This is a genomic window from Bradyrhizobium sp. 25ACV, assembly GCF_054863005.1.
Genome location: NZ_JAVAYO010000011.1, coordinates 113,070 through 224,505, shown reverse-complemented (window position 1 = coordinate 224,505; position 111,436 = coordinate 113,070). Strand labels below are relative to the sequence as shown.

The following is a 111,436-nucleotide window of genomic DNA, read 5'->3' as shown; positions in this document are numbered from 1 at the left end:
CGACAAGGCGGTGGCCGCGCACAAGGGCGAGAAGCTGGAATGGCGTACCTCGATCGTCGACCTCATGAAGGCGCTCGACATCGATTCCAGCCTCGCTGCGCGCAAGGATCTCGCCAAGGAGCTCGGCTATAGCGGCGACATGAATGACTCGGCCAGCATGAACGTCTGGCTGCACAAGCAGGTGATGTCCAAGCTCGCCGCCAATGGCGGCAAGCTGCCGCCTGAGATCAAGCACTGACCGCAAGCACTGACCGAATGCCGGTCGTGTCGTAGGGGCCCGCGGTCGCGCGGGCCCCTTTGCTTTCAAGCGACCAGATCCGCGTCCTCCGGATGCCTGTCGAGATAGTCGACCACGAAGCCGCAGCCGGCGATCACCTTGCGGCCGTCGCGCCGGATCAAATCGAGCGCGCCCTTGATCAGCTCGGAGGCGATGCCGCGGCCGCGCAGCGCGCGGGGCGTCTCGGTGTGGGTGATGATGACCGCCGTCGGGGTCAGCCGGTAATTGGCGAAGGCGACCTCGTTGCCGACATCGAGTTCGAAGCGGCTCCTGTCCTTGTTGTCCCGTACCGATGCCACCATGCAAGATCCTTCCGACGTGCGTCTGACGCGTTGATCTAGGAGCCCGTCCCCGTCCTTGGCAAGGCGCGGCCACGGGAGCTTGCCGCGCGGCAGATATCTGCAAACGCGCGTGCCTGTAGCTGCAGCGCAGTATGAGAAACCATCCTTGGTGAACACCACGCCGGCTCCAATAATTACCGGCGACACTCTTGCAAGTTCCACGGCGGCTCCCACGTCCTCTCAAGGACATACGCCCGAATGCGGCCGGCAGGGTCGCTAGACATTCGGAGTGTCATGATTGCCAGCCGCAGACGTATGCCTCTTTGCAGGAGGTTACGATGTCGGACTTTGGTTTCTTGAATACTCATCGAACATGGGAAGACTGGTGCGGGATGCTGCTCGGCGCGCTCATCGTGGCTTCGCCGTGGTTTCCCATCCAGGATCCCGCGATTGCCGGGCACCCGACGGCGATCCTGAATACGGTCGCAATCGGCTTGGTCGTATTTGGCATCAGCCAGCTCGAATATGTCGCCTTGCAGCGCTGGCAAGAGGTGACGACGATCCTCGTCGGACTGTGGCTCATCGCCTCGCCTTACGCCCTCGGCTATTCCGCTGACGGCTTTCTCCGCATCTACCACACGAGCCTCGGCGCGGCGGTGGTGCTGCTGGGCATCCTTCAGCTGTGGCAGGACTGGGATCTGAATGATCAGGACATGCTCAAGCACGGACGGTAGGCCGTAGAGGTCGGCAGGCCCGCTGGCTACGGGCGGCGGGCCTGTGCTCTCACCTCGCCACGAGGTCGGAATAGTCCGGATGCTTTTCGATCCATGCCTTCACGAACGGGCATTGCGGGATCAGCTTCAATCCGGCGGCGCGGACCTGGTCGAGAGCGCCTTGCACCAGCTTCGAGCCGACGCCCTTGCCGCCGAGCTCCTTCGGCACGTCCGTATGCTCGAACGTGATGATGTTGCCATCGAGCTTGTAATGCTCGGTCGCAACATGGCCCTCGACCTCAAGCTCGAAGCAGTGATGGTCCTTGTTGTCGATGACATCGCTCATGTCGTCGCACCTCCAATTGCGATCCTCGCGCGAAGCGGTAACGCGCGGTCAGGTCGCATGGTTCAGTAGCTGAGGTCGTTCGGTTCAATCGGCCGCTTTGGCGAGCCTGGAATCTTCGGGCTGCTGCGGCGGGCGCAGGCACCCCTGGCAGATGACCAGGGAGCGGTTGACCCTGGCATCCTGCTCGGCCTCGCTGCCGTCCTGCGCTTGCAACCACTCCTTCGAATGGGGCTGAAGTCCGGCTTGCGAGCCATTCCGCTCGGATCGGGCCGCGGTCCGTGCTGGCTGCGCGGCTGCCCGCGGCCGATTGGGGTCCGCGCCCGCGCCATCCCAGGCATAACGTGCAGGATTGAACGCGGGATCGGAGGCCAGATGCGCCTGTGGCGCCACGGCACATCCGGCGAGCGCCAGCGACAACAGGAGGAAGGCGGGCGCTTTGACCATGATGCGGCACTCTGTACGCGAAAACTGAGCGAGGGTGCGCCGATCATGTTTAAAATTCCCTGAACGATTGCGGCCGCGCCGGCGACAAACGCGCATGCGCTATTTGATGTTTCTGCTCGCTCTGTTCGCCTCCGCCGCGCGCGCCGAGGACGCAAAGCCGTTCAATCCCTCCGACTATCCGCCCGGCGTGCAGAAGGCGCTGCGCTACGCCAACGAGGAGTGCACCAGCCAGGACGGTGGCGAGGTGACCTTCGCGCCCGATACGGTGCGCAAGATCGACCTGACCGGTGACGGCCGCGACGACTACATCGTCGATTTCCAGGACACCAAATGCGGCGATCGCGAGACGACCTATTGCGGAACTGGCGGCTGCGTCATCAACATCCTGGTGACGCTGCCGGACGGCAACGTTCGTCCGGTGTTTGACGGCTATGTCCTCCGCTACAAGATCATGGCCCCGCCGATGAAGCGCGGCGCTGCGCGCACCGTCCGCTTCGATCTTCATGGCAGCTTCTGCGGCGGCTTTGGCCCGCAGAGCTGCGTCAAGCAGAAGGCGATCACGGCGACGCCGTTTGCGTTCAAGCAGCCGTAGGGGAGCCGTGCATCCGGCGGCCTTGCAGGGGCGCGGGCGATGGCGATAAATGGGCTGCAATGAGCCGGCGGCCAGCGCGCCGTCCGCCCTCGAAGAGGAATCCCCATGCAGCCCCTGCGCATGTCGCGCCGCGTCATGAATCTCGCTTACATGCTGACCCAGAATGCCCGGCGGCATGGCGCACGTCCCGGTTTCGTCTGGGGGGACAAATCCTGGAGCTGGCGCGAGATCGACGCGCAGGTCTCGGCGCTGGCGGCGGCGCTCGCAGCGCGTGGCATTGCCAAGGGCGACCGAATCCTGGTCCATTCCAAGAATGGCGACGAGATGTTCTTCTCGATGTTCGCCGCCTTCCGGCTCGGCGCGGTCTGGGTGCCCACCAATTTCCGCCTGATGCCGGATGAGGTCACCTATCTCGCAGAGGCCTCCGGCGCCAAGGCGTTTCTCTGCCATGTCGATTTTCCTGAGCACGCGGCGGCGGTGAAGGGCGGTGCGCTGGAGTTCACGTGGAGCGTTGACGGCAAGGGCGCGTTCGGCGAGCGCTCGGTTGCTGATGCCATTGCATCGCAGGCCGGCGCCAATGTCGCGAATGTCGCTGTCGAACACGACGATCCCTGCTGGTTCTTCTTCACCTCGGGCACCACCGGCCGCTCCAAGGCCGCGGTGCTGACCCACGGCCAGATGGGCTTTGTGATCACCAACCATCTCGCCGATCTGACGCCCGGCGTCACCGAGGACGACGCCTCGCTGGTGGTGGCGCCGCTGTCGCATGGCGCCGGCGTGCATCAGCTTGTGCAGACCGCCCGCGGCGTCTGCACCGTCTTGTTGCCGACCGAGAAATTCGACATCAACGAGGCGTTCCGCCTGATCGAGACTCATCGGGTCGCCAATCTCTTCACGGTGCCGACGATCCTGAAGATGATGGTCGAGCACCCCGCGATCGACAAATACGATCATTCCTCGCTGCGTCACGTGATCTATGCGGGCGCGCCGATGTATCGCGAGGATCAGAAGACCGCGCTGAAGAAGCTCGGCAAGGTCATCGTGCAGTATTTTGGCCTCGGCGAGGTCACCGGCAACATCACCGTGCTGCCGGCAGCGCTGCACGATCCCGAGGACGGCCCGCACGCGAAGATCGGCACCTGCGGCTTTGAGCGCACCGGCATGCAGGTCTCGATCCAGGACGACGAGGGCCGCGAGCTCGCGGCCAACCAGAGCGGCGAGATCTGCGTGATCGGACCTGCGGTGCTCGCAGGCTATTACGACAACCCTGATGCCAATGCGAAGGCGTTCCGCAACGGCTGGTTTTGCACCGGCGACCTCGGCCACATGGACGAGGAGGGGTTCGTCTACATCACGGGCCGCGCCTCCGACATGTACATCTCCGGCGGCTCCAACATCTATCCGCGCGAGATCGAGGAGAAGATCTTGACGCATCCCGCGGTCGGCGAGGTCGCCGTGCTCGGCGTGCCCGATGCGACCTGGGGCGAGGTCGGCGTTGCCGTCTGCGTGGCGCGCGAGGGCGAGACGGCGGTGAGCGAAGCCGAAATGGCGGCGTTCCTCTCGCCGAAGGTGCCGCGCTACAAGATGCCGAAGCGGTTCTTCTTCTGGGAGGCCTTGCCGAAATCCGGCTATGGCAAAGTGCCGAAGCGCATGGTGCGTGATGAGCTCGAGGCGCGCGGGTTGCTCGATCTCGACAAGACGAAGGCGGGCTGAGCGCAGGTGATGCGGAGTATCAAGCAGCCGGGCGCGCCCATCGCGGAACGCATTCAATGGGTGGAGGCGAGGGGGCGCGCCTTCTCATTCACGCTTCCGGCAGGTCTGCCGCTGCTGGAAGCCGCGCGGCGCGGCTTTGCGGCCGAAGGTTTTACGAGCGGCGCGCTCAACTTCCGGAACGGCGCGCTCGGGCCTTTTGCCTATGTCATGCCGGCGCTGTCGACGACCGGCGAGAACGCGGCGTTCTACAGCGACACCTACCGGCCCGGCGGCGTGACGCGCACGAGGCTCGGCTCCATGACGCTCGGTACGCGCGACGGGGCGCCGTTCTTTCATTGTCACGGGCTGTGGACGGAGGCGGGCGGCAAGACCAGCGGTGGCCACATGCTGCCGGACGAGACTGTTGTCGCCGAACCGTTCGAGGTCGACGCCTTCGGCCTCGATGGCGCGATGTTTACCGCCGAGCCCGATCCCGAGACCAATTTCAAGCTGTTCGGGCCGGTGGAGGCCGCGCGCAGCGGCGCGCGCGCCACGAGCCGCGCCTTCGCGCTGCGACTGCGGCCCAACCAGGATTTTGCTGGCTGCCTCGAAGAATTCTGCCGCGCGCACGGCATCGGGCGCGCGAAGATCCATGGCGGCGTCGGCTCGACCATCGGCGCGCGCTTCAGCGATGGCGGCGTAACCGAGCCGTTTGCGACCGAGCTTGCGGTGAGGGTCGGGCTGATCGCGCCCGGGCCCTCTGGCGCGCTCGAAGCCGCGCTCGACGCCGCGCTGATCGACTACACCGGCGGCTTGGCGGAGGGGCGCCTGGTCCGCGGCGACAATCCCGTGCTGATGACGATGGAGCTGGTGCTGGAGGCGCTGGACTAGGCTGCGACCGGCCCTGGCGCCGGGAGCCCCTGCCACTTGCGTGGCATCATTGTTCCCGTTGCGTTCCGACTTGGAATGCCGGTGGCGGAATGGACGGAGAGACGGCTATGAGCCGGCGAGGTCATCGCACGATCAACCTGCCGGCGCCGTATCTGAAGCGGGTCTGGCTCGACCCGTCGAAAGTTCACGATCGCGAGGCTTATCCGTTTTGCCTGCCCATCTTCCCGGATGATTTCGAGCTCAGTTTCGACGCCGCCATCACGATTATCGTTGGAGAGAACGGCACCGGGAAGTCGACGATCCTCGAGGGCATCGCATCGCTCGCCGGCTACGACGATGCCGGGGGCGGCAAGGGCTACATGCCGGTCGATCATTCCGAGGCGCGCGAGAAGATGGGCGGCCAACTCGGCAAGGCGCTTCGCGCGAGCTGGCTGCCGAAGATCAGCAATGGCTGGTTCTTCCGTGCCGAGAGCTTTTTCTCGGTCGCGCGGTATCTGGACAAGGCCGCGCGTGATGCCGGCCAGGTCGGTCCCGATTTCCTGTCGCACTCCCACGGCGAAGGCTTCGTGCGCTTTTTCGAGGAGCGCTGTCAGCGCCAGGGCATCTTTATCTTCGACGAGCCGGAATCGGCACTTTCGCCGGCGCGCCAGATCGAGTTCTTGAAGCTCCTGCGACGCATGGAGGATTCCCGGATCTGCCAGGTGATCATGGCAACGCATTCGCCGATGCTGATGGCGTATCCGAATGCGCGGCTGCTGCGGCTCGGGAAATACGGGCTGGAGCCGGTGACGGTCGAGGAGACGGATCACTACCGGTTGATGCGCGAGTTTTGTTCGGATCCGCACGGGTTCGTCGAGGCGACGCTGGGGGAATGATCCGCGAGAGTAATCGATAGGCGCTCTCTCCAACGTCATTGCGAGCGCTGCGTCCGGGGCACGAGAGTTGTGTCCATCTCGCATGTCTATCCAGATCTCGCGCGGTTTCCCGTTCTCGCGGCGCATTCCGCCCGAGTTTTGCTTCAGTTGCCGCCCTCAAAAGTGCCGAGGGCGCAGGGAAGGCCGGGTGCCGGCTGGCACCCGCGGTCCACTGCGAAAGCGTGTGCTTAAAAAAGCTGCACAGCGGCATACAGGTGAAGCCAAACATCCGGCCTTCCCTGCGCAGTGGTTTTACGGCTTATGTCGTGCTCTCCCCGGGGAGCGATGCACTATTGCCCCCGTCGCCTTGCGGATAGCTGATGCGCGCGCCCGGTCGGGCCGCAACATCACCGCAACACTTGGCGCACAGACCCCGGGCGCCAGGACCACACGATTTTGTCGTCCGCAGGCTGCACCGGTCGTGTGCGCAAAGGTCGCTGCTCACGGTGTGACCCGCCCTGCAAACCACCTTCGCGCCGACGCTGCCTGCGTCCACCACGTCCCATCCCGCGTGTCGTGACGATCGCGATGCGCCCCTCGGCCGGGTTGGGATGATCGTCTATACGATAATCCGAAGTTCTGATAAAGAGAATTATTTTGGCTAAGTGGCGTTGACCCTCCTATGGGTGTTTTGCCCGGCGGGCCGCGCAAGGTTTTGTGGGTCGTGCCGGACGCCGCCGCAACGGCGCCACGAACCGGTCTCCCCTCGGCCCCAAAATGCGCTAGGATGACCGCAGCGCGCATTCCAAGTCGCGCACGATCAACTGGACGTATGAGGAAACGAGATGAGGGTGACGATTGGACGGCGCACGGCCATGGCTGCGGCGCTGGCTGTGGTTGGGGCGGCAGGCTTGACGGCGACCTTGGGTCCGGTTTTTTCACCGGCGGCCTGGGCGCATGGGCCGACCCGGCAGAAGGTGCGGGAATCCATCGAGATCAACGCGCCGCAGGACAAGGTCTGGGCCGCGATCCGCAGCTTCCAGGACATGAGCTGGCTTCCGCCTGTCACCAAGACCACCGGCGAGAAGGGCAACGAGATCGGCGCGACGCGCCAACTGACGCTGACGGGCGGGGCGACTGTCGATGAGGAGCTCTACAAATACGAGCCCGACATGCTGAGCTATTCGTACCGGATCACCAAGGTCGACGTGAAGGTGCTGCCGGTGACCAATTATTCCTCGACGTTGACGGTATCGCCGGCTTCCGACGGCAAGTCCAAGCTGGAATGGGCCGGGGCGTTCTACCGCGGCTTTCCCAACAACGATCCGCCGCCGGAGCTGAGCGACGAGGCCGCGGTGAAGGCCGTGAGCGGGCTCTACAAGACCGGCCTCGAAGCGCTGAAGAAGAAGATCGAGAGCGGTAGCTGATCGTGCGGATGCTGGTTCTGGCGGCGCTCGCCGCCAGCCTTTGTCATGCCAGCCTCGGCAGCGCCGCTGCCGAGGAGGCGTTCGTCACCAACCAGCTCAGCGACGATCTGATGGTCGTGGATCTCGCCACTTCGCGCAGCGTCGCGACCATCCCGATCGGCGGCAAGCCGGCGGGCGTTGCCGTCAGCGCTGACGGGCGGTTTGCTTATGTGACGAGCCCCGATGCCAAGGCGGTGGCGGTGGTGGACGCGGCCGCGCGGCAGGTGACGGGGCGGATCGAGGTCGGCGGCGGGCCGCTCGGCATTGCGGTGGCGCCCGATGGTAAGACCGTCTATGTCGCGGACTGGTACGCGGCGGCGGTGCGGGTGATCGATGCGACCTCGCGCAGCGTCACGGCCAGCATCGCGGTCGGCGCCTCGCCGTCGGGCCTTGCGGTGACGCCCGACGGCAAGCTGCTGCTCTCGGCCGACCGCGACGACGACAGCGTCTCGGTCGTGGACACCGCGACGCGCCAGCGCAAGGCGACGATCAAGGTCGGCACCCGACCATTCGGCGTCACCATCGATGCCGACGGCAAGCGCGCCTACACCGCCAATGTCGGCTCCGACGACGTCTCCGTGATCGATATTGCAGAAGCGCGCGAGATCGGCCGTGTGCCGGTCGGGATGCGCCCCTACGCGGTGGCGCTGACGCTAGGCCGCGGCTTCGTCACCGACCAATATGGCGGCACCGTCAGCGTGTTCGATCTGGCGAGCCTGAAGCCGATCAAGCGCATCAATGTCGGCGACTATCCCGAAGGCATCGCGGCGACCGCCGATGGCAAGCGCGTCATCGTGGCGTGCTGGGAGAGCAACACGCTAAGCATCATCGACGCGACCGAGCTGAAGGTGATCGGCGAGATCAAGACCGGCGACGGCCCGCGCGCGTTCGGGGCGTTCTTGCGCAGGACGGAGTAGGGGACGGGAACGCCCCCCGATTTCGCTCGCTTCGTCCGGGCCACGGCATTAGGGCGGCGTGGTGTTTAGAACCTCCCACAGGGCCATCGGTGCACCGGCCCAGTGCCAGAATGAATAGCTCTGATAATCCCGGTCCTTGCAGAGTTGGATGAAAATGGTCGCGCGCTCCGCGCAAGCCTGGGCAGACGCGCAGCCACCACCATCCCCGACATAGCCGGCGCCGACGGGACCGAAGGGTGCTGTGAGATGCGCATTGCCGGTGACCGCGCGATCGATGCGCGATGCGACGCTGGGACTGGAGCCGTAGTAAGTCTGAGGAAAGTTGACATCGGCGTGCCGGGCAATCTCGGTGAATCTCGGAAGCCAGCCAGTGATGTTCTGCGGGATGTCATTGCTCGACATTCCCAGAGGTTTTTCCAGCGTGTCGGCTGCCTGCCGCATCGCAACGCCATAGGCTCTGGCCTCATTGAGGCCGCCGTGAAAGAAATCAGCGCCGCCCTCGGCATCCATGATCATGCCGTCCAGCTCGAACTGCTGCGCCAGGTTCTTGAACGTCGCCGCTTCGGCCTGTGCGGCCTGCGTCGTTGGACAATGCGGGACCTGCCAACCCCAGACCTGCAAATTGCTGTCATGGGCCTTGGTGACGAGATTGGTCATCGTGGCCGCCATGGCCCCGGTCACGTTGCGGTAGGGCGAAGCCCCATCGGCGACTTTGACCCAAATCGCCGAGAGCCTGGCACGGCGCGCTTTCTCGACGAGTTTGTTGACGCCACCTTCAGCTGCGAGAACCGGTTCGAGCTTCCAAATATACATGCTTCGGCTTCGGGGCATGCCAAAACTCCATAAAATGATTGCGAGATATAAAGTTACAATCTGAACAGGTGCTCGCTGAAAATCAATCTCTAATTTTGTTGCTGTAAGGTGTACGCATAGATTGTGCGTCTTGTCTGGGTCTTGTCTGCTTGGTCGGCCATCGAACCGCCGGCGTCCGCGACTGCGCTTTGCGCACCCGCAGGGCTAACCCACGCTGCGATTCCGATCGCGGCACACCGCCTCGGAAATCTCATCCATCCCCTCGAACATATGGTCCGGCCCGTGCGCCCGCAGCGCCGCCGGTGCCGCATAGCCCCAGCACACCGCGCCGCAGGCAATCCCGACGCCGCGTGCCGCCTCGATGTCGCGCACCTCGTCGCCGATCGCGATGACCTGGCCGGGCTCCACGCCGGCACGGCGTATGACTCGGCGGAATTTCGCCGGCTTGCCGAACAGCGAGGCCGAGCAGTCGAAATGCGAAAACAGCGCGGCGGCCTCGCCAAGCTTCTCGCGCGCATTGGCCTCGCTGTCGGACGTCACCAGCGCGAGCTGCACACCATTGACCGCCAGCGTCCGCAACATGGTCTCGACGCCCGCAAACAGCGGGATCTCAGCTGCAGCCTCTCCCTTCAGCCGCCGCGCATGCCGTGCGATCGCCGGCAGCTTCCAAAGCGGCACCTCGAGCCGGGAGAGGATCTCCCGCGTCGAGGCATGCCGCAGCCCCTCGACGTCTTCATCCCGCACGCGGCGAAAGCCGAAACGGTCGGCGATGTCGTTGACGGTGCGCAGGAACCACGGGAAGCTGTCGGCCAGCGTGCCGTCGAGATCGAAGATGGCGAGGGCGTAGGGCATGGAGCTGAGGGTGGAGTTCGCTGACAAGAAAGATCGGACGTACTACTATTCGGCAGACTTCGAGGACAGCCATGCGGCACGAGCGGACCGAAATCAACCCGGAGATCATGGACGGCAAGCCCGTGATCCGCGGAACGCGTGTGCTGGTCGAGTTGGTGTTGCGCGAGCTGGGCGCGGGCATGACTATCGAAGCCATCATGTCGGAGCACCCGCGGCTTACGGTTGACGATATCCGGGCGGCCCAAGCCTTTGCGTCGCCGAATTCGCTGCCAGTCTGAGTGACATGGAGGTAATTGCGCTGGCGTCCAGGGAAGGGCGGCTTAGCTTCTTGGCTCCGTGAAAATGCAAGCTGGAACCGCGGAATGCTGTCGCCAAGCGCTGTCGAGATCCAAGATGATGTTACACCGCTAGGACTTCCACACGGTCTCCTCGGTCCAGCCCAGCGCAGCGAACTCGGCGGCCCGGAGCGGGGCTTCTCCTTCGGCAAAGAACTCGTCGAGCCGAGGCGGGGCGACGGCTGTCTCGGACAGCATGGCGTGCGCCTGTCCGCGATGATGGATCTGATGCTGGATGAGATGCATCAGGAGCCGGTCGCGGCGCTCGGTTTGCACCTGCGTGTCGCGATTGATCTTCACGATGTCATCGAGTCGTGCGGGCGTCAGCGTATCGCACATGGCGATCAGCCGCTTGTCGATCGCAGCTTGAGCGGGCTTCAGCGCGGCAAGGGAAGGGTACGGCACCTCGTTTTTCCAGGCCGCCGGTCCGAGCCAGCCACCCTCCAGCGCATCGATGTAGAATAGATCGATGACATGGATGTGGTTGAGGGTGCGCTGCAGGCTCGGAAAGAAGCCGGTGCGGTGGGCTTCGAATTCAGCCTGGGACAGCGCGTCGCAAGCCGAGAGCAGCCGATGGTTGGCCCAGGCATTGTTGTGGGCGAAGGCGCGGTAAGTCTGCACAAGGCCAGCGGACATGGCGGCTCTCCCTTGCAGCCGGTCGCCTGTAGCCCGCATGATCGACGCGATATGCGGGGCTGGTGATTGCCTCACGAGTGGTCCCGGATGTCGCTTCGCTCATCCGGGCTACGCTGAACCAACGCAGTCCAATGATTTACTCCGCCGCCTCGCTCGTGCTCCTTCGCTTCGGCTTCCTCGCCTTCTTCAGCACCGGCTCCAAAAACTTGCCCGTGTAGCTCCGCGGCGCCTTCGCGATGTCTTCCGGCGGGCCCCAGGCGACGATCTCGCCGCCGCCGTCGCCGCCTTCGGGGCCAAGGTCGATGACCCAGTCTGCCGTCTTGATGACTTCGAGATTGTGCTCGATGACGACGACCGTGTTGCCCTGCGCCACCAGCTCGTGCAGCACCTCCAGCAGCTTCTTGACGTCGTGGAAGTGCAGGCCGGTGGTGGGCTCGTCCAGGATGTAAAGCGTGCGGCCGGTGGCGCGTTTGGACAGCTCTTTTGCCAATTTGACGCGTTGCGCTTCACCGCCCGAGAGTGTTGTCGCCTGTTGGCCCACGTGAATGTAATCGAGACCGACGCGGTGCAAGGTTTGAAAAGTCTCGCGCACGCGCGGCACCGCCTTGAAGAACTCGGCGGCTTCTTCGACGGTCATGTCGAGCACGTCGGCGATAGACTTGCCCTTGAACAGGACTTCGAGCGTCTCGCGGTTGTAGCGCTTGCCCTTGCAGACGTCGCAGGTGACGTAGACGTCGGGCAGGAAGTGCATCTCGATCTTGATGACGCCGTCGCCCTGGCAGGCCTCGCAGCGGCCGCCCTTGACGTTGAAGGAGAAGCGGCCGGGCTCGTAGCCGCGCGCCTTGGACTCGGGCAGGCCGGCGAACCATTCGCGGATCGGCGTAAAGGCGCCGGTGTAGGTCGCGGGGTTGGAGCGCGGCGTGCGGCCGATCGGCGACTGGTCGATGTCGATGATCTTGTCGATGTGCTCGAGGCCCTCGATGCGGTCATGCGGGGCCGCGCCCTCGCTGGCATTGTTCAGCTTGCGGGCGATGGACTTGTAGAGCGTGTCGATCAGCAGCGTCGACTTGCCGCCGCCTGATACGCCGGTGACGGCGGTGAACAGGCCGAGCGGAATTTCGGCGGTGACGTTCTTGAGATTGTTGCCGCGCGCGTTGACCACCTTGATGGTGCGGCGGTGGTTCGGCGGCCGCCGCTCCGGCACCTCGACCTCGAGCTCGCCGGTCAGGTACTTGCCGGTCAACGATTTCGGGTTGCGCATGATCTCGGCGGGCGTGCCTTCGGCAATGATGTTGCCGCCATGCATGCCGGCGCCGGGGCCGATGTCGAGAACGTGGTCAGCGAGCAGGATGGCGTCCTCGTCATGCTCGACCACGATCACGGTGTTGCCGAGGTCGCGCAGCCGCTTGAGGGTGTCGAGCAGGCGGGCGTTGTCGCGCTGGTGCAGGCCGATCGAGGGCTCGTCCAGCACGTAGAGCACGCCCGTCAGGCCCGAGCCGATCTGCGAGGCCAGGCGGATGCGCTGGCTCTCGCCGCCGGACAGCGTGCCGGAGGAGCGGGACAGCGTGAGATAGTTGAGGCCGACGTCGAGCAGGAAGGTGAGACGTTCGCGGATTTCCTTCAGAATGCGGCCGGCGATCTCGTTCTGCTGCGCGTTCAGCGCCTCCGGCACGGTCTCGAACCATGCACCGGCGCCCTTCACGGACAGCTCGGAAATCTCGCCGATGTGCTTGCCGCCGATCTTGACGCAGAGCGCCTCGGGCTTGAGCCGAAAGCCCTTGCAGCCCTCGCAGGGCACGTCGTGGAAGTACTTTGCGAGCTCCTCGCGCGCCCACTCGCTTTCCGTCTCGCGGTAGCGGCGGTTGATGTTGGTGATGACGCCTTCGAACGGCTTCTTGGTGTCGTAGGAGCGCACCCCGTCCTCATAGGAGAACTTGATCTCGTCCTCGCCGGAGCCGTGGAGGATGGCGTTTTGCGTCTTCTTGGCGAGATCCTTCCACTTGGTGGTCAGCGTGAATTTGTAGTGCTTGCCGAGCGCGGTCAGCGTCTGCACGTAATAGGGCGAGGACGATTTGGCCCAGGGCGCGATCGCGCCCTTGCCGATGGCGAGCTCCTTGTCGGGAATGACGAGGTCTTCGTCGACATGCTGCTCGACGCCGAGGCCGCCGCAGGCCGGACACGCGCCGTAGGGGTTGTTGAACGAGAACAGGCGCGGCTCGACCTCGGGAATGGTGAAGCCGGAGACCGGGCAGGCGAACTTTTCCGAGAACAGGATGCGCTCGGGTCCGCTCTTGTCGTGGATCTTGGCGGTCTTCTTCTTTTCCTCAGTGGGAGCTGCCGTCGGTGCGTCGGCGAACTCGACGACGGCGAGGCCTTCGGCGAGCTTCAGCGCGGTCTCAAAGCTCTCGGCGAGGCGCTGGCCGATGTCGGCGCGCACCACGATACGATCGACCACGACGTCGATGTCATGCGGGAATTTCTTGTCGAGCGTCGGGGCTTCGGCAAGCTCGTGGAAGGTGCCGTCGATCTTGACGCGCTGAAAGCCCTTCTTGAGCCATTCGGCGAGCTCCTTGCGGTACTCGCCCTTGCGGCCGCGCACGACGGGCGCGAGCAGATAGAGGCGGGTGCCCTCGGGCAGCGCCAGCACGCGGTCGACCATCTGTGAGACGGTCTGGCTCTCGATCGGCAGGCCCGTGGCCGGCGAAGAGGGCACGCCGACGCGGGCCCAGAGCAGGCGCATGTAGTCGTAGATCTCGGTGACGGTGCCGACGGTGGAGCGCGGGTTCTTCGACGTCGTCTTCTGCTCGATCGAGATCGCCGGCGACAGGCCGTCGATCTGGTCGACGTCAGGCTTCTGCATCATCTCGAGGAACTGGCGCGCATAGGCCGAAAGCGATTCGACGTAGCGGCGCTGGCCCTCGGCATAGATTGTGTCGAAGGCGAGCGAGGATTTGCCGGAGCCGGAGAGGCCGGTGAACACCACCAGCTTGTCGCGGGGAATCTCGACGTCGATGTTCTTGAGGTTGTGCTCGCGCGCGCCACGGATCGTAATTGCGCGCAGGCTGGAGCCCGCGTTCTGTTGTTGGCGCTTCGCCTTGATCACTTCATCCATCCGAGTTGCCCTCAAGGAATCCCATGGGTGCGCGACCGCGCCAATAAAAAAGGCGCGCTCGCCCGGAACCGGGATCGGCGCCGATGGGGTTGTCAGCGAACGTAGGAAGAACGGAGACGGATTTCCAGTGGGACTTGCGAATCGTCAACGGAATGTTGGCGCGCTGGCGGCATCTGGCAGCAGGGCTTTGCGGAACTGCGCGGCAAGGTGCCGCGAAAACAAAAAGGCCGGCGCGAGGCCGGCCTTTCGTGACGATGTAACGTCGGTAGCAATCAGGACTTCAGATCAATACCGGGCAACCACAGGGCCGCCGAAGGTGTAGTTGAGGCGGACGGTGCCCATGTCGACGTCCTGCTTGATCCGGTCGATGCGGTCGTTGACGCCGAGGATCGTGAACGAGTTGTTGCGCTTGCCCATGAACAGATGGTCGTATTCGATCGCCACGGACCAGTTCGGTGCGAAGCCGAATTCGATGCCGGTGCCGACCGCGCCGCCCCAGCGGGTCTCGCTCGCGCTATCGAGGACGACGCCGCCTACCAGGCCGTTATATTTGGCGTGCGTGACGGCCGCGCCGCCCTTCACGTACCAGAGCACGTTGTTCCAGGCATAGCCGACCTGGCCGGTGAACAGGCCAATCGCATCGATCTTGGTCTGGTTGACCAGCGGTCCAAGCACCAAGCTCGTATTCGAGCCCTTCAGGTTGGCCCAGTCGCCCTGAGCTTCGAGGCCGAACACCCAATTGGCCGACTGCCAGCGATAACCGACCTGGCCACCGACGACGCCGCCGGTCGCATTGTGACAGCCTTCAGCCGTGTCCGGACCCGCAACACCGAAGATATTGTTGACGTCCCAGCAATTGCGGCTCGAGGCGCCGCCGCCGTTGATACCGATGTAGAAACCGCTCCAATTGTACATCGCGATCGGCGCGACCGGAGCCTTGGTGTAGGGGCGGGCCGCCAAATCGGCCGCCGAGGCCGGTGCCAACGCGCTGAGTGCGAACAAGCTGGCCGAAGCCAGCAAAAGCTTCTTCATATCCATTCCCCAGTTCCCGTTCCTCGTTCTGACCTTCCGGAAAGCGGAAGAGCCAGCAGACTATGAGCCGACTAATGTCATTGCTTTACACCATTGAAGCCAAAGGTTGTGTCACCCTGGCGCCACATCTCTGCGGAAAACGCGAGCGAGCCGGTTGGCGCGCAAAAAACAAAAAGGCCGGCGCGAGGCCGGCCTTTCGTAACGCGAGGCGTTGAAGTGTAGCTTAGTACTTGGCGACCACGGGGGCGCCGAAGTGATAGTTCACGCCGACCTGCACGGTGTGGAAGTTGAGCGTGCCGGTGGTGACCGGAGCGCCGAGACCGGAGAAGTAGGTCTCGCCGCCGAGGCTGCGATAGAGGTACTCGCCCTTGACCGACCACTGCGGAGCGAAGAACGCTTCGACGCCGGCGCCGACGGTCCAGCCCGAGTGGAACTTGCTGTCGGAGACAGTCACGCCGAGCGCGCTGACGCTGACCTTGTTGTCGATCCAGGCGTAACCACCGGTGCCGTAGAACAGCACGTTGTTGACGGCCCAGCCGATGCGGCCGCGGACGGTGCCGAGCGCGTCGGTCTTGGACGACACGGTGATGCCGAGAGCGGTCGCCGAGGCGCTGACGTCAGCCCAGGAACCATCGGCCTCGATGCCGAACACGACGTTGCCGGCCTGCCAGTTGTAGCCGGCGGTGCCGCCGACGAAGCCACCCTTCATTTTCGGGTCGCCGGAAGCGTTTTCCCAGGCGCCGCCACCGACGATACCGAGGTAGAAGCCGGTCCAGTTGTAGACGGCAGCCGCCGGAGCGATCGGAGCCTTGGTGTAGGGGCGGGCTGCGAGGTCGGCCGCCGAAGCGGGCGCAGCGAGAGCGAACAAACAGGCCGAAGCCAACAAAACCTTCTTCATTTTCAACTAATCCCAGTCCCAGTTTCTGTTGTTGCCTTCCTGACCGGAAGGGCAGCGGACTCAACGGCCCAACTAACGCCGTGCTTACACCACTAAAGCCGCAAGTTGTGTCTCCGAAAAGCCACATCGGTCGAAAAGGTGATGGTTACTGACTTATTGCCCCCCGTTCATGTCTCGCCAAACGAAAAAGGCCGGCGCGAGGCCGGCCTTAGACGTCAATGATGTCAGGGGGATATCAGTACCGCGCGACGCCAGCCGCACCCCAGTTGAAGTGATAATTCACACCTGCCTTGACCGTGTGGACGGTATCGGTCCACTCGGACCGGTTGGTCACGACGGGGCTGTACTGAATCGTGCTCTTGCCGAAATCGATATAGTTGTATTCGACCTTGGCCGACCAGTTCGGAGCGAACATGTATTCCGCGCCGGCGCCGACGGTCCAACCCCAGCGGGTGTTGTTCTGGATGAAGACGTTTCCGGGGACGCCATCGTAGCGATGCTGAATGTCGCCGACCGCAGCGCCGCCGCTGACGAAGAAGAGAGCGGGGCCGGTCGAGTAGCCGAGACGGCCCTTGATGTCGCCGAAACCGCGGATTCTGGTGAAATAGGTGTCGCCGAGGCCGGCGTTGATCTCGGCCGAACGACCGTTGATGTCAGCCCAATGATAGTCGCCCTCGATGCCGAACACCCAGTTGGCCGCCTGCCAGTTGTAGCCGACCACGCCACCGACAAAGCCGCCGGTGGTGTCGTAGTTCTGACTTCCAGCAAAGAGCGCCGTATTCGGACCGCCAAAGAAGGTTTCGTCGCTGCGGCCCCAGGCACCACCGCCCTGCACACCGAGGTAGAAGCCGGTCCAGGTATAGATCGGAGCGGGCGGCGCGATCGGCGCCTTTGTATAGGGACGGGCTGCAAGGTCGGCAGCACCGGCCGGAGCCGAGAGGGTCAGCGCAACCGCGCCGGCGAAGCCAATCAGAATCTTCTTCACTGTAATCTCCCCAGTCGTGTCCGCCTCTCTGAGTTCCCCAAGGCGGACTATCAGGCGCGAGGCCCATTGCATCAATTCCAGGCACGACGATAGCTCGATTCTGCGGCAGAGTCCGTGCCCGGAGTGCAACAGTTGGGTGTAATCGACCTACCTCTAACTTAATGAATGTTAAGTGGTTTTTACCGTTCACGGGAACCCGATTTGGTTCCATCGAGATTGCCTTCACAGCGCCATTTAGGCGCCATCCCGTCTCCACATTTGGCAGTCGATTTCTGTAGGAACAAATCTGGAACAGACCGCCGGTCGGTGCTATATGTGGGGATAACCTTGGGGGTGACGGGCTGAGCAGCCCCTGCAAGCGTATAGGGTCGCCTTAACAGGGCGCAGAGGAACGCGGGCAGCGCGCTTGGCCTTAGGAAATTCAGTGGCATTCGGAGTGGAGAGCGGCGATGGCGGGAAGCGTCAACAAGGTCATTCTGGTTGGAAATCTCGGCAAGGATCCTGAAATCCGCCGCACCCAGGACGGGCGGCCGATCGCGAATCTGAGCATCGCCACCTCCGAGACCTGGCGCGACAAGAACAGCGGCGAGCGCAAGGAAAAGACCGAGTGGCATCGCGTCGTGATCTTCAATGAAGGGCTCTGCAAGGTCGCCGAGCAGTACCTGAAGAAGGGCGCGAAGGTTTACATCGAGGGCGCGCTCCAGACCCGCAAATGGACCGACCAGAGCGGCGTCGAGAAGTACTCGACCGAGGTCGTGCTCCAGGGCTTCAATTCGACGCTCACGATGCTCGATGGCCGCGGCGGCGGCGGAGGAGGCGGCAGCTTCGGCGACGAGCCGGGCGGCGATTTCGGCTCCTCTGGTCCGGTCAGCAGCGCGCCGCGCCGTCCCGTGGCCGCCGGCGGCGGTGGCCGCAACAGCGACATGGACGACGATATCCCGTTCTGAGCACGGACCGGACGATCAGGGGGGGCGCTGGCCGGCTGAGCGGCGCTTCCCATTTCGTGTCAGCAAACCTTACTAATCGGCAGAAAGGGCTCGGGATTTCCGGGCCCGCTTCATGTTTGGGTTGAACTCGGATTGCGCCAGCGCAATCGCGTCGACGGCGCGCGCCGGCCGCGCGATTGACGAGTCTCGAAGGGGATTTCGGAGGGCCTGTTCCGGGTCCCCCCGAGACGCCCCCATTAAGGCCGTAAGTTATTGGAAAAATAAGCGGAAAAAGCGCTTCCCTGAAGCCTGCAAGGGTGGTTATCAGGGGCTCGATGCGCTATATGATTCCCAGATAAAACCTCACCGGATTTCCCCTTGGCTGACGACGACGACAAGCCCGGCGACCAGCCGGGGCAACCCTCGGATATTCGCCCCGTCTCCATCTTCGAGGAGATGAAGAAGTCCTATCTCGACTACGCCATGAGCGTGATCGTGGCGCGGGCGCTGCCTGATGCCCGGGACGGTCTGAAGCCGGTGCACCGCCGCATCCTGTTCTCGATGAACGAGCAGGGGCACACGCCCGACAAGAAGTACGTCAAATCCGCCCGCGTGGTCGGTGACGTCATCGGTAAGTATCACCCGCACGGCGACCAGTCGATTTACGACGCCATGGTCCGCATGGCGCAGGACTTCTCGATGCGCGTGCCGCTGATCGACGGCCAGGGCAATTTCGGCTCGGTCGATGGCGATCCCCCGGCCGCCTATCGTTACACCGAAGCGCGCCTGACCAAGGCCGCGCTGGCTCTGCTGGCCGACATCGACAAGGACACCGTCGACTTCCAGCCGAACTACGACAACAACGAGACCGAACCGTCGGTCTTGCCGGCCAAGTTCCCGAACCTTCTCGTCAACGGCGCCGGCGGCATCGCGGTCGGCATGGCGACCAATATCCCGCCGCACAATCTCGGCGAGGTCATCGACGCCTGCGTTGCGCTGATCGACAACCCCGCGCTCACCATCGACGAGCTCATCAACATCGTGCCGGGACCGGATTTCCCGACCGGCGGCGTCATTCTCGGGCGGCAGGGCATCCGCGCCGCCTATCACCTCGGCCGCGGCTCGGTCGTCATGCGCGGCAAGGTCGCGATCGAGACCATCCGCAAGGAGCGCGAGGCGATCATCATCACCGAGATTCCCTACCAGGTGAACAAGGCGACGATGGTCGAGCGCATCGCCGAACTGGTCAAGGAAAAGAAGATCGAGGGCATCGGCGACCTGCGCGATGAATCGGACCGCGACGGTTACCGCGTCGTCATCGAATTGAAACGCGACGCCGTGCCGGATGTGGTCCTGAATCAGCTTTACAGGTTCACGCCTCTGCAAACGAGCTTCGGCGTCAACATGGTGGCGCTCGACAGCGGCCGTCCGCGGATCATGCATCTGAAGGACCTGCTCGCGATCTTCGTCGACTTCCGTGAGCGGGTCGTCACGCGTCGCACCAAGTACCTGCTCGCCAAGGCGCGCGATCGCGCCCATATTTTGGTCGGTCTGGCGATCGCGGTGGCCAATATCGACGAGATGATCCGAGTCATCCGGACCTCGCCGGACCCGACCACCGCGCGCGACACGCTGATGTCGCGCGACTGGCCGGCCCGGGACGTCGAGGACATGCTGACGCTGATCGACGATCCCCGTCACCGCATCAGCGCGGACGGCACGATCCGGCTGTCGATGGAGCAGGCGAGGGCCATTCTCGACCTGCGCCTTCAGCGCCTCACCGCACTCGGCCGCGACGAAATCCGCGATGAGCTCGACAAGCTTGCCGGCGAGATCGCCGATTATCTCGACATCCTGCGCTCGCGCGAGCGCGTGCTGGGCATCATCAAGACCGAACTTGCCGAGGTGAAGGCCGAGTTCGCCACCCCGCGGCGCACCGTCATCATCGAGCAGGAAGGCGAGGTCGAGGACGAGGACCTGATCCAGCGCGAGGACATGGTCGTCACCGTGTCCCATGCCGGCTACGTCAAGCGCGTGCCGCTGTCGGCCTACCGGGCGCAGCGCCGCGGCGGCAAGGGCCGCGCCGGCATGCAGACCCGCGACGAGGATTTTGTCTCGCGCCTGTTCGTGGCCTCCACGCACACGCCGGTGCTGTTCTTCTCCTCGCGCGGCCAGGTCTACAAGGAGAAGGTCTGGCGTCTGCCGATGGCCGCGCCGAACGCGCGCGGCAAGGCGCTGATCAACATCCTGCCGCTGGAGCAGGGCGAGCGCATCACCACCATCATGCCGCTGCCGGAGGACGAATCCACCTGGGGCGAGCTCGACGTGATGTTCGCCACGACAGGCGGCAATGTCCGCCGCAACAAGCTGTCAGACTTCGTCGACGTCCGCCGCTCCGGCATCATCGCCATGAAGCTGGACGATGGCGAGTCGATCGTCGACGTGCAGATCTGCACCGAGCGCGACGACGTGCTGCTGACCGCCGCCGGCGGCCAGTGCATCCGCTTCCCGGTTCCCGATGTGCGCGTATTCACCGGGCGCACCTCGATGGGCGTGCGCGGTATCGCGCTCGGCGAAGGCGACAAGGTGATCTCGCTGGCGATCCTGCGCCATGTCGAGACCACCTCGGACGAGCGCTCGGCCTACCTGAAAATGCGCCGCGCCGTCGCCGGCGAAGCTGCGGCCGAAGACGCTGCCGTGGACGCCGAGGCCGAGGAGACCTCCGGCAGCTTCCAGCTCGCGCAGGAGCGTTACGCCGAGATGTCGGCGCAGGAGCAGGTCGTACTGACCGTGTCCGTCAACGGCTACGGCAAGCGAACCTTGTCCTACGAGTACCGCACCACCGGCCGCGGCGGCAAAGGCATCGTGGCCATGAGCGTCAACAACCGCAACGGCAATCTGGTCGCGTCCTTCCCGGTGGAAGATGCCGACCAGATCATGCTGGTCACGGACAAGGGCCAACTGATCCGCTGCCCGGTCGAAGGCATCCGCATCGCCGGCCGCTCGACGCAGGGCGTCATCGTGTTCGACACCGCCGAGGACGAGCACGTCGTCTCGGTCGAGCACATCACGGAAGAGGCCGAGAGCGGCAACGGCGAGAATGGCAACGGGGCGTGACGCCCCGTTCTAGGCGGCGTTCGCAAGCTCTCTCGTCAGGTCGGCAAGCGCCTGGTGCTTGTCGATCTGCGCCATCCAGCACCAGAGCTCCAGTGTGCAGTACATGCGATAAAGGTCGAGCGTCTGCTGCCAGTCGGGGCGTGCGATCGTGCCATAGCCGGCGAGCAATCCGTCGCGCTTTGGCGCATCCTTCGGCGTGAAATAGTACAGCGCCTTCGCGATATCCATCAACGGATCGCCCGATGTCGCATTCTCGAAGTCGACGATGCCCGTCAGGCGTGGTGCGCCCTGCGGCGTCACCAGCACATTGCCGGCATGGAAATCGTAGTGGCTCAGTCGAGGGGTGATTGCTGCCTCGAACAGATGCTGTCGTGCCGTGACGCTGTCGCGAAGACGCGCGGCTAAAGCTGGATCGCCGCCGCGTGTGAGAAACTCCCTGAGCTTTCGGTCGAACTGCGCCGACATGTAGGCCTGGTTGCTCGGATGGGCCGTCCAGACCCCGTTGGGGCCGATATAGCCGAAGTTGTCGAGCGTGACGTCGTTGATTCGGCGCAGCGTCGCGCCCATCTCGGCGTAGATCGCAAACAGCTCGGTCTCCGACAGCGTTGCCTCGCGTCGGCCAAGCACGACGCCCTCCAACTTGGTCATGAGCACATAGTTCAGCTCGATGACCGATCGCGTGTCATCGGCGAGCAGGATTTTTGGAATGGCCGGGCCAAGGTTTCGCAGGAGACCCAGCACGTAGACCTCCTTCGCCATCTTCCACTGCAGCGATTCAGGATAGACCTTGAGGATGCACGTTGCTACATCCACCAGTGCGATCTCGATGACGGTGCTGATCTCCCCGCCATGCAGTTCGGTGACGCCGTTCACCGATGCGTGTGGAAAGATTTGGCGCACGATTGATTGCGCCTGATCGACCGAGATCTTCAGCCGGGGTTTCAGCTGCAACGGCACATCGGGCATTGGTGCTCGCTTTCAGGTAGGTCGGCGGAGCGGCGGTTAAATCTCAAGCTCCGTGCCGAATTCCACCACCTGCTTGGTCGGCACGCCGAAGAACGCAGCCGAGCGTTCGGCGTTGCGCTGGAGGAAGGCGAACACGCCTTCGCGCCAGACCCACATGCCCGGAATGTCCTCGCTGGGAATGATGGTCTCGCGGCCGACATAATAGGTGATGTCGGAGAGGTCGATGCCGGGCAGCTTGCTCTGGCGGCAGACGAGAATCAGGCCCTCATAGATCGTCGGGTTCTGCATGAAGCCGTAATGCAGGATCACGCGGGTGATGCCGGGAATGATCTCGATCACCTCGGCGCGTTCCTCGTCCGCGATGTGCGGAAGCTCCTCGATCAGCACGGTGACCAGCAGCACGCGCTCGTGCAGCACGCGGTTGTGCCTGACGAACTGGGTGAGCGCGAGCGGCACGCCGCGCGGCGCGGAGGCCAGGAACACGGCGGTCCCGGGCAGTCTTGCGCTGCACTTGTTCACGGCGGTCTCGATCAGATCTTCCTCGGGCTGCCGGAGCCGGCCCCTCGCGGCCTCGACCAGCTTCACGCCGGCGCGCCAGGTCAGCATCAGGAAGGCGACGAGGCCGGCGAGCAGCAGCGGAAACCAGCCGCCCTCGAACAGCTTGACCGAATTGGCCGAGAAGAAGATCACGTCGATGACGAAGAAGAAGCCATTCACGGCAACCACCAGCCAGGGCGAATAGCCCCACTGGATCGCCACCAGCGCGGCGAGCAGCGTCGTGATCGCCATCAGCAGCGACACTGCGATGCCATAGGCGCCGGCAAGCGCGTCCGACGTGCCGAAGCTCAGGACCGCCCCGAGCGTCGCAGCCGCAAGCAGCCAGTTCACCAGGGGCACGTAGATCTGGCCGATCGCGTCGCTCGTGGTGTGACGGATCAGCATGCGCGGCAGGAATCCGAGCTGGATCGACTGCTGGGTCAGCGAGAACACGCCGGAGATGATGGCTTGCGAGGCGATCACGGTCGCGACCGTCGAGAATGCGACGAGCAGATAGTGCAGGGCATCGGGGCAGAGCTGGAAGAAGGGGTTCTCGATCATCGTGGGATCGGTGATCAAGAGCGCAGCCTGGCCGAAATAATTCAGCACCAGCGCGGGCAGGCAGATGGCGAACCAGGCGAGGCGGATCGGCAGGCGGCCGAAATGTCCCATGTCGGCATACATGGCCTCGCCGCCGGTCACCGCGAGAAAGGCCGCGCCGAGAATTCCGAACGAGATGTGGAAATCCTGGTGGATCAGGAAGTCGAAGGCGTAGAGCGGGCTGAGCGCCACCAGCACCGCCGGCGCCTTGACGATGCCGTGGATGCCGAGCGCCGCGAGCACGACGAACCAGGCCAGCATCACCGGGCCGAAGATGCGGCCGATGAAGCCGGTGCCCTGCTTCTGCATCATGAACAGGCCGATCAGGATCGCGACGGTCACGGGCACCACGACGGGCGCAAGCGAGGGGGCGTCGACCTTGAGGCCCTCGATGGCTGAGAGCACCGAGATGGCCGGCGTGATCGCGCCGTCGCCATAGAGCAGCGCAGCGCCGACGAGCCCGACCACCAGGAGGTGGGCGCGCCATGTGCCTGGCTGGGCGTGGCGGGCATGGAGCAGCGCCAGCAGCGCGACGATGCCGCCTTCGCCGCGATTGTCCGCGCGCAGGATCAGCAGCGCATATTTCAGCGAGATGATCAGTAGCAGGGCCCAGAGGATCAGCGAGGCAATCCCCAGGACAGCGTCGTGACTGAGTGTGCCGCCATGGGCAGCCGCCTTGGCGGCTTCCTTCAGGGCATAGAGCGGGCTGGTACCGATATCGCCATAGACCACCCCGAGGGCGCCCATGGTCATGGCAAGCGGTAGCGGATCAGGATGGTGGCCGGAAACGACAGCGGGCGTACTGGACAATGGCAACCCCCCGATGGGATCGCGCCCGACGGGCCATTCCGGCGGGCGCGAGCAACCCAGTCTGCGACGAGACGTCGCAAAACTCCATCGGGATTATGTGACGTGAAGCTGACAGGCCTACGGGGTGCGGTTGGCGGTCACGAGGCGAGCCTCGCGGACATTCGCCTTGGTGCCGGCCTTGCGCAGGCAGGAGGCTTCGAAATTCGGCCAGGCCTGCTGCGAGCAGTCCTTGCCGATGGCGCGGATATCGAGCCGGTCGCTTTTGGCCAGCGGCTGCGGCACGCTGGCCTCGACGCTCGGGGCAAAGCCGGGCAGGAGGGTAAGGGCGGCGGCGACACACGCAGACAGAGCGATCGCTGAAAGAGCCTTGATCATTTGACAGTCCCCTGTGATGCGGCCGCCTACGCCCAGTGTGCGGCCCGTCATTCGTTGGCCGGATTAGTAACCATGGCCAGTTTCCGGACGTCTTCGCCGGCACGGGAAATGGTTTCGTGTCCGCGCCGCTTTGTTTCGTGGTCGCCCTCAGGACGAAACAAACCGGCCATCGCCGACAGGGCCCCCGGGGATATTTCGCCGGAAAATGGCTGGGGAACCGGCCCGGCTTGCCGGGCCGGGCCGGGCGCGGTAGGACGGGGCCATGCCGCGCATTGCCTTCTATCCCGGTTCCTTCGACCCCATCACCAACGGCCATCTGGACGTGGTCCGGCACAGCGTTTCCCTGTGCGACCGGCTCGTGGTCGCGATCGGGGTCCACCCCGGAAAGAAGCCGCTGTTTTCGACCGAGGAGCGGCTGCAGATGCTCCATGACGTCTGCGGGCCGGTGGCCGCCCAGGCCGGCTGCGTGCTCGAAGCCGTGACGTTTGACGATCTGTCGGTTACGGCGGCGCGCAAGCACGGTGCGACGATCATGATTCGGGGCCTGCGTGACGGCAGCGATCTCGACTACGAGATGCAGCTCGCCGGCATGAACGAGGCGATGGCGCCGGAGGTGCATACGGTCTTCCTGCCGGCCTCTCCCATGGTTCGCCCGATCACCGCCACTTTGGTGCGGCAGATCGCCGGCATGGGCGGGGACGTCTCGGCCTTCGTCCCGCCGCAGGTTGCGGCCCAGCTCAAGGCTAAATTCGCCGCATAACGGCGCGCTTCCTTTTCTCTCTGATCCGGAGTTGTCATGATCCGAATTTTTGCAGTTCTTGCCGCGCTTCTGTTCGCGGTGCCGGCGGTGGCGCAGCAATTGCCGGCCAACCTCGACAAGGCCAACGCCATCGTCATCGACACCACCAAGGGCCGCATCGTCATCAAGCTGCGCACCGATATCGCGCCCCAGCATGCCGAGCGCATCAAGCAGCTCGCGCGAGAGGGCTATTACAACAACGTGCCGTTCCATCGCGTCATGGACGGCTTCATGGCGCAGACCGGCGACGGCCAGAACTTCAACGGCACCGGCGGATCGAAATATCCGAACCTGAAGCAGGAATTCTCCAAGGTGCATTTCGCCCGCGGCATCGTCGGCATGGCCCGGCGCGGCGACAGCGTCGACAGTGCCAACTCGCAGTTCTTCATCATGTTCGCCGACGGCGGCAGCCTGGATAACCAGTACACCGTGATCGGTGAGGTCGTGCAGGGCATGGACGTCGTCGACAAGCTGAAGAAGGCTCCTCCCGGCTCGGCCGGCGGCGCCGTGACCGATCCCGACAAGATGGTCAAGGTGCAGGTCGCCTCCGACATCAAATAGGAGACGGCGATGGCGCGCTGTGGCGACAAGCTCCTGCTGGTTGCCGCCGTGCTGTTGCTCGGCGTGTCCAGTGCGGCCGCCGAGGATAGGCAGGTCAATACCATCCAGGACATCTTCCGGCATCTGCGCACTTGCTGGAAACCGCCGCCGGCCGCCAAGGCTCGCCCACTCGACATCACCGTCGTCGTGAGCTTTAACCGGTCCGGCGACATTCTGGGCCATCCGAGGATCTCCTATGAATCCGCGGAGGCCTCCGACAATGACCGGCTGCAATACCGGATCGCGGTGATGGAGGCGTTGCAACGCTGCACGCCGATGCCATTTACCGAGGCAATGGCCGGTGCCGCCGCGGGACGTCCATTTGCGATCCAGTTCCGCAGCCGCAAAACGCCTGACAAGACTTCACCTCCAACTCAAGAGAGACGAGCATGAGCGCCACCGAAAACACCCTGATCCTCGAGACCACCCAGGGCCCGGTCACCATCGAGATGCGGCCCGACCTCGCGCCCGGCCATGTCGCGCGCATCAAGGAACTGGTCCGGGAGGGCTTCTACGACGGCATCGTGTTCCACCGCGTGATCGACGGCTTCATGGCGCAGACCGGCTGCCCGCAGGGCACCGGTACCGGCGGCTCGGGCAAGAAGCTGAAGGCCGAGTTCAACAAGGAGCCGCATGTGCGCGGCACCACCTCGATGGCGCGCGCCGCCAACCCGGATTCCGGCGACAGCCAGTTCTTCATCTGCTTCGACGACGCCCGCTTCCTCGACAACCAGTACACCGTGTGGGGCAAGGTCACCGAGGGCATGGAGAACGTCGACAAGATCAAGCGCGGCGAGCCGGTGCAGAACCCCGACAAGATCGTCAAGGCGCGGATGGCGGCGGACGCTGAGTAAGTCACCCGTCATTCCGGGGCGCGCCTTGGCGCGAACCCGGAATCTCGCGCCACAATCTCGGGATTCCGGATCGCCGCGCTCGAGGCGCGGCGTCCGGAATGACAGTGCTAGCGAGACATGCGCACCGACCTGTTCGATTTCGACCTGCCCGCCGAGCGCATCGCGTTGCGCCCGGCGAGCCCGCGCGACTCCGCGAAGATGCTGGTCGTGGAGAACGGCGCGCTGCGCGACCAGACCATCGCCGATCTCGCGCAATGGCTGAAGCCGGGCGACCAGCTCGTCGTCAACGACACCAAGGTGATCGCGGCGCAATTGAAGGGCCGCCGCATCGGCCGCGAGACCGAGCCCAGAATCGAGGCGACCCTGATCAAGCGGCTCGACGGCTCGCGCTGGCAGGCGCTGGTGAAGCCCGCGAAGAAGCTCACAGCCGGTGACCGCATCCGCTTCGGCAATGAAGGCAAGGTCTGCCTGCTCGGCCATCTCGATGCCGAGGTCGAGGCCAAGGGCCTCGAGGGCGAGGTCACGTTGTCGTTCTCGTTCCACGGGCCCGCGCTCGACCAGGCCATCGACGATCTCGGCAGCCCGCCGCTGCCGCCCTACATCGCCTCCAAGCGCACGCCCGACGATCAGGACCTCGCCGACTACCAGACCATGTTCGCCGTGAACGAAGGCGCCGTCGCAGCGCCCACCGCGGGACTGCACTTCACCCCGGCGCTGGAGCAGGCGCTGCGCGCGCGTGGCGTCGGCATCAACCAGGTCACGCTGCATGTCGGGGCAGGGACGTTCCTGCCGGTGAAGGTGGACGACACCGAAGGCCACAAGATGCATGCCGAGTGGGGCACGATCTCGGTCGAGACGGCGGAGCGCCTCAACAGCGCGCGGAAGAATGGTGGCCGCATCATCGCCGTCGGCACCACGTCATTGCGCTTGCTCGAGAGCGCGGCGAGCGAAGACGGCACCATCCAGCCCTTCGCGGCCGAGACCTCGATCTTCATCACGCCCGGCTATCGCTTCCGCGCGGTCGATATTTTGATGACGAATTTCCATTTGCCGAAGTCGACGCTGTTCATGCTGGTGTCGGCGTTTTCGGGGCTGGAGACGATGAAGCAGGCGTATGCTCATGCGATTGCGCGCGGGTATCGGTTCTATTCGTATGGCGATGCGTGCTTGTTGTTTCGGGCAGAGCCGTAGGGTGGGTTAGATTAGCCCGCGGCTACGCGAAGCGTAGTGAGCTGGCGTAACCCACCACTTCTCTACCCGAGCGGACAGGAAAGAGGTGGATTACGCCTTACGGCTAATCCACCCTCCACCTTCCGTTACGCCATCACCCGCTGCGGCAACAGCTCCGCGATCTGAACCGCATTCAGCGCAGCGCCCTTGAGCAGCTGATCCGCCGCCACGAACATCGAGATCGAATGCCCGGAGGGATCGCTGAGATCCTTGCGGATGCGGCCGACCAGGACGTCGTCCTGGCCCGAGGCGTCGATCGGCATCGGGAAGTAGTTCTTGACGCGATCGTCGACGACCTTCACGCCGGGCGCCTGCGCCATGATGGCGCGGACCTGGTCCTCGGTGATCTCCTTCTCGCATTCGAAGGTGATGGCCTCGCAATGGGCGCGCAGCACCGGCACGCGCACGCAGGTGACGCCGATCGCGATCTTCTCGTCCTCGAAGATCTTGCGGGTTTCTATGATGACCTTGGTCTCTTCGTCGTTGTAGCCGGTGTCAGGGTCGACGGCGGTGTTGTGGTTGAAGAGGTTGAAGGCGTAGGGGTGCGGCATCACCTTCGGCGTATAGACCTGCCCGTTGAGATTGGCGCGGGTGGATTCGACCAGTTCCTCCATCGCGGCGGCGCCGGCGCCGCTAGCGGCCTGGTAGGTCGAGATGATCACGCGCTTGATGCGGTTCTTCTGGTGGATCGGCCACAGCGGCACCAGTGCGGTGATCGCGGCGCAGTTCGGGTTGGCGATAATGCCCTTGTGGTCACGGATGCGGTTCGCGTTGATCTCGGGGATCACCAGCGGCACGTTCGGGTCCATGCGGAAGGCGGAGGAGTTGTCGACTACGACCGCGCCGGACTTAACCGCGATCGGCGCATACTTCTTGGAGATGCTGCCGCCGGCGGAGAACAGGGCGATATCGACGCCTTCGAAGGAGCGTTCGGTCAGCTCCTCGATCACGACCGGCTGGCCGCGGAACGACACCGTCTTGCCGGCCGAGCGGGCGCTGGCCAGCGCCTTGAGCTTGCCGACGCGAAAGCCGCGCTTGTCCATGGTGGCGATGAATTCGGCGCCCACCGCACCGGTGACGCCGACAATCGCGACGACTGGATCGTTACTCACTTTGTCCTCCATTGCATTTCGGTTGAGCTGAGATTTAGGCAACAAAAAAGCCCCGGACCATCGAGGGCGGGGCTTCGGTAGAGCTGATGCGTTTTAGTCGACGACTACGCGCGCACGCCTCCCCGGGCCCCTGAGGCCGTGGTGGTTTTGGTCGTGCGTTTGGTGGTCGTGAACATGGCGGCGACTTATGCGGGAGAGTTTTGCGCCCGTCAATGGCTTTTCACCACGGTCGATGCCCGGGGCCGGACTACCTCTATTTCGCCTTGGCACCCGGCGGCTCGAGGGTGACCTCCTTGAGGTCGTCGCCGCTGACGACGACGATCGAAAAGTTCAGCCGGCCGCGTTCGCGCACCAAGCCGCCGCTGATCGCCTTGCCCGAGGCGGCGCGTTCGGCGACGCGCACGGCATCGGCGAGGCGGTGCCTGATCGCACCGAGCGCTGCGAGGTTGTCGCGGTCCTCGTGGTCGAGCTCAGTGAGGGGGAGGGCGGCTTCGCCGCCGACGAGCTCGCCGGTCGTAGCATTGATGGTGTGGCGCCAGATCCGGTCGTTGTGCAGGGTCTTCACCCGATACACCGGCACGCGGGCGGCCCCGTCAAAACTCACATCCGCCGTGGTTGCGCCGGCGTGCCGGGCTTCGGCGATCGACATGGCCTGGCTGATCGAGATCGACGAGCTGCGGAAACGCTCGATCTCACGGCTGACGGCTTGGCGGTCGGCCTCGGCATCACCATCTGTGTCGCTGTGAAGGGCGGTCGGCGTACCCGCGGTCACGATCGCCCGCGCAGGCGCGGCGATGAGCAGCGCAGGCAAGGCGATCGCAAGCAATCGCGAGGTCCATCGTTTGGCTGTCGTCATGCTCGAAACCCTCGGCCAGCGAGTGTGCCGGATGATCGTAAAGAATTCGCGGCCGGCCTTGGGCATCGGCCGGCCGCGGAGCGCTGCACCGGGCTGTACCCGGTACGGCGATCTCAGCGGTACGGGCCACTTTTGGGGCTGGTGAAAAAGGCGGTCCGTATCGCTTATAACTAAACCATACCGTATCGTTTTATTTTGGTCAACGGCGCCGGCGGTTTCCCATGGGGAAAGCGCGCAATCTCACGGAATTGTCAGCGCGGGGCGCGTCGCCGCGACGAGCCTTTGGTGGTGCTTTGGACGCGGTCGACAGGTCCTAGCGCACCGGCCAGGAACAGCTTGATGGCCGTGCGCATCCGCTTTTCGGCGACCTTCAATTCGAGCGCCATCCCGAACGTCGCCATGCGGTGGGTGTGACCGACGACGACGTCGAGGAACACTTCCGCCGCGATGTCGGTGTCCTCGACGTCGAGCGCACCTTGCGCCACAAGACGGTCGAAGAAGCGCGCCGTGGTGGCGACGGCTTTCATCCAGCCTTCCTCCTTGCCGAGCTTGGCGACGTCGGGGAAGTTGATGGCCTGCGACGTCATCATGCGGCTGAAGGCGACGGCGTCGGGTCCGCAGGTGAATGTCAGCATCTCGCGCCCGATCTCGACCAGGCGTTGCTCGACCGAGATGTCGGAGGCGCTGGAGAGCTGCGTCTCGGCGGCGGCCGACAATGGCGCAAGCCAGCGGTCGATCTCGCGCCTCAACACGGCGGCAAACAGCCCGCGCTTGTCGCCGTAGCGGGAATAGACCGTGGGCTTGCTGACCCGGGCCGCTTCGGCGACCGCGTCGAGCGAGGTGGCGTCGAAGCCGCGGTCCAGGAACAGGCGGGTGGCGACCTCGATCAGCCGCTGGTCGCGCTCGATGGCGGCGGTCTTCGTCGGTCGGCCGCCGCGGGATTTCGGCACCTCGCGCCGCGGCGATGCTGGTCTCGTCCTGGTCGCAGTCAATCCCATGCCCAATGATTCCTGCGCGTTTCTGACAGTCGTCATTCGCTCTATATCGCGCAGGAGGGGAGGCGTCATCGCGAATCTGGCCGAATTGGCCGTATCGTCAACGGTTTCGGCAGGGCCTCGTTCCGTCTCGGGAAGCTCACGGCACCGTCGAGCTCCAGGCCCGACCGGCAGCGGCCTTGTCATATCCGTATTGGTAGAGCGCCCGCATATAGGCGGTGTCGAACCCTTCCGACGGCGGCGCCGGATACTCGCGCGCGATGTAGGAGAGGTGGAAGCCGAGGCGGTTGCGTTTGGCGAAATCATAGGTCGAGAAAATGATCGAGCGCGTCTGCGACTGGGTGATCGCCGACAGGCTGCGCGAGGCGACATCGATGGTGCCGTTGGAGACCAGCTCGAAATTGCGTTCGATCTTCTTGTTGACGAGGATGTAGATGTCCATCTTCGCGTTGCCGGGCAGGCGGTTGCCCTGGAAAAGCAGGGCTTCCGGCAGCGTCAGCACCGGCGCGGTCACGCCGCCGTCGACATGCATCTCCTGAAACTTGCGGCCCTGGCCCTCGGCGTCGATCATGATCGGCGGAAACACCAGGGGGATGCTGGCGGAGGCCGCCATCACGTCGCGAAACAGCTTGAGCGCCTCGGGCGTGCCGACCGCGGCGATCTTGCCCATGTCCCAGATCGCGGTGCGCTGGGTGTCGAGATCGGTCGTCACCACCAGGAGCTTTCGGCCCTTGGCATTCTCGCGCGCGACTTGCGCCATGATCTCCGGCCCGACATAGCGGGCGACGAGCTCGCGCAGCCTCGTGTTGCCGAACAGGCCGGATCCGAACAGCACGCGCATGATGCTGGGATCGTTCAACAGGGTCTCGGCGATGCCGCTGGTATAGACCTCCTTCAGCGTGTCGTCGTATTGCGAGCCCAGAAACGCAAACGGCGCGATCAGGCCGCCGGTGCTCACGCCCGAGACGACGGAGAAGGTGGGACGGGTTCTGGCCGCGGTCCAGCCGTTGAGCACGCCGACGCCGTAGGCGCCATCGGCGCCGCCGCCGGAGAGCGCCAGATAGGACTTCGTCGCGGTGCTGGTGTCCTTCTCGAAGCTGAATTTCGTGATGGGCTCGTCGGCGTAGCGCCTGAGGCCGTCGATCTCGAGCACGCGCGAGGTGCTGGCTTCCGCGGCCGTATAAGGCGTGCGGGGCAGCGAGGTACAGGCGCCGAGCACCAGGCTGCACGCCAGGAGCAGAAATCCGGCCAGGCGGCCGCCTGTCTGCCTGATCCAGTCACGCGAGCGGCCGGCGACATCAGTCGAATAGGAAGCGAAGGGCATTGTCGGTGGCTGGCGATCACGCATTTACCGCCGCCGGCAAATTTGCCGCGGCATCTCGTCCAGCCCCCAAGATAAAACTACACTGTATCGTTTTGTTTAACAAGGGTGGCGACGCCGATATTCGCGCCCATTTGTGTCCCAGTCCGAGGCAATAGCCGGCTGCGGGGTGCGGCGGGTGGGTTGATCGGTCTTCGCCGACACGCAATAAGCACCGCCATGAATCCGGACCATGATCTTCCCAATCACTTTGAATTGCTCGGCACTGATGGCGCCGCGCGGACCGGGCGCCTGACCACGCCTCACGGCGTGGTGCGCACGCCCGCCTTCATGCCGGTCGGCACCGCCGGTGCCATGAAGGGCATGCACTGGCGCGAGGTGCGCGATGCCGGCGCCGACATCGTGCTCGGCAACACCTATCACCTGATGCTGCGTCCGAGCGCCGAGCGGATCGCAGCCCTTGGCGGCTTGCAGAGGTTCACCGGCTGGAACGGGCCGATGCTGACGGATTCCGGCGGCTTCCAGGTGATGTCGCTGTCGGACTTGCGGAAGGTCACCGAGAATGCCGTCACCTTCCGCTCGCATATCGACGGTGCCAAGGTGGAGTTGTCGCCGGAGCGCTCGATCGAGGTGCAGCGCTTGCTCGGCTCCGACATCGCCATGCAGATGGACGAATGCGTGCGGCTGCCGGCCGAGCGCGCCGACATCGAGCGCGCGATGCAATTGTCGCTGCGCTGGGCCGAGCGAAGCAAGCGCGCCTTCGAGAGCGCGCCCGACGGCTACATGCTGTTCGGCATCGTGCAGGGCGGCGACATCCCGCAGCTTCGCCATGAGAGCGCCCAAGGTCTCGTCGCGACCGGTTTCCACGGCTATGCAATCGGCGGCCTTGCCGTCGGCGAGCCGCAGGAGGTGATGCTGGCGATGATCGACGAGACCGCACCCTTGCTGCCGAAACAGCGCCCGCGCTATCTGATGGGCGTCGGCACGCCCGACGACATCCTCGAAGCTGTCAAGCGCGGCATCGACATGTTCGATTGCGTGATGCCGACGCGCAATGGCCGGCACGGCGTCGCCTTCACGCGCTTCGGCCAGGTGAATTTGCGCAATGCGCGCCACGCCGACGATCCGCGTCCGCTGGATGAGGAGAGCTCATGGCCGTCGGCGCGCAACTACGCGCGCGCCTATCTGCACCATCTCGTCAAGGCGGGCGAGACGCTGGGGGCGATGCTGCTGTCTGAAATCAATATCGCTTACTACCAGTTCCTGATGCAGGGCATCAGGGACGCGATCGCGCAGGGAAGGTTCGACGAGTTCTATCAGCGTACGCGCGCGGACTGGGCGAGGGGCGATATCGCCCCGCGCTAGGCAACTGCGCTAGTTGCACATGAACCGACGCTTCACGGCGTGCTTGGTGACGAAGCCGTAGCCGCAATTGTCGCAGGTCCAGAGATAGCTGATGAAGTGGTCGGAGACGTAGGCGGATGCTTCGGCGGCGACCATGGAATCGGCGCAGACGGGACAGGTCGGCAACTCGCTGCAACGCGGATCACGCCTTAGCGCTACGGTCGACATCACTTCAGCAACTGCTGACATCGTGTGACCTCCCTGCTTTGAGACCTAAGTCTAACATAAGCAAAATCAGTTGACGAGGTCGCAACACAAATGCGTTGGTTTTCTGCTAATTAAAGCTCACGCGATTTTGCGATGCAGCGTATTTAACATGTGCCGCAATTGTCGCTTGCGTGTCGTCGCAGGCTATCCGTAACTGCGCATGAGCCGCGTAAGAAGCGCAAATGTCGTCACAGGGAGTTCATCATGGACGCATCGTCCACCACGGGTGCAGCGCACCAACCCGGCCGCGGCCGGATCTATGACTCGATCGTCGATGCCTTCGGCAATACTCCGACTGTGCGCTTGCGCCGGCTGCCCGGCATGCACGATGTGAATGCCACGATTTTGGCAAAACTTGAATATTTCAATCCGGCCGCAAGCGTGAAGGACCGCATCGGCGCGGCCATGATCATCGCGATGGAGAAGGCGGGCATCGTCAAACCCGACACCGTGCTGATCGAGCCGACCTCCGGCAATACCGGCATTGCGCTCGCCTTCGTGGCGGCTTCGCGCGGCTACCGCCTCAAGCTGGTGATGCCGGAATCGATGTCGATCGAGCGGCGCAAGATGCTGGCATTTCTCGGTGCCGAGCTGGTGCTGACGCCGGCGGCGCAGGGCATGAAAGGCGCGATCGCCGCCGCCGAGGAGCTGTTGAAGACGACGCCGAACTCGGTGATGCCGCAGCAGTTCAAGAACCTCGCCAATCCCGAGGTGCACCGCCGCACCACCGCGGAGGAGATATGGAACGACACCGGCGGCAATATCGATTTCTTCGTGGCCGGCGTTGGCACCGGCGGCACGATCACCGGCGTCGGCCAGGTGCTCAAGCCGCGCAAGGCCTCACTGCGCGTGGTCGCGGTCGAGCCGGAGGAAAGCCCGGTGCTGTCAGGCGGACAGCATACGCCGCACAAGATCCAGGGCATCGGCGCCGGCTTCGTCCCTGACATCCTCGATCGCGCGGTGATCGACGAGATCGTGAAGATCAACTCGACGACGGCGATCGAGACCTCGCGCGCGCTGGCGCGGCATGAGGGCATTCCGGGCGGCATCTCCTCGGGCGCGGCGATCGCGGCCGCGCTCCAGATCGGCAAGCGCCCGGAAGCGGCGGGAAAGACCATCCTGGCGATCGTGCCGTCCTTCTCCGAGCGGTATCTTTCGACAGCGCTGTTTGAGGGAATCTAGGACATGGCGGATCAACCCCCGAGGCGGCCGCGGACACTCGGCGATGCCAGGACCGAGGCCGAGGCGGCGTTCAAGAAGGTGACGGCCAAGGTCGCCGCGGCGCCGCCGAAGCCGAACGTAGCACCGGGAATCAAGGAGCAGGTGACGCTGCGCATCGATCAGGACGTGCTGGAGTTCTTCCAGGAGGGCGGCCCCGGCTGGCAGGACCGCATCAACGAGGCGTTGCGCAAAGCCGCGGGGAAGTAGCCAACCTCGCAATGACGGAGCATGCTGCGACACCGTCGCACCAAAGAAAAAGCCCGGCGCGAGCCGGGCTTTTGTGTTTTCAATCTCACCGCATCTCAGCGGCGGAACATGCCGCCCATCATGCCACCGACGACGCCACCCACGAACGCCGCGCCGGCGGCATCGCCGGGATTGCTGCGCTGGGGAGCCGGTGCCGGTGCCGGTGCGCTGCTGCCTGCGGGCGCGGCGGCACGGCGGGCCGCCTTCTGGCTGGTGTCGCTCGCGGTCGGCGGGGCGGCCTGGACCTCCGAGATCAGGGCCTTGTGCTGGTGCTTGTTGAGGTAACCCGAAGAGGGATAGCCGCGCGCGGCCTGCCAGCGCTTGAGCACGGTCCGGGTCTCATCGCTGAACACGCCGGTCTGCTTGGTATCGAAGCCGAGCCCGGTGAGACGACGTTGCACGTCGCGGCGCTGGGTCTTGTCGAGGCCGATCTGATCCTCCGTGAGCTGGGTGGCTTCGTCGGTGAAGGTCGCGGGATCGACGCCGGCGTTGAGGGTGCGCGTCGCGGTCGAGGGGCCGCTCTTGATGGCCGCGAGGCGTGCCAGCGCCAGCGCCTTGAACTGACCGTTCGGATAAGCGGAGAGATAGGCGTTGAGCTCTTCCGGCTTGTTGGACTCTTTCACCGAGCGCCAATATTCGAGCTCGACGCCATCCGAGCTGCCGCTCGCCGCCGGCACGATGCCGGAAGCGGTCGGCGCCGCGTTGGCGACCTGGGTTGTCGGAGCCTGGTTGAGATAGACCGAGCCGGTCAGGTTGGTGTGGCCCCAGGGCAGCTGACCCTTGCGGGTCTCTTCATTGACCTGGGCGCGCACCGACGTCATCGCCTGCTGGATCTCGATGCCGGGCTTGGTGATGTTGTCGATCAGCGCACGGGTGAACGGGCTGTTGTTGCCCTCCTGGCCGTCGAGCGCGGTCTGGCCGGGGCCGGTGGCGAACGCGATGAGAGTGCCTTCGCCGGATTTCATCTCGGCGAGACCGCTCTGCACGTTGACGCTGCGCGTCGCGGAGTTCGACTTGATCTTGGCGGCGAACGGATTGTCGCGGCAGGCGTCGAGGAAGACTAGCTTGACCTTGGCATCGCCCATGGTCTGCTCGAGGGTCAGGTCGATGTTGATGGCGGCGCCCAGCTTGACGTCCATCTCCGACTTGATGTCGGCGTCGACGGGCAGCAGGTAATTGGTGCCGCTGACGGCGATGCCGTGACCGGCATAATAGAACAGCGCGATATCGGAGCCCTGCGCCTTGCGCCCGAAGTCGAGCAGCTTCTCCGTCATCTGGTCGCGGCTGAGATTGGATCCTTCGATCACCTCGAAGCCGACATTGCGCAGCGTCGACGCCATCGCCTTGGCGTCGATCGGCGGGTTCGGCAATTGTGCGACGTTCTTGTAGGAGCCGTTGCCGACGACGAAGGCGACACGACGGTCGGCCTTCGCGGCACTGACCGACAGTGCCACGCACATGAGCGAAGCGAGGAGGGTGAGATAGCGCATTCTGAAATCCCCAGAATCGAATTGCAGGCAGCAACGAATTGGCAACGAACCTACACGAAGTGCCCGACTTCGCGCCACCGAAACGGCGGTCCGTTGCGTGCAACCCGCCGCTGTGTGGCCGAATGTGCACGATGGGAATGCTTCCCAACGTGATCCAAATCACACGGCCGCTTTGTTTTGTCGCGCGAGGCTGCGCGAGGTTCACCGCGCGCGGGCAGGAACCGCTGAGGCCGGCTTCAAATTCAGGAGATTGCCGCACAGGATCAGCACAGCGCCGAGCACGGTCCAGGCGTCGAGCCGCTCGGAATACAGCAGCCAGCCGGCCGTCGCAGTCAGTGGAACCCGGAGGAAGTCCATGGGAACCACGATCGTTGCGTCGGCATGTCGGAGCGCGCTGGCAAGGCAATAGTGCGAGAAAGTGCCGCAGACACCGATGACGAAGAGCCATCCCCAAAGGTAGGCTGACGGCCAGGTCCAGACGGCGAATGTCGGCAGCAGGCCCACGACCATCTGCACGATGATCATCCAGAACAGGATCGACAAGGCGCTCTCGGTCCTGGTCAGCGACTTCGCCAGGATCATCGAGACGCTGAAGCCGATTGCAGCCCCGAGCGCGATCAGTTGGCCCGGATTGATCTCGCTGGTGGCGGGCCGCACGATCATGACGACGCCGACGATACCGAGCGCGACGGCGGCGATCTTCCAGACCGTCATGCGTTCAGACAGGAACGTTGCGGCCAGCACCGCAGTCCAGATCGGCATGGTGAACTCGATCGCCACGACCTGCCCGATTCCGATCAGCGTCAGTGCGTAGAACCAGCCGAGCTGCGCGAAATAGTGGACCCCATTGCGTGCAAGGTGCTGCGGCAGGCGTTTGGTCGCGACCGACTTGAAGCCGCCGGCGCGGTAGATGAGCGGCAGGAGCAGCGTGAGACCGATCACCGAACGCACTTCCATGATCTGGAAGACGTTGAGCTCGCGCGTGGTCTCGCGCCCGGCAACCGCCATGACCAGCATCAGCGACAGCCAGCCGGCCATCCACAATGCAGCCATCGTTTTGGACGGTGTCGCGCTCATTGGGCAGGGGTTTGGGGGCAGGGTGCTGGTGGATGGAATGTGAAAGGACGGCCGGTATCGACGACATCGCCGCCGTTTGCAACGGCCAAATCTGCGGATGCAGCGATGCAGCGCGATGTGCTAAGGCATCAACGAACAACAAGAAAAGGGAGATCTTCGCTCATGCAAATCTTGCAGCCGGCCGACTGGAAGAAGCCGCGCGGTTTTTCTCATGGCGTCGTGACGGAAGGGCCGGGCCGCTGGGTGGTTCTGGCCGGCCAGACCGGCGGCGATGAGGCCGGCAATTACGCGCCCGACATGGCGGCGCAGGTCGCGACCGCGCTGAAGCGGATCATCAAGCTTCTGGCCGAGGCCGGCGCCGGCCCCGAGCACATCGTCCGCCTGACCTGGTACCTGACCAGCCGCAGCGAATATGAAGCAGCCGGTGCCGGTATCGGCGCCGCCTGGAAGGAAACGCTCGGACGCAATTTCCCGCCTTCGACGCTGCTCTATATCGGCGGCCTCGTGGACGAGCGGGCCAAGGTCGAGATCGAGGTCACGGCGTTCGTGCCCGGCGCATAAAAAAATCGACCCGGCGCGCTCGCCGGATCGACTGCCGTGTCACTCTACGGTCTTACTTCGACAGCGAGATATTGGCGCCGCGGAACTGGCTGTCCGCGCGGATCGAGACGTTCTGCTTGTTGCCGGACGTCTTCAGCGAGAGGTTGGCGTTGAAGCCGGCGGTCGAGGCGACGAGCTCGTAGTTTCCGCCGGCACCGCGGCCCTGAAGCGAGCCAGAGATGTTGCGGCTGGCTTCGGACCAGCTGCCGGCGATCGCGCCGCCTTCAGCCTTGACGTTGGCTCCGAGGTTGAACTTGTAGGCGTCGCTGGCGCAGGTCAGCGACATCTCCATGGTCGGTCCGATCGGGGCGTATTTGGCCCGGCAGCGGATCCGCTCGGTCGAGCCGTCGTCCAGGGTGACGACGCCGCCGCCGCTCCAGGTACCTGCCAGCGCCGCGAAGGGGCCCGCCTGGGCCATGCTTTCGGTGTTGGCGATTGCTGCCGCAAACAAAACGGCGGCCGCGATCAGCAGCCGCCGGTTCCGGGCGCGAGCCTCAATTGGTTTATTGGCGCGATGCTTCCCACCGCCCGCTGCACGGTATGCCTGCAGATGCTCCATTCCACTTCCCCGATCCGGCGTTGCCGCTGAGTTGACCGTTGGCATATGCACCATTGATCGAAACTTTCACAAGTCCCCCGCTGCCGATGGTGCCGGAAACGTTAGCGCCGGGCGCGGTGATCCGGCCGTCGGCAACCGTCAGCATGGAGCTTGCGGTCGGCTCGCAGGTGCCGCTCTTGGTGACGATGACGACCTGCCAGTTGCCGTCATAGGGGCTCTGGGCGAGGGCGGGAGCGGCGAGGGTGCCGGTCAAAACTGAAGCGGTACAGAACGCCGCGATGCGACCAAAACGCATGAATTCCGTCCTTGAATTTGTCTGATATGCTGACGCTTATTCGGACGAAATGTGACGGAAATTTGTTGCAATGCCAAATCGAAAATTGTTCCTGTGGAAACAATGGTTTATTTGCGTTCCCGATTCCGATTTTCTAAGCGGAATCAAGGCCCCTTCACATTAAGGGTAAACGTCAGGAGAGACTCGGTGCAGAGGTGGCGAACTGCTCGTCCTGAGTCTTGGACGGCAGCGCCTTGTGGACCTTGGCATAATCGATCACGTCGGCCAGCAATTTAAGGCCGAGCGGAGCGAGCGCGCGCTCCCAGAGCTCGCGGGCGGTCTCGCCCTTCTTCACGAAGCACCAGTCCTGGGCGGCGATGGCGCCGGCGTCCATGCGATCGGCGAGATGATAGATCGTGCCGCCGGCGATCGGATCGCCTTCCTTGATAGTCCATTCCACGGCGGCCTTGCCGCGATGGCGTGGCAGCAGCGAGGGGTGATAGCCGATCCCGCCGAACTTGGCGGCGGCGAGCGCGTCCTTGCCGATCCGGGCGTGGCTGTGCGCCGTGATGATCAGGTCGGTATCGGGGGCAATCTCCGAGGCTACCACCAGCTTCGGATTGGCCTGGACCGCGACCTCGATGCCGGCCGCCTTGGCGGTCGCGGCGAGCCGATCCTCGGCATCGGCGACGACGACCCGGACGACCGAGACGCTGTGCTCCCGGAGCATGTTCAGGGTGGTCACGCCGAAATGGCGGGAGCCGACGAGGGTAATGCGCATGGGTGTCCGATCCGGTCTCGCAACTGCGTCATCCCCCGATAACACGTCCGGACGCCCTGTCACCACCCGCGCAGCGTTTGCGCCGGTTATCAACAATCTGCCGGCGCGGGCGCGACGGATTTCGCGATTGCGCAGGCTACCGTTCCAGTGCTCCATACCTGCATTGCACGGCTCGGGAGCGAGTGCATGCGAGGCGCCTGGCTTTTCCTTTTCGCGACACTGATCGTAGCTCATCCGGCTCATGCCGGCGGGCCGTACCCTGCTGTGCCGCCGGAGACCGGGGTCGCGCCGTTCGTGGGGCCGACCTGGGACGCCTATCGTTGCGCCGGAGGGACGGTCACCAACTTCTATCACGGTGCCTATTACGGTGAGGAGCCGCCGGCGCTCTATCGCGGCTACGCGTACCGGCCTTACTATCGCTACGGCGCCTATCGCAGATATCCGCGCACCTATTTCTGCGTCACGGATTAAAGCGCGATGCGATTAGGATGAATCGTCATCGCGCTTTGGGTTGTTGTTTAAGCATGATCTTTTCGGAAAACCGCTGCGCACTTTTCCGGATCATGCTTTAGCGTTGCCGTGCGGCCACGATGGGCCTGCAAGCAGGCGATAAAATCGGTTCCTGTGTTTGGTTTTTAACAGAGGTATTTCCGGCCGGCTGCTAGATATGCGCCTACCGGGGCTGGCGACATTTCAACCCGCATCCGTTTTCGAACCCGGCTTTGGCCGCTGGCGTAACCGCCAGCGGCCTTTTCCTGCCACCCATCACGAAATCATCGAATGGTAACGCGATCTCAACCAGCCTGGCGTATCGACGAATCCGTCGCGGATTTGTATTGCGTACCGCGACACCGAAATTGTCCCGCTGGCCTTTGTGCGCCGCGCGGCCCTTTTCGCCGGGACAGATTTCATGCCGAGCGCAATTGAGCAGATCGTCGACAGCTATGTGCGGCTGAAGAACCGGCGCGGGCTCGACGAGCTGATGATGCACAGGCAGCGGCTTGCGGTCGATCTGAAGAGCAGGTCCGGCTATGATTTCAGCCTGCCGATTGGCCAGATCGACGAGGAGATCGCGATCATCGAGGCAGGACTCAGCCGGCTCAAGGCGGAAAATTCCAAAACGGTCTAACGGGGGGCGAGGCGGGCTCTCGCGTGGGTTGGGGACGACGCATCGTCGCAGTCCGAGACCGGTTCATGCATGGTTCAGGCCGGCCATGTCTCAATCCCCGGGTCGTTTCGTGGGACACGAATCCTGCTAGGCTTGTCCCCGTGATTTTGGAGGAGACGTCATGATCGAGCTTGCGCTGGCCGGCCTGCTGGCATTTGCAACCGTGCCTGCGGCATCGCCTGAGCCCATGGTGGAGCAAGTTCAGTTCAGGGCTGCTCCGGGCGGACGATGCCCGGACGGCTATGATTTCAACCACTCGAACGGCCGCTGCTACCCCAACGACTATCATGCGCCGGGTGTCTACACGCGGAATCCCGGGCCGCACGAATACTACGGACGCCAACGCGGCGGCGGCCTCTGTCCGCACGGCTACGACTACAATTACTCGAACGGCAGCTGCTATCCGAACGGGGCGCACGGGCCCGGCGCTTACGGGCGTTCCGAAGCCTACGGACGACGCGGCGGGCTCTGTCCCGACGGCTACGATTACAACTATTCGCGCGGCCAGTGCTTTCCGAACGGCGCACGCGCGCCCGGCATGTACGGGCGGTGATCGATCGCCGTGCTGAGCCCGGCGCGCTCAGTCGCGCCGGCCGCCGTCGATCACCGTGAACAGCGGCCGAGCCGGGGTCGGCTCGACCAGCAATTCCTCCACCAGCGCGGTGGCCGCATCGACATATTTGCGTGTCGGCTTGTCGAGCGGGCGCTTGGCTTCGTCGTCGAGCGCGATCTTTGCGGCTTCGACCAGCTTGCGCATCCGCGCCGCATGGTCGTCGCCCGCCGTCAGCGTCGCGCGCGCCAGCGAGCGCAGCACGAACAGCTCGCCCTCGAGGCGGAGCAGGCGGTCGTTGAGCCTGGTAAGGACGGCGTTGAGGTCGGCCATGTCTGCTGTTCGGCGCGGAGGATCCGTCCTGATCTAGCGGCGATCGGTGAACGGAGTCCAAACAGTACCGGTGCAATTCGGCCGATCCACCGGTCCGTCCGGGATGACCGGCGCGGCGCAATCACGGCGCCGTGGACAGCCTACCACTCGACGTCGGCCCAGCGCCTGCCGAACACGGGTGGCCGTGTCTTCACCGCCTGCCAGCCGAAGAAATGATGCTTGCCGGACCAGGCGTGCACCACGCCGCTACAGATGCTGCATTTGAAGCTGCCGGTGTGGGCTTCGCTGTGCTCTTCCCTGGTCGCGGTGTAGTTCATGCCGCAACCTGCACAGGTGAATTCTTCGATCGTCCAGATGCTGTTGGCCATTTGACGGAATGCTTTTTGTTGACCTCGACCCACGGTAGTCACGGGCGTTTGCAGCGGCGTAAACCGGGGCAGGGAAATCCGGTTAACGGGCGTTAGCCACGCCCGGCCGCCATCGCGGGCCATGCGAGATCGGCGCGGCCCCGCAGCCGGATCAGCTGCCGCTTCGCATATCCCGGTCGATGCGCATCTGCACCCGCCTGACCGCGAGCTGCCGCAGCCTGCCTTGCACCCGTCCGGAGCGGACCCTGGCGCCGATCGCATAGGCATATTGCCAATAGCCCGGCGCGGCGTTCGGCCTCAGGGAATAGCGGACACCGCGGTGCATTCCCGCGCGTGCATCGGATTCTCCGGGAGGGTCTGTCATCGTCTTTCGAATGCGGGATGGCCCCGATGTGTTCCTAATCGTGGGCCCCGGCAGTTCCAGTCGCCTTGACGCCGGATGCGTTGCTGGCAATAACGGCTAGACCTCGCAAGCACCGGAAGTTGCGTTCATGCCGCAAGGAAAGCTGTGCCCGTGAAAAGTCTCCGTCAGCTCCTGACGGGAGAGGATGTCATCCAGCTCGTGATCCGGCTCGGCCTGCTCGCCCTGCTGATCATCTGGACCTTCCTGATCATCCGCCCGTTCGTGCCGATCCTGGCCTGGAGCGGCGTGCTCGCGGTCGCGTTCTATCCGGCCTTCAGCTGGGTCGCAAAAATCCTCGGCGGCCGACCCAAGACCGCAGCAGTGATCCTGACCCTGATCACGCTCGGCATCGTCATTGGCCCGGCGACCTGGCTCGGCATCAGCGCGGTGGACGGCGTGCGTGAGCTGGCGCATCAGCTCGGCACCGGCGATCTGGCCCTTCAGGCCGCGCCCGAGCAGCTCAAATCGTGGCCGCTGGTCGGCCCCTTGCTCTACGAGCTCTGGGACCAGGCCTACACCAACGTCCGCGCGGTGGTACGCGAGGTGGCGCCGTATCTCCAGCCGCTAGCGGGCCCGCTGCTGTCGCTCGCGGGCGATGCCGGCGTCGGCACGCTCCAGTTCCTGGTGTCGGTGTTCGTGGCCGGCTTTTTGTTTCCACATGGGCCGCGGCTGGTCGCGGCCAGCCGCGGTTTCCTGTTTCGCATCGTGCCCGAGCAGACCGAGCATTTCCTGTCGCTCGCGGGCGCGACCATCCGCGCCGTGGCGCAGGGCGTGATCGGCGTCGCGATCGTGCAGGCGCTGCTCGCCGGCATCGGCTTCAAGCTCGCCGCGGTGCCGAGCGCCGGCCTTCTCGCCTTCATCGTGCTGCTGCTCTCGATCGTGCAGATCGGCGCCTTCCTCGTGCTGCTGCCTGTCATCATCTGGATCTGGACCGCCAAGGACGTCACCACGGCGCTGCTGCTCACCGTGTTTCTCGTCGTGGTCGGCTTCCTCGACACCATGTTGAAGCCGCTCGTGATGGGGCGCGGCCTGACCACGCCGACCATCGTGATCTTCGTCGGCGTCATCGGCGGCACGCTGGCCCACGGCATCGTCGGCCTGTTCATCGGGCCGATCATCCTGTCGGTGGCCTGGGAGATGATGATGGCCTGGATCAGGACCGAGGATCGGGCGGGAGCGGCCGAGGGGTGATCTTGCCTCGATCGGCGCGATCTTTCCGCCGTGTCGCCAGGACCCGAGGGATCGCGGCCTGTGATCAAAACGTGCCGGGAACTTGTCTGTTCGACTAGACAAGTTACGATCGGGACGATTCTGGTTTCAATGACGGCAGCAATGGCGAAGTCTTCCAAACTGGTTGCCGCGCGGCGCGGCAAGGTCTTGTTGGTCAGACGCCGGTCGGACGGCCTGTGGATGTTCCCGGGCGGCCGCAAGCGCGCGCGAGAGTCCGACAAGGACTGCCTGCGGCGTGAGATCAGGGAGGAGCTGCCCAAGCTGAAGCTCGGCAGGATCAGCCTCTGGAAGGAAGTGACGGCGAGGAACAAGCGCTCCGGTCGCAAGATGAGCGACGCGATCTTCATCGCCAAGACAGCCAAGGGCAGGCTGGCGATCGGCGACAAGAAGGAGATCGACCGCGCCGCCTGGCAGAAGCCGCGCGGCATCCGTCTGACGCCGACCTCGCGCTATATCCGCGACCGCCTGTTTCCGAGGAAGCAGAGGCGGAAGGTGAGCTAGTCCTCGCGTCCCGCCGATCGTGTTCGTCCGGCGAACCTCCTCGACTGCTGCCCCTGCGGTTCGGGCGCAGCAAGCTTCGCGGCCTCGCGCATCTCCTTGCGGACCTTGCGCGCATCGCGCATCGCGCGCTTGACGAAGGGATGCTGGGAATCCTCGGCGAAGAACAGCACCACTTCGCAGCTCGGACATTGTCTGGAATAGCCGTCCTGCAACCGCCCGGCGCGATCGCGAAACACGTTCTTGCACCGCGTGCACTGAATCTGGACTGAACTCATGCGCGGACAACAATGATTTTGGGAAATGGATCGTCAGATGATCCCAAATGTCTGAAGAAAGCCTGAATGCCTTTGTGGCGAAATGCTCGCAGACCGCGCGGGCAAGCGCCATCGGCCGCGGCCGGCGGCGGAACAGCCGGTTGGAAAACGGTCAGCCGCTATTGCTTGGCCGCCATCGTGTCCAGGCACTGGTTGAGAAAGGCGGTGCGATCCCTGGGCAGCACTTTCTCGAGATCCGCCTTCAGCGCGCATTCGCGCTGGCGCAACTGCTCGGCCCGGCGCTTCTCGGCCGCCTCGCGGAATTCGGGAGCAACCTTGTTGGGATCGACCAGCGGCTGTGAGCGGGCGGGAGCCGTCGCAAGCAGTGCAATGGCGGCGATGAAAAAGATTGGTTTCAAATGAGCCTCCGTAAAAGGAGGCATCCTAGCGTGCGACGGGTGCGCGCTCAAACCGGGGAATGCGGTACCCCGTTCCGGCGTGATTGGCCGCGCGGGCGAACTTCCGTCGGCGACTTTGGAACGACTTGGCACGGCAAACGTCGAATCCTGGCTCCCGGCCCATCCCCAAGCCCCAAAACCCCCAGGCTGGGAGTAAACCTTCCCCACAAAGGTTGGCGACCTCGGTCTCACCGAGGTCGTTTGTTTGGCGTATGTGAACCAGTTCACAAGCGCGCGGTGAAATCGCTGCTATGAAGACGTCATTGCTTGACCAGTTCATTTTGCTCGAAACGCCCCAGCGTGGCTCCAAGCGCTGGGGTTTTTCGTTTCTCTCCGGGCGCAGAATGTTTACAATCGCGCCAAGCGTCGCATCGACAGACGCAGATCTCGCGCCGCGCTAGTTCCGGCCCGAGCTCGATCAACAGCCAAATTGTCGGGATCGCGGCGCCGCGCCGAACGTTGCCACCAGGCGTGCGTTCACCGGGCAAATCCCATATGCAAGGCGAGAAGTCGCCGAATCGGAATGAGGGCGGCTGGCGTTCAGTTGACGACGGCTTACGACCAGAAACGGATTCAAGTGAGGCTTACCAAAAAGGCGCGGGTGGCCAAGACGCCGCCGAAGAAGGCGTCACCGCACAAGACGTCACCGAACAAAACAACGGCGAACAAGACGTCGCCACGCAAGGCGCTGCCAAGCAAGACGTCGTCAAGGAAGAGCAAAGCGGCGCAGCGCGCTGCGATCTCGTCCTCGTCGCCGCTCGGCGTGCTGGCGCTCCATCTGCTTGCCCAATGGACGCAGTCCGGACGCAGCGGCATCGTTTTTCTCGCCGAGAGCGAGAACAGGGCGGAGCGGCTCGGCAGTGTCATTCACGCGCTCGACCCCTCCTGTGAGGTGCTGGTATTTCCGCGCTTGAACACTCTGCCTTTCGATCAGCTCGAGCCGTCGCACGAGCTCGCAGGGCGCAGAGCCTCGGTCCTGCGGCGCCTCGCAAAATCCAAGAAGCCGCTCTTTCTCGTCTCGACGGCCGAAGCCGTGATGGAGCGGCTGCCGCTGCCGGCGAGCCTGTCGCGTCTGAGCGTGAGCCTGAAGGTGGGCGGCACGTTCTCCGAACAGGATCTCGAGACGCAGCTCGAAGCGCTCGGATACGATCTCGACGACGAGCCGGATTATCCGGGTGGGGCGCTATTTCACGGCCAGACCTTCGAGATTTTTCCCGCCGGCGCGCTGGGGCCGTTCCGGATCGAGCATTCGGATCGCGCGATCAGGCGGATCGTGGCGTTCGATCCGAACGAGCACAGGATCATCTTCGAGACCAAGGAGCTTGTGGTCGATCCCATGTCGGAGCGGCTTGGCCTTGCCGGCAAACGCGGCAAGCGCGCGAGCCTGTTCGACTATTGCGGACGCGCCAAATGGATCGCCGATGCGGGCGTGCCGGTGCATGCCGACGGCTGGTTTGACACGATCGAAGAGGCCGCGCCGCGTGCGGAACGTGAGCGCGAATATCTCGGACGGCGCGACTGGAAGCAGCTCTCCCGGGGCATGAAGGTGTTGCCGCGCGCCTCGTCCTTCCAGACCGTCCCGGAGTTCTCGAAGCTGACATCCACCAGGAAGGCGCTGCGTGCCTTCGTCGAGGAGACGCGCCGGGCCGGATCGCGACTGATCCTCGCCGCAGCGCATGAGGACGATCTGCGCGTGATGGAGCGGATGAGTGGCCTCAAGGCGCAGCGTTGCGAAGATTGGGATGACGCGGCGCGCGGGCGCAGCGGCGAGGCGGCGCTGCTGGCCGATCTCGATGCAGGCTTCGTCATGCCGGGGAAGAAGCCTCTCGTCGTCGTGACGGCGTCCGACGTGCTCGGCAGCCGGGCGCATCATCCGCAGCCGATGGCGCGCGCCTGGAGCGCGGCCTTCGACCATGCCGATGTGCCCGAGCAGGGCACGGTGGTCGTCCACCTCCAGCGCGGATTGGGCGTGCTCGACGGCCTGCAGACCGTGAACACCGGCGGCGGCGCAATGCGGGAGATGATCCGCCTGAAGTTCGCCGGCGACAATGCGGTGCTGGTGCCGCCGCCCGATCTCGCCCTGATGTGGCCTTATGCGGCAGAGCTCGGCAAGCTTTCGCTCGACAAGGCGGACGGCAGCACGTGGTGGGCCCGCCGCGGTGAGGCCGAGCGCGAAATCCAGGTGGCAGGCAAGGCGCTGGCCAAGCACATCAGCCAGCGCCGCAAGCGGCGCGGCGACAAGCTGGTTCCGCCGGGATCGGCCTACGAGAAGTTCGTCGCGCGTTTCCCTTACTTCACGACGACCGACCAGGCCAAGGCGATCGCCGACGTGTTGGACGATCTTGCGTCCGGCCACCCGATGGATCGGGTGATCTGCGGCGACGTCGGCTTTGGCAAGACCGAGGTGGCGCTGCGTGCGGCGGCCGCCGTCGTGCTGTCGGGCAAGCAGGTCGCGATCGCGGTGCCGACGACGGTGCTGGCACGGCAGCATGTCGCAACGTTCCAGAAGCGCTTTGCGCCGTTCGGCATCGAAGTGGGAAACCTGTCGCGGGGGACCTCGGGCGCGGAGCTGCGCGAGACCAAGGAGGGACTGCGCAGCGGCCGGATCAAGGTCGTGATCGGCACGCAGGCGCTCGGTGGCAAGGACGTCAAGTTTGACGATCTCGGCCTCGTCATCATCGACGAGGAGCAGCATTTTGGCGCGGCCGAGAAGGCCAAGCTGTCCGGCCTCGCGAAGAATGTTCATGTGCTGATGATGAGCGCGACGCCGATCCCGCGCACGCTCGCCGCGGGCCTAGCCGGCTTCCGCGACCTCAGCGTGATCGCATCGCCCCCGGTGCATCGGCTGCCGGTCGCGACCCGGATCGCGCCGCTGTCGGATGCGGCGATCGCCTCCGCGCTGCTGCGCGAGCAGCGCCGGCACGGCCAGAGTTTCCTGATCTGTCCGCGCATCCAGGATCTCGATCCGATGCTCGCGCGGGTGCAGGCGGTGGCGCCGGACCTGCGCATCGTCTGCCTGCACGGCAGACTAGCGGCCGACGAGATCGACGACCGCATGATGAGCTTCGTCGAGGGCAGGGCCGACGTCCTGCTCGCGACCAACATCGTCGAGAGCGGCCTCGACATTCCCCGTGCCAACACCATCGTGGTCTGCTGGCCGGAGAAGTTCGGCCTCGCCCAGCTGCACCAGCTGCGCGGGCGCGTCGGCCGCGGCGGTATCCGCGCCTTCGCCCATCTGTTGACCGAGACGCAGTCCGGACAATCCGAGAAGCGGCTTGCGGTGCTCGAAGAGTTCAGCCGGCCCGGCGCCGGCTTTGCCATCAGCGAGCGCGACCTCGATCTGCGAGGCGCGGGCGATCTGTTCTCGGAGCAACAATCCGGCCACGTCCAGGTGTTCGGGCCCGTGCTCTACAGCCATCTCCTGAAGATGGCTTCTGAGAAGCTCGATGAGGGGCAGGCGGTGTGGGTGCCTGACCTGAACCTGCCGGTCGCGGACATGCTGCCCGAGACCTATGTGCAGTCCGAGCCGGTGCGCCTCGAGCTCTATGCGCGCGCGGCAAGATGCACCGATGAGGACGATCTCGAAGACCTCGAGGAGGAAACCTCCCGCCGCTTCGGCCCGCAGCCGAAGGTCGCGCGCGACTTCTTCGCCGCGGCTAGGCTCAGGCTCGAATGCAAGCGCAGAGGAATCATTCGCCTCGACGTCGGCCCTGAAGCGGCGGCCGCAACCTTCCTGCCCGGGCGCTTGCGGAAGTCGAAGGGACGGTCACTGCAACGCGACGGCGACCGCGTGGTCCATCATGCCAAGATGCAGGACGCGCCGTTCGAGCGGGTGGAGGAGTTGTTTGAGGTGCTGGACGAGGGGTGAGGGGCTCGCGCGATCGTCAGCGCGAACAACTGCGAATTCGTAGCGGAATCCCTGTTCCACCATTATAGTTAATTGGGGTGTGGCGAAGGAGATTGTCCGATGTCACATGCTATTCCGCCGATCATTGTCGCGATTGTCGCAAGCTCATGTCTGTTGGCCCTGGTGCAAGCAGGCGGCGCGAATGCCGGGTCGGCAGGAGCGGGCACGGGAACGGGGCCGGGTAGCGCTGGCGGCTCGGCCCCTTCTGGAATGGGGACGAGTGCGGGCAATGCAGGTCCTTCCGCACCCGCGGGGATGGGGACGAAGGACACCGCCCCCGGTGGAGATCTGGGCATTAACAGCCAACCGACCAATCCCAACGTTCAGCCCGCCACGCCCGCGAGGTCGCGGGCGGCAGCTCAGGCCGCGAGAAATGCCGGGGCTGGTCACGTCCAAAATGGCCTGCCGATCGGCGCGATTGGGAGCGGCACGAGCAATGAGGATCAAATCGCCACTGGTTCGGCGTCCTCCCAAAACAGATTACGGCCGGCAACACAGGCTCAGGGAAACACCGGAGTTGGCTCGGATGTTCAGTCAGGGAGAGGCTCGAGCCTTTCAGACCAGCGAGCCGCACGAGCCGGAGACAAGGTGCTCGATGCCAAGGCCCAGGTCGAGCGGCGAACGATTGTGTCGCGCAAACGCGCTACGAGCCCGATCGGACGAGGTTTGTAATCTGCGAGCGGATGGAGGAGCTGTTCGGAGTGCTGGACGAGGGGGAGAGCGCATCAAAATGCGAAAACAACCCCATGCACAGTAGCTAAGTGCTGCTGGCACAAGATGTTCTTCCTGGGCGGAAGGGCAGGTTGCGACTATTTGCGCGCGCGCCTCGTCCTTCGAGACGACCGCTTCGCGGTCTCCTCAGGATGAGGCTAAGCTGCACCGGTGCTCGCAAAAAACGAGTGCCGCGCATCCGGTCCTCATCCTGAGGGCTCGCCAACGGCGGGCGTCTCGAAGGATGGCCAAAGGCGACATCGCTTCGTATGCGACTGCCCCGTAATCGGCCGGGGCCGCCGCGCCCGTTGGCCGGCCATGCCGCTAACGTGGAATTAATCCAAAATGCTCACAATTTTAGACAGTTGTGTAAGGGTGCTGCGTACAAGGGGTCGTCGCGAGGACGGTCCAGGGGCGGTTTCCTGTTGCTCGCTCACTGGGGTCAATGCAAATGACCGCGACTTTCGAAACGACAAGCTTTGCTGAAGAGCTCGACGCTGCAGCCCTTGCAGCTGCCGCAGCGGAGCAGGAACCCGCGGTCCAGGAAACCCCGGTTCCAATCAAACAGTCCAGCCGGAAATCGGTCCTGGCCCTGTCGGTGTGTGCCCTGGCCATCAACGGCGCGGCGGCCATCTACACCTCGCCGTCCGATTTTCGGTCGCTGAACGTCGGCAGCCTGGTTGAACTGCTTCCGCGCCTGGAAGCGTCCGTGCCGAAGCCGGATCCGGTTGTCGCGGCCTTGAAGGACATTCAGTCGGCCCAGCAGCAACACACGGCTTCGCTGCAGGAGAACAATCAGGCCTTGCAGCAGAATGCGGCGCTGGCGCAGCAGGATTCAATGGTGCTGCTGTCGCTGCGACAGAGCATCACGGACGAACGGGTCGACGTGAAGAAGATATCTTCGCAGCTGTCCACGCTGATCGCGAAGATCGATACGCTGCAAAATGCGATGACGTCGGACGTCACCTCGTCCATTCGGAGGGCGCATGCGCGCTACGGACTGTCCGCCGCGATGCGCAAGCGGATGGTTCGCGAAGCACAGCCCCTGGGGCCAGTTTCGGTCGGAGGCGCTCCGCTGACGGTGCCGGCTGCGACGGCCGCTCCGGAAAGCTGACGACCGCAACTTCCTGATCGACCGAGGTCGCCCCGGAATTGGCCGTCAGGTCTGACAGTCCGTCACTTCGGGGCGTGGTCGATCTTGTGCTGCAGATGCCCGGTGTCGTGATCGCGGCGCAACTGGCTCAGCGACGTCTCGTTCAGCTGAAGCAGGACCTCGCTGAGCGCAGTCGTATCGGGATAGCCGGCCGCAAAACCCCTTCCGTAGATCTTGCGCAACGTGCCGACCAGCGTGTTGCCGTGCTTCTTGCTGATCGCGCCATCCTTGTCGCGGTGGCGGCCATCCAGGCCATGTTCCTTCATGGGTTCGCTCCCTGTGCGGCGTCTTGAGCGCCTCCAGAGAGCCTGCTCCCAAACGAGTTGACTGGCAATGGCATCGCGCGCGGCAGTTGCGAGCTGATTGCACCAGGGCAGGCGCCCGCGCTTCTCTCCAGCTTGTGAAGCCGCGCTCGATTGTAGTGAGCCGATCGGCGCATCAGATGACAGCGGGCGATTGCTCGATTGGAGTTGATGCGATGCGCTCTCTTCTTGCCATGGGTCTGCTGCTGGCGCTGTGCACCTCCGCGAATGCCGCGCCGGTGCATCACCCCCGCGCACGCCATCCTGCGGTTGACAGGCTCCGCGCGAATGCTGGTCCGCCGGCGCGCTTTGCCGTCCCTGGTTGGAGCGACGATGCAACGCTGCGCTGGCTGAACAACGCCTCGTCAAACGTCGGCCGAGGCGGATAGCCGCGCAAGCGGGCGTTGATGATGGCTCGAAGGGCGGGGCGGCTAGGCGGCCTGCTCTTCGAAGGAAGTGTAGACCCGGCCGGCGGGATCAACGACCTGAACGTCCCAGCACCCGTCCTCTGTAAGCTCTTTGGCTTTCTTGAGGGCGGCGGCGAGTGACAGTCGCTTGAGACTGACGACGCCCGCCGTGTCGAAACCGTTGATTTCAAACATGCCGTTCCTCCGGTTTTGGTGAATCCTACACGTTTCCGGCGGGTTGTCAGCGGGTTTTTGGGGCGGGCTGGGCGAGCAGCAAGCTCAGAAAATCTCGCAGCATCGGCAGGCGCAGCCTTCCGCAGGCGCGTCTTTCAAAATGCGGCGCGCCTTTCTACGGCCGAGACGGGGCAGTCGCTGTCTTCCGCTCAAGCATGGCCATTTCAACTTGATCAGCCAGGACCGTGAGGTGGCTTGCAAGCCGGTCGAACATTTCGCGCTTGCCTGGATCGGTTGCCAAATCGCGGATCAGGGCGCATTCGGCCGCATCTTTCCGCAGTTTCTCGATCTGGGCCAGATAGTCCTTCATAGGGCCATTGCTCCGTTCCCCGCAAATGGAACGTACAGGCAATGTACGAAAGCGAACAGAAGTGATTGCCGCATTTTCCTAGTCTAGGGTGGCTTTGGCCTTCCCCAAAAAGGTCCAAGCACCTCCAGCGGCCCCGGCCTCCCCACCCCAGAAGCCCCCCACGGCCGGGGCCGTCCCCTGGCGATAGCCCGACCGATCGATCGCATCCCGTGAAGTTGATCTTCTCCGCGTTCGCGATATCGGGCGTTGAGCCATTTTGCGGCGCACGCCGCTGCGACGACGGCGCGGCACTTCCAATAGGAACTGTCCCCTCGCCACCGCATTTCCGATTTGCATAGTTTTCCCGGTTGTCTCGGTTGGTCTTCGAGTGGCCCAGGGGGCGTACAATGGGCACTGGTGATCACACCGCTGTGCTGAAACAGCGTTTCGACGAGCTAGCTTCCGGGATTTCCGAGTTGGAAGATTTGCGCTCCCGCGTGATCGCGGCCGAGCAAATGCAAAAGATGCGTAGCGCCGACCGCAAACCGGCCGCACCAATCCGCCGGACTGCTAAACTCAAATCATCGTCGGCAAAACCCGATCGGCCAAAGAAGCGCCTGGCGCGGCCGCCCAGCGTCGGGCAATGACGTCGACGCCGGGCTTCCGGCAATGCCAATGCCGGCTAGACTTTGGCAACCGTCATCAGCATTCGAGCGTGGCCGAAATACTCAACTAGTGAACGACGCGAAGAAAATAGTAGCCGACGCCGCCGATGACGAGCACCGTGGGGACGGCCCAGAGTATGAATACCGGCATGTCTACCTCCTTCAGTTACCTCCGGTAGCGGGATAACTTGGCAGAGATGGTGCCGTTCCCGCCTTCTAAAGGCGGGGATAATCTTCGCGTTGCACTGCTTGAGCAGGTTGAGCTTCGGGAGATTCGGATTAGCGCCTAGGACGGGTTGAGCATTTGCGAAACCCATCGCAGGCAAGTCGGTCGGTCACTTCGCGGGATTTTGAGGATTGCTCCGATAATCGATCGCGGATCGCAGCAGCGTTGATCGCAACGAGTGATGGGTTTTGCAAGAGCTCAAACCGACTTACGCGCCGAGTGCTATTCCAGCGGAATGGTGTCGACGCGCAGACAGGGGCGGCACTGGAAAGCATGGACTGCAGGCAGATTGAGGATGGCGGGGAGCGTAGCCAAAAACGTCATCGGCCGTCCGCACTTGGAGCAGATCAGAACGGGCGGGCTGTCTTTCGCTACGCAAACCATCGCCAAAATGCCTGGAAGGGTAGGGCACAATAGGCGGATGCTGCGGGGAGTTCATCTCGGGGGGACTACTGGGGTTTATCGGAATTTGGCACGCTCGTTTGCGGCGACGAGCTACCAGAGCTCTATTGCGCATGAACGAGAGTGCGAACCATGCTCGGCGTCGAAATCGCGAGGATGGGGACTTTTCGCGTAGGCCTAGTGCAACACGCGGGCGGCCTCGGCGAGCCGAACCCTTTCTCTCAGCTCCTCGAGCTCCTGAAGCATTTTCAGGAGATCGGGCAGGACGTTTGCTCGCTTCAAAATTCGGGTCGTTTGTCCCATCGCTATACGCCTCCATAGCCTCCTGACGGCGAGCCACATCAAGGCGCACACAGGCAAATTTTCCCCTGCAAGGGAATGAACAATCTTAACCAGATCATGGTGGGATGATCGCGGAGCCTGGACAACGCGAAGCGATCCTTTGCCGGGGATTGCGCGTCATCCGCGATAGGCGGGCCATCGGCCTTGCCGGGCCTCACCGGCTCAGCGGTTGCCAAGCCAGCATAGACAAGGCGCGGCTCGATATCAGACAGGCGGACATCATCAGGCCAGCGATCGGCGCTACGTGATGGCCGCAGTGGCGGTAGACCACGACGCCCTGCAAGCCCATCTCGCGTATCTTGCCGAACGTGATCTTCACCGGTCGGCGGTCCGCGTGCGTGGGCGTGTGGCGTCGAGCAGAGCCAGGCATGTCGCTATCGAAGCGCGGCGCAAGCCGGAGTCGAGTTATCAATTACTTGGGCTTCGGAACGCGCGAGCTAGCGCCCCGTAGGTGTGCAAAGATCACTGTGACGATCTACCGGGGGCTGGTCGCCTTTGGAAAATTTCACCCTGGCCTCCGTGATGATTGCGCCCACGCGATCGAGATAACGCGCAACCAGTTCCGTCGCAGGTATGTCCTTAAACTCCGCAGGAATGTTCTTCATGTTCACGCGCAATCGATTTGCCAACACGGTGCCCACACAGAGCTTTTCGGTTCGGTTGGTCTTGTTGGCGAAGCTATTGATCCGGCTTTTGGTGAGCGCGCTGGGGCTCGAACCCAGGACCCCGTGATTAAAAGTCACGTGCTCTACCGGCTGAGCTACGCGCTCCCATGGCCGCTGATGGCACGTTAGAGATCGCCATCGTGGTCGGACATTCGAGAAGCATGTCTTGCCGCTACGCTTAAGCTGGCGTCGCGGGGAAAAACCGGCTGTTTCCGGATCATGCTTTCGGCCCGCGCTGTGTAGGGGGATGGGGCGCTGAGGTCAATAGCGGGGGTGGGTGCTGAAAGTCTTGGCAGGAGCGGCGATTTGCTCGCGGTTTCCGCCGCTTAAGGCGGAAAGCTCAACCCGAATTGGCGGGCCGTCATCCACGCCGAACTGTCAGGGGTTGCCGGACCGGCTCGGCCTGCATGGTTCGAGACGCCCGCTTTGGCGGGCTCCTCACCATGAGGGTCTGTCACTTCGCCTCCCGCCGCACCTCGTTCGGCACGGGCTGCGGCGTGCCGGGGGCCGGAAGCGCGACCGGGCGCAGGCCGATCAGCTCGGCGGTGCGGATCGCGCTGTCGCGCCAGAATTGGAACGAGTTGATGCGGCTGAGCTCGAGGATGGCGATGGCGACGGCGGCCAGGAACGGCAGGCTCTGCAGCACCAGCACCCCGGCGAAGATGTAGATCTCCGTGATCTGGCGGTAGCTGTTGGAGGCGATCAGCACGCCGGCGCCGATCAGCAGCAGGGCGCCGATCACGGCCTCCCAGAACGCCTGGAACTCGATGGACATCCTGGACAGACCGCCCTTGGAGGTGCGGGCGAAGGCGATGTGCTCGGTGATGAGGCCCTGCGCCACCGCGCGCGACACCGTCCACTGCACGCTCATGGCCGCGATCATGGCGCCCAGCATTTGGCCGGGCTTGATGGCGACGCGGGCGCGGTACATCGACAGGAAGTGCGCCAGCGAGACGATGAAGGCGCCGATGATCGGCAGCGTCAGGATCTTGTCGGGGATGGCAATGTCGGCGAAGGCGACGATCGGCACCCAGACGAGGTTGAGCAGCGCCACGACCACGCCGAGGCTTTCCGCGCCCAGCCAGTTCAGCCAGCCCAGGCCATATTCGCGCTTCTGGTCGGGCGTCAGCCGGCTCTTGCCGGGCAGGAAGTAGCGCCAGTGCTTCTTCACGATTTGGAGGCCGCCATAGGCCCAGCGGTGACGCTGCTTCTTGAAGGCCTCGTAGGTGTCGGGGAGGAGGCCCTGGCCGTAGCGGTGGTTGGTGTAGTGGGTCGTCCAGCCGAGCTCCTGGATCGCAAGGCCGAGATCTGAATCCTCGCAGATCGTGTCGGACGACCAGCCGCCGGCCATGTCCATCGCCGCGCGGCGGATCAGGCACATCGTGCCGTGCACGATGATGGCGTTGGCCTCGTTGCGCTGGACCATGCCGATGTCGAAGAAGCCGGCATATTCGCCGTTCATGATGTAGTGCATGATCGACAGATCGCCGTCGCGATGCTCCTGCGGCGCCTGCACGAGGCCGACACGCGCATCAGCGAACGCAGGCACGAGATCCTTCAGCCAGTCGGGATCGACGGCATAGTCGGCGTCGAGGATGCCGATGATCTCGGCATCGGCGGCGGTTCGGTCCATCGCGATGCGCAGCGCGCCCGCTTTGAAGCCTTGCACCTTCTCGGCGTTGATGAACTTGAAGCGTTCGCCGAGCGCGCGGCAATGGTCCTGGATCGGCTGCCAGAACGCAGGATCCGGCGTGTTGTTAATGATGACCACGCATTCGTAGTTCGGATAGTTCAGCCGCGACAGCGCATCCAGCGTCTGCTTGAGCATCTCGACCGGCTCGAAATAAGCGGGGATGTGGATCGAGACCTTCGGGCAGTAATTCTCGGGAACATTCTCGACCGGCTTGCCCTTGCTGAGCAGCCGCTGCGGCGACCGGCCGAAGGCGACCGCTGCGATCTCGTCGATGCGCGCCATCGCAATGAGGACGAGCGGAACAAGCAGGATCATGCCGAGCGTCAGCGCGAAGGCCGAGCCGAAGATGAAGTAATGGCTGTTCCAGAACGCGAACACGGTCGCGGCCCAGGCGCCGACGCCGTTGGCGGTCGCCGACAGCAGGAAGGCCTGCTTCGCGGTCGGCTTTTCGATCCGCAGGATCGGCAGCGACAGCAGGATGCCGACCAGGAGCGCGATGCCCATCAGCTTCCAATAGTCGGGGTTCTCGACCGGACCGGTCCAGGCGAATTTCGGCTCGCGGCTGGCGTTGAGGATGCCCCAATACGGACCGACGCCGCCTTCGAAGAATTTCCAGGGCTGATCGATGGCTTCGACGATGTTGTATTCCATGCCGATGGCTTCGGCGCGGCTGACGAAGTTGCGCAGGATCAGGGCCTGCTGGAACGGACCCGGATCGGCGTTACGCAAATTGTAGCCCTGGCTCGGCCAGCCGAACTCGGCGATCACGATGCGCTTGCCGGGGAACAGGTTGCGCAAGAGGTTGTAGCGGTCGACGGCCTGGTCGACCGCCTGGTCGGAGCGGAAGTTTTCCCAGTAGGGGAGCACGTGCGCGGCGATGAAATCGACGCTGGAGCCGAGGTCGGGATTGTCGCGCCAGATGTTCCAGATCTCGCCGGTAGTGACGGGCACGCGGACCGAGCCCTTCACCTTCTTGATCATGTCGATGAGGTCTTCGACCTTCTGCTCGCCGCGGTAGATCACTTCGTTGCCGACGACGACGCCGACGACATTGCTGTTCTTGCGGGCGAGCTCGATGGCGGCCTTGATCTCGCGCTCGTTGCGATCCTTGTCCTTGTCGATCCAGGCGCCGACGGTGACCTTGAGGCCGAACTCGGCCGCGATCGGCGGCACCAGTTCGACGCCGCCGGTGGACGAATAGAGGCGGATCGCGCGCGTCATGGTCGACAGCGTCTTCAGGTCGGCGCGGATTTTCTCGACGGTCGGGATGTTGTCGATGTCGGGGTGAGCCGAGCCTTCGAACGGCGCGTAGGAGACGCTCGGCAACTGGCCCCTGAAATCAGGCGCGGGTTCCTTGTCGCGCAAGACTCCCCATAGTCCTGCGTGAAGCGCAGACACGAGCAACAGAACGGCGGCGACAACGCGCATCGCGGCAAAACCTGAAGGGGCTGAGGGGGCAGGGAAGCGGATCCGACCCCGAGATCCGACCAAGTCCGCGGCAAAGGGAGCATATCTCCGCCGCACGGTTTCACAACTGTCATGGCCTCATGTCCTTATGAGGGCATGGCCTTTTTCGAACGACGCGCGGCGGTGCCGACGGCGTCTATGGCCGATCGTTCCTGAACGACAGCTGAAACGATCGCGGCTATTTCTGGGGCGCCGGCGTCGGGCTTGCCGCGGGCGATGGGCTGGCGGCCGGCTGCGGCTGCGCATTGTTGGCAGCGGGAGCGGCCGGCTGTGCCGCTGCGGCCGCCGCCTGCTGCGGCTGGGCCGCCGGGTTGATCCAGCAGGCGTGCACGCGGCTGTCCAGGGTCTCGGCGACCTTGGGATCGATCTGGCCGCCGAACCGGGTCAGGCAGCGGAAGGCGGCCTGGATGTGGCCGCCGGGGCAGCCGAAGCGGTCGTAGAGGTCGAGATGGCGGAACGCGGTATCGAGGTCATCCCGCCACATCAGGCGCACCACGCGCCGGCCGAGCCAGACGCATTCGGGATTGCCGGCCGGGCCGCTGATGACCTGGGCCGCTTCGGCGAATTCGTCGGTACGGCGCTGGTTCTGGGCCGCATCCTTGGCGGCGTCGGCGGGCTGGGCGGCGGCCTTGCCCTGGTCCGGTGCGGGCGTGCCGCTCTGGGCGGAGGCGCCACCGAGACCGGCGAGAACGAGAAGGCAGGAGACGGCCAAGGTGGCGGCGAACTGCCGCAGGACCGCATTTCGTGACTCGAACACCCGTTGCCGCATGAATTCCCCAATGTATCCGCTGGCCGTCCGCGTCAGGATCCCGCGGACGCGCCGGTGATGGCGTCCAAATGGGTCTCCAATGCGGCGGAAAAGTCTTTCGGAGTCCATGACCTGTATTTGGAATTTTGTCCAGCAAAGTCACGATGCTAGGCCCCGGTCGAACGGCCGCAGCCCAATTCCTTTGGGGCAGGCGTGGATCCTTTAGTGTGGATCGGCATTTGGACACCCGCTTGGACACCCTCTTTGGACACCCCCTTGGCAGACGGCGTGCAAGCAGGTAATCGACGGACCCTTCGCGGAGGACGGAACCGATTTCTCTTCGTACGCCACTGGCGCTTCTGCTCGTTTCACTGGGTGCGATTGCTGCCGTGTGGTGGTGGTTGGCGACGCCGATCACGCTCGCGCGCGCCCCGATCGATCCCGCCGAGAAGGTTCAATGCGTCTCCTACGCGCCGTTCCGCGGCGAGCAGACGCCGCTGAACGCGTGGACCCATATCGACGCCGAGCAGATCGAGCAGGATCTGCGCCAGCTCAAGGAAATCACCGACTGCGTCCGCACCTATTCGATGGAGAACGGGCTCGACCAGGTGCCGGCGATCGCCGCCAAGGTCGGCGGGCTGAAAGTGCTGCAGGGCATCTGGCTCTCCAGCAACCGCAGCAAGAATTTTGAGCAGGCCGCGCTCGCCATTCGTCTCACCAAGGAATTCCCCGCCATCATCACCGCCGTCATCGTCGGCAACGAGGTGCTGCTGCGCGGTGAGATGACGACGGCGGATCTCGTCGCGATTATCCGCCTGGTGAAGACGCAGGTCAGCGTGCCCGTCACCTATGCCGACGTCTGGGAATTCTGGCTGAAGAACCGCGAGGTCTATGACGCCGTCGACTTCGTCACCATTCACATCCTGCCTTATTGGGAGGATATGCCGGTGAAGGCGAAGTTCGCCGCCGCCCATGTCGAGGCGATCCGCGAGCGTATGGCGGTGGCGTTTCCGGGCAAGGAAATCCTGATCGGCGAGACCGGCTGGCCGAGCGAAGGGCGGATGCGCGACGGCGCGCTGCCGTCCCGTACCAATCAGGCGCGGGTGGTCTCGGAAATCCTGGCTCTGGCGAAGGCGCAGAAGTTTCGCGTCAATCTGATCGAGTCCTACGACCAGCCGTGGAAGCGCAAGCTGGAAGGCACCGTCGGCGGCTATTGGGGCCTGTACGACTCGGTGCGCCGGAGCTTGAAATATCCGCCCGGCGAGCCGATCAGCAATTTCCCGTACTGGAAATGGTATATGGGCGCGGGCATGGGCCTTTCCGTGCTGGTGTTCGCGGTCGCCCTCATCACACTGCGCCGGCGGCCGTGGACGCCGCGTTTCTCGGCCTGGCTCGGCGTCGCCATCTCGGCGACGACGGCAGGGAGCCTGCTCGGGATCGGCGCCGACAAGCTTTATTATGAGAGCTACGGCATCGGCGGCTGGCTGCTCTGGGGGGCGCTGCTCGCGGCCGGTATCCTGTCGCCGATCTTCTGCGCGCAGGCGATGGTGATCGGCCGCAGCCTTCCGACCTTCCTCGATCTGCTCGGTCCGCGCGAGGGCCGCAAATGGTCGAAGCTCACCGCCGTGCTCGGCCTGACGCTCGCGGTGACGGCCGTGATCGCGGCCGCCACGGCGCTCGGCTTCGTGTTCGACCCGCGCTACAAGGATTTCCCCTACGCCGCGCTGACAATGGCGGTGGTGCCGTTCTCGCTTTTGATGCTGAACCGGCCGCAGATCGGCCAGCGTCCGATCGCGGAATCGGTGTTCGCGGGCGTGCTGGCGCTGTCGGCGGTTTTCGTGCTCTTCAACGAAGGCCGCGACAATTGGCAGTCGCTGTGGACTTGCACGATCTATCTGTTATTCGCGCTTACGCTGTGGCGGGCGCGGGCCGAGCAAACCCAAGAATGAACAGGCCGATCGCCAGGCCCGACAGCACGACATTGTAGAGCACGATGCCGAGGCCGGCGGCGATGATGCCGACGGTGAGCAGCACGATCGACGGCCGCATCAGGTTCAGCGTCGCAACCACCAGCGCGACGATGCCGAACACCGAATTCTTGAACAGCACCGTCGAGACCGACCGCGCCTTGCAGATCATCGTCTGCAGCCCGGCGTCGCAGGCGAGAGCGACCTGCGACAGCTCGATCGCAAGATAGCGCAGATAGAGCGCATAGCCGACGGACGCGAAGCCGACGACGATCAGGAACTGCACCTGGTAGGGCGAGAGGCGGAAGGGCTTTTTTGTCATGGCGGCAATATGGTCGTGATGGCGCGGGCAGGCAACAGGGCAGGCGATGTTTCTGTTGATCCGGCTCGCCCAAGGCGTGCGCGAGGGGCCGTCAAAGCCGGTTTTGCGTCGCCCGATTCTGGTCCGCGAGCCGTCGCTCGTATTTCTCGGCCAGCTCCCGGACCAACGCGAGTTGCTCCCGCAGAAAATTCGCGTCCGTCATCTCCGCTCCGAATCAAATTCGTCGCGGATACTGCCGCCTTACGCGGATCTCTTCCGTATCATTTGGTATGTCCGCTATTTCAATCCCAGCCGGCGCTCGACCCAGCCGAGAACGAAAAGCACGAGCAACGTGACGGCGATCGCTGCGGCGACCAGCAGCCAGGCTCCGAGCGCGCAGGCAATTCCAAGGCCGGCCGCAATCCAGACGGTCGCCGCGGTCGTGAGGCCGTGCACGGTCTTCGCCTTGGCGTCGTGCAGGATGACGCCGGCCCCGATGAAGCCGACACCAGTCAGCACACCGGCAACGACGCCCTGAATGACCCGGGAGATCGCATCGGGGTGGTCGCGCAGATTCTGGAACTCGATCACGGAGATCGAGACCAGCGCGGAGCCGAGAGCCACCAGCGCCAGGGTGCGCATTCCCACCGGCTTGTCGTTCATGTCGCGGTCGATGCCGATCAGCAATCCTGTTCCCGCCGCGACGAGAAGCCTCAGCACATCATCCAGTTCGTTCATCGAAGCTCGTGCGTTTGGGGAGACGGACGCTTGGCGCGCGCCGGCAGATCGGGACTAAACGCTCGCTTGGTGAGAAAGAGCCGCTGAGATCCGAGCGTCCGATGGTCGCATGCTCGCGCAACTCTGAGCGATCATCGACGATCAGGCGGAGAGGCTCCGTTCGACAAGGCGAGGGCGCCGACCAGCCCGGTCGGCGCCCTCTCAGAGTAGAACGCGACCGCGCACCATCACTTCTTGCTGGTGTTCGAGCCCGTCGTGTTCTGCATCTTCTGTCCCGGTGCGCTTTCCGAGTGGCCCGGTCCCGCGGTGGTATTGGTCTGGTGACCGGGGGCGTATTCGGACGCGCCGGGTCCCGTCGAAGGCTTCTTTGTGTTGTGCATTTGCTGGCCCGGCGCGTTGCTCGACGCGCCCTGCGATTTCGTCGTTTGCGCGAGCGCCGGAGCTGCCGCCAGAAGCGCGGCCGTTGCGATGATCAATGTCTTCACGTGGGTTTCTCCCTGGTCATGGAGACGGGCGCGAACGATTTCACACGTCGGCCGCTCCGGTTCACGACCGGGACAACTTGGCAATCGGCAGGTGGTTTCTCTTCTCGGACCGAAATTTAGGTTCATCGGCGCGCGCAAAAGCACGCCGGCATTCACCGCGCGTTCAGGCGCAATGTTTACCGCCTGAAGAACGACGACAGTGTCGATCCCGCGGACGCAGACGCGGTCTCCGGCTTCGCCGGAGCCGGCTGCGCCGCAGGCGGGGGTGCGGGCTCCTCGCGCTTCGACGAGCGCTTGGAGGAGTAGCTGCGGCGGCGCTGTGGCTTCTCGGGCTTTGCGCTCGGCGCGGACGCGGTTTCGGCTTGCGGGACCGCGTCCTGGTTCTTCTCGGAGTTCTTCTCTTGAACTCTGTCCTGGGACTTCTCCTGTCCCTTCTCCGAACCGCCGCGCATTGACAGGCGCTGGCCATCGAAGACGGTGGTCTCGCAGTGACGATCGTTCTCGGCGAGGCTCGCGCAGAATTTTGCGGCGGCGGCGGCGTTGACCAGCGGACCGGCACCCAGGCGGAGCTGCATGCCGAGCCCGGTGTTGCCTTCCTTGATCATGATGATCGGCCGCAGTGCTGCGATTTCCGGATTGGATTTGCTCAGGCCGCGCCAGAGCGCGCGCAGGCCGTCGATCGAATTGGCGCCGCCGAGGTCGATCGCAAAACGCGTCTGCTGGACCGCGATGGCGGGGGATTCGTTCTCGGCTGCCTCAGGCGTCTTCGCGGCTGTCGCGACTACTTCGGTCGGGGCGGGCGCCGGCTCGACTTTCTTCTCGGCGGCCTTCTCGTTGGTCTCGGGCTGAATCAATTTCGAGGCGGCTGGATCGGGCGGCGCCATGATCGACTTGGACGGCACCAGCGGTATGGTCGGCAGCGCCGAAGTCGTTGCCAGCGGCTGCTGCACGAGCGAGGCGGCGGCGGCAGTCTGCGGCGGCAGGCTCGACGGCTCCTTTGCAACTTCCTTGAGCGTATCCTTGACCGGTTCCTTGGGGGTGTCCTTGGCGGCCTCGGTGCGGGGCTTGTCGCCGGCGGAGGCGGGGGTCGAGGCGACCGGCGCGACGCTGGGCGCCGTGGGCGCGGCATCCTGCGGCTTCCCGGCCTGCGGCGGTGCGGTGGACTGCTTGGCGATGGCGCCGGTGACGGAATCGAGCCCTTGCTCGACCACGGTGACACGCGAATAGAGCCGGTCGCGATCCGTATTCAGTGTCTCGATGGCGGCCGCGAGCCGGCGGGCCTCGTTCTGGCTCTCCTTGGCCAGCGCCTGGAGCCGCTCCGCCTGGCGCGCGAGATCGGCGGACGCGACCTGGTCGCGCCGCCATCCGAGCTGGGCCTGGTTGGCCATCACCGCAATGACGACGGCGCCTACCGCCGCAACGCCCCAAGAGCCCAGCCGCCACATCATGCGACGGTCGAACGCGCTTTCCTCGGCCACCAGTCCGGAGAACAGCCCGCCGGTCTCCTTGGTGCCGAAGGCATCCGCCAGTGGGTCGGAATCCTTTGCCATGAACGTTAAGTGCCCAGCCCTGTCCGGCTTCCCCGAATCAATCAGGGAACATTAACAGGAAAAGCGTGTCGCACTTGAATTCCGGGCGTTTGCGGGGGTAGCAAGGCAAGAGCTTTTGAGGGTGGCTGCCCGCCCGTCGCGCCAATTGATTCGGCCGTATCTGACAGGATTTCGATGACCGCCCGTTCCAGCCTTACGATCGTGCTCGCCGCCGGCGAAGGCACGCGCATGCGCTCACACCTGCCGAAAGTGCTGCATCCGGTCGCCCACCAGACCTTGCTCGCCCACGTGCTCGCCGCCGCACCCAAGGGAACCGGCACCTCGCTCGCGGTCGTGATTGGCCCCGATCACCAGGCCGTCGCGGATGAGGCAAAGCGCATCCGCCCCGACGCGCTCACCTTCGTGCAGGCCGAGCGGCTCGGCACGGCGCATGCGGTGCTGGCGGCGCGCGAGGCGATCGCGCGGGGCGTGGACGATCTCCTCATTGCCTTCGGCGATACGCCGCTGATCTCGGCCGAGACCTTTGCACGGCTGCGCGCGCCACTCGCCAGGGGCGCGGCGATTGCCGCGCTCGGCTTTCGCGCCGCCGATCCCACCGGCTATGGCCGCTTCATCGTCGAGGGCGAACGCCTGGTCGCGATCCGCGAGCAGGCCGATGCCAGCGCAGAGGAGCGCAAGATCGATTTGTGCAATGCCGGCGTGATGGCGATCGACGGTCGCCGGGCGCTCGCGATCCTGGACAAGATCGGCAATGCGAATTCCAAGGGCGAATATTATCTGACCGACGCGGTCGGCGTCGTCCGCGAACAGGGATGGGAGTCCGTGGTGATCGAGACCAGCGAGGATGAAGTGCGCGGCATCAACACCAAGGCACAGCTTGCGGAAGCCGAAGCCGTGATGCAGGCGCGCTTGCGGAAGGCGGCGATGGAGGCCGGCGTCACGCTGATCGCACCCGAGACCGTTTATCTCGCCGCCGACACGGCGTTCGGCAAGGACGTGACGATCGAGCCTTTCGTGGTGATCGGCCCCGGCGTGTCGATCGCCGACGGCACCGTGATCCATTCCTTTTCGCACATCGTGCAGACGACGCTCGGCAAGAACGTTTCGATCGGCCCCTATGCGCGCTTGAGGCCCGGCACCTCGCTCGGCGACGGCGCGCGCATCGGCAATTTCGTGGAGACCAAGGCGGCGACGCTGGAGGCCGGCGTCAAGGTCAATCATCTCTCTTATATCGGTGACGCCACCGTCGGCGCCAATTCCAACATCGGCGCCGGCACCATCACCTGCAACTACGATGGCTTTAAGAAACACAAGACGATCATCGGGCAGGGCGCCTTCGTCGGCACCAATTCCTCGCTGGTCGCCCCCGTGAAGATCGGCAATGGCGCCTATATCGGCTCCGGCTCGGTCATCACCCGCGACGTGCCCGACGACGCCATGGCGCTGGAGCGCAACCAGCAGACCATCCGGGAAGGTGGCGCTGCACGCTATCGCGAGCTGAAGACGGGCGGCAAGAAGCCGGAGAAATAGGCACTATTCTGTTGTGTCGCAGCGCACTCCGCCCTCATCCTGAGGGCCCGCCGGAGGCGGGTGTCTCGAAGGAGGGCCGCGGGCGGGATGCGGGGGCTTCATGGTTCGAGACGCGCTTTGCGCTCCTCACCATGAGGGTCTTCGTCCGTAGGCGCTATTCGTCGTCGGCGAATTCGGAGAAGATCGCGCGGGTCAGGCGCCAGCCGCGCGGCTTGGCGCGTTTGGCCGGCTCGCCTTCAGCGTGCTTCACGAAGACCGGCTTGCTTTCCTTGCCGCGCTGGGGCGGCGGCCAATGCGCCAAATGCGTGCCCGTGGTCTCGCTGGCACGCAAGTACATCGACGACAGACCTTTGCGGTCGGACGAACCTTTCATGGCTTTGCTCTCCTGCACCGGAATCGTTGGTCAAACATGTTGACAGCAAGTTAACGTGCGCGGTCTAAGGCCGGCCAATTCGACGCAGGCGAAGCCCAGGTTGCGGTCCATGCTGTCTCAATCCGCAATAAATATTGAGTATATGGTTCCCTGGGATTTTCGCTAAAAACCGAGCGCGTCGTTTAGGCGATTTTTCGACGATTTGGGGGATAGTGATCCGCATGTGCGGGATTGTCGGCATTCTCGGGCGCGAGCCGGTTGCAGAGCAGCTGGTGGATTCGCTCAAACGTCTTGAATATCGCGGCTATGACTCGGCGGGCGTCGCCACGCTCGAAGGCAAGCACCTCGAGCGCCGGCGCGCCGAAGGCAAGCTGAAGAACCTGGAGAAGCGGCTGGAAGCCGAGCCGCTCCAGGGCACCACCGGCATCGGCCACACCCGCTGGGCCACCCACGGCAAGCCCACCGTCAACAATGCCCATCCGCACGCGACCGAGCGCGTCGCCGTGGTCCACAACGGCATCATCGAGAATTTCCGCGAGCTGCGCGAGGAGCTCGAGAAGAAGGGCACGGTGTTCCACACCGAGACCGATACCGAGATCGTGCTGCATCTGGTCGACGATTTGCTCACGCGCGGCAACAAGCCGGTCGAAGCCGTCAAGCTGGCGCTGGGGCGGCTCCGCGGCGCCTTCGCGCTCGGCTTCATCTTCGCCGGCGACGGCGACCTGATGATCGGCGCCCGCAACGGGCCGCCGCTGGCGATCGGCTATGGCGACGGCGAGATGTATCTCGGCTCGGACGCCATCGCGCTCGGCCCGTTCACCGACACGATCAGCTATCTCGAAGATGGCGACTGGGTCGTGTTGACGCGCAAGAGCGCGTCGATTTTCGACAAGGACGGCAATGCCGTCCAGCGCGATAAGATCAAGCATGCCGCCTCGACTTCGCTGGTCGACAAGGCGAACTATCGCCACTTCATGGCGAAGGAGATCCACGAGCAGCCGGAAGTGGTCGGCCACACGCTGGCGCGATACGTCGACATGGCGACCGAGCGTGTCGCGCTGCCGGTCAAGCTTCCCTTCGACTTCAAGAACATCCAGCGTATCAACATTACGGCGTGCGGCACCGCGAGCTATGCCGGCTACGTCGCAAAATACTGGTTCGAGCGCTTTGCGCGCGTGCCGGTCGAGGTCGATGTCGCCTCCGAATTCCGCTACCGCGAGGCGCCCTTGCGCAAGGGCGATCTCGCCATCTTCATCTCGCAGTCGGGCGAGACCGCCGACACCCTGGCGGCACTGCGCTATGCCAAGGCCGAGGGCGTGCACACGGTCGCCGTCGTCAACGTGCCGACCTCGACGATCGCGCGCGAGAGCGAGACCGTGCTGCAGACGCTGGCCGGCCCGGAGATCGGCGTCGCTTCGACCAAGGCCTTCACCTGTCAGCTCATGGTGCTGGCAAACCTTGCGATCGCGGCCGGCAAGGCGCGCGGCGAATTGTCCGACGAGGACGAGACCAAGCTGGTCCACGGTCTCGTCGAGGTGCCGCGCCTGATGGCGGATGCGCTCACCACCGAGCTGCAGATCGAAAAGCTCGCGCACCGGATTGCCAAGTCGCGCGACGTGCTCTATCTCGGCCGCGGCACCAGCTTCCCGCTGGCGCTCGAAGGCGCGCTGAAGCTGAAGGAGATCTCCTACATCCACGCCGAGGGGTATGCCGCCGGCGAGCTCAAGCACGGGCCGATCGCGCTGATCGACGAGACGATGCCTGTCGTCGTCATCGCGCCTTACGACCGGGTGTTCGAAAAGACGGTCTCCAACATGCAGGAGGTCGCCGCCCGCGGCGGCAACATCATCCTGATGACGGACGCGAAGGGTGCGGAAGAGGCGACCGTCGAGTCCCTCGTCACCATCGTCATGCCCGACATGGCGGCGGCCTTCACCCCGATGGTCTATGCCGTTCCCGTGCAGCTGCTCGCCTATCACACGGCTGTCGTCATGGGGACCGACGTCGACCAGCCTCGCAATCTCGCGAAATCGGTGACCGTGGAATAGGCGGAAGGGATATCAGGCGGTCGCGGTCTTCCAAAACCTGCTAGAAGACTCTAGCTTGTGTGCTGCGACCGACCTGGAACCCGAATGACCCCCCGCGACGACGCGCCTGCGCCTCTTGATCCCCTGCCGGAACCGCATACCGGCCTGATGGGCCGCTTCCGCAACTATTTTCTGACTGGCCTCGTGGTGACGGGGCCGATCGCCATCACCCTGTATCTGGTCTGGTGGTTCGTCACCTGGGTCGACGGCGTGGTGCGGCCGTTCGTGCCGCTGGCCTATCGGCCGGAAACCTATCTGCCGTATGTCGTTCCCGGCTGGGGACTGGTTGTCGCATTCTTCACGCTGACGCTGGTCGGTTTCCTCGCAGCCAATCTGATCGGCCGCACGCTGGTCGATGTCGGCGAGACCTTCCTCGGCCGGATCCCGGCGGTGCGCGCCATCTATCGCGGCCTGAAGCAGGTGTTCGAGACGCTGTTCTCGGGCAAGGGCTCAAGCTTCCGCAAAGTCGGACTGGTCGAGTTTCCGTCGCCGGGCATGTGGTCGATCGTGCTGATCTCGCAATCGCCGAACGAAGACATCGCGCGCAATCTGCCGGGGCAGGAGGAGCACGTCTCGGTGTTCTTGCCGTGCTCGCCGAACCCGACCACCGGCTTCTTCTTCTATGTCCCCAAGAGCAAGATCATCGAGGTCGATCTCACCGCCGAGGATGCGGCGACGCTGATCATGTCGGCCGGCGTGGTGCAGCCGGGCTCGGCACCCGATCCGAAAAAGGCGGCGGCACTCGCGGGCATGGCCAATGCTGCGCGCATCGCCAACGCCTCGGCGCTTCAGCCCGAGCCTGCGAAGGTGGAGTAGGGCCATTCCGCTGCGGGATGGCCGCCGGTCACGCGCGCGTTGGCATCCTCTGATAGTCTCCGGTTCGCCTGAGCGCCTCGCTCGGAATTCGATCTGGAGTACATGATGTCCAAGACCATTGCGATCCTCGCACCCGGCGCCATGGGCAGCGCCGTCGCCCGCCGCCTCAGTGAGCAAGGCGCGCACGTGCTGACGTCTTTGGAAGGGCGGAGCGAGGCGACGCGGAAACGCGCGGCGGATGCCGGCATGGTCGGCGCCGATGACAATCAAATTGCGGGCGCCGACATCATCCTCTCGATCGTGCCGCCGGGCGAAGCCGTCGCACTGGCTGAACGGCTGGCCGCGCTGATCGTCAGGCGCGAGAAGAAGCCAATCGTGGTCGATTGCAACGCCGTCAACGTCGATACCGTGCAGAGAATTGAGGAGATCATCGGCTCGGCGCAGGCGCCGTTCGTCGATGGCGGCATCATCGGCTTTCCGCCGCAGCCCGGCGGTAAGAGCCCGGCCTTCTACCTGTCCGGGGAGCACGCCAACGATGTTGCGGTACTGAAGGATTTCGGCCTCGACGTGCGCATCGTGGAGGGGCCGGTCGGCGCGGCGTCCGCTCTAAAGATGTCCTACGCCGGCATCGTCAAGGGCCTCGCCGGAATCGGCTCGGCCATGGTGGTTGCGGCGACGAAAGCGGGCGCAGCGGACGCGCTGCGCGACGAACTGGCGCTGAGCCAGCCCGCGGTCCTGGCGCGGCTCGAAGTCGCGCTGCCTGACATGATCCCGAAGGCCTATCGCTGGGTTGCCGAGATGCGCGAGATTTCCGGCTTCCTCGGCCCCGATCATCCGGCCAGCCAGATCTACGAGGGGTTTGCGCGCTGGTTCGAGCATCTCGCCGAGGACGCGAAAGGCGAGGCGGTGGATGCCGAACTGATGAAGACGTTCGCCGCGGGGATCGCGCGGACGAAATCCTGACGTCGCCGAACCATCTGTTATTGATCTTGCGGGCGCTGTTCTTCTGTTGTGGGAGTTCGAATGAGAGTGCTGGTGATCGGCGCGGGCGCGCTGGGCGGCTACTACGGTGCTTGCCTCGTGCGAGCAGGCCGAGACGTGAGCTTTCTTGTGCGCGAGAAGCGGGCGGAGCAATTGCGGCGGAATGGACTGCAGGTCGTCAGCCCGCACGGCGACTTCGCCGTACAGCCGAAGCTTCTTGTGGTTGGTGATCTCAGGGAGCCATTCGATGTCGTGCTCGTCGGCGTGAAAGCCTACTCGCTCGATGACGCAATGAGCCAGTTTGCGCCTGCCGTCGGCCCCAACACGATGGTTCTTCCCATCCTTAACGGCTTGAAACATATCGACGCCCTGACCGTCAGGTTCGGCGCCGCACACGTTCTCGGTGGGCTCGCGAATGTCAGTGCCGGGCTCGATGCCGAGGGCCGGGTCGGTCACTTCATGGCCAACCAAACCATCGTCTTTGGCGAGATCGAGGGCGCACTGAGCGAGCGTGCGCTTGCGCTGGAGAAATTGCTTCAGGTTCCCGGCATCGACGTGCGCGCCAGCGAAGCGATTATGCAGGACATGTGGGAGAAGTTCGTGCAGCTCTCGACGCTCGCCGGCATCACCTGCCTGATGCGGGCAAGCATTGGCGACATCCTGGCCGTGACCAATGGCGAGCAGTCAATTTTCCGCCTTTTTGCGGAATGCTGCGCTGTCGCGACGGCCTCGGGGTCCGAGCCGCGCGCGCCGTTCATCGAATTTGACCGCAAGCTCTTTACCACGCTGGAATCGCCGCTGAAGGCCTCGATGCTGCGCGATATCGAGCGCGGCTCGATCACCGAGTCGGAGCATATTCTGGGTGACATGGCCAATCGGGCCCGTGCGCTCGACATCGACACACCGCTGCTGGACCTCGCCCGCGCGCATGTGGCGGCCTACGAGATCGCGCGGCGAAGGACTGTGTCTGCCCAATAATGCGCTAGCTGGCTGAAATACGCACCCCGTCACCCGAAGCGGTCATGACCAAGGAAATTCCTGTTCATTGGGTTTGCCAAGCGTGCCGTCAAGCGCCGGCTGCTGAGGACGTTCGCGACGATGATCCCGTGGAGCCGTACAGGCTATGTCACGAATGTGCCGATCGTCTGCGATATCGAGCGCTCCGGCCGATCGAATGGTTCAACCTTGCTGCTTTACATGGTTGGACCAAATTTCTGCTGCATGACGATTTCTATGATCAGGACGGACGGGCGTGCCAACCGGACGTGGACGAGGACGTGACCGAGGAGAAGCATGCGCCCACACTGGAAATGTGCGCCGGATCGCTTGAGCGCCTGATCGATTTTTGTGTCACGCGGTGGCGCCTGGGAAAGGAGGAATTTGAAGCGTTCAGGCCATTCGCCACCGGCACGGTTCTCGCAGAAATTGAGCATCGCGCGGATGCGGGCAATCGGCAGGTGTGGGAGACGATGGTCCAACTGTGTGCGAATGTCGTTGGTAGCCCGGCTGCGCCATGGGTACGCGCGCAATTCAATAGAGCTGGCCTTAATGGATCGCTGTTCATCTGGGCCGAGGCGGCCGCAAAGTGCTTGCCGGCCCCCGAGGGACTTCATCAGACGATCCACGCTTTACAAGCCGTTCACGGCCGCGATCTGGAGAAACAGATGTCGGCACTCTCGTGGTTTCGTACGCCGGCGGTGCTGGATTGGATCGAGACCTATGTCCCGCGCCAGAACGTCAATGCGTCCTGGGGACAGCTTGCGTCCCTTTCCGATCTGCATTGGAGCCGAGTTCAGAGCTGGCTTGAGAGCGGCCGCCCGCTCAGTCTTGTTGCGCTGGATGCGCTGGCAAGCTGTATTCCACGACAAGGCCAAGCGAGGATTTTGACTATTCTTGATCCCAAGCTGAAGGGGTGTGGGGATCGCTCGGCAATTGGACATGCTCTGCGCATATATGAGGCCGAAGACAGCGCGCCTCGCGTCGCAACGAAGTGCAGCTTTATCGTCCAGCACTTGGGTGTACTTCGCGCCGAGTAGACTTTGTTGGGGCGCTTTTCTAACCCGCCCCAATCAGCGGGATAGCCTCGTCGCGCTCATACAGATACAGCAGGCACCGCAGCGCCTCGCCGCGCTCGCCCTTCAGCTTCGGATCGTCCTTGAGGATGCGCAGCGCCTCGTCTCTAGCCTGTGTGATGAGCTGGCCGTGCACCTCCGAGCGCGCGATGCGGTAGCCGGGCAGGCCGCTCTGGCGCACGCCGAGCACGTCGCCTTCGCCGCGCAGCTTCAGATCCTCCTCGGCGATACGAAAACCGTCTGTGGTCTCGCGGATCACCTTCAGCCGCGCCTTCGACATCTCGCCGAGCGGCTCGGAGTAGAGCAGCAGGCAGGTCGAGGCCTCCGAGCCGCGTCCGATCCGGCCGCGCAGCTGGTGCAGCTGGGCGAGGCCAAAACGCTCGGCATTCTCGATCACCATGATGGTCGCCGCCGGCACATCGACGCCGACCTCGACCACGGTGGTCGCGACCAGAAGGCCGATCTCGTGGGCGGCGAACTGGCCCATCACGCGGTCCTTCTCGACGCCCTTCATCTGGCCGTGGACGAGGCCGACGCGGTCGCCGAATCGCTTCTGCAGGCTCTCGAAACGTTTGGTCGCGTTGGTGAGGTGCTCGGTGCCTTCGGCCTCGGATTCCTCGACCAGGGGGCAGATCCAGTAGACCAGCTTGCCCGCCTGCAGCGCGCGGCCGATGCTGTCAGTGACTTCAGCGAGCCGGCTGATCGAGATCGTGCGGGTTTCGATCGGCTGGCGGCCGGCAGGCTTTTCGCGCAGCTCGGAAATGTCCATGTCGCCGAAATAGGTCAGCACCAGCGTGCGCGGGATCGGCGTCGCGCTCAGCACGAGCACGTCGACCGCTTCGCCCTTGGATGTGAGTGCGAGGCGTTCGCGCACGCCGAAGCGGTGCTGCTCGTCGACGATGGCGAGGGCGAGATCGTGGAAGATCACATCGTCCTGGATCAGCGCATGGGTGCCGACCAGGAGGTCGATCTCGCCGGCTTCGAGTTGCGCCAGCAGCTCGCGCCGCTCCTTGCCCTTCTCGCGGCCGGTGAGGATCGCGACCCGCATACCGGCCCGTTCGGCAAGGGGCGCAATGGTCTTGATGTGCTGGCGCGCCAGGATTTCGGTCGGCGCCATCAGCGCCGCCTGCTTGCCGACCTCCGTGACCGCCGCGGCCGCGAGCAGCGCGACCACGGTCTTGCCGGAGCCGACGTCGCCCTGCAGCAGACGCAGCATGCGCACCGGCTGTTGCAGATCGCGGGCGATCGCCGCCGCCGCGTCACGCTGGGACACCGTCAATGCATAGGGCAGGGCGTCAATGATCTTGTTGCGCAGGTGACCGTCACCGGCGTTGCGCACGCCGGCCGGGCGGCGGAGTTGCGCGCGGATCAGGGCGAGCGCGAGCTGGCCGGCCAGCAGCTCGTCAAAGGCGAGGCGCGACCAGAACGGCTGGTCAGGCAAAATGTCCGTGAGCTCCACCGGCTGATGCACGCGGTTGAGCGCCTCAGTGATCGGCGGGAAACTGCAGCGGCGCATCACCTCCGGACTGATCCATTCCGGCAACGCCGGCACCTTCTGCAACGCCTGGGCGATGGCGCGGCGGAGCGAGCCGAGCGCCAGGCCTTCCGTCAGCGGATAGACCGGATCGATGCCGGAGAGCTTTGCGATCGCCTCCTCGTCCAGCACGCGGTCGGGATGCACGATCTGCGGGATGCCGTCGTACGTCTGCAGCGTGCCGGAGACGTAGCGCTTCTCCCCCATTGGCAGCAGTTTTTCGACATAGCCGGGCTTGGCGCGGAAGAAGGTCAGCACGACGTCGCCGGTGTCGTCGCTGGCATAGACGAGATAGGGCGCGCGCGCGTTGCGGGGCGGAGGCGGGCGGTGGCGGTCGACGGTGACCTCCAGCGTCACCATGGTTCCGACCGCGGCGTCGCGGATCTTCGGCCGGGCGCGGCGGTCGATGACCTGGCTCGGCAGATGCAGCAGCAGATCGACCAGCCGCGGTGTCTCGCTGCGGCTGAGCAGGTACTGCAGCAGCTTGTCCTGCTTCGGACCGACGCCGGGCAGGCTGGTCACGGGAGCAAACAGCGGATTGAGCAGGCTGGGGCGCATTCTCGCAACATTCGTCATGCGCGGGCTTGACCCGCGCATCCATCTTTTCAATGACGATGGATTGCCGGGTCAAGCCCGGCAATGACGGTCCCCAAACAATTGCAATAACAAAGGGCTGACATGACCGGTTCGAATGGCTATATCAGCCCCGCCCGGCACGTCCGGGCTTTCTGCGTTTGACTGGATTTGAGACATGACGGGAACGACACGATCGAGCAGCGGGCTGGACGACCGCCGCAAGCGGCTTTTGTTCCGCTGCTGGCACCGCGGCACGCGCGAGATGGACCTGATCCTCGGCCGCTTTGCGGATGCCGAGATCGGCAATCTGTCCGACGCCGAGCTGACCGAGCTCGAGACTTTGCTCGAGGTCAACGATCCCGATCTCTATGCCGCCATCACCGGCGACAAGGTGCTGCCGGCCGATGTCACCGGCGCGCTGTTTGCCCGCATCAAGGCCTATCCGATCGCGGACCGCGACGCATGAAGCAGGGAATGAAATCTCCGGCCGAGCTGCTTGCGCCCGGCCGTGTGCTGACGCTCGCCAATGTCGCCGAAGGCGCCGAAGGCCTTGTCGTCTCCGATCTCGCCCGCGCGATCGCGGCGCGGCCGAAGAAGCCGGCCGTCAGCCTTGCCGTGGTCTGCCGCGACGGCCCGCGCATGCAGCAGCTCGAACGCGCGCTGCAGTTCTTCGCTCCCGATCTGCCGGTGCTCCAGTTCCCGGCCTGGGACTGCCAGCCCTATGACCGCGTCTCGCCGCATGGCGGTATCCTGGCGCAACGCCTGACCACGCTGGCACGGCTCGCCTCGCTCACCGGCAGCGACAAGCCGCTGATCGTGCTGACCACGGTGAATGCGATCGTGCAGCGCGTGCCCGCGCGCGAGCTCGTCGCGGCGCAGGCGCTGTCGGTCGCGCCCGGCAACGTGGTGCCGATGGACACCATCGTCGCCTGGCTGGAACACAACGGCTACAACCGTTCCTCGACCGTGCGCGAGCCCGGCGAATACGCCGTGCGCGGTGGCATCCTCGACCTGTTTCCGGCCGGCCTCGATCAGCCCGTCCGCTTCGACTTCTTCGGCGACAGCCTGGAATCGATCCGCTCCTTCGACGCCGAGACCCAGCGCACGCTGCTCGACATGCGTTCGCTCGATCTGGTGCCGATCTCGGAGTTTCAGCTCGTCACCGACACGATCCGCCGATTCCGCATGGGCTATGTCGCCGAGTTCGGCGCGCCCGAGCGCGACGATGCGCTGTACGAGGCCGTCAGTGAAGGCCGCCGCCATCCCGGCATGGAGCACTGGTTGCCGCTGTTCCAGGACCGGATGGACACGCTGTTCGATTATCTGCAAGGCGCGCCCATCGCGATCGAGCCGCAGGCCGAGGACGCCGTCCGCGAGCGCTTCAAGCAGATCCAGGACTACTACGAGGCCCGGCGCGATGCGATGGAGCATCCGGCTGGCGGCGCCATCTACAAGCCGCTGCCGCCGGACCGGCTCTATTTGACCGGCGAGGAATGGACCAAGCGCGAGAGCGACATGCCGCTGCTGCGGCTGACGCAGTTCTCGGTTCCGGCTGACGGGACCAGTGTCGTCGACGCCGGTGCCCGCAAGGGCCGCGATTTCGCGCCGGAACGCAACGACACCACAGTCAACGTGTTCGAGTCCGTGGTCAGCCACGTCATGGCGCTGCACGCCCAGCGCAAGAAGGTCGTTATCGCGCTCTGGAGCGAGGGCTCGCGCGACCGCATGAATTCGATGCTGCGCGACCACAAGCTCGCCCACACCACCAGCGTCAACTCCTGGCGAACGGTGCAGGCCACCCCGCGCAACGAGACCATGCTCGCGGTGCTCGGCCTCGAAAGCGGCTTCGAGACCGACGAGATCGCGCTCATCAGCGAGCAGGACATTTTGGGCGACCGCCTGGTGCGGCCGCGCAAGGCGAGCCGCAAGCTCGATAATTTTATCTCGGAGATCACGAGCCTTGCCGCGGGTGATATCGTCGTCCACGTCGACCACGGCATCGGCCGCTTCGTCGGCCTGCAAACGCTCGATGTCGCCGGCGCGCCGCATGACTGTCTCGAGCTGCACTATGCGGCCGAAACAAAACTGTTCCTGCCGGTCGAGAACATCGAGCTGCTGTCACGCTACGGCTCGGACCAGACCACGGTCGAGCTTGATCGCCTCGGCGGCGGCGGCTGGCAGACCCGCAAGGCCAAGCTCAAGAACCGCATCCGCGAGATCGCGGGCGAATTGATCAAGATCGCCGCCGCCCGCCACCTGCACGAGGCGCCCAAGCTGCCGGTCCAGCCCGGCCTGTACGACGAGTTCTGCGCGCGCTTCCCGTATGACGAGACTGAGGACCAGCTAGGCGCGATCGAATCCACGCTGAAGGATCTCGAACTCGGCCGTCCCATGGACCGGCTGATCTGCGGCGACGTCGGCTTCGGCAAGACCGAGGTGGCGTTGCGCGCGGCCTTTGCCGTCGCGCTCGAAGGCAAGCAGGTCGCCGTGGTGGTGCCGACCACGCTGCTCGCGCGCCAGCACGCGAAGACCTTCACCGAGCGCTTCAAGGGCTTTCCGGTCAACGTGGCGCAGGCCTCGCGCCTGGTCGCGACCAAGGAGCTCAATTTGGTCAAGAAGGGAATCGCCGACGGTTCGGTCGACATCGTCGTCGGCACCCACGCGTTGCTGGGCAAAGCGATCAAGTTCCGCGATCTCGGCCTCGTCATCGTCGACGAGGAGCAGCATTTTGGCGTGACTCACAAGGAGCGGCTGAAGGCGCTGCGCTCCGAGGTGCACGTGCTGACGCTGTCGGCGACGCCGATCCCGCGCACGCTGCAGCTGGCGCTGACCGGCGTTCGCGAGCTCTCGATCATTGCCTCGCCCCCGGTCGATCGCCTCGCGGTGCGCACCTTCGTCGCCCCGCATGATCCGCTGATGATCCGCGAGGCGCTGCTGCGCGAGCGCTATCGCGGCGGCCAGGCGTTCTACGTGGTGCCGCGCATCGACGACCTCGCCGAGGTCAAGGACTTCCTCGACAAGAACGTGCCGGAGATGAAGGTCGCGGTCGCGCATGGCCAGATGCCGCCCGCGGTGATCGAGGACATCATGACGGCGTTCTACGACAGCAAGTTCGACATCCTGCTGTCGACCACGATCGTGGAATCCGGCCTCGACATCCCCAACGCCAACACGCTGATCGTGCACCGCGCCGACATGTTCGGTCTGGCCCAGCTCTATCAGCTGCGCGGCCGCGTCGGCCGCTCCAAGCTGCGGGCCTATGCGCTGTTCACGCTGCCGGCGCAGCAGAAGATCACCGCCCAGGCCGAGCGCCGTCTCACGGTGCTGCAATCGCTGGAGACGCTGGGCGCGGGCTTCCAGCTCGCTTCGCACGATCTCGACATCCGCGGCGCCGGCAATCTGCTCGGCGAGGAGCAGTCCGGCCATATCAAGGAGGTCGGCTTCGAGCTCTATCAGTCGATGCTGGAGGAGGCGATCGTCAACCTCAAGGCCGGCGTCTCCGAGCCCGCCGCCGACCGCTGGTCGCCGTCGATCACCATCGGCATGCCCGTGCTCATTCCGGAGGACTATGTCGGCGATCTCTCGGTGCGGCTGTCGCTGTACCGGCGTCTGGCCGATCTCGACACCGAGGAGGAGATCGAGAATTTTGGCGCGGAGATGCGCGATCGCTTCGGCGTGTTGCCGGACGAGGTGCGCTATCTGTTCAAGGTCGCCGCGATCAAGGCGTTCTGCCGCAGGGCCAATGTCGGCAAGATCGACGCCGGCCCGAAGGGCGCCGTCATCGCCTTCCGCGACAATTCCTTCGCCTATCCCGACCGACTGGTGTCGTTCATCCGCAGCTACGGCCAGGCCGCCAAGGTGCGGCCCGACATGAAGGTGGTGTTCCTGCAGGATTGGGAAACGCCGGAAGAGCGGCTCGTTGGGACGACGGAGATCCTGCGGCAGCTGGCGCAGCTCGCGGAGAGCAAGAAGGCGGCGTGAGGATGTCTACCTCGCCTCGCAGGTCGAAGCCGGCCAAAAATGCGTTTGCGAATCTTGCGGAGTCGCCACGGACCAAACATCGATCGAGATCGCGAACCGATAAGGGTGAGATCAATCTCTCACTGGGAAGCGTCGAAGCGGGGGAATAGCGCTGCTCAACCCTTTGATGACAGCCTCGCAATGGTTCAAGATCTCGTGGCACCGCCGAGAATGAATCGTCAAATAGGGCTCTCTCTGGCGGCCAAAATCTTGGCCGTTGATGACGAGGAACACCACCTGCCATTTTTGGTCGTGGAATTTGATCAACTCGGCTTCGATCGCTGGAAGCAGGCGGTGAAGGCCTTCTACCGAAGAAAGGAGGGCAGGTGGTATCAGGTAAATCTTGTCCCAAGCCTCATTGAGAACGGGTGGGTTGAGTACCGCGATTTCATCAGCAGAGACCTCGAAACTTTCTCCGATGTCAGGCTGATAGGCATCGATCAAGGCGATGCAAGCGGATGCGTCCTGGTGGACCCGCTCTAGTGATGTTCTTAGCCGCAAATAAAGCCCGAGCTGCTCTGCATTTCGCTTGCGCTCCGCTTCCTCACGATCGAGCTTAACCTTTGCCATCGCTCCCTGGTAGGCGAGGCCGGCTGCGCTGACGGCGAGGCCTCCCGCCATCAATGTCTGCCATTCTTTCAGCCTGGCAAGGTCGATTGGTCCCCACAGGCCAAGCCACACCGCGATGATCGCGGCGAGCATGAGGACTGGGACGATGGAGGCGTCGGGAAAGCGCAAATTCATTCATCTTAGCTTCGTATCGTCTCGATATCCGCCGCGAGCAGCAGGGCTAACCCCTTAACCGTTTGCAGCAGGTCGTCGACCTCCGATTTGAAAAGGCCGACAACGAGCTGGTCGGCTTCATTTTTTGCCAGTCGCTTCAGCGTGAGGTCAACCCAAGGCGCCTTTTGTCGGATTTTGACAATGGCTGATATTTGCTCAGGAGTAAAAAGATCGAGCCTCTTCCAAGCACCGTCAATTTCTGGGGGAAGTGGAAAACCAGGTTCACCGCTCAGTAGTCGAACGTAAACTCCAAGCCCTACTGGGGTAGCCGCGTCCGCTCTGTATACGGTATCTAGTCGGCTCGTTGCGCCCTCAATGACGGATTGGAGCTGAAGAAACAGCGCGAGTTTTTCGCTTTTGCGCTCAGATGCAGCTTCATCCCTATCAAAACGGAGCTTCAGCATAGCGCCGCGGTAGGCGATGCAAGCAGCTGTGAGTGCCACGCCAGCAGAAATCAGCGTCTGGAAATCACGAACGGTTTCGTAGAGAGCGCTCATCTCTACAGCATGGCAGCACAATCACTGGTTGTCGAGGTGAGATTGCCGCGGCGTCCGCGATTCATCTTCGCGCCGCTCCCGCACAATTGAAAAACCCGCAGCTAGGTGCGAAGAAAATTAAGACGCCGCCCTTGACGCATCCGCCGACAGCCGCGCCAGCAGCGAGCGCGCATTATCCGACGGCGACAGCGAATCCACGCTGACGACGGGCTCGCTGCGCATCTCGTGCTTGCCGTTGGAGGTGTGCCGCATCACCGCCGAGAGGCGGCGGGCAATCATGTGGGCGGTGCGGAAGTCGGTTTCCGCGAACACGACGATGACCGAGCCGTCCTTCTGCGCCGCGCCGAAATCCATCTGCCGCATCAGCCGGCTGAGGATGCGGGCGGCATCGAGCTGGGCGCGGGAATTGCCGGGATCGAAAGCGAAGCGCGCGACCGACAGGCCGCCGCCGCGGGCCAGCGTCTGCTCGACCGCCTTGGAGAAATCGCGGGCGAAGGCTTCCACGGTGAGCAGGCCGCTGCGCGGATCGAGCCAGCCGCCGGCATCGATCGAGCGCAGCGTGCGGCTCAATTGTGCTTCCATCGCATGCTGGCGGATCAGGGGCAGCGCGTTGGCCGCGACCTTCGCCGGCTCGCCCGGGATCAGCTCGAGATTGGGCAGGTCGTAGGTCTGCGTCAGCTGATGCGCGGTGACGACGACGGGCAGGCTGCGGAAGCGGGTGTCCTCGGCGAGCACCGTGAGAAAGGCGTCGGTGACGCGCGCGGTGAAACCTTCGGCGAGCACGACGCCGTCGAGGTCGCGGGTGTTGAGGTGTTTCGCTGCGGCCTCGATCGAGAGCGCGCCGACCACACCGGCGCGCTCGCCGAGCGCGACGGAAAGCGCAGGATAGGCCGAGCCCCGGCCGATCAGGAGCACAGTGGCATCGCGGGCGGGATCGCCTTCCGGCAACGCGACCTTCACTTCCGGCAGTCGGCGCAGCACAGTGGCGTGCAGGGTGCGCACGCGCAAAGCGGCGCGAAGCCGCGCGATCAGGCGGTCGGAATTGCCGCCGCGCGAGGAGAAGGGCAGGGCGTTGTGGGGCAGCATGCCCATCGCATCGAGGGCCACGAAGGGAAGGTAGAGCGATTGGTCGGCGATCTTCCTTGCCAGCGGTGCGATATGCGGCTCGTGACCGCCGGACATCTGGGCGAGAACCGCGGCCGGCTGGACCTGCTCGACCGCCCGCGCTGCGCTGGCCCAGTCGGTGTCGACGACGGGAAAGAGCCGGGCCTCGTCCAGCGCCGCAATGAAGGGCGGCCGCTCGGCATTGGACACAAACAGGATCGGGCCCGCCTGGGACATTCGCAAAACTCTGATCACGCGACAGATACCGCGCAATCTAGTTTGGCCGCCTTAATGCAGCGTCAACGTACCAGGCGAAACTGCGCCTAGACCGGGCCGGAGCGGTCGCGAAAAGCCTCGACCATCAGGGGGTTAAGCCCGAGCTCGCTGAGCGCCTCGCGAGCCCGGGTATTGTCCTGGGCACGTCCGGCCAGCCGGTGGCCGGAAAGCCGGTCGGGCAGCGCGGTGAGCAGGGCGCCCTGGCCGAGCCGGCGCGCCCATTCCTGGAGGTCGTTGGAGAGGAAGCGGTAGCCGCCGACGGCCATGATGCCGGAGGGGGGCGCGGTGATGCAGATCGCGCCGCTCGGACGGTCGAGCCGGGCGGCGTAGCCGGTGTCGACATAATCGCGCGGCGGCTGCGCGATCAGCGTGTCGCCGACCGGCTGCGGCGGGGCATAGGCCGCAATCGGCACCATCGCGCCGCGCAGGCCGAGCGTGCCCTTCGGCGTCAGCAGGATCTCGCCGGCAATGGAGGAGCCGGATTGCTCGCGCGGGGCGCCATGCGGCCCGGGCATCACCGCAACCGGCATGCCGTCCTCGCCGCGGCGGGCGCCGAACAGCCCGGCCTCGCCGAACAGGTAGACGTCGGTCAGCGGCGCATGCGGCGCGATCCAGGCATCGCTCGCCGCCACCTGCTCGGGCGCGCGCCACAGGCCGATGACGTTGCGCAAAGTCGGCATCCGCGCCGCCAGGTCGGAATCGCCGAGCCGCAAGGCAAGCTGCGCCGGCGCGATCAGCACCTCGCATTCGTGCTCGTTGATCTGCTGCTCCAGCACATCGTTCTCGAACGGATGATGCAGCGCCAGCGCGCCGCCGGAGAGCAGCCACACCGCGAGCGAGGAGGCGAGGCCTGCGAACGACATCGGCGTGAACGCCGCCATCACGGTCGCGCCCTGCCGGATGTCGGCTTCCAGCGACATCGCAAGGCCACCGGCGATCACGCTGAAATGCGGTCGCGGCACCGGGCGAAAGCCTTCCGCGGTGACGTCGAAGGAGATCATCGCCGCCTTGCGGCCGTCCTGGATCACGGCGCGCGTGGTGCCGGGCGGGCGGGCCAGCACATCGTCGAGCGAAGCCATGCCTTCGGGCAGGTCGCCTCCGAAGCCGCAGACGTGACGGATCGAGAAGGCTTCGGCGGCCGCATGCATCGCCAGATCGGCATAGCTGACGCCGTCGACCGTGCTCATGGTGACGATGGCGCGCGCCGCGGTGCGGTTCAGCGCCGCGGTCAGTTCCGCGTGCCGCCAGAGCAGCGGCAGCACCGCGACCACGAGGCCGGCGCGATGGGCGGCGAGCACGGTGAGCACGAACTCGACCGTGGCAGGCAATTGGATCGCGATGACGGAATTGGCCGGCAGGCCTGATTCGACGAAATAGGCCGACAACGCCTCGATGGCCGTGTCAGCCTCGGCATAAGTCATCCGCCGCGGCTGGTGCCCGGTCACGCGGGCCTTGTTGAGGGGGTCGAGCAGGGCGGGCGCGTGCGGCTGCCGCATCAGCGTGCGCTGAAACAACGTGTCGAGCGTCGGCGATATTGCTGGCTGGTTCACGGCGTCACTTTGCTTGATGAGCTTGCGGCTGCCCCTTCGACCACCAAGTCTCCGGCAAATAGCCTGAGAGCGAGGTGGCCTTCGGCCGTTCTATCCGATTCCAGCGCGCGATCCATTGCTCGGATACGTTAAACAGGGGGATTGTGTAGAAGCCCGCGATCAGAGCGCGGTCGAGCGCCCGCACCGACGAGACGAAATCCGTATGTTCACGGGCCTCGAGCAGGGCGGCGATCATGGCATCGACTGCGCCATCCCTGGCGCCCATGTAGTTGCGGGTCCCCGGATTGTCCGCGGCGGCGCTGCCCCAGTAGAAATATTGCTCGTTGCCGGGCGACAGCGACTGGTCCCAGCGGTTCTGGATCATGTCGAATTCGTAAGCGAGCCGGCGCTGGTCGAACTGCACGGGATCGACGGTTCGCACGCTCGGCTCGATGCCGGCGCGCTTGAGGTCGCGCTGGAAGGCGAGCGCGATGCGTTCCTGGTCGCGGGTCGTGACCAGGATCTCGAAGGTGAAGGGCGCCTTGGTCTTGCGATTGCGCAGCACGGTGCCGTCGAGCTCGTAGCCGGCGTCCGACAGCAGCTTCAGCGCCGCGCGCAGCGTGGTGCGATCGCGTCCCGATCCGTCGGTCACCGGCAGACGGTAGCTGCCGTCCATGATGTCGGGCCGAATTTGCGCGACGAAGGGTTTGAGCAGCTCGCGCTCGCGCGCGTCCGCAGGCCGGCCATAGGCCGACAGGTCGGAGCCGGCGAAATAGCCGGCAACGCGCGAATAAAGCCCGAAAAAGTAATTGCGGTTGACCAGCTCGAAATCGAACAGAAGCGTCAGAGCCTGACGGACGCGGATGTCGGCGAAGATCGGTCGGCGGGTGTTGAACACCAGGAATTCGGAGGGTTGCGGCAGGCCCGGCTTGACGGTGTCGCGGATCACCTCGCCGCTTTTGGCGGCCGGAAAATCGTAAGCGTCGTGCCAGCGCAGCGGCTCGTGCTCGACGCGGAAATCATAAAGGCCGCGCTTGAAGGCTTCGAACTGGCCGTTGGCCTCGCGAAAATAGTCGAGCCGGATCTCGTCGAAATTGTAGAGCCCGCGGTTGATGGGCAGGTCGCGGCCCCAATAGTCGGGATTGCGGGTGAGCGTCACGCTGGCCCCGGGCTTCACGGCGGTGACGCGATAGGGTCCGGAGCCAATCGGGCTCGTCAGCGTCGTCTCCTCGAAGGTCGCGACGTCGATCGCTTGCTTCGACAGGATCGGCATCAGGCCGAGGATCAGCGGCAGCTCGCGGTCGTTGGCGCCTCCGAGGTCGAAGCGGACGGTGAGGGGATCGGTCGCCTCGGCCTTGGCAACTTTGGCGTAGTACTGCCGGTGGTTGGGGCGGCCGTGATCGCGCAGCAGTTGCCAGGAGAACAGCACGTCTTCGGCCGTGACCCGCTTGCCGTCGGAGAAACGGGCGCGCGGATCGAGGCGGAACGTGACGAAGCTTCGCTCGTCGTCGGTTTCGACGCTCCTGGCGAGCAGGCCATAGAGCGTGAACGGCTCGTCATTGCCGCGCGCGAGCAGGCTCTCGACCACGTAGCCCCGCATCTGCTGCACGGCCAATCCCTTGACGATGAAGGGATTGAGGCTGTCGAAGGTTCCGAGAACACCCCAAGTCAAGCGGCCGCCCTTGGGGGCATCGGGATTGGCGTAGGGCAGGTGGGTGAAATCGGCCGGCATCGCCGGCTTGCCGTGCATGGCGATGGCATGGGCTTCCTCAGCCCGCGTGCCCCCAGCGGACAGCCCAACCGCGAGCACAGAGGCAAGGACGCAAAGACGGAGACCGGGGCCCTCGAAAAGGCGCTGGAACTTGAACATCGGCACACGTTGATTCGAGGACCGGCTGGCCTTGAATCCTATCACAGGGAATTTCACCGGGGGCAGCTGCGGGTGTGGCCAAAGACGCTTGTCGGCATTGATCTTTTCGTCGGCCACGTTAAGAAGGCGGGCAATCGCGCAAGAGCGCCGAGCCCGTCACTTATCTGCCTCAATTGACGGGAAGAGAGCCGCGCCCGAGGCGGCCTGGTTCGGCGCTTCGGAGCGGTTCGGGCACTTCCCGTTCAGAAAGGGTTTTCCGCAATGAATTTCCGTTACTTGGCCGCGTCCGTCCGGCCGCGTGGGCGACTTCTCGCCCTGTTGACGGCGACGGCGTTGGCCGTTCCGTTTGCCGCCGAGGCCCAGACCCCGGCGCCGGCCCCGGGTGCGCCCAAGGCGGCTCCGGCCCCGAAAGCGCCTCCCAAGGCCGCCCCGAAGGCTCCGGCACCGGCCGCTCAGGCCCCCGCCCAGCAGGCTCCCGCTGCAGGCGCTCCGGCGCAGCAGGGCGCAGCCCAGCCGGCCGATCAGCAGATCCAACTGATCTACGCCCCCTGGACCAAGTTCTGCCTGAAGGGCCAGGACGCTAACGCCAAGCAGGTCTGCTTCACCGGCAAGGACGGTCGCATCGAATCGGGCCAACCGGTCATCGCCGCCGTGATCATCGAGCCGGAAGGCGAGCCCAAGAAGATCCTGCGCGTGACGCTGCCGCTCGGCATGCAGCTCGTGCACGGCACCCGCATCATCGTCGACAGCAACGCGCCGCTGCAGCAGCCCTATGTGATCTGCTTCCAGAACGGCTGCATGTCCGATTACGAGGCGACGCCAGAGCTCATCAACAGCATGAAGAAGGGCCAGAATCTCGTTGTCCAGGCGATCAATGCCAACGGCGCGCCGCTGACCCTGCCGCTGCCGCTCGCCGGCGAATTCCAGAAGGCCTATGACGGTCCGCCGACCGATCCGAAGGTGTTCGAGGAAAACCAGAAGAAGCTCCAGGAAGAGCTTCAGAAGAAGGCTGACGAGCAGCGCAAGAAGCTCGAGCAGAGCGGTGCTGCCGCTGGCGCCGCTCCGGCAGGCCAGAAGTAATCGGGGCCAAGGTCCCGTGCATGAAAAAGGCGCTCATATCGAGCGCCTTTTTTGTTGGCCGTCTGCCGGTGAAATTCAGTTCAGCGAGGGATTGCGGGGGCGGTAGCCGCCATCCTTGTTCTTGATGAAGATCTCGGCGACCTGGGAATGCCGGACCGGCTCGCCGGAATCGTCGGGCAGAAGGTTCTGCTCCGAGACATAGGCGACGTATTCGGATTCCGCGTTCTCCGCGAGCAGGTGGTAGAACGGCTGGTCCTTGTGGGGCCGCACCTCCTCGGGGATCGACAGCCACCACTCCTCGGTGTTGTTGAATTCCGGATCGATGTCGAAGATCACGCCCCGGAACGAGAAGATCCGGTGGCGCACGACCTGTCCGATCTGGAATTTGGCGGTCCGCGCTTTAATCATTCCCCGTCGATAGACCAGGATTGTGGCCGATGCTAGTGGCCTCATCTGGAATTAACGTTCACTTCAGGGGCAGATAGCCCCCAAGTCTTCAGAAAACACTTCACCAATGGTCGATATCCTCAATCTTGCGCTGCCTTATTTCGGCTTGATCTTCGTCGGTTTTGCCTGCGGCAAGGCCAAGTCCTTGCCGGAATCGGGCCTCGCCTGGATGAACTTCTTCCTGCTCTACGTGTCGCTGCCGGCGCTGCTGTTTGCGATCATGTCGAAGACGCCGTTTGCGGAATTGAACAACCCGCCGTTCCTGGTCGCGACCACGCTCTCCACCGTCGCCGCGTTCACCCTGGCGCTGGTGGTCGGCAAGGTTCTGGGCCGGCTGACATTGCGCGAGGCGACGCTCGCAGGTCTCTCCGGCGGCTACGGCAATATCGGCTACATGGGGCCCGGGCTGGCGCTCGCCGTGCTCGGGACCAAGGCTGCGGCGCCGACCGCGCTGATCTTCTGCTGCGACAGCATCTTCCTGTTCACGATCGTGCCGCTCTTGATCGAGCTCTCCGACCGCGACCATCCCTCGATCGTGCACGCTTTCGGCGTCGTGCTGAAGCAGATCGTGCTCAACCCGCTGATCATGTCGGCCTGCTTTGGCGCCGCGGTCGCGGCGCTCCATATCGAGCTGCCGGTCGCGCTCGACCGCACCATCACCTTCCTCCAGAACGCCGCCGCGCCGACCGCGCTGTTCGTGCTCGGCGTGACCGTGGCACTCCGTCCGTTCGACCGGGTGCCGTGGGAAGTGCCGGGCGTGATCGCGGTCAAGCTCCTGATCCATCCGCTCGTGGTGTTCGGTCTGATGCTGGCGTTCGGCCCCTTCGCGCAGCCCTGGGCTGCGACCGCAGTGCTGATGGCCTCGCTGCCGCCGGCGCTGAACGTGTTCGTGATCGCCCGGCAGAACGATGCCTGGATCGAATCGGCGTCCGTCGCGGTGCTGCTCGGCACCTTTGCGTCCGTGGTCACGCTGACCAGCGTGATGTGGCTGCTTCAGAGCGGACGGCTGGTGTTTCCGTGAGGGATAGAACTGCTGGCGATACGAACGGTGCGCCCCCTCTCCCGCTTGCGGGGGAGGGTTGGGGAGGGGGTATCTCCGCATTGGGATTGTCTGAAGTCCGCAGAGAAAATCCCTAAAAGGAGAGAGCCCCCACCCGGCGCTGCGCGCCGACCTCCCCCGCAAGCGGGAGAGGTTGCACCGAGCCCGCGGCCCGATCGAACTTAATCCAATTCATCGCGCGCTATCGCGCCCTGAGAACTACTTTCGCCAGGTCGGCGTCAGGCCTTCGCGCATCGCGAAACGCCGGAGCGGGCCGATGGCGCCGAGCAGGTGCATGCCGACGGCACGGACCGGCTGAAGCGGCAGGAAATCGTTGAGCAGCGAGCGGTTGGCGATGTCGATCGCAAAGGTGCGGCTCAAAACGTCAGGACGCCGCGCGCGGTCGTAGCGCTTGAGCACGTCGGGCGCGCCGGGATCCTGGCCGGCTGAGATGACCTCGCCCGCCAGCCTGGCAATGTCGGCGGCATCGCGCAGGCCGAGATTGAGGCCCTGGGCGCCGATCGGCGGAACCACATGGGCGGCTTCGCCCACGAGCGCGATGCGGTCGCGGCCGAAGGATTTCGGACGTTCGATCGCGAGCGGGAATAGGTTGCGGCCGGGCTCGACCGTCATGCGTCCCAGGATCGAATGCGACTGTTTCTCGATCGCGGCCGACAGCTCGGCATCGCTGAGGCCGCGGAGCCGTTCGGCCTCCGCAGGCGCCGAGACCCAGACGATGCTGGAGCGGTCGCCGGGCAGGGGCACGAATACGCAGGGACCGTGCGGCGTGTGGAACTCGGTCGAGACGTTGCGATGCGGCCGCGTGTGACCGACGTTGAAGGTCAGCGCCGTCTGCGTCAGCTCGCGCCGCGTCACCGCGATGCCGGCAGCTTCGCGGCACAGCGAATGCCGGCCGTCGGCGCCGACCACGAGGCGGGCCGAGAGAAATTGCGCGGAGGCCGTGCGGACCGCGACGTCGTCGGCTTCGATGACGACGCTTTCGGCCTCGTCGTCGAAACGGACGAGATTGGGCAGCTCGGCCGCACGCGCTTCCAGCGCCAGCATCAGCGACCGGTTGTCGATGTTGTAGCCGAAGGCGTCGAGCGCGATTTCGTGACAGGAGAACCGGACCTCCGGCGCGCGGAACAGCCGGCCGGTGTCGTCGACGAGGCGCATGACCTCGAGCGCGGCGGCCTTGTCCTTGCAGCGGGACCAGACGTCGAGCGTCTCCAGTAGCTCGACGGAGGCGCCGAGCAGCGCGGTGGTGCGATTGTCGGCATAGGGAACGCGCCGCGCCACCAGCGCGGTCCGGGCACCCGCCTGTGCCAGCGCAATCGCTGCGGCAAGTCCGGCCGGTCCGCCGCCGATCACAGCGGCGTCATGGGGTGTCGATGCGTCTGTCATGGAACGACAAATGACACGCCTTGCGGCAAATTCAAGCCCGCTGATCGTGCCTGATTTTATGGCCGATTGTGCGACCGGGCGCCGCAATGGCGGATGTGCAAATCGGCTTCATTCTGATAGCAGAAGCCATGGATACCCAGCAGGATTCCCTGAAGCCGAGACCGGCGATCCGCGCCGCGGCCTTCTCGGTGCACATCTTCACCGCGTTCGGTGCGGCGATCGCGCTATTGGCGATGCTGGAGGCCGTGCGCGAGCACTGGGCGGCGATGTTTCAATGGCTGGGCATCGCCCTGATCATCGACGCGATCGACGGGCCGATTGCCCGCCGGCTCGACGTCAAGAACGTGCAGCCGAACTGGTCGGGCGACGTGCTCGATCTCGTGGTCGACTTCGTCACCTATGTCTTCGTGCCGGCCTACGCGATCGTCGCCAGCGGCCTGCTGCTGCCGGTCGCGGCTCCCTTGCTCGGCGTCGCCATCATCGTCACCAGCGCACTATATTTCGCCGATCTACGCATGAAGGCGGACGACAATCATTTCCGCGGCTTCCCGGCACTGTGGAATGCGGCTGCGTTCTATCTGTTCCTGCTGCACTGGCCGCCGCTGTGGTCGACGCTGCTGGTGGCCGCGCTCGTCGTGCTGACCTTCGTGCCGTTCCACGTGCTGCATCCGGTCCGCGTCGTGCGGCTGCGCTGGCTGACGATGTCGCTGATCGCGATCTGGGCGCTGCTCGCCCTCTACGTGCTGGAGATGGATTTCCGCGTCGGCGCCGGTGTCACCGTCGCGCTCTGCGCGATCGCGCTCTGGATCAGCTTCAGCGATGCATTAATACGATTGGTAAGATCCTTCGCATGATGCATCTGTTGACCAGTCCCGAAGCCTGGGCCGCGCTGCTCACCCTGACCGCGCTCGAGATCGTGCTCGGCATCGACAACGTCATCTTCCTGTCGGTGATCGTCTCGCGCATCCCCCAGCAACAGGCGGATCGCGCCCGCAAGATCGGACTCGCTCTCGCGCTGGTCTTCCGCATCATGCTGCTCAGCGTCCTGGTCTGGCTGATCGGCCTGACCGCGCCGGTCTTTTCATTCAAGGGCTCGGACTTCTCCTGGCGCGACCTCATCCTGATCGGCGGCGGCCTGTTCCTGATCGCGAAGGCGACGCACGAGATCCACGCCGAGGTCGAGGCCGATGACGGCGAGGGCGATCAGAAATCCGGCGGCAGCGCCTTCTTCTGGGTGATCATCCAGATCATCGTCATCGACATCGTGTTCTCGCTGGATTCGATCATCACCGCGATCGGCATGGCGCAGGACATCGAGATCATGGTCGCGGCGGTCGTGATCGCCTGCCTGATCATGTACATTTCGTCGGGCCCGGTGTCGCGCTTCGTCGCGGAGCATCCGACCACGAAAATGCTGGCGCTGGCCTTCCTGGTGCTGATCGGCGTCGCCCTGGTCGCGGACGGATTCCAATTCCACATTCCGCGCGGCTACATCTATTTTGCAATTGCGTTCTCGGCGGCCGTCGAATTCTTCAACGTGCTGGCCAAGCGCAACCGCAGGAAGACCAGCAAGTCGTCGGTTTAGGCGTTTCAGCTACATCGAGTTGACAAGGCGGGCGCGATGCCTTTCGCTGGCCTTTGAGAAGAGGAGGTCAGGTGATGACCAAAGCGGTCCGTGTGCACAAGGTCGGAGGCCCCGAAGCCCTGGTCTACGAGAGCGTCGATGTCCCGGCGCCCGGCCCCGGCGAGGTGCGCATCCGCCAGCATGCGGTCGGCCTGAACTTCATCGACGTCTATTACCGCACCGGTCTCTACAAGGCGCCGGGGCTGCCCTTCATTGCCGGCAACGAGGCCTCGGGCGAGGTCGTCGCCGTCGGGCCCGGCGTGACTCATTTCCATCCCGGCGATCGCGTCGCCTACTACCACAATCTCGGAGCCTATACCGGCGAGCGCAATCTTCCCTGGGAGAAGCTGGTCAAGCTGCCCGATCACATCACCCACGAGCAGGGCGCCGTGCTGATGCTCAAGGGCCTGACCGTCTGGTATCTCCTGCACAAGACCTTCAAGGTCGAGCCGCATCACCGCGTGCTGGTCCATGCCGCCGCCGGCGGCATCGGCCTCTTGGCCTGCCAATGGGCGAGGGCGCTCGGGGCCCACGTCATCGGCACGGTCGGCTCGCGCGAGAAGGCCGAGCTCGCCGAGGCCAATGGCTGCGATCACGTCATCCTCTACAACGAGGAGGACTTCGTCGCGCGCGTCAAGCAGATCAGCCGCAACGAGGGCTGCGACGTCGTCTATGACGGCGTCGGCAAGGCGACCTTCCCGGGCTCGCTGTCGTGCCTGAAGCCGCGCGGCATGTTCGTTTCCTTCGGCAACGCTTCCGGCCCGGTGCCGCCGTTCGCGATCGCCGAGCTCAACAATCACGGCTCGCTGTTTGCGACGCGGCCGAAGCTCAACGATTACGTCGGCACGCGCAAGGAATTGCTCGAAGGCGCCGACACGCTGTTCGCCGCCGTCATCAACGGCAAGCTGCACGTGCCGATTAACCACGCCTACGCGCTGAAGGACGCCGCGAAGGCGCATATCGACCTCGAGAGCCGCAAGACCACGGGGGCTTCGATTTTGAAGCCGTAGCTCTCGTGTCCCGGACGCGCTGCAGCGTTCTAACGCTGCTGCGCAGAGCCGGGATCCAGAAGGCGACGCGGGACGCTGCGGAGACATGGGCGCCGGATCAGCAGCGCACCGTCGAAGAGACGCTGCGCTGCCTCCGGAGGAACGAGACTGGCCCTACGCCACGCGCCGTGCCGCGCCAGCCTTGGTCAAGATACCGTCGAGACAATCGATCATCTCGGCGATCTCTGCCTTCGTGACGTTCAGCGCCGGCATGAAGCGCAGGGTGTCGAGCTGCGGCGCGTTGAGGAGCACGCCTTCCTCGAACGCCTGCGCGACGATGCCGGGTGCGATCGGCAGCTTGAGGTCGAGCGCGAGCAGCAGCCCGCGTCCCCGCACACCGCCGAGCCCGTGCCGGGCCGAGACCTTCTGCAGCTCGCTCTCAAGCAGCAGGCCGGTCTCGGCGACCGACTTCAGGAAGTCGAGCTTGCTGACCGCCTCGAGCACCGCGAGCCCTGCCGCGCACATGATCGGGTTGCCGTTGAACGTGCCGCCCTGGTCGCCGTGCTCGAAGCAGGAGGCATGTTCGGTGGCAAGCAGGGCGGCGAGCGGCACGCCGCCGCCGATGCCCTTGCCGAGCGTCATGATGTCGGGCGCAATCCCGGTGTGCTCGTAGTGGAAGAGTTTTCCGGTCCGGCCCATGCCGGTCTGGATCTCGTCGAAGATCAGCAGCAGGCCATGCGCCTGGGTGAGCGCGCGCAACGCTTGCAAGAACTGATCGGTCGCTGGCCACACGCCTGATTCACCCTGGATCGGTTCGAGCATGACCGCGACGGTGTTGTCGTTGATCAGCTTCTCGACCGAGGCGATGTCGTTGAGCTTGGCCTTCTTGAAGCCTGCGACCTTCGGCTCGAACAGCGGCTCGAACGCTTTCTTGCCCGAGGCCGACATCGTCGCCAGCGTCCGGCCATGGAAGCCGCCTTCGAAGCTGATGATCTCGAACGCGCCGCCTTTGTGCAGGGTGCCATATTTGCGCGCGAGCTTGATCGCACCCTCGTTGGCTTCCGCGCCGGAATTGGCAAAGAACACCTGGTCGAAGGCGCTGTTCGCGACCAGGGCTTGCGCCAGATTCAGGCTCGGCTCGTTGTAGAAGGCCGGGCTCGGCGTCAGCAGCCGCCTGGCCTGTGCGGAAAGCGCGTCGGCGATCACGGACGGGGAATGGCCGAGGCAGTTCACGGCCCAGCCCTGCACGAAATCGAGATAGCGCTTGCGGCCATCGTCCCAGAGGTAGGAGCCCGCGCCGCGGACGAACACGGCCTTGGGCCGTGCGGTGATGTCCATCAGCGCGTCGTACGGATGCGTGGTCATGTCGAACTCCTCTGGAGGCGGGTGGAAAACGGGCGCAAAAAGCAGAAAGGCCGCACCTTGCGGTGCGGCCTTCTCGAAAACTTCAGCTGAATTCAGTGGTTCAGCGGCGTCGTCGGACATGGCGCACCCTCTCATCGTCGCGGGAGCGACGACGGAGCATTTCGGTGCGCAGGTTGGTCCGGGAATTGATCATGGGGCGGGTCCCTACAGCCGAATGGCAGGGCTTGTCAAGCGGCCGTTTTGCAAAACACCCGCCTGGCGTGCATTAATCAGGTCCATCTTCGTCGCCCCAAGAGGCCTACTCGACGCCGTAATGGGCGAACTCATGGACAATCCCAGCGTTGATCGCTTTCGCCGCCGCGATATCGCGCTCGGCGCCTTCGTTGTCGCCCTTCTTCCGCTTTGCGAGCCCACGGCCGTACAGCGAGCTGTCGTATGCGGGCTTGATGCTCAGTGCCGCGTCGTAGTCCGCAATCGCCGCGTCGAGATTGCCGAGCTTGAGGTAGGTGAGGGCGCGGCTGTCCAGCGTGTAGGGATCGTTCGGGGCCATCTTCAGTGACTGATCGCAATCGGCCAGCGCCTCCTGCAGGCGGCCGAGGATCGCGCGCGTCATGCAGCGCGAATTGAATGTGCCGGGATAGCTCGCATTGGCCTTGATCGACCGATCGTAATCCTCCAGCGCCAGCGCATAATCGTGCGCATCGAAATACATGTTCGCGCGCGCATAGAAATCGCGGTCGTTGTTCGGGCTGAGCTGCAGCGACTTGGCGAAGTCAGCCAGCGCGCGAACCCGGTCGCCGCGATCGCGGTAGACGCGTGCGCGGTTGCCGTAAGCCGGGCCGTAGTTGGGGTTGAACTTGATCGAGAGATCGAAATCCGCAAGTCCGCGGTCGTCCTCGCCGTGGTTGCGATAAGCGGTGCCGCGGTTGAAATAGGCCAGCGCGAATTTCGGGTCGAGCTTGATGGCCTGATCGTAGTCGGCGATTGCGCGCTCGTAGTCGTTCTTGTCGATGAGGGAGTTGCCGCGGTTGTTGTAGTAGAGCGGGTCGCGGGCGTTCAGCCGGATGGCGCGTGTGTAGTCGGCAATGGCGTGATCTTTCTCGCCGAGATCGTCATGGGCAATCCCCCTGTTGTACCAGAGGTCAGAATGCCCGGGATTGAGCTCGATCGCACGGTTGAAGTCCACCAGCGCACGCGCGGCGTCACCCTTTCGCCGAAGCATCTCGCCGCGATTGGCGAGCGCATGGACATCGTTGGGATTGGCCTTGAGCACGGCCGAGCAGCCCTCGATGCGCCGCTCCTCGCTGCCCGCGTCGTCGTCCTCATAGCACCATTGGCGCAGCTGTGCGGCTGAGGGGGATCGCGCCGCAGCGGGGGCGGATAGCGCGAGCAGGGCCATCGTGAGGCCGATGGCCGACAGCTTGAACCAAATTGCTGATGTTTCGTCGTATTCCATTTGCGTACCGCGTCGAAACCATTGCGCCTCTAGCGCGTTTGTGATCGAACGACGCGACTTGGTTCGAACCGGACGCAATTCGGCTGAGACCAAGAGGGACGGGACCAACCAGACAGTTTTCAGCCTTGTCCGATACGCCTTATCCCATCGACCTCGACAGCATTCGCGGCGCATTTCCGCCGGGTATCGAAGCGCCGCCGCTGCTTGTCGACTTTGCCACCTGGCTCAAGGGACGTCCCTGGGGCAGCGTCGGCTGCTTCTCGCTGCAGGGGCAATTCTCGGATCACGCGCCGATCACCGACGGCAGTCCCTTGCGGGACAGGTTTTCGCTGTTCATGCGCCTGCCGGACGGCTCGGCCGTCGGCGGCTGGTACGGCGCCGGTCTCGACCGCGACAATCCGCCGATCGTGGGATTGGGATCGGAGGGCGACTACGAATTGCTGGCGCCGAGCCTCGACGGCCTGCTCGCCAAACTGACATCGCAACAATTCGACAATGCCTGGAGCGATCTCAAGCCGCATGACGAGGTCGAGCCGCAGACGGTCGAGCTCGCGCAATGGCTGGCCGGACGACCGCTCGGCGAGCCGGCGACGCCCGACGACAATTCGTCGGAACTGCCCGATTTCCGCGGCTTCATGGAAAAATGGAGCCGGGATCGCGAAGATTACTGGGCCAATCATCGCCTGATGGCCGAGCTCGGCTGGCGGCTGGCCGCCCATCTGCCCAAGGGCAAGAAGCCCTGGGACCGGACGAGATTCGAGATCGCGATCGTCGGCAGGCAATACGAGGCGCGCGTGCTCTCGCACGGACCACAGCCGTTCGAGGAAGCCGCCTCGATCGAATCCCTGCTGCGCGACCTGCGCGAGGAGATGCGCCGCGCCCAGCCCGAGCTTGGCCTGTGGTACGCGATGAATTTTGGGCTCTATGCCGACGGCCGCGTCATGCCGAATTTCGAGTACGATGTGCGCCCGACCATCGCCGGCGAGCCGGCGACATTGTCCGAAGCGCAGGCCGATCTCGCCCGCGCCCCGCGCCCGGAGCGCTGGGTGCCGAAATGGCTGGCGACCTCCTGAAGCCTCGGAATTCCGCGACGCTGCCGTGAGCCGGACGCGCCGAGACCTTCGGCAGTCGCGCCATCAGTGCGTTCCAGCTCTTGCTTGACCTCGCGGGAACGGCACCTTCGAACCCCCTTGACTTAGAGCGCGCTCGAAGGGGTATCTGTACGTGCGTCAGTACGAGAACGGGCACACATGAAGATCGGCGACCTTGCAAGACGAACCGGCTTGTCGACCCACACGCTGCGCTACTATGAGCGCATCGGGCTGCTTCCATACGCTGACCGGGATCGCTCCGGTCAACGTGATTTTGACGCATCGATCCTCACATGGATCGAATTCCTCGGTCGGCTCAAGACCACCGGAATGCCAATCCGGGACATGTTGCGTTACGCGGCGCTTCGTGATGACGGCGACGCCACCGGGCCAGCCCGGCGGCAGATGCTGGAAATCCATCGCGAACAGGTTCGCACGCAGATTGCCGAACTCCAGGAATGCCTGCTCGTCCTTGATACCAAGATCGCCGGCTACGCCGGCGACGAACAGAGGACGAAGGAAAATGACGCACGCCCAAACACACGCCGAAAGCCGCTTCGATCGCGGCCAGCGGGCCCTGTCACGCATTGACGGCAAGGCCGGCGAAAAGGTCGTCGCCTCACTCGCCGACATCGCTCCGGATTTCGCACGCTACGTGATCGAGTTTCCCTTCGGCGACATTTACTGCCGCCCGGATCTCGGCCTGCGCGATCGAGAGATCGCGACGATCGCCGCGCTGACGGCGCTCGGAAATGCCGCGCCTCAGCTCAAAGTGCATATCGAGGCGGGGCTGAACGTCGGGCTTTCTCGCGACGAGATCGTGGAGATCATCATGCAGATGGCCGTCTATGCGGGCTTCCCGGCGGCAGTGAACGGGCTGTTCGCAGCCAAGGAGGTGTTCGCCGCGCAGAACGGACAGCAGGCGTCAGGCAACGCGATATGACGAACGTCGGCGCGGTGTATCGTGCATCGCCGTAGTTCAGCGCACGCAGCCTGAACGCGGGCTGGTGGAATGGCTGAGGCGCGCGCCGGTCTCGCCCGCGAACGCTGGGGACCGCAATGGCTGGCGGCGTCTTGGAGCGTCAGAACCCCGAGACGCTGCCGTGCAGATCATATTGGTCGGCGCGCTCGATCTTCGCGGTGACGATTTCGCCGACGCGCAAGGGGCGCCGGCTCGTCAAATAAACCGCGCCGTCGATCTCCGGTGCATCGGCCTTGGAGCGGCCCTTGGCGACGGTCGGGCCGACCTCGTCGATGATGACCTGCTGGCGCGTGCCGACCTTGCGCTTCAGCCTGCGCGCGGAGATCTTCTGCTGCCGGGCCATCAGCGCGTTGTAGCGCTCCTGCTTGACCTCTTCCGGCACCGGGTTCTCGATCGCGTTCGACGTCGCGCCCGCAACCGGCTCGTATTTGAAGCAGCCGAGCCGATCGATCTCGGCCTCATCCAGCCAGTCGAGCAGATAGGCAAAATCGGCGTCGGTCTCGCCGGGAAAGCCGACGATGAAGGTCGAGCGCAGCGCGAGATCGGGACATTCCTCGCGCCAGCGCTTGATGCGCGCCAGCGTCTTGTCCTGTGCCGCCGGGCGCTTCATCGCCTTCAGCACCTCGGGGCTCGCATGCTGGAACGGGATGTCGAGATAGGGCAGCACCTTGCCCTCGTTCATCAGCGCGATGACCTCGTCGACATGCGGGTAGGGGTAGACATATTGCAGCCGGACCCATGCCCCGAGCTCGCCGAGCTCGCGCGCGAGATCGAGGAATTTGGCGCGGACCTGGCGGTCCTTCCACGGGCTCTCGGCATATTTGAGATCGACGCCATAGGCCGAGGTGTCCTGCGAGATCACCAGCAGCTCTTTCACGCCGGCGCCGACCAGGCGCTCGGCCTCGCGCAGCACGTCATTGGCCGGACGCGAGACGAGATCGCCGCGCAGCTTCGGGATGATGCAGAAGGTGCAGCGGTTGTTGCAGCCTTCGGAGATCTTCAAATAGGCGTAGTGGCGCGGCGTCAGCTTGATGCCCTGCGGCGGCACCAGGTCCACATGCGGGTTGTGAGCGGGCGGCAGCGCGCGGTGCACGGCGTCCAGCACGCTTTCATATTGCTGCGGACCGGTGATGGAGAGCACGCCGGGATAGGCCTGCTCGATCTGCTCGGGTTCCGCGCCCATGCAGCCTGTCACGATCACCTTGCCGTTCTCGGCCATGGCCTCGCCGATCGCCGAGAGCGATTCCTGCTTGGCGCTGTCGAGGAAGCCGCAGGTGTTGACGATGACGATATCGGCGCCATCGTGCTTGCGGGCGAGCTCATAGCCCTCGGCGCGCAGGCGCGTGATGATGCGCTCGGAATCCACCAATGCCTTGGGACACCCGAGCGACACGAAGCTGACCTTGGGCGCAGCCGTCTGATCCATATCCAAATCTGCCTGATTGACCGGCCTGAGCTAGTCCCAATTGCCCACAATTACAACCCTTTGCAGGGCGTTCCGGCGTGCTATGGATGATTCACCTGCCGTGAGTGAGCTATGAGCGCCGAACAGTCGCCCAAAATCGTGATCGTCGACGAAAGCCCGATCCGCGCTGCGATCCTGGAGGAAGGATTGCGGGAGGCCGGATTCACGCAAGTGGTCCATATCCGCGAGATGCAGAGCCTGCTCGCCCGTATTTATGCGGTCGACCCCGATATCATCCTGATCGATCTCGAAAACCCCAGCCGCGACGTGCTGGAGGCGATGTTCCAGGTCAGCCGCGCCGTGAAGCGGCCGATCGCGATGTTCGTCGACCAGAGCGATTCAGCCTCGATCCAGGCCTCGGTCGAGGCGGGGGTATCCGCCTACATCGTCGACGGACTGAAGAAGGAGCGCATCAAGCCGATCCTCGACCTCTGCGTGTCCCGCTTCAACGCCTTTGCCAAGCTCCAGGAGGAGCTCGAGCGCACCAAGTCGCAGCTCGAGGACCGCAAGATCATCGAACGCGCCAAGGGCATCCTGATGAAGGTGAAGGGCCTCACCGAGGACGAGGCCTACGTTCTGCTGCGCTCGACCGCCATGCGCGAGAAGAAGAAAATCGGCGAGATCGCGCAGTCGATCATCACCGCGTCGGAGATGCTGAAATGACTGCTCCCCTCCGCATCGGGTTCATCCCGCTGGTCGATGCCGCCGCGCTGATCGTCGCCGTCGACAAGGGATTTGCCGCCGCCGAAGGGCTCGAGGTCGAGCTCGTGCGCGAGGTGTCCTGGTCCAACGTCCGCGACAAGCTCAATATCGGCCTGTTCGACGCCGCGCATCTCCTGGCGCCCGTCGCGATCGCGTCCTCGCTCGGGCTCGGTCACGTCAAGGTGCCGATCGCCGCGCCCTTCAGTCTCGGCATCAACGGCAATGCGATTACGGTGTCGCCGGCGCTCCATGCTGCGCTGATGCAGGAGATCGACGGCGACCGCTTCGATCCGATGGCCACGGCGAAAGCGCTGGCGAAGGTGGTTGCCAAGCGGCGCAAGGCGGGTGCCGAGCCGCTGACTTTCGGCATGACCTTCCCGTTCTCCACCCACAATTATCAGCTTCGGTTCTGGATGGCGGCGGCCGGCGTCGATCCCGACGAGGATGTGCGCCTCGTGGTGCTGCCGCCGCCCTACATGGTCGACAGCCTCAAGAGTGGCCATGTCGATGCGTTCTGTGTCGGCGCGCCCTGGAATTCGATCGCGGTCGATCTCGGCATCGGTCACATCCTGCATTTCGTCTCCGACATTCTGGTGCGCGCGGCGGAGAAAGTGCTCGCCGTCCGCCAGACCTGGGCCGACAAGAATCCGGACGTGGTCGCTGCGCTGGTGCGGGCAGCGGTGAAGGCCGCCGCGTTCATCGAGAGCCCAGCGAACCTGACCGAGGCGGCGCAGATCCTGGCGCAGCCCGAGCGGATCGGTGTCGATGCCGAGGTGATCCAGCGCTCGCTCGTCGGCCGCCTGAAGATCTCGCCCGAGGGCGAGGTGCGCGAAAGCGGCCGCTACCTCCTGGTGGGGCGGGAAGAGGCAGGGCGGCCCGATCCGGTCCAGGCCGCCTGGCTCTATGCGCAGATGGTGCGCTGGGGGCAGACGGCGCTCAATCCGGAGGGCGTCAAGACGGCGATGGCCGTGTTCAGGCCCGACCTCTACGATGCGGCCCTCAGCCGCCGGCCACCCGAGCAGGCTCCGGCCGCTTTCGGGGCATTCACCGGGCCGGTCTTCGATCCCGACAACATCCGGGGGCATCTCGAGGCCTTCGAGGTCGGGCGTTGGAAGGCCTGATTCGGGGGTGCGCATTTTTTAGGCAATCTAGCTCATTGCCCAAAGTTTGATCTGGCTGCCCTAATTTCGTGAAAGCCCGGCGCCCGGGAATTCTCGGGCTGGCGCCTAATCATCTGAAAATAGCGATATTTTTCATTTTGGCCAAGCTGGCACGCAACTTGAATGTTGCAGTGCGGCCAGCTTGTCACAGGTGCCTGCTGAGCCGAGTCCCGCAGCAACGAAGCTGATCGGACCGTCGGGTAACGAAGTCGGCTCTTAAGGGCCAGCCTAGTTCCTCGCGGGTCGCGCCAATGTCCGTCGATGCCACCCAGGTGGCCGCAGGAGCTTCGTTACCGACCATGAAAATCGATACGCTCGCAGTCGACTTTACCGACGAGCAGAAACGCTATCTCGAAGGTTTTACGACCGGTCTGCAAATCAGCCGGGTCGGTCGTGGTTTCGGCGGTGGAGGCAGCGCCGGCAAGGCGAACGCCGAGCCTGTCGGTCCCGATGCCGTGCACATCAAGGCGCAGGACAAGGTGATCGCGTCGGGCAAGAAGCTCGCCGACCAGGAGAAGTTCAAGCGCGACGAGCATCCCTTCGATGCCTATCCGCGGCTTCGCCAGCAAGCGCTCGACAACACGCCGCCGAGCCCGGCGGACAATTTCCGCTGGCGCTATTACGGCATCTTCTATGTCGCGCCGACGCAGGACTCCTACATGAGCCGCCTGCGGATTCCGAACGGCATCATGAAGCATTGGCAGATGTCGGGCCTTGCCGATCTCGCCGACGAGCTCTGCGGTCCCTACAGTCACGTCACGACACGCGCCAATCTTCAGCTTCGCGAGATTCCGCCGAAGAATGCCGTGAAGCTGATCGAGGGTATCCAGGACCTCGGCCTGTGCTCGCGCGGTTCCGGCGCCGACAACATCCGCAACGTCACGGGCACGCCGACCGCGGGCGTCGATCCGCAGGAAATCATCGACACGCGGCCCTATGCGCGCGAGTGGCACTACCACATCCTCAACGATCGCTCGCTGTACGGCCTGCCGCGCAAGTTCAACGTGGCCTTCGACGGTGCCGGCAGGATCGCGGTGCTCGAGGAGACCAACGACATCGCCTTCACGGCCTTTGAGGTGAAGGACGGCTTCGGCGTCGAGCCCGGAATCTGGTTCCGCCTCGGCCTCGGCGGCATCACCGGCCACAAGGACTTTGCGAAATATTCCGGCATCATCGTCAAGCCGGAGCAGGCGACGGCCGTCGCCGACGCCATCGTGCGCGTATTCATCGACCATGGCGACCGCACCAACCGCAACAAGGCGCGGCTGAAATACGTGCTCGACGCCATGGGTCATGACGGCTTTCTCAAGCTCGTCGAGGAACGGCTGAAGACGCCGTTCACGCGCGTGCCGGAAGAGGCGTTCGCGCCTCGGCCTGCAGCGGACCGCATGGCGCATGTCGGCGTGCACAAGCAGAAACAGGACGGCCTCAACTGGATCGGCGTCTCGCTGTCGCTCGGCAAGCTCAGCTGCGATCAGATGCGCGGTCTTGCCAAGGTCTCGCGCGACCTCGGCGACGGCGAGATCCGCCTGACGGTCTGGCAGAACCTTTTGATCTCGGGCGTGCGCGACGAGAATGTCGCGCTCGCCGTTGCCGCGATCAAGCAGATCGGGCTCGCGGTCGAGGTCTCGCACATCCGTGCCGGCCTGATCGCCTGCACCGGCAATGCCGGCTGCCGTTTCGCGGCGTCCAACACCAAGCGCAGCGCGGCCGAGATCGGTGATTGGTGCGAGCCGCGCGTCGCCATGGACAAGCCGGTCAACATCCACGTCACCGGCTGCCACCATTCCTGCGCACAGCATTACATCAGCGACATCGGCCTGATCGGTGCGCGCGTGCCGGTGAACGAGGACGACACGGTCGAGGGCTATCACCTCTTCACTGGTGGCGGGTTCGGCCCCGACGCCGATGTCGGGCAGGAGGTCTATCACGACCTCAAGGCCGAGGACGCGCCGAAGACGGTCGAAGGACTGCTCAAGGCCTATATCGCCCATCGCTCGTCGCCTGACGAAACCTTCCTGTCCTTTGCGCGCCGCCACGACGGCGAGACGCTGCGCAAGCTTGCCGATGCACAGGTGTCCGCATGAACCAGATCACGCCTCCGCCGAAACTCGATATCATTCCCGCCAGCGCGCCGTTCTCCGATGCGCAGCGCTCCTGGCTGAACGGCTTCTTTGCCGGGTTGCTGTCGCCGGATGTCGCCGCGCCGCTGTCGGCGGAGCAGGGCGTCGCCGTCATGCAAGGCGCAGCCGGTGACGGTGACGACGGCGAAGCGCCGTGGCACGACCAGACCATGCCGATTGCCGACCGGATGAAGCTCGCTGAGGGCCGTCCCGTGCGCCGCAAGATGATGGCGGCGATGGCGCAGCAGGATTGCGGCCAGTGCGGCTACAATTGCCACGACTATTCGGAAGCGATCGCGGGCCGCAGCGAAGCCCGGCTCAACCTCTGCGTTCCCGGCGGCAAGGAAACCGCGCGGATGCTGAAGTCGCTGTACGAGGATCTGGACAAGGCTCCGGCGGCCAAGGCGTCTGACAAGACGGACGCGGTGGCCGCGCCGGCCGTGACCGTGACGATCGCAGAGCCGGGCCGCTCGCGCGACAATCCGGTTGCCGCGACTTTCCTGTCGCGCCGTCTTCTCAACAAGGGCAAGTCCGAGAAGGAGACCTATCACGTCGAGTTCGATCTCTCCGAGAGCAAGCTCGACTACGTCGTCGGCGACAGTTTTGGCGTGTTTGCGCGCAATGAGGTCGGCCTCGTCGACCAGATCATCGCGCTGCTCGGCGCCTCCCACACCACCAAAGTCAACGGCAAGACGTTGCGCGAGGTGCTGATCGACGACGTCTCGCTGTCGCCGGCACCCGACACGCTGTTCGAGCTGATCTCCTTCATCACCGGCGGCGCGCAGCGCGAGAAGGCGCGGGCGCTGGCGCAGGGCGAGGATCCCGATGGCGATGCCGCCACGCTCGACGTCATGGCGGCGCTGCAGAAGTTTTCCGGCACGCGGCCGCATCCGGAGGCCTTCGTCGAAGCGCTGGAGCCGCTCCAGCCGCGGCTCTATTCGATCTCGTCCTCGCACAATGCGACGCCCGGAAAACTCTCGCTGACCGTCGATTCCGTGCGCTACGTCGTCGGCAAGCGCAAGCGCCTCGGTGTCGCCTCGACCTTCCTCGGTGAGCGCATCGGCGAAGGCGAGAATCTCAAGGTCTATGTGCAGAAGGCGCACGGTTTCGGCCTGCCGCAGGACCCGAAGACGCCCGTGATCATGATCGGTCCCGGCACCGGCATCGCGCCGTTCCGCGCTTTCCTGCTCGATCGCAAGGCCACCGGCGCGCCCGGCAAGAACTGGCTGTTCTTCGGCCATCAGCGCAGCGATTGCGACTTCTTCTACCAGGAGGAGCTCAATGCGATGAAGACCTCGGGCCTGCTGACGCGCATGTCGCTGGCCTGGTCGCGCGACGGCGAGAAGAAGTTTTATGTGCAGGACCGCATGCGCGAGGTCGGCCGCGAGGTGTGGACCTGGCTCGCCGAAGGCGCGCATCTCTACATCTGCGGCGATGCCAAGCGCATGGCCAAGGATGTCGAGCGCGCGCTGGTCGACATCGTCGCCCAGTTCGGCGCGCGTTCGACCGACGAAGCCGTCAGTTTCGTCGCCGAGCTCAAGAAGACCGGCCGCTTCCAGGCCGACGTGTACTAAAGCGTCACTCTACCGTCATCCGAGCCGGTTCCAACTGGCTCGGATTTGAACGAATAAGATTCTCGGAACTTGAGCCTGGAGAGAATTTACATCTGCGACGCGGCCTCCTCAAAGGAGGCGCATCGCTTTTTCCTCCGGCATCTTGCCTCCCGCCCAGGTTGATCCCTCATAATCCCGCAAATGGAGCCTTGGAGATCGACCATGCGCGAACTATCGGCGGAAGCCAGGCTGCATTTCTATGCGCGCTCGCTCTCGCGGCGGACCGGGGCGAGCATGCATCATTTCGCGCTCTACAGCGCATTTGCCGTGATCGCGGCGATCGTGTTCGGCACGTTGTCGGTGCATCCGTTTTAAGGTGTCGGTCCGGGGCGGCGAGCCGAACTCAGGTGCGCAATTGCGCACCTGAGAACCTCGTCATTCCGGGTCTGATGCTTCGCATCATCCCGGAATGACGCCACTCACGCCCCGCGCTTGAACGGCGCCACTTCGATCCCCGCATCCTTCAACGCCTGACGCAAGGTCCGCGCGATCTCGACGGCGCCGTGCGTGTCGCCGTGGATGCACACCGTGTCCGTGCGCATCTTGATCACCTTGCCCGTCACCGAAACCACCGCGCCGTCCTGCACCATGCGCACCACGCGGTCGGCGATGGCCTTGGCGTCGTGCAGCACCGCGCCCGGCTTCTTTCGCGAGACGAGGTTGCCGTCGTCCTCATAGGCGCGGTCGGCGAACACCTCGTGCACCATCGGCAGGTTGGCCGCTTCGCCGGCCTTCACCAGCTTCGAATTGGCGAGCACGACGAAGATCAGGCTGGGGTCGACCGCCCGGATGCCGGCGGCGATCGCCTTGGCGGTCATGTCGTCCTCGCAGGCGACATTGGAGAGCGCGCCATGGGCCTTCACATGCGTGACCTTGTGGCCGGCCGCGGTCGCAATCGCCTGCAATGCGCCGATCTGGTAGGCGACGAGGTTCTCGATCTCGGACGCCTTCAGGCCCGCGATCGGATGGCGGCCAAAACCGTGCAGGTCGCGATATCCGGGATGGGCGCCGACCGAAACGCCGCGCGCCTTCGCCAATTCGACCGTCCGGCGCATGATGTCGGGGTCGCCGGCATGGAAGCCGCAGGCGACGTTGACCGAGCTTGCCAGCTCGATCATCGCGGGGTCGTTGCCCATCTCCCACGCGCCAAAACCTTCGCCGAGGTCGCAATTGAGATCGATCGTCTTCATGGGTTGCTCTCCGCCTCTGGTCGTCGTGTCGTTTATGGCTCCGCCGTCACCTGCCAGGTTCCGGCATCCATGGCGCTCACAGCATAGCCCGCGACGTTGGCATCGCTGAGCGCCTCGATGTTGAGCGCGACGCTGTCGGCAGAGCGCAGGCGATCGGGCAGGTTGCGGATCAGTTGCGCGAACTTCTTAGCCTCGTCCTGCGCCTCGGTCATGCCGACCGCCCTGAAGCGGAACGCGGTTCCCGCCGAGGTCTGGGCGAGGCGGCCGACATCGGCCGTGATCACGGTTGCGATCTTCGGATAGCCGCCGGAGGTGCCGCGGTCCATCATCAGCGCGATCGGCGAGCCGTTGCCGGGCACCTGGATGCTGCCGTTGACGGTGCCGTCGGAGACGATGTTGTGGCCGTGCAGATGCTTGATGGCCGGGCCCTCGAGGCGGTAGCCCATGCGGTCTGACGTGGCCGAGATTTTCCACTCGCTGTCCAGGAACAGCGCTTTGTTGGCGTCGTCGAACTCGTCGTCCTGCGGACCCAGCACGACGCGGATCGGACCTGTCGCAGGCTTCGGCAGCTCGATGCGCAGCTCCGCCGCGCCGCTCGCGGCATCGACACTGAATTCATCGCCGGCCTGGAGCGGGCGCGGGTAGGGGCTGCCGAGGCCGGCGCGGGCATTCACCGCAAGACTGCCGAACACCATCTCGCCTTTGATGGCGCCTTCGATGGCGAGATACGTAAACGCGCCGCCGCGGGCAAAGCCCAGCGTCAGCGTCTCGCCGTCCTTCAGTGTCACCGATGTGTCCATCGCGACCGGGTTCCCGGCGACGTCCGCATTGCGCGGCGCGCCTGAAATCGCCACGCGCACGGTGCCATCGCGCGCGGTGAAGGCGGCGCCGAACGGGCCGATCTCTACAGTGGCCGCGAACGGCTCGTTGCCGACCAGCGTGTTCGCCGCAGCCAGCGACAGGCGGTCCATGGCGCCGCTGACCGTCAGACCATAGCGCTGTGCGCCGTGGCGTCCGCCGTCCTGCACGGAGCTTGCCGGGCCGATGCTGGCGACGACGAGCCGACTCATGCGTCCACCTGCTCGGCGACGATCTCGCCGGCTTCCGCAGCGCGGTCCAGCTCTTCGAAGGTCTTGTGATCGATGGAGAAGAACGTCACGCGGTCACCGGGTTCGGTGAGGAAGGTTGGATCGCGGTGGAGCTGATAGGTTCTGACAGGCGTGCGGCCGAGCAGATGCCAGCCGCTCGGGGCGGCGAGGCACTGGATCCCGGCCTGGACGCCGCCGATCGAGATCGTGCCGGCGGGCGTCAGCAGCCGCGGATTCTGCCGCCGCGACATGTGCAGGGATTTGTCGAGGCCGCTGAGATAGGACCAGCCCGGCGTGAAGCCGATCATGGCAACCTTGTAGTCGCCGCCCGCATGCCGGGCGACGATGTCGTCGGGCGTGGTGCTCAGCGCCTTGGCGACATCCTCGAGGTCGATGCCATGCTCGCCGCCATAGGCGACGGGAATGCGCCAGCGCCGCGCCTTGGTCACCGGCGGCGGCGGCTGGATGGCGATCGGCAGCAGCTTGTCGCCGAGCGCGTCGAAACCGATCCTGCCGGGATCGTAATGCACCAGCAGCGAGCGATAGGTCGGCACCGTCTCGGTGATGCCGTCGATGGGGCTTGCTGCGAGCGCCTTGTCCAGCGCCAGCACGCGCTGGTTGGCATCGTCGTCGATGGTGCGGCTGAACTCGACCGTGACGGCGCTGTCGCCACTGGGCAGAAGGCGGGGCGGGGGGAGCGTCGCGGCCATTGAGCTGTCGAAGAGCTGTCGAAATCGGGCTTTTGCAGGAGCGGGCTCGAAGTTCCGCCTCACACCTGCTTCGCGTAAATGCGCCCGCAAGTCCAATAAATTAATGCAGGAGGCCACGATAAGGCTTTGTTATCGCGTCGCATAACAGCCCACCGGCCCTGCATTATTGATAGCCTCTTGGCCCTTGACGCAAAGCGCCCGGCTCGCAAGATGCGCCCGTTCTTTCCCGCCCATCCGGAGCTCGTCTGTTTCCATGTCGCTGTCCCCCGAAGCCCGCAAGATCCTCGCCGGCATCACCACTGCCACCATCACCACGGTCCTGCTGAAAAAGGGCCTGCGCAATGTGTGGATGCGGGGCGCGCGGCCGCTGCGCCCCGGCCTGCCGCGTCTGGTGGGGCCGGCCTTCACGCTGCGCTTCGTGCCGGCGCGCGAGGATCTGGCGACCCCGGAATCCTGGTCCTCGCCGATCTCGACCCGCACCGCGATCGAGGCGATGCCCGAGGGTTGCATCGCCGTGGTCGATGCCATGGGCATCACCGATGCCGGCATCTTCGGCGACATTCTCTGCGCCCGCATGATGAAGCGCGGCGTCACCGCGCTCGTCACCGACGGCGTCGTGCGTGACGTCGAGGGCGTGCTCGGCACCAACCTTCCGGTGTGGTGCGACGGCTATGCCGCGCCGCCCTCCGTTGCCGGCCTCACCTTCGTCGGCTGGGGCGAGCCGATCGGCTGCGGCGGGGTTGCGGTTTTTCCGAACGACATCGTGGTCGCCGACCAGGACGGCTGCGTGCTGATCCCGCAGGCGATGCTCGAGCACGTACTCAACAAGGGCGTCGAGCAGGAGCGGATGGAGGCCTGGATCGTCAACGAGGTGAACAATGGCGCGGTGCTGCCGGGCCTCTATCCCATGAACGCCGAAACCAAGGCGCGCTACGCGGCCAGCAAGAAGTAATCGGGAAAGAAGCGAGGTCATCCCATGGAGATCACTGTAGCCGGCACGCGGCCGACCCGCCGCGCGCCCAAGGAAAACTTCACCGGCACCGTTTGGCAGGACCCCGTGATCATGGCGCCCGCGCCGGCACGGCTGAACTGCTCGCGCGTCGCGTTCGAGCCGGGGGCGCGCACCAACTGGCATCACCATCCGCTCGGGCAGACGCTCTACGTCATTTCCGGCGTCGGCCGCGTCCAGACCAAGGGCGGTCCGGTCAGGGAAATCCGCCCCGGCGACACCGTCTGGATTCCGCCGGGTGAGCTGCACTGGCATGGGGCTTCGCCGACCAACGGCATGTGCCACATCGCCATGCAGGAAGCGCTCGACGGCGTCTACTCGACCTGGCTGGAGCCGGTGACCGACGCGGAGTACGGCGCGGCGCTGGGCTGAGGCATTCGAGTCCCGGACAAGACGCATCGCCCGAAGGCGATGCGTCGCCGATCCGGGACCCAGAACTGCCGAACGAGCAAGGAAGCTGGGTCCCGGCTCGGCGCAGCAACGCTTCGCGCTGCTGTTTGTCCGGGACACAAGCCCTACATCCGTTCCGCCGTCCAGGTGCCCGTGCAGAGCGCACCGCGCCAGGTGCCGGAGCCCGAGGTGCCGCTGAGCCGGCCGAAGCCGACGGCGCGCTTGATGCCGGCGCTCAAGGTGACGCTGATGCTGCCGGCGTCCGCCACACGGCCCGATGCCGTCACCGCGGCGCTGGTCGATGCGATCTGCCCATTGTTGATACCGATCGCGACGGTGGCGCCGTTGCCGCAGGTCTCGCTCGAGGACGAGATCCGCACGTTCCAGGCGCCGTCGAAGCTGGTCGATGCTGCATTTGCCTGTCCGCAGAGCAGGGCGATGGCCGAGATCGCGGCAAAGATACCCTTGCAAAGAAGTCGCATGACACGCCCCATTGGCTGAACCTGAGGGAAATCGTGTCACGAGACGGGACGGGCCGATGTGAGGGGTGTCACGCATGCGATCGAACGGTGCCGACGCGATCGTGTCGGAGCGCTGTCCGGTCAGCTAGGCGGAGCCGTGAAAGCAGGCGTTCGTGCCATCACCTTGCTTTCGCGGTGCGATTGATGACGCGCGCCAGCGAGACGGCGGAGCTTGTATCGACCAGCGGTGTCTTGCCGACAGTCTTTCGCAATGCGAACGCCTCGGACGCAAAAAGCTTGTCCGGATCATCAGGGGCGTCCTTGATGCCGGTGAGCAGGCGGATTTGCATGCCCTTCAGGAGCTCTGTCACGGCCGGTTTGGCGATCGTCTTGTCGTTGGGGTCGGCCAGGAGCGCCTCTTCCCAGCCGCGGTGAGCATTTTTCGGCGTCACGCGCTCCACGAGCTTGTCGTAGCTGGTCTGGTAGGCGCCGATGGCCACGAGCCGATCGTTTTCGGCGAGCTCAGGCGAAGTGATCACCTCGGAGCGCAGGGTCAGCATCTGTTCGTCCGCATGCTCCAGTTCCCGCTTCATGACGCTACTTGCAACACCCTGCCAGTGTCGGTGAAATCCGAGCTGGGTGAGAGGGTTGATCGTATCAGGCCCCTCAGGCAGCAGGCTGGCCGTGAACTCTATGGCCAGAAGGCAATAGTCCAATCCGGACACGCGCTGGCCGTCCAGCAGCAATCTGTCGTCGGTCACCACCAGCCGCTTGGCAACCGCCTCGTCGAGATCGGAGCCGGCAACCAGGAGATAGCCGCTGCGGCCGAGCGCATTCCCGTCGGCATACGAGAACAAGGGCGTGACGATGTTGAGTCCGAACAAGCCGGAGACCCGGTCGTAGATCTTTTCAGCCACACGCAACCCGTCGGAAACACCCGGCGCGAGCCCGGTCTGTGTGGTCAGGTCGGCGGCCAATTGCAGGACCTGTTGCGCGACGTCGTGAAACGGAAGGCGGAACAGCCCGACGAACAGAGACAAATTGTCCTGCTTCATGGGCGCGCGCCTGACGGCATAGATATTCTTGAAGTCGACGTAACCCGGGGCGGCACCGGCCGCCTTCAGCTGAGCGGCGATCTCGTCATTGCTCAGGATCGTGGGTCGGCGCAGACGCCCGTCGCCGAAGCTGAACTCGGTGAGCACGACGCCGAGCGGAAGGAACGAGCTGAAGAACTTGCCGCCTTCTTGCAAGCCCATTTCGACCATACGCACACCGAAGTAGCTCGCTTCAGGCAGGAAGGTCTGTCCCGCTGTCATCGCATTGCCATCGCTCGACGCGACGTAACCGACGTATGGGCGCCGCAACTCGCGGCTCGCCCAGTGCTCCACGACGTTCTTGAGTGTGGCCCAGACTGTCATGACATCCTTCCACTCCAAGCAGCTCACTGGCTGCTCACTGGCAGCGTGCTGCCCAATCGGTCGACTGCGCCAGCAAGATCGGCGAGAGCCAGATCGGGCTCTCTTCGTCGTAGTTCAGGCTTTCCCACGATGCGCGGCACGCCTTCCGGAACGCGACGCAAACGGATCGCGTCTTGTGGAGCTCGTCATAGAATTCCCTCGCGAACTGCGGCGCGCGTTCGTCCTCGACATTCCATCGGAAGCCCAGGGCGTAGGGAATTCCGTTCATTACCAGTTGCTGAACGCAGCCCTTCGAGATGCCACGGCAGGCCGAGAGGTAGACCAGCGTCGTCGCTGAAAGGCCGTCGGAGGCCGCCACCCTGTCGAGCTTCAAGCCGACCGCTTGCTCCGGCTGCAGTCCGGGAAGGACGAGGGTCGCGGTTTGCTGGCCGTCGCTCCAGGCGTGACCGGCGTAGTGGAGAATGGTCGGCCGAAACGCGTCGAGCTGCTTCAGCAGGTAGGGGGCGGCCTCGCCCGGAGGGGCATCCGACAAGTTGACGATCTTCAAATCGAAACAGCCCGCGGCACCCAGCTGTTTCACATGCTCCAGTTCGGTGTCGATATTACCAAGCTTGTCGAATTTCTTGCCGGCGCAGATCGCGCTGTCGAGCTGCAAATCGGGATGTTCACCGATCTGAGAACGAACGAACATCAATTTTGCGCCCGGTTTGATCCGCGCGCGCTCACTGGCCCTTCCGCGGACAAAGGATGGAATGCGCCGGACGATCGGCGCATAAAGCAGCACGAATGGCCCATTTTCCTCCGAGAGATAACGTACACTCGCCTCGAAGGGCACCGAATAAAAGCCGGCATCGCTGATGACGAACCGGAACGACAGTCCCACCAGCCCGCCCGCGGACTTCTCGATCTGCGAGAACAGATGTTCGCCGATCGCTTTTACGACGAAGCTCTTGAACAAGCGGGTCCCGATGTCCCGCGTTTGGCCGAGCCAATTGTTCAGCGGCATCTCATCGCGCGCGTAGGTTTGAGCTGCAGATTTGAGGTCATCGAGATCGCTGATGGTGTTCCAGCGAAGCATCGGAGAGCCGTCTTCACCCGTTCCGAGCCGGCACTCCACCTTGGCGCTATGGATTTCGATCTCGACCACGCGGAAGGCGCCCGGAATCGCATCCGTCTCGTCGGGATGCCCGGTAAGGATCGCAATGAACGGGCGCAAGATCCGATGCCGGTGCAGCTGCAGCGCGTCCATCGGCAGGATTAGCGCATTGCCTGCTGCTCTGCACTCTTCCTCCAGGTCCGCGCAGGCCCCGAACGAGGGTGCGATGACCAGGACGGAGGTGTGGGGGTCCTGGGCCAAAACGACGGTGTTGAGGACGTGCTTCGCGCCGAGAGTCGTGCGTGTGTCGCATATGGCGCTGGGGTCAGTCGGCAGCCGGGCGTCGAGCACGAGCAATTCAGTCTCATTCGCGATGAGCCATTCGCTGGTCTGGTCCGGGGTCATCAGAGGTTTGTCGTACAAGTCATCCAGGGCCACTCCTGCCGCGAGCAGATGTCCGCGTAGGGTTTCGAACATGCTTGGTTCGGCGGTGGCTATGGCAATCTTTGCTGTCATACCGGTGCCTCCTGCGCACACAATGGCAGGTTGAATTCGAGTCCTGCGCCGTCCAACTCGACCAGAGTGCCGTCGTGCTGCTCGGCAGCCTTGCGTATCGCCTCGATCGCGATGCTGGCCATCTGCCGTGCCCGGTGCTGGCTCTGCTCGATCGGGTCCGCCGCCGACGGCGCCAGGGTGTCGACGCTCGTGGCAGGCAGGCGCATGGACACCGAGAGGTGATGCGGCGGCTGTTCCACGATCGTGACGGTCAATCTGTCGTTCGGCGTGATGCGCAACAGCAAGAGCGAGCTGAGGGCGGAGCGAAACGCAAAGCTCAACCTCTTCGTCCACCCCTTGACCCACAGAGGACGACGTGTCGCAATCTCGTCGATGAAGTGGATCGCGTCACGGTCTTCGACGGGGAGGCCCTCGACCTCGTGATAGAGTACGTCCACTACGTCTAATAGCTCGGGCACCTCCTGCGGCGTCTGCTGAACGGTCAGACGCTCGGACAGACGTTCGAAAGTCAGGTCGGCCCTCAGCAGGTGGTTGGCGGCCTGCTCGAGCAGGTCGGCGCAATTTCTCATGAGCTCTGGTTTGCTCAGGAGCGATTTGGCGCCGCGCAGCAAGCCATCGGCCATCAACAGTGGGGCGCGGGTCTCGCGCGCAACGGCCGTGACAGTCTCCTCCAGATAGCCCCAGTCGCTCTCCCGGCTTTGGTCGGCAAGGCTGGTGAACAGCCAGAGTTGATGACCATAGTCGTCATTCAACGGCTCGCGATTTGCGAGAGTCGTCAGCTCGGTGCGCGGTGCGTCGCCGATCGTCAGGTGGATATGAAGACGGTGCTGGATCCCGCATTCCGACAGTTGCATGGAATCTTCGTTCCGGACGCCAAATGACGAGAGCTTCTTGTCACGCGCCTGGCCGAAGATGTTCTCCGCTGCACCATTCATGTGGCAGATCGTTCCAACGGCGTCCACGATGACGGCCGCCTGCTCGATTCTATCCATGAGCGCGTGCTCGATCGCTTCGTGCCAGCGAGCCGCAAAGATCTGTTCGCAGTCGGCGGCGAGGCCGCTCGCCGCGTCCCGATCAGGTCCACGGAACGCGTTGAGCTCCGAAGATTCCATGTCCAGAATCAGTTCGATCTTGCCATTCACGAACAGAGGAACTGTCATGGCGGATCGCTGATCGGGTGCGGTTTTGATGAAGCCGTAGTTGTGCTCGGTATCGCTGATGTCAGGAACAACCAGAATGTCCCGCTCAGCCAGGCAGCTGCCGAGCATGCCGCTGGACAGCTCCTGGGTGTATTCGGCCTTGCGGTCAGGCGCTTTCACGAGCAGGTTTCGGTCGTTCTTGACGTGCTCGGCGACCAGCA

The 111,436-nt window shown here is 64.4% G+C and carries 109 protein-coding genes and 1 tRNA gene (2 of these 110 only partly in view); 52 read left to right on the top strand and 58 right to left on the bottom strand.

Annotation, left to right across the window (positions count from 1 at the left end; translation table 11 throughout):
* On the top strand, positions 1–238 hold the 3' portion of the coding sequence (locus RAD04_RS25235) for a DUF3597 domain-containing protein (RefSeq protein ID WP_461625918.1). The gene continues 170 nt to the left of window position 1, outside the view; 238 of the gene's 408 nt are visible here — the last part of the coding sequence; its start codon lies beyond the left edge, outside the window; it ends in the stop codon at positions 236–238.
* A gap of 65 nt (positions 239–303) precedes the next feature.
* Here RAD04_RS25235 and RAD04_RS25230 read toward each other — a convergent pair whose 3' ends face one another.
* The gene (locus RAD04_RS25230; RefSeq protein WP_212249637.1) at positions 304–579 is read right to left on the bottom strand and encodes a GNAT family N-acetyltransferase; all 276 of its coding nucleotides are present in this window, start codon (positions 577–579) and stop codon (positions 304–306) included.
* Between the two features lie 317 nt (positions 580–896).
* Here RAD04_RS25230 and RAD04_RS25225 point away from each other — a divergent pair, with 317 nt between their 5' ends.
* Positions 897–1,292 carry an SPW repeat protein gene (locus tag RAD04_RS25225; RefSeq protein WP_028144492.1) on the top strand — a complete coding sequence of 132 codons (396 nt, stop codon included), beginning with the start codon at positions 897–899 and terminating at the stop codon, positions 1,290–1,292.
* Positions 1,293–1,341: 49 nt separating this feature from the next.
* On the opposite strand, the gene RAD04_RS25220 is transcribed toward RAD04_RS25225, so the two are convergent.
* Positions 1,342–1,617 carry a GNAT family N-acetyltransferase gene (locus tag RAD04_RS25220; RefSeq protein WP_461625917.1) on the bottom strand — a complete coding sequence of 92 codons (276 nt, stop codon included), beginning with the start codon at positions 1,615–1,617 and terminating at the stop codon, positions 1,342–1,344.
* Positions 1,618–1,701: 84 nt separating this feature from the next.
* Positions 1,702–2,061 (bottom strand): hypothetical protein, encoded by a 360-nt coding sequence (locus tag RAD04_RS25215; protein WP_461625916.1) that lies wholly within the window; start codon positions 2,059–2,061, stop codon positions 1,702–1,704.
* A gap of 94 nt (positions 2,062–2,155) precedes the next feature.
* Between RAD04_RS25215 and RAD04_RS25210 the strand changes: the two genes are divergently transcribed.
* From RAD04_RS25210 to RAD04_RS25185, 6 genes are all read left to right on the top strand, one after another.
* The gene (locus tag RAD04_RS25210; RefSeq protein ID WP_461625915.1) at positions 2,156–2,653 is read left to right on the top strand and encodes a hypothetical protein; all 498 of its coding nucleotides are present in this window, start codon (positions 2,156–2,158) and stop codon (positions 2,651–2,653) included.
* Between the two features lie 105 nt (positions 2,654–2,758).
* On the top strand, positions 2,759–4,366 hold the full coding sequence (locus tag RAD04_RS25205; RefSeq protein WP_461625914.1) for an acyl-CoA synthetase: 1,608 nt from the start codon (positions 2,759–2,761) through the stop codon (positions 4,364–4,366).
* Positions 4,367–4,375: 9 nt separating this feature from the next.
* Positions 4,376–5,236, top strand: coding sequence for a PCC domain-containing protein (locus RAD04_RS25200; RefSeq protein WP_461625913.1), 861 nt, complete (start codon positions 4,376–4,378; stop codon positions 5,234–5,236).
* 107 nt (positions 5,237–5,343) lie between these two features.
* Positions 5,344–6,111, top strand: a complete 768-nt coding sequence (locus RAD04_RS25195; protein WP_461625912.1) for an AAA family ATPase — start codon at positions 5,344–5,346, stop codon at positions 6,109–6,111.
* Between the two features lie 824 nt (positions 6,112–6,935).
* Positions 6,936–7,517, top strand: coding sequence for an SRPBCC family protein (locus RAD04_RS25190; protein ID WP_461625911.1), 582 nt, complete (start codon positions 6,936–6,938; stop codon positions 7,515–7,517).
* Between the two features lie 2 nt (positions 7,518–7,519).
* Positions 7,520–8,473, top strand: coding sequence for a YVTN family beta-propeller repeat protein (locus tag RAD04_RS25185; RefSeq protein WP_461625910.1), 954 nt, complete (start codon positions 7,520–7,522; stop codon positions 8,471–8,473).
* 48 nt (positions 8,474–8,521) lie between these two features.
* Here RAD04_RS25185 and RAD04_RS25180 read toward each other — a convergent pair whose 3' ends face one another.
* Both RAD04_RS25180 and RAD04_RS25175 read right to left on the bottom strand, forming a co-directional pair.
* The gene (locus tag RAD04_RS25180; protein ID WP_461625909.1) at positions 8,522–9,286 is read right to left on the bottom strand and encodes a hypothetical protein; all 765 of its coding nucleotides are present in this window, start codon (positions 9,284–9,286) and stop codon (positions 8,522–8,524) included.
* 204 nt (positions 9,287–9,490) lie between these two features.
* Positions 9,491–10,138: an HAD family hydrolase gene (locus tag RAD04_RS25175; protein ID WP_461625955.1), complete on the bottom strand. Its 648-nt coding sequence runs from the start codon at positions 10,136–10,138 to the stop codon at positions 9,491–9,493.
* 71 nt (positions 10,139–10,209) lie between these two features.
* On the opposite strand from RAD04_RS25175, the gene RAD04_RS25170 reads away from it, so the two are divergent.
* Positions 10,210–10,416 (top strand): DUF433 domain-containing protein, encoded by a 207-nt coding sequence (locus RAD04_RS25170; protein WP_461625908.1) that lies wholly within the window; start codon positions 10,210–10,212, stop codon positions 10,414–10,416.
* A gap of 129 nt (positions 10,417–10,545) precedes the next feature.
* Here the strand turns inward: RAD04_RS25170 and RAD04_RS25165 are convergent, their stop codons facing one another.
* The 5 genes from RAD04_RS25165 to RAD04_RS25145 form a co-directional block, all read right to left on the bottom strand.
* Positions 10,546–11,109, bottom strand: a complete 564-nt coding sequence (locus tag RAD04_RS25165; RefSeq protein ID WP_461625907.1) for a DinB family protein — start codon at positions 11,107–11,109, stop codon at positions 10,546–10,548.
* A gap of 136 nt (positions 11,110–11,245) precedes the next feature.
* Positions 11,246–14,221, bottom strand: a complete 2,976-nt coding sequence (uvrA, locus tag RAD04_RS25160; protein WP_461625906.1) for an excinuclease ABC subunit UvrA — start codon at positions 14,219–14,221, stop codon at positions 11,246–11,248.
* A gap of 285 nt (positions 14,222–14,506) precedes the next feature.
* On the bottom strand, positions 14,507–15,253 hold the full coding sequence (locus tag RAD04_RS25155; RefSeq protein ID WP_461625905.1) for an outer membrane protein: 747 nt from the start codon (positions 15,251–15,253) through the stop codon (positions 14,507–14,509).
* A 223-nt stretch (positions 15,254–15,476) separates the two neighbouring features.
* Positions 15,477–16,151, bottom strand: coding sequence for an outer membrane protein (locus RAD04_RS25150; protein ID WP_018317911.1), 675 nt, complete (start codon positions 16,149–16,151; stop codon positions 15,477–15,479).
* A 235-nt stretch (positions 16,152–16,386) separates the two neighbouring features.
* Complete coding sequence (locus RAD04_RS25145; RefSeq protein ID WP_461625904.1) at positions 16,387–17,136, bottom strand: outer membrane protein; 750 nt, start codon at positions 17,134–17,136, stop codon at positions 16,387–16,389.
* A 449-nt stretch (positions 17,137–17,585) separates the two neighbouring features.
* Between RAD04_RS25145 and RAD04_RS25140 the strand changes: the two genes are divergently transcribed.
* On the top strand, positions 17,586–18,083 hold the full coding sequence (locus RAD04_RS25140; RefSeq protein WP_018317913.1) for a single-stranded DNA-binding protein: 498 nt from the start codon (positions 17,586–17,588) through the stop codon (positions 18,081–18,083).
* A 357-nt stretch (positions 18,084–18,440) separates the two neighbouring features.
* Entirely contained in the window at positions 18,441–21,179 is a 2,739-nt protein-coding gene (gyrA, locus tag RAD04_RS25135) for a DNA gyrase subunit A (RefSeq protein WP_461618870.1), read from the top strand.
* A gap of 9 nt (positions 21,180–21,188) precedes the next feature.
* On the opposite strand, the gene RAD04_RS25130 is transcribed toward gyrA, so the two are convergent.
* The 3 genes from RAD04_RS25130 to RAD04_RS25120 all read right to left on the bottom strand — a co-directional run bounded on the left by RAD04_RS25130 (position 21,189) and on the right by RAD04_RS25120 (position 24,467).
* Complete coding sequence (locus tag RAD04_RS25130) at positions 21,189–22,145, bottom strand: phosphotransferase family protein (RefSeq protein WP_461625903.1); 957 nt, start codon at positions 22,143–22,145, stop codon at positions 21,189–21,191.
* 36 nt (positions 22,146–22,181) lie between these two features.
* Entirely contained in the window at positions 22,182–24,035 is a 1,854-nt protein-coding gene (locus tag RAD04_RS25125) for a potassium transporter Kup (protein WP_461625954.1), read from the bottom strand.
* A 174-nt stretch (positions 24,036–24,209) separates the two neighbouring features.
* Positions 24,210–24,467 carry a hypothetical protein gene (locus RAD04_RS25120; protein WP_018317917.1) on the bottom strand — a complete coding sequence of 86 codons (258 nt, stop codon included), beginning with the start codon at positions 24,465–24,467 and terminating at the stop codon, positions 24,210–24,212.
* A gap of 262 nt (positions 24,468–24,729) precedes the next feature.
* Here RAD04_RS25120 and coaD point away from each other — a divergent pair, with 262 nt between their 5' ends.
* The 5 genes from coaD to queA all read left to right on the top strand — a co-directional run bounded on the left by coaD (position 24,730) and on the right by queA (position 27,911).
* Entirely contained in the window at positions 24,730–25,227 is a 498-nt protein-coding gene (gene coaD / locus RAD04_RS25115; RefSeq protein WP_461618868.1) for a pantetheine-phosphate adenylyltransferase, read from the top strand.
* Between the two features lie 36 nt (positions 25,228–25,263).
* Complete coding sequence (locus RAD04_RS25110; protein ID WP_461625902.1) at positions 25,264–25,827, top strand: peptidylprolyl isomerase; 564 nt, start codon at positions 25,264–25,266, stop codon at positions 25,825–25,827.
* 9 nt (positions 25,828–25,836) lie between these two features.
* The gene (locus RAD04_RS25105) at positions 25,837–26,259 is read left to right on the top strand and encodes a hypothetical protein (RefSeq protein WP_091963361.1); all 423 of its coding nucleotides are present in this window, start codon (positions 25,837–25,839) and stop codon (positions 26,257–26,259) included.
* Positions 26,256–26,720 (top strand): peptidylprolyl isomerase, encoded by a 465-nt coding sequence (locus RAD04_RS25100; protein ID WP_018317921.1) that lies wholly within the window; start codon positions 26,256–26,258, stop codon positions 26,718–26,720. Before RAD04_RS25105 ends, RAD04_RS25100 begins: the two co-directional genes overlap by 4 nt.
* A 117-nt stretch (positions 26,721–26,837) precedes the next feature.
* Positions 26,838–27,911 (top strand): tRNA preQ1(34) S-adenosylmethionine ribosyltransferase-isomerase QueA, encoded by a 1,074-nt coding sequence (gene queA, locus RAD04_RS25095; protein WP_461625901.1) that lies wholly within the window; start codon positions 26,838–26,840, stop codon positions 27,909–27,911.
* A 125-nt stretch (positions 27,912–28,036) separates the two neighbouring features.
* Here the strand turns inward: queA and RAD04_RS25090 are convergent, their stop codons facing one another.
* The 4 genes from RAD04_RS25090 to RAD04_RS25075 all read right to left on the bottom strand — a co-directional run bounded on the left by RAD04_RS25090 (position 28,037) and on the right by RAD04_RS25075 (position 32,261).
* Positions 28,037–29,074: an aspartate-semialdehyde dehydrogenase gene (locus tag RAD04_RS25090; RefSeq protein WP_461625900.1), complete on the bottom strand. Its 1,038-nt coding sequence runs from the start codon at positions 29,072–29,074 to the stop codon at positions 28,037–28,039.
* A gap of 241 nt (positions 29,075–29,315) precedes the next feature.
* Positions 29,316–29,918, bottom strand: a complete 603-nt coding sequence (locus RAD04_RS25085) for a PepSY domain-containing protein (RefSeq protein ID WP_461625899.1) — start codon at positions 29,916–29,918, stop codon at positions 29,316–29,318.
* Between the two features lie 251 nt (positions 29,919–30,169).
* The gene (locus tag RAD04_RS25080) at positions 30,170–30,916 is read right to left on the bottom strand and encodes a TetR/AcrR family transcriptional regulator (protein WP_461625953.1); all 747 of its coding nucleotides are present in this window, start codon (positions 30,914–30,916) and stop codon (positions 30,170–30,172) included.
* 136 nt (positions 30,917–31,052) lie between these two features.
* Complete coding sequence (locus RAD04_RS25075; RefSeq protein WP_461625898.1) at positions 31,053–32,261, bottom strand: patatin-like phospholipase family protein; 1,209 nt, start codon at positions 32,259–32,261, stop codon at positions 31,053–31,055.
* Between the two features lie 192 nt (positions 32,262–32,453).
* Between RAD04_RS25075 and tgt the strand changes: the two genes are divergently transcribed.
* The gene (tgt, locus tag RAD04_RS25070) at positions 32,454–33,599 is read left to right on the top strand and encodes a tRNA guanosine(34) transglycosylase Tgt (protein ID WP_461625897.1); all 1,146 of its coding nucleotides are present in this window, start codon (positions 32,454–32,456) and stop codon (positions 33,597–33,599) included.
* Positions 33,600–33,608: 9 nt separating this feature from the next.
* Here tgt and RAD04_RS25065 read toward each other — a convergent pair whose 3' ends face one another.
* A complete protein-coding gene (locus RAD04_RS25065; RefSeq protein ID WP_461625896.1) occupies positions 33,609–33,827 on the bottom strand; it encodes a hypothetical protein in 219 nt (72 codons plus the stop codon).
* 222 nt (positions 33,828–34,049) lie between these two features.
* Between RAD04_RS25065 and cysK the strand changes: the two genes are divergently transcribed.
* Together cysK and RAD04_RS25055 are read left to right on the top strand one after the other, a co-directional pair.
* The gene (gene cysK / locus RAD04_RS25060) at positions 34,050–35,027 is read left to right on the top strand and encodes a cysteine synthase A (RefSeq protein ID WP_461625895.1); all 978 of its coding nucleotides are present in this window, start codon (positions 34,050–34,052) and stop codon (positions 35,025–35,027) included.
* Positions 35,028–35,030: 3 nt separating this feature from the next.
* Complete coding sequence (locus RAD04_RS25055) at positions 35,031–35,273, top strand: BrnA antitoxin family protein (RefSeq protein ID WP_028144522.1); 243 nt, start codon at positions 35,031–35,033, stop codon at positions 35,271–35,273.
* Between the two features lie 95 nt (positions 35,274–35,368).
* On the opposite strand, the gene RAD04_RS25050 is transcribed toward RAD04_RS25055, so the two are convergent.
* Together RAD04_RS25050 and RAD04_RS25045 are read right to left on the bottom strand one after the other, a co-directional pair.
* Positions 35,369–36,802, bottom strand: coding sequence for a caspase family protein (locus tag RAD04_RS25050; RefSeq protein ID WP_461625894.1), 1,434 nt, complete (start codon positions 36,800–36,802; stop codon positions 35,369–35,371).
* Between the two features lie 201 nt (positions 36,803–37,003).
* Positions 37,004–37,879, bottom strand: a complete 876-nt coding sequence (locus RAD04_RS25045; protein ID WP_461625893.1) for a DMT family transporter — start codon at positions 37,877–37,879, stop codon at positions 37,004–37,006.
* A gap of 162 nt (positions 37,880–38,041) precedes the next feature.
* On the opposite strand from RAD04_RS25045, the gene RAD04_RS25040 reads away from it, so the two are divergent.
* Positions 38,042–38,440, top strand: a complete 399-nt coding sequence (locus tag RAD04_RS25040; RefSeq protein WP_461618857.1) for a RidA family protein — start codon at positions 38,042–38,044, stop codon at positions 38,438–38,440.
* 52 nt (positions 38,441–38,492) lie between these two features.
* On the opposite strand, the gene RAD04_RS25035 is transcribed toward RAD04_RS25040, so the two are convergent.
* The 3 genes from RAD04_RS25035 to RAD04_RS25025 form a co-directional block, all read right to left on the bottom strand.
* Complete coding sequence (locus tag RAD04_RS25035; RefSeq protein ID WP_461625892.1) at positions 38,493–39,038, bottom strand: hypothetical protein; 546 nt, start codon at positions 39,036–39,038, stop codon at positions 38,493–38,495.
* Entirely contained in the window at positions 38,983–39,333 is a 351-nt protein-coding gene (locus RAD04_RS25030) for a hypothetical protein (RefSeq protein ID WP_461625891.1), read from the bottom strand. The genes RAD04_RS25035 and RAD04_RS25030 overlap by 56 nt, the downstream gene beginning before the upstream one ends.
* A 172-nt stretch (positions 39,334–39,505) precedes the next feature.
* Positions 39,506–40,093, bottom strand: a complete 588-nt coding sequence (locus RAD04_RS25025) for a formyltransferase family protein (RefSeq protein WP_461618854.1) — start codon at positions 40,091–40,093, stop codon at positions 39,506–39,508.
* 186 nt (positions 40,094–40,279) lie between these two features.
* Between RAD04_RS25025 and RAD04_RS25020 the strand changes: the two genes are divergently transcribed.
* The 3 genes from RAD04_RS25020 (at position 40,280) to RAD04_RS25010 (ending at position 41,814) form a co-directional block, all read left to right on the top strand.
* Positions 40,280–40,564: a hypothetical protein gene (locus RAD04_RS25020; protein WP_091963402.1), complete on the top strand. Its 285-nt coding sequence runs from the start codon at positions 40,280–40,282 to the stop codon at positions 40,562–40,564.
* Between the two features lie 439 nt (positions 40,565–41,003).
* Positions 41,004–41,222, top strand: a complete 219-nt coding sequence (locus RAD04_RS25015; RefSeq protein WP_091963404.1) for a hypothetical protein — start codon at positions 41,004–41,006, stop codon at positions 41,220–41,222.
* A 160-nt stretch (positions 41,223–41,382) separates the two neighbouring features.
* The gene (locus RAD04_RS25010; RefSeq protein ID WP_091963407.1) at positions 41,383–41,814 is read left to right on the top strand and encodes a hypothetical protein; all 432 of its coding nucleotides are present in this window, start codon (positions 41,383–41,385) and stop codon (positions 41,812–41,814) included.
* Positions 41,815–41,841: 27 nt separating this feature from the next.
* On the opposite strand, the gene RAD04_RS25005 is transcribed toward RAD04_RS25010, so the two are convergent.
* The 3 genes from RAD04_RS25005 to RAD04_RS24995 all read right to left on the bottom strand — a co-directional run bounded on the left by RAD04_RS25005 (position 41,842) and on the right by RAD04_RS24995 (position 42,876).
* Complete coding sequence (locus tag RAD04_RS25005; protein WP_018317940.1) at positions 41,842–42,144, bottom strand: hypothetical protein; 303 nt, start codon at positions 42,142–42,144, stop codon at positions 41,842–41,844.
* A 140-nt stretch (positions 42,145–42,284) separates the two neighbouring features.
* Complete coding sequence (locus tag RAD04_RS25000; protein ID WP_028144530.1) at positions 42,285–42,512, bottom strand: hypothetical protein; 228 nt, start codon at positions 42,510–42,512, stop codon at positions 42,285–42,287.
* A 151-nt stretch (positions 42,513–42,663) separates the two neighbouring features.
* On the bottom strand, positions 42,664–42,876 hold the full coding sequence (locus RAD04_RS24995) for a hypothetical protein (protein ID WP_461625890.1): 213 nt from the start codon (positions 42,874–42,876) through the stop codon (positions 42,664–42,666).
* Between the two features lie 150 nt (positions 42,877–43,026).
* Between RAD04_RS24995 and RAD04_RS24990 the strand changes: the two genes are divergently transcribed.
* Positions 43,027–44,106 carry an AI-2E family transporter gene (locus RAD04_RS24990; RefSeq protein WP_370092373.1) on the top strand — a complete coding sequence of 360 codons (1,080 nt, stop codon included), beginning with the start codon at positions 43,027–43,029 and terminating at the stop codon, positions 44,104–44,106.
* A 141-nt stretch (positions 44,107–44,247) separates the two neighbouring features.
* Positions 44,248–44,646: an NUDIX hydrolase gene (locus RAD04_RS24985; RefSeq protein ID WP_165637610.1), complete on the top strand. Its 399-nt coding sequence runs from the start codon at positions 44,248–44,250 to the stop codon at positions 44,644–44,646.
* Here RAD04_RS24985 and RAD04_RS24980 read toward each other — a convergent pair.
* Both RAD04_RS24980 and RAD04_RS24975 read right to left on the bottom strand, forming a co-directional pair.
* Positions 44,643–44,921, bottom strand: coding sequence for a hypothetical protein (locus tag RAD04_RS24980; protein ID WP_461625889.1), 279 nt, complete (start codon positions 44,919–44,921; stop codon positions 44,643–44,645). The two genes, RAD04_RS24985 and RAD04_RS24980, sit on opposite strands and share 4 nt — an antisense overlap.
* A 158-nt stretch (positions 44,922–45,079) precedes the next feature.
* Positions 45,080–45,319 (bottom strand): hypothetical protein, encoded by a 240-nt coding sequence (locus RAD04_RS24975; RefSeq protein ID WP_028144534.1) that lies wholly within the window; start codon positions 45,317–45,319, stop codon positions 45,080–45,082.
* Between the two features lie 802 nt (positions 45,320–46,121).
* On the opposite strand from RAD04_RS24975, the gene RAD04_RS24970 reads away from it, so the two are divergent.
* Complete coding sequence (locus RAD04_RS24970) at positions 46,122–49,226, top strand: DEAD/DEAH box helicase (RefSeq protein WP_461625952.1); 3,105 nt, start codon at positions 46,122–46,124, stop codon at positions 49,224–49,226.
* Positions 49,227–50,421: 1,195 nt separating this feature from the next.
* Positions 50,422–51,090, top strand: coding sequence for a hypothetical protein (locus RAD04_RS24965; protein ID WP_461625888.1), 669 nt, complete (start codon positions 50,422–50,424; stop codon positions 51,088–51,090).
* 62 nt (positions 51,091–51,152) lie between these two features.
* On the opposite strand, the gene RAD04_RS24960 is transcribed toward RAD04_RS24965, so the two are convergent.
* The 3 genes from RAD04_RS24960 to RAD04_RS24950 form a co-directional block, all read right to left on the bottom strand.
* Entirely contained in the window at positions 51,153–51,395 is a 243-nt protein-coding gene (locus tag RAD04_RS24960; RefSeq protein WP_461625887.1) for a hypothetical protein, read from the bottom strand.
* Positions 51,396–51,862: 467 nt separating this feature from the next.
* The gene (locus RAD04_RS24955) at positions 51,863–52,033 is read right to left on the bottom strand and encodes a hypothetical protein (protein ID WP_018317950.1); all 171 of its coding nucleotides are present in this window, start codon (positions 52,031–52,033) and stop codon (positions 51,863–51,865) included.
* Between the two features lie 154 nt (positions 52,034–52,187).
* Complete coding sequence (locus tag RAD04_RS24950) at positions 52,188–52,382, bottom strand: hypothetical protein (protein ID WP_461625886.1); 195 nt, start codon at positions 52,380–52,382, stop codon at positions 52,188–52,190.
* Positions 52,383–52,768: 386 nt separating this feature from the next.
* On the opposite strand from RAD04_RS24950, the gene RAD04_RS24945 reads away from it, so the two are divergent.
* The gene (locus tag RAD04_RS24945) at positions 52,769–53,008 is read left to right on the top strand and encodes a hypothetical protein (protein ID WP_461625885.1); all 240 of its coding nucleotides are present in this window, start codon (positions 52,769–52,771) and stop codon (positions 53,006–53,008) included.
* 1,142 nt (positions 53,009–54,150) lie between these two features.
* On the opposite strand, the gene RAD04_RS24940 is transcribed toward RAD04_RS24945, so the two are convergent.
* The 4 genes from RAD04_RS24940 to RAD04_RS24925 form a co-directional block, all read right to left on the bottom strand.
* On the bottom strand, positions 54,151–54,315 hold the full coding sequence (locus RAD04_RS24940; protein WP_461625884.1) for a hypothetical protein: 165 nt from the start codon (positions 54,313–54,315) through the stop codon (positions 54,151–54,153).
* Positions 54,316–54,690: 375 nt separating this feature from the next.
* Positions 54,691–54,766 (bottom strand) — tRNA-Lys (locus RAD04_RS24935).
* Positions 54,767–55,115: 349 nt separating this feature from the next.
* A complete protein-coding gene (locus RAD04_RS24930) occupies positions 55,116–57,782 on the bottom strand; it encodes a glycosyltransferase (RefSeq protein ID WP_461625883.1) in 2,667 nt (888 codons plus the stop codon).
* A gap of 217 nt (positions 57,783–57,999) precedes the next feature.
* A complete protein-coding gene (locus RAD04_RS24925) occupies positions 58,000–58,590 on the bottom strand; it encodes a hypothetical protein (protein WP_028144541.1) in 591 nt (196 codons plus the stop codon).
* A 368-nt stretch (positions 58,591–58,958) separates the two neighbouring features.
* Here RAD04_RS24925 and RAD04_RS24920 point away from each other — a divergent pair, with 368 nt between their 5' ends.
* Entirely contained in the window at positions 58,959–60,518 is a 1,560-nt protein-coding gene (locus RAD04_RS24920; protein ID WP_461625882.1) for a glycoside hydrolase family 17 protein, read from the top strand.
* Here the strand turns inward: RAD04_RS24920 and RAD04_RS24915 are convergent.
* The 4 genes from RAD04_RS24915 to RAD04_RS24900 all read right to left on the bottom strand — a co-directional run bounded on the left by RAD04_RS24915 (position 60,478) and on the right by RAD04_RS24900 (position 63,610).
* Positions 60,478–60,858 carry a hypothetical protein gene (locus tag RAD04_RS24915; RefSeq protein ID WP_018317956.1) on the bottom strand — a complete coding sequence of 127 codons (381 nt, stop codon included), beginning with the start codon at positions 60,856–60,858 and terminating at the stop codon, positions 60,478–60,480. The two genes, RAD04_RS24920 and RAD04_RS24915, sit on opposite strands and share 41 nt — an antisense overlap.
* Before the next feature lie 276 nt (positions 60,859–61,134).
* The gene (locus RAD04_RS24910) at positions 61,135–61,575 is read right to left on the bottom strand and encodes an MgtC/SapB family protein (RefSeq protein WP_018317958.1); all 441 of its coding nucleotides are present in this window, start codon (positions 61,573–61,575) and stop codon (positions 61,135–61,137) included.
* Between the two features lie 227 nt (positions 61,576–61,802).
* Positions 61,803–62,060 (bottom strand): hypothetical protein, encoded by a 258-nt coding sequence (locus RAD04_RS24905; RefSeq protein ID WP_461625881.1) that lies wholly within the window; start codon positions 62,058–62,060, stop codon positions 61,803–61,805.
* A 176-nt stretch (positions 62,061–62,236) separates the two neighbouring features.
* Positions 62,237–63,610, bottom strand: coding sequence for a hypothetical protein (locus tag RAD04_RS24900; RefSeq protein ID WP_461625880.1), 1,374 nt, complete (start codon positions 63,608–63,610; stop codon positions 62,237–62,239).
* Between the two features lie 174 nt (positions 63,611–63,784).
* Between RAD04_RS24900 and glmU the strand changes: the two genes are divergently transcribed.
* On the top strand, positions 63,785–65,140 hold the full coding sequence (gene glmU / locus RAD04_RS24895; protein ID WP_461625879.1) for a bifunctional UDP-N-acetylglucosamine diphosphorylase/glucosamine-1-phosphate N-acetyltransferase GlmU: 1,356 nt from the start codon (positions 63,785–63,787) through the stop codon (positions 65,138–65,140).
* A gap of 154 nt (positions 65,141–65,294) precedes the next feature.
* Here glmU and RAD04_RS24890 read toward each other — a convergent pair whose 3' ends face one another.
* The gene (locus RAD04_RS24890; RefSeq protein ID WP_461625878.1) at positions 65,295–65,513 is read right to left on the bottom strand and encodes a hypothetical protein; all 219 of its coding nucleotides are present in this window, start codon (positions 65,511–65,513) and stop codon (positions 65,295–65,297) included.
* Positions 65,514–65,734: 221 nt separating this feature from the next.
* Here RAD04_RS24890 and glmS point away from each other — a divergent pair, with 221 nt between their 5' ends.
* The 5 genes from glmS to RAD04_RS24865 all read left to right on the top strand — a co-directional run bounded on the left by glmS (position 65,735) and on the right by RAD04_RS24865 (position 71,433).
* Positions 65,735–67,561: a glutamine--fructose-6-phosphate transaminase (isomerizing) gene (glmS, locus tag RAD04_RS24885; RefSeq protein ID WP_028144548.1), complete on the top strand. Its 1,827-nt coding sequence runs from the start codon at positions 65,735–65,737 to the stop codon at positions 67,559–67,561.
* Positions 67,562–67,645: 84 nt separating this feature from the next.
* Complete coding sequence (locus RAD04_RS24880) at positions 67,646–68,416, top strand: DUF502 domain-containing protein (RefSeq protein ID WP_018317964.1); 771 nt, start codon at positions 67,646–67,648, stop codon at positions 68,414–68,416.
* Positions 68,417–68,521: 105 nt separating this feature from the next.
* On the top strand, positions 68,522–69,379 hold the full coding sequence (locus RAD04_RS24875; protein WP_461625877.1) for an NAD(P)-dependent oxidoreductase: 858 nt from the start codon (positions 68,522–68,524) through the stop codon (positions 69,377–69,379).
* A 60-nt stretch (positions 69,380–69,439) separates the two neighbouring features.
* Positions 69,440–70,375 (top strand): 2-dehydropantoate 2-reductase, encoded by a 936-nt coding sequence (gene panE / locus RAD04_RS24870; RefSeq protein ID WP_461625876.1) that lies wholly within the window; start codon positions 69,440–69,442, stop codon positions 70,373–70,375.
* Positions 70,376–70,419: 44 nt separating this feature from the next.
* Positions 70,420–71,433 carry a hypothetical protein gene (locus RAD04_RS24865; RefSeq protein WP_461625875.1) on the top strand — a complete coding sequence of 338 codons (1,014 nt, stop codon included), beginning with the start codon at positions 70,420–70,422 and terminating at the stop codon, positions 71,431–71,433.
* Between the two features lie 19 nt (positions 71,434–71,452).
* Here RAD04_RS24865 and recG read toward each other — a convergent pair whose 3' ends face one another.
* Positions 71,453–73,561 carry an ATP-dependent DNA helicase RecG gene (recG, locus tag RAD04_RS24860; protein ID WP_461625874.1) on the bottom strand — a complete coding sequence of 703 codons (2,109 nt, stop codon included), beginning with the start codon at positions 73,559–73,561 and terminating at the stop codon, positions 71,453–71,455.
* A 193-nt stretch (positions 73,562–73,754) separates the two neighbouring features.
* On the opposite strand from recG, the gene RAD04_RS24855 reads away from it, so the two are divergent.
* The gene (locus tag RAD04_RS24855) at positions 73,755–74,045 is read left to right on the top strand and encodes an FAD assembly factor SdhE (RefSeq protein WP_028144552.1); all 291 of its coding nucleotides are present in this window, start codon (positions 73,755–73,757) and stop codon (positions 74,043–74,045) included.
* The gene (gene mfd / locus RAD04_RS24850; RefSeq protein WP_461625873.1) at positions 74,042–77,560 is read left to right on the top strand and encodes a transcription-repair coupling factor; all 3,519 of its coding nucleotides are present in this window, start codon (positions 74,042–74,044) and stop codon (positions 77,558–77,560) included. The genes RAD04_RS24855 and mfd overlap by 4 nt, the downstream gene beginning before the upstream one ends.
* Before the next feature lie 111 nt (positions 77,561–77,671).
* On the opposite strand, the gene RAD04_RS24845 is transcribed toward mfd, so the two are convergent.
* From RAD04_RS24845 to RAD04_RS24825, 5 genes are all read right to left on the bottom strand, one after another.
* Positions 77,672–78,343: a hypothetical protein gene (locus tag RAD04_RS24845; RefSeq protein WP_461625872.1), complete on the bottom strand. Its 672-nt coding sequence runs from the start codon at positions 78,341–78,343 to the stop codon at positions 77,672–77,674.
* Between the two features lie 5 nt (positions 78,344–78,348).
* Positions 78,349–78,879, bottom strand: coding sequence for a hypothetical protein (locus RAD04_RS24840; RefSeq protein WP_461625871.1), 531 nt, complete (start codon positions 78,877–78,879; stop codon positions 78,349–78,351).
* 117 nt (positions 78,880–78,996) lie between these two features.
* On the bottom strand, positions 78,997–80,220 hold the full coding sequence (locus RAD04_RS24835) for a GGDEF domain-containing protein (protein WP_461625870.1): 1,224 nt from the start codon (positions 80,218–80,220) through the stop codon (positions 78,997–78,999).
* A gap of 86 nt (positions 80,221–80,306) precedes the next feature.
* Complete coding sequence (locus RAD04_RS24830; protein ID WP_461625869.1) at positions 80,307–81,809, bottom strand: AMP-binding protein; 1,503 nt, start codon at positions 81,807–81,809, stop codon at positions 80,307–80,309.
* Positions 81,810–81,813: 4 nt separating this feature from the next.
* Complete coding sequence (locus RAD04_RS24825; protein ID WP_461625951.1) at positions 81,814–83,658, bottom strand: extracellular solute-binding protein; 1,845 nt, start codon at positions 83,656–83,658, stop codon at positions 81,814–81,816.
* Positions 83,659–83,919: 261 nt separating this feature from the next.
* Here RAD04_RS24825 and RAD04_RS24820 point away from each other — a divergent pair, with 261 nt between their 5' ends.
* Positions 83,920–84,738, top strand: coding sequence for an invasion associated locus B family protein (locus RAD04_RS24820; protein ID WP_461625868.1), 819 nt, complete (start codon positions 83,920–83,922; stop codon positions 84,736–84,738).
* Positions 84,739–84,813: 75 nt separating this feature from the next.
* Here RAD04_RS24820 and hspQ read toward each other — a convergent pair whose 3' ends face one another.
* Positions 84,814–85,146 (bottom strand): heat shock protein HspQ, encoded by a 333-nt coding sequence (hspQ, locus tag RAD04_RS24815; RefSeq protein ID WP_126257599.1) that lies wholly within the window; start codon positions 85,144–85,146, stop codon positions 84,814–84,816.
* Positions 85,147–85,252: 106 nt separating this feature from the next.
* Between hspQ and RAD04_RS24810 the strand changes: the two genes are divergently transcribed.
* The gene (locus RAD04_RS24810) at positions 85,253–86,206 is read left to right on the top strand and encodes an AEC family transporter (RefSeq protein ID WP_461625867.1); all 954 of its coding nucleotides are present in this window, start codon (positions 85,253–85,255) and stop codon (positions 86,204–86,206) included.
* Positions 86,207–86,443: 237 nt separating this feature from the next.
* On the opposite strand, the gene RAD04_RS24805 is transcribed toward RAD04_RS24810, so the two are convergent.
* Complete coding sequence (locus RAD04_RS24805; RefSeq protein ID WP_461625866.1) at positions 86,444–87,628, bottom strand: UbiH/UbiF family hydroxylase; 1,185 nt, start codon at positions 87,626–87,628, stop codon at positions 86,444–86,446.
* Positions 87,629–87,714: 86 nt separating this feature from the next.
* On the opposite strand from RAD04_RS24805, the gene pcsA reads away from it, so the two are divergent.
* The 3 genes from pcsA to RAD04_RS24790 all read left to right on the top strand — a co-directional run bounded on the left by pcsA (position 87,715) and on the right by RAD04_RS24790 (position 90,262).
* Complete coding sequence (pcsA, locus tag RAD04_RS24800; RefSeq protein WP_461625865.1) at positions 87,715–88,482, top strand: phosphatidylcholine synthase; 768 nt, start codon at positions 87,715–87,717, stop codon at positions 88,480–88,482.
* A complete protein-coding gene (locus RAD04_RS24795) occupies positions 88,479–89,213 on the top strand; it encodes a TerC family protein (RefSeq protein ID WP_091963521.1) in 735 nt (244 codons plus the stop codon). Before pcsA ends, RAD04_RS24795 begins: the two co-directional genes overlap by 4 nt.
* Positions 89,214–89,287: 74 nt before the next feature.
* The gene (locus tag RAD04_RS24790) at positions 89,288–90,262 is read left to right on the top strand and encodes a quinone oxidoreductase family protein (RefSeq protein ID WP_461625864.1); all 975 of its coding nucleotides are present in this window, start codon (positions 89,288–89,290) and stop codon (positions 90,260–90,262) included.
* Between the two features lie 153 nt (positions 90,263–90,415).
* Here the strand turns inward: RAD04_RS24790 and RAD04_RS24785 are convergent, their stop codons facing one another.
* On the bottom strand, positions 90,416–91,606 hold the full coding sequence (locus RAD04_RS24785; protein ID WP_461625863.1) for an acetylornithine transaminase: 1,191 nt from the start codon (positions 91,604–91,606) through the stop codon (positions 90,416–90,418).
* Positions 91,607–91,904: 298 nt separating this feature from the next.
* Positions 91,905–93,062: a tetratricopeptide repeat protein gene (locus tag RAD04_RS24780; protein WP_461625862.1), complete on the bottom strand. Its 1,158-nt coding sequence runs from the start codon at positions 93,060–93,062 to the stop codon at positions 91,905–91,907.
* Between the two features lie 125 nt (positions 93,063–93,187).
* Between RAD04_RS24780 and RAD04_RS24775 the strand changes: the two genes are divergently transcribed.
* The 3 genes from RAD04_RS24775 (at position 93,188) to RAD04_RS24765 (ending at position 95,096) form a co-directional block, all read left to right on the top strand.
* Positions 93,188–94,135, top strand: a complete 948-nt coding sequence (locus RAD04_RS24775) for a hypothetical protein (RefSeq protein WP_461625861.1) — start codon at positions 93,188–93,190, stop codon at positions 94,133–94,135.
* 177 nt (positions 94,136–94,312) lie between these two features.
* A complete protein-coding gene (locus tag RAD04_RS24770) occupies positions 94,313–94,744 on the top strand; it encodes a MerR family transcriptional regulator (protein ID WP_091963536.1) in 432 nt (143 codons plus the stop codon).
* Positions 94,677–95,096, top strand: a complete 420-nt coding sequence (locus tag RAD04_RS24765) for a carboxymuconolactone decarboxylase family protein (RefSeq protein ID WP_461625860.1) — start codon at positions 94,677–94,679, stop codon at positions 95,094–95,096. The genes RAD04_RS24770 and RAD04_RS24765 overlap by 68 nt, the downstream gene beginning before the upstream one ends.
* Positions 95,097–95,235: 139 nt before the next feature.
* Here the strand turns inward: RAD04_RS24765 and rimO are convergent, their stop codons facing one another.
* Complete coding sequence (gene rimO, locus RAD04_RS24760) at positions 95,236–96,561, bottom strand: 30S ribosomal protein S12 methylthiotransferase RimO (protein WP_461625859.1); 1,326 nt, start codon at positions 96,559–96,561, stop codon at positions 95,236–95,238.
* Positions 96,562–96,672: 111 nt separating this feature from the next.
* Here rimO and RAD04_RS24755 point away from each other — a divergent pair, with 111 nt between their 5' ends.
* The 5 genes from RAD04_RS24755 (at position 96,673) to RAD04_RS24735 (ending at position 102,513) form a co-directional block, all read left to right on the top strand.
* Positions 96,673–97,263, top strand: a complete 591-nt coding sequence (locus tag RAD04_RS24755; protein WP_008564898.1) for an ANTAR domain-containing response regulator — start codon at positions 96,673–96,675, stop codon at positions 97,261–97,263.
* Positions 97,260–98,423 (top strand): CmpA/NrtA family ABC transporter substrate-binding protein, encoded by a 1,164-nt coding sequence (locus RAD04_RS24750; RefSeq protein ID WP_461625858.1) that lies wholly within the window; start codon positions 97,260–97,262, stop codon positions 98,421–98,423. Before RAD04_RS24755 ends, RAD04_RS24750 begins: the two co-directional genes overlap by 4 nt.
* Positions 98,424–98,761: 338 nt before the next feature.
* Complete coding sequence (locus tag RAD04_RS24745) at positions 98,762–100,549, top strand: NirA family protein (RefSeq protein ID WP_461625857.1); 1,788 nt, start codon at positions 98,762–98,764, stop codon at positions 100,547–100,549.
* Positions 100,546–102,159, top strand: coding sequence for a sulfite reductase subunit alpha (locus RAD04_RS24740; protein ID WP_461625856.1), 1,614 nt, complete (start codon positions 100,546–100,548; stop codon positions 102,157–102,159). The genes RAD04_RS24745 and RAD04_RS24740 overlap by 4 nt, the downstream gene beginning before the upstream one ends.
* A gap of 201 nt (positions 102,160–102,360) precedes the next feature.
* On the top strand, positions 102,361–102,513 hold the full coding sequence (locus RAD04_RS24735) for a hypothetical protein (RefSeq protein WP_173015837.1): 153 nt from the start codon (positions 102,361–102,363) through the stop codon (positions 102,511–102,513).
* 104 nt (positions 102,514–102,617) lie between these two features.
* Here the strand turns inward: RAD04_RS24735 and RAD04_RS24730 are convergent, their stop codons facing one another.
* From RAD04_RS24730 to pxpB, 3 genes are read right to left on the bottom strand one after another with little or no spacing between them, the layout of a single operon-like run.
* On the bottom strand, positions 102,618–103,388 hold the full coding sequence (locus RAD04_RS24730; protein ID WP_018317990.1) for a LamB/YcsF family protein: 771 nt from the start codon (positions 103,386–103,388) through the stop codon (positions 102,618–102,620).
* A gap of 32 nt (positions 103,389–103,420) precedes the next feature.
* The gene (locus RAD04_RS24725) at positions 103,421–104,458 is read right to left on the bottom strand and encodes a 5-oxoprolinase subunit C family protein (protein WP_461625855.1); all 1,038 of its coding nucleotides are present in this window, start codon (positions 104,456–104,458) and stop codon (positions 103,421–103,423) included.
* On the bottom strand, positions 104,455–105,186 hold the full coding sequence (gene pxpB, locus RAD04_RS24720) for a 5-oxoprolinase subunit PxpB (protein ID WP_461625854.1): 732 nt from the start codon (positions 105,184–105,186) through the stop codon (positions 104,455–104,457). Before pxpB ends, RAD04_RS24725 begins: the two co-directional genes overlap by 4 nt.
* A 253-nt stretch (positions 105,187–105,439) precedes the next feature.
* Between pxpB and RAD04_RS24715 the strand changes: the two genes are divergently transcribed.
* Together RAD04_RS24715 and RAD04_RS24710 are read left to right on the top strand one after the other, a co-directional pair.
* Positions 105,440–106,138, top strand: a complete 699-nt coding sequence (locus RAD04_RS24715; protein WP_461625853.1) for a ribonuclease activity regulator RraA — start codon at positions 105,440–105,442, stop codon at positions 106,136–106,138.
* 24 nt (positions 106,139–106,162) lie between these two features.
* Positions 106,163–106,567, top strand: a complete 405-nt coding sequence (locus tag RAD04_RS24710) for a (R)-mandelonitrile lyase (protein WP_028144578.1) — start codon at positions 106,163–106,165, stop codon at positions 106,565–106,567.
* A 143-nt stretch (positions 106,568–106,710) separates the two neighbouring features.
* Here RAD04_RS24710 and RAD04_RS24705 read toward each other — a convergent pair whose 3' ends face one another.
* From RAD04_RS24705 to RAD04_RS24690, 4 genes are all read right to left on the bottom strand, one after another.
* On the bottom strand, positions 106,711–107,067 hold the full coding sequence (locus tag RAD04_RS24705) for a hypothetical protein (RefSeq protein ID WP_461625852.1): 357 nt from the start codon (positions 107,065–107,067) through the stop codon (positions 106,711–106,713).
* Positions 107,068–107,225: 158 nt separating this feature from the next.
* Positions 107,226–108,464 (bottom strand): hypothetical protein, encoded by a 1,239-nt coding sequence (locus RAD04_RS24700; RefSeq protein ID WP_461625851.1) that lies wholly within the window; start codon positions 108,462–108,464, stop codon positions 107,226–107,228.
* Between the two features lie 34 nt (positions 108,465–108,498).
* Positions 108,499–110,076: a CHAT domain-containing protein gene (locus RAD04_RS24695; protein WP_461625850.1), complete on the bottom strand. Its 1,578-nt coding sequence runs from the start codon at positions 110,074–110,076 to the stop codon at positions 108,499–108,501.
* Positions 110,073–111,436, bottom strand: partial view of a PAS domain-containing protein gene (locus tag RAD04_RS24690; protein WP_461625849.1) — the 3' portion only. 1,429 nt of this gene lie beyond the right edge of the window; only the last 1,364 of its 2,793 coding nucleotides appear in the window; the start codon falls outside the window, past its right edge — the gene reads right to left on this strand; its stop codon occupies positions 110,073–110,075. The genes RAD04_RS24695 and RAD04_RS24690 overlap by 4 nt, the downstream gene beginning before the upstream one ends.

Bases quoted from the DNA above. Each gene is read 5' to 3' on its own strand.
- RAD04_RS25230 (WP_212249637.1), bottom strand. From the start codon at position 579: ATGGTGGCATCGGTACGGGACAACAAGGACAGGAGCCGCTTCGAACTC.
- RAD04_RS25225 (WP_028144492.1), top strand. From the start codon at position 897: ATGTCGGACTTTGGTTTCTTGAATACTCATCGAACATGGGAAGACTGG.
- RAD04_RS25220 (WP_461625917.1), bottom strand. From the start codon at position 1,617: ATGAGCGATGTCATCGACAACAAGGACCATCACTGCTTCGAGCTTGAG.
- RAD04_RS25215 (WP_461625916.1), bottom strand. From the start codon at position 2,061: ATGGTCAAAGCGCCCGCCTTCCTCCTGTTGTCGCTGGCGCTCGCCGGA.
- RAD04_RS25210 (WP_461625915.1), top strand. From the start codon at position 2,156: ATGCGCTATTTGATGTTTCTGCTCGCTCTGTTCGCCTCCGCCGCGCGC.
- RAD04_RS25205 (WP_461625914.1), top strand. From the start codon at position 2,759: ATGCAGCCCCTGCGCATGTCGCGCCGCGTCATGAATCTCGCTTACATG.
- RAD04_RS25200 (WP_461625913.1), top strand. From the start codon at position 4,376: ATGCGGAGTATCAAGCAGCCGGGCGCGCCCATCGCGGAACGCATTCAA.
- RAD04_RS25195 (WP_461625912.1), top strand. From the start codon at position 5,344: ATGAGCCGGCGAGGTCATCGCACGATCAACCTGCCGGCGCCGTATCTG.
- RAD04_RS25190 (WP_461625911.1), top strand. From the start codon at position 6,936: ATGAGGGTGACGATTGGACGGCGCACGGCCATGGCTGCGGCGCTGGCT.
- RAD04_RS25180 (WP_461625909.1), bottom strand. From the start codon at position 9,286: ATGTATATTTGGAAGCTCGAACCGGTTCTCGCAGCTGAAGGTGGCGTC.
- RAD04_RS25175 (WP_461625955.1), bottom strand. From the start codon at position 10,138: ATGCCCTACGCCCTCGCCATCTTCGATCTCGACGGCACGCTGGCCGAC.
- RAD04_RS25170 (WP_461625908.1), top strand. From the start codon at position 10,210: ATGCGGCACGAGCGGACCGAAATCAACCCGGAGATCATGGACGGCAAG.
- RAD04_RS25165 (WP_461625907.1), bottom strand. From the start codon at position 11,109: ATGTCCGCTGGCCTTGTGCAGACTTACCGCGCCTTCGCCCACAACAAT.
- uvrA (WP_461625906.1), bottom strand. From the start codon at position 14,221: ATGGATGAAGTGATCAAGGCGAAGCGCCAACAACAGAACGCGGGCTCC.
- RAD04_RS25155 (WP_461625905.1), bottom strand. From the start codon at position 15,253: ATGAAGAAGCTTTTGCTGGCTTCGGCCAGCTTGTTCGCACTCAGCGCG.
- RAD04_RS25150 (WP_018317911.1), bottom strand. From the start codon at position 16,151: ATGAAGAAGGTTTTGTTGGCTTCGGCCTGTTTGTTCGCTCTCGCTGCG.
- RAD04_RS25140 (WP_018317913.1), top strand. From the start codon at position 17,586: ATGGCGGGAAGCGTCAACAAGGTCATTCTGGTTGGAAATCTCGGCAAG.
- RAD04_RS25130 (WP_461625903.1), bottom strand. From the start codon at position 22,145: ATGCCCGATGTGCCGTTGCAGCTGAAACCCCGGCTGAAGATCTCGGTC.
- RAD04_RS25125 (WP_461625954.1), bottom strand. From the start codon at position 24,035: ATGACCATGGGCGCCCTCGGGGTGGTCTATGGCGATATCGGTACCAGC.
- RAD04_RS25120 (WP_018317917.1), bottom strand. From the start codon at position 24,467: ATGATCAAGGCTCTTTCAGCGATCGCTCTGTCTGCGTGTGTCGCCGCC.
- coaD (WP_461618868.1), top strand. From the start codon at position 24,730: ATGCCGCGCATTGCCTTCTATCCCGGTTCCTTCGACCCCATCACCAAC.
- RAD04_RS25110 (WP_461625902.1), top strand. From the start codon at position 25,264: ATGATCCGAATTTTTGCAGTTCTTGCCGCGCTTCTGTTCGCGGTGCCG.
- RAD04_RS25105 (WP_091963361.1), top strand. From the start codon at position 25,837: ATGGCGCGCTGTGGCGACAAGCTCCTGCTGGTTGCCGCCGTGCTGTTG.
- RAD04_RS25100 (WP_018317921.1), top strand. From the start codon at position 26,256: ATGAGCGCCACCGAAAACACCCTGATCCTCGAGACCACCCAGGGCCCG.
- queA (WP_461625901.1), top strand. From the start codon at position 26,838: ATGCGCACCGACCTGTTCGATTTCGACCTGCCCGCCGAGCGCATCGCG.
- RAD04_RS25090 (WP_461625900.1), bottom strand. From the start codon at position 29,074: ATGGAGGACAAAGTGAGTAACGATCCAGTCGTCGCGATTGTCGGCGTC.
- RAD04_RS25085 (WP_461625899.1), bottom strand. From the start codon at position 29,918: ATGACGACAGCCAAACGATGGACCTCGCGATTGCTTGCGATCGCCTTG.
- RAD04_RS25080 (WP_461625953.1), bottom strand. From the start codon at position 30,916: ATGGGATTGACTGCGACCAGGACGAGACCAGCATCGCCGCGGCGCGAG.
- RAD04_RS25075 (WP_461625898.1), bottom strand. From the start codon at position 32,261: ATGCGTGATCGCCAGCCACCGACAATGCCCTTCGCTTCCTATTCGACT.
- tgt (WP_461625897.1), top strand. From the start codon at position 32,454: ATGAATCCGGACCATGATCTTCCCAATCACTTTGAATTGCTCGGCACT.
- RAD04_RS25065 (WP_461625896.1), bottom strand. From the start codon at position 33,827: ATGTCAGCAGTTGCTGAAGTGATGTCGACCGTAGCGCTAAGGCGTGAT.
- cysK (WP_461625895.1), top strand. From the start codon at position 34,050: ATGGACGCATCGTCCACCACGGGTGCAGCGCACCAACCCGGCCGCGGC.
- RAD04_RS25055 (WP_028144522.1), top strand. From the start codon at position 35,031: ATGGCGGATCAACCCCCGAGGCGGCCGCGGACACTCGGCGATGCCAGG.
- RAD04_RS25050 (WP_461625894.1), bottom strand. From the start codon at position 36,802: ATGCGCTATCTCACCCTCCTCGCTTCGCTCATGTGCGTGGCACTGTCG.
- RAD04_RS25045 (WP_461625893.1), bottom strand. From the start codon at position 37,879: ATGAGCGCGACACCGTCCAAAACGATGGCTGCATTGTGGATGGCCGGC.
- RAD04_RS25040 (WP_461618857.1), top strand. From the start codon at position 38,042: ATGCAAATCTTGCAGCCGGCCGACTGGAAGAAGCCGCGCGGTTTTTCT.
- RAD04_RS25035 (WP_461625892.1), bottom strand. From the start codon at position 39,038: ATGGAGCATCTGCAGGCATACCGTGCAGCGGGCGGTGGGAAGCATCGC.
- RAD04_RS25030 (WP_461625891.1), bottom strand. From the start codon at position 39,333: ATGCGTTTTGGTCGCATCGCGGCGTTCTGTACCGCTTCAGTTTTGACC.
- RAD04_RS25025 (WP_461618854.1), bottom strand. From the start codon at position 40,093: ATGCGCATTACCCTCGTCGGCTCCCGCCATTTCGGCGTGACCACCCTG.
- RAD04_RS25020 (WP_091963402.1), top strand. From the start codon at position 40,280: ATGCGAGGCGCCTGGCTTTTCCTTTTCGCGACACTGATCGTAGCTCAT.
- RAD04_RS25015 (WP_091963404.1), top strand. From the start codon at position 41,004: ATGCCGAGCGCAATTGAGCAGATCGTCGACAGCTATGTGCGGCTGAAG.
- RAD04_RS25010 (WP_091963407.1), top strand. From the start codon at position 41,383: ATGATCGAGCTTGCGCTGGCCGGCCTGCTGGCATTTGCAACCGTGCCT.
- RAD04_RS25005 (WP_018317940.1), bottom strand. From the start codon at position 42,144: ATGGCCGACCTCAACGCCGTCCTTACCAGGCTCAACGACCGCCTGCTC.
- RAD04_RS25000 (WP_028144530.1), bottom strand. From the start codon at position 42,512: ATGGCCAACAGCATCTGGACGATCGAAGAATTCACCTGTGCAGGTTGC.
- RAD04_RS24995 (WP_461625890.1), bottom strand. From the start codon at position 42,876: ATGACAGACCCTCCCGGAGAATCCGATGCACGCGCGGGAATGCACCGC.
- RAD04_RS24985 (WP_165637610.1), top strand. From the start codon at position 44,248: ATGGCGAAGTCTTCCAAACTGGTTGCCGCGCGGCGCGGCAAGGTCTTG.
- RAD04_RS24980 (WP_461625889.1), bottom strand. From the start codon at position 44,921: ATGAGTTCAGTCCAGATTCAGTGCACGCGGTGCAAGAACGTGTTTCGC.
- RAD04_RS24965 (WP_461625888.1), top strand. From the start codon at position 50,422: ATGCAAATGACCGCGACTTTCGAAACGACAAGCTTTGCTGAAGAGCTC.
- RAD04_RS24960 (WP_461625887.1), bottom strand. From the start codon at position 51,395: ATGAAGGAACATGGCCTGGATGGCCGCCACCGCGACAAGGATGGCGCG.
- RAD04_RS24955 (WP_018317950.1), bottom strand. From the start codon at position 52,033: ATGTTTGAAATCAACGGTTTCGACACGGCGGGCGTCGTCAGTCTCAAG.
- RAD04_RS24950 (WP_461625886.1), bottom strand. From the start codon at position 52,382: ATGAAGGACTATCTGGCCCAGATCGAGAAACTGCGGAAAGATGCGGCC.
- RAD04_RS24945 (WP_461625885.1), top strand. From the start codon at position 52,769: ATGGGCACTGGTGATCACACCGCTGTGCTGAAACAGCGTTTCGACGAG.
- RAD04_RS24930 (WP_461625883.1), bottom strand. From the start codon at position 57,782: ATGCGCGTTGTCGCCGCCGTTCTGTTGCTCGTGTCTGCGCTTCACGCA.
- RAD04_RS24925 (WP_028144541.1), bottom strand. From the start codon at position 58,590: ATGCGGCAACGGGTGTTCGAGTCACGAAATGCGGTCCTGCGGCAGTTC.
- RAD04_RS24915 (WP_018317956.1), bottom strand. From the start codon at position 60,858: ATGACAAAAAAGCCCTTCCGCCTCTCGCCCTACCAGGTGCAGTTCCTG.
- RAD04_RS24910 (WP_018317958.1), bottom strand. From the start codon at position 61,575: ATGAACGAACTGGATGATGTGCTGAGGCTTCTCGTCGCGGCGGGAACA.
- RAD04_RS24900 (WP_461625880.1), bottom strand. From the start codon at position 63,610: ATGGCAAAGGATTCCGACCCACTGGCGGATGCCTTCGGCACCAAGGAG.
- glmU (WP_461625879.1), top strand. From the start codon at position 63,785: ATGACCGCCCGTTCCAGCCTTACGATCGTGCTCGCCGCCGGCGAAGGC.
- RAD04_RS24890 (WP_461625878.1), bottom strand. From the start codon at position 65,513: ATGAAAGGTTCGTCCGACCGCAAAGGTCTGTCGTCGATGTACTTGCGT.
- glmS (WP_028144548.1), top strand. From the start codon at position 65,735: ATGTGCGGGATTGTCGGCATTCTCGGGCGCGAGCCGGTTGCAGAGCAG.
- RAD04_RS24880 (WP_018317964.1), top strand. From the start codon at position 67,646: ATGACCCCCCGCGACGACGCGCCTGCGCCTCTTGATCCCCTGCCGGAA.
- RAD04_RS24875 (WP_461625877.1), top strand. From the start codon at position 68,522: ATGTCCAAGACCATTGCGATCCTCGCACCCGGCGCCATGGGCAGCGCC.
- panE (WP_461625876.1), top strand. From the start codon at position 69,440: ATGAGAGTGCTGGTGATCGGCGCGGGCGCGCTGGGCGGCTACTACGGT.
- RAD04_RS24865 (WP_461625875.1), top strand. From the start codon at position 70,420: ATGACCAAGGAAATTCCTGTTCATTGGGTTTGCCAAGCGTGCCGTCAA.
- recG (WP_461625874.1), bottom strand. From the start codon at position 73,561: ATGCGCCCCAGCCTGCTCAATCCGCTGTTTGCTCCCGTGACCAGCCTG.
- RAD04_RS24855 (WP_028144552.1), top strand. From the start codon at position 73,755: ATGACGGGAACGACACGATCGAGCAGCGGGCTGGACGACCGCCGCAAG.
- mfd (WP_461625873.1), top strand. From the start codon at position 74,042: ATGAAGCAGGGAATGAAATCTCCGGCCGAGCTGCTTGCGCCCGGCCGT.
- RAD04_RS24845 (WP_461625872.1), bottom strand. From the start codon at position 78,343: ATGAATTTGCGCTTTCCCGACGCCTCCATCGTCCCAGTCCTCATGCTC.
- RAD04_RS24840 (WP_461625871.1), bottom strand. From the start codon at position 78,879: ATGAGCGCTCTCTACGAAACCGTTCGTGATTTCCAGACGCTGATTTCT.
- RAD04_RS24835 (WP_461625870.1), bottom strand. From the start codon at position 80,220: ATGTCCCAGGCGGGCCCGATCCTGTTTGTGTCCAATGCCGAGCGGCCG.
- RAD04_RS24825 (WP_461625951.1), bottom strand. From the start codon at position 83,658: ATGTTCAAGTTCCAGCGCCTTTTCGAGGGCCCCGGTCTCCGTCTTTGC.
- RAD04_RS24820 (WP_461625868.1), top strand. From the start codon at position 83,920: ATGAATTTCCGTTACTTGGCCGCGTCCGTCCGGCCGCGTGGGCGACTT.
- hspQ (WP_126257599.1), bottom strand. From the start codon at position 85,146: ATGATTAAAGCGCGGACCGCCAAATTCCAGATCGGACAGGTCGTGCGC.
- RAD04_RS24810 (WP_461625867.1), top strand. From the start codon at position 85,253: ATGGTCGATATCCTCAATCTTGCGCTGCCTTATTTCGGCTTGATCTTC.
- RAD04_RS24805 (WP_461625866.1), bottom strand. From the start codon at position 87,628: ATGACAGACGCATCGACACCCCATGACGCCGCTGTGATCGGCGGCGGA.
- pcsA (WP_461625865.1), top strand. From the start codon at position 87,715: ATGGCGGATGTGCAAATCGGCTTCATTCTGATAGCAGAAGCCATGGAT.
- RAD04_RS24795 (WP_091963521.1), top strand. From the start codon at position 88,479: ATGATGCATCTGTTGACCAGTCCCGAAGCCTGGGCCGCGCTGCTCACC.
- RAD04_RS24790 (WP_461625864.1), top strand. From the start codon at position 89,288: ATGACCAAAGCGGTCCGTGTGCACAAGGTCGGAGGCCCCGAAGCCCTG.
- RAD04_RS24785 (WP_461625863.1), bottom strand. From the start codon at position 91,606: ATGACCACGCATCCGTACGACGCGCTGATGGACATCACCGCACGGCCC.
- RAD04_RS24780 (WP_461625862.1), bottom strand. From the start codon at position 93,062: ATGGAATACGACGAAACATCAGCAATTTGGTTCAAGCTGTCGGCCATC.
- RAD04_RS24770 (WP_091963536.1), top strand. From the start codon at position 94,313: ATGAAGATCGGCGACCTTGCAAGACGAACCGGCTTGTCGACCCACACG.
- RAD04_RS24765 (WP_461625860.1), top strand. From the start codon at position 94,677: ATGACGCACGCCCAAACACACGCCGAAAGCCGCTTCGATCGCGGCCAG.
- rimO (WP_461625859.1), bottom strand. From the start codon at position 96,561: ATGGATCAGACGGCTGCGCCCAAGGTCAGCTTCGTGTCGCTCGGGTGT.
- RAD04_RS24755 (WP_008564898.1), top strand. From the start codon at position 96,673: ATGAGCGCCGAACAGTCGCCCAAAATCGTGATCGTCGACGAAAGCCCG.
- RAD04_RS24750 (WP_461625858.1), top strand. From the start codon at position 97,260: ATGACTGCTCCCCTCCGCATCGGGTTCATCCCGCTGGTCGATGCCGCC.
- RAD04_RS24745 (WP_461625857.1), top strand. From the start codon at position 98,762: ATGAAAATCGATACGCTCGCAGTCGACTTTACCGACGAGCAGAAACGC.
- RAD04_RS24740 (WP_461625856.1), top strand. From the start codon at position 100,546: ATGAACCAGATCACGCCTCCGCCGAAACTCGATATCATTCCCGCCAGC.
- RAD04_RS24735 (WP_173015837.1), top strand. From the start codon at position 102,361: ATGCGCGAACTATCGGCGGAAGCCAGGCTGCATTTCTATGCGCGCTCG.
- RAD04_RS24730 (WP_018317990.1), bottom strand. From the start codon at position 103,388: ATGAAGACGATCGATCTCAATTGCGACCTCGGCGAAGGTTTTGGCGCG.
- RAD04_RS24725 (WP_461625855.1), bottom strand. From the start codon at position 104,458: ATGAGTCGGCTCGTCGTCGCCAGCATCGGCCCGGCAAGCTCCGTGCAG.
- pxpB (WP_461625854.1), bottom strand. From the start codon at position 105,186: ATGGCCGCGACGCTCCCCCCGCCCCGCCTTCTGCCCAGTGGCGACAGC.
- RAD04_RS24715 (WP_461625853.1), top strand. From the start codon at position 105,440: ATGTCGCTGTCCCCCGAAGCCCGCAAGATCCTCGCCGGCATCACCACT.
- RAD04_RS24710 (WP_028144578.1), top strand. From the start codon at position 106,163: ATGGAGATCACTGTAGCCGGCACGCGGCCGACCCGCCGCGCGCCCAAG.
- RAD04_RS24705 (WP_461625852.1), bottom strand. From the start codon at position 107,067: ATGCGACTTCTTTGCAAGGGTATCTTTGCCGCGATCTCGGCCATCGCC.
- RAD04_RS24700 (WP_461625851.1), bottom strand. From the start codon at position 108,464: ATGACAGTCTGGGCCACACTCAAGAACGTCGTGGAGCACTGGGCGAGC.
- RAD04_RS24695 (WP_461625850.1), bottom strand. From the start codon at position 110,076: ATGACAGCAAAGATTGCCATAGCCACCGCCGAACCAAGCATGTTCGAA.